The 115,343-nt window shown below is 30.6% G+C and carries 105 protein-coding genes, 1 tRNA gene and 5 pseudogenes (1 of these 111 running past the window's edge); 55 read left to right on the plus strand and 56 right to left on the minus strand.

Features of this window, described 5'->3' with window-relative positions; genetic code table 11:
• From CF386_RS11740 to CF386_RS11750, 3 genes are all read right to left on the minus strand, one after another.
• Positions 1-139, minus strand: partial view of a tRNA(Met) cytidine acetyltransferase TmcA domain-containing protein gene (locus CF386_RS11740; RefSeq protein WP_089074619.1) — the beginning only. The gene continues 227 nt to the left of window position 1, outside the view; the window shows 139 of its 366 coding nt (coding positions 1-139); its start codon is at positions 137-139; the stop codon falls past the left edge of the window.
• A 65-nt stretch (positions 140-204) separates the two neighbouring features.
• The gene (locus CF386_RS11745) at positions 205-1,173 is read right to left on the minus strand and encodes a ParB/RepB/Spo0J family partition protein (protein WP_089074620.1); all 969 of its coding nucleotides are present in this window, start codon (positions 1,171-1,173) and stop codon (positions 205-207) included.
• Positions 1,174-2,394, minus strand: a complete 1,221-nt coding sequence (locus tag CF386_RS11750; RefSeq protein ID WP_089074621.1) for a ParA family protein — start codon at positions 2,392-2,394, stop codon at positions 1,174-1,176.
• 921 nt (positions 2,395-3,315) lie between these two features.
• Between CF386_RS11750 and CF386_RS12725 the strand changes: the two genes are divergently transcribed.
• Both CF386_RS12725 and CF386_RS11760 read left to right on the plus strand, forming a co-directional pair.
• On the plus strand, positions 3,316-3,570 hold the full coding sequence (locus CF386_RS12725; RefSeq protein ID WP_145955062.1) for a hypothetical protein: 255 nt from the start codon (positions 3,316-3,318) through the stop codon (positions 3,568-3,570).
• A gap of 1,318 nt (positions 3,571-4,888) precedes the next feature.
• Positions 4,889-6,852: pseudogene (locus tag CF386_RS11760) on the plus strand (replication initiator protein RctB domain-containing protein).
• Between the two features lie 246 nt (positions 6,853-7,098).
• Here the strand turns inward: CF386_RS11760 and CF386_RS11765 are convergent.
• From CF386_RS11765 to CF386_RS13790, 3 genes are read right to left on the minus strand one after another with little or no spacing between them, the layout of a single operon-like run.
• On the minus strand, positions 7,099-8,649 hold the full coding sequence (locus CF386_RS11765; protein ID WP_089074623.1) for a DHA2 family efflux MFS transporter permease subunit: 1,551 nt from the start codon (positions 8,647-8,649) through the stop codon (positions 7,099-7,101).
• A gap of 4 nt (positions 8,650-8,653) precedes the next feature.
• On the minus strand, positions 8,654-9,271 hold the full coding sequence (locus CF386_RS11770) for an HlyD family secretion protein (RefSeq protein WP_089074624.1): 618 nt from the start codon (positions 9,269-9,271) through the stop codon (positions 8,654-8,656).
• Positions 9,268-9,435: a hypothetical protein gene (locus tag CF386_RS13790; RefSeq protein WP_455430257.1), complete on the minus strand. Its 168-nt coding sequence runs from the start codon at positions 9,433-9,435 to the stop codon at positions 9,268-9,270. The genes CF386_RS11770 and CF386_RS13790 overlap by 4 nt, the downstream gene beginning before the upstream one ends.
• 803 nt (positions 9,436-10,238) lie before the next feature.
• Between CF386_RS13790 and CF386_RS11780 the strand changes: the two are divergent.
• Positions 10,239-10,394 (plus strand): annotated as a pseudogene (locus CF386_RS11780) (helix-turn-helix domain-containing protein); the annotation flags it as partial.
• A 97-nt stretch (positions 10,395-10,491) separates the two neighbouring features.
• On the opposite strand, the gene CF386_RS12730 reads toward CF386_RS11780, so the two are convergent.
• Positions 10,492-10,710, minus strand: a complete 219-nt coding sequence (locus CF386_RS12730; protein WP_145955063.1) for a hypothetical protein — start codon at positions 10,708-10,710, stop codon at positions 10,492-10,494.
• 128 nt (positions 10,711-10,838) lie between these two features.
• Positions 10,839-11,792: a transaldolase gene (gene tal / locus CF386_RS11790; RefSeq protein WP_089074628.1), complete on the minus strand. Its 954-nt coding sequence runs from the start codon at positions 11,790-11,792 to the stop codon at positions 10,839-10,841.
• Positions 11,793-12,064: 272 nt separating this feature from the next.
• Here tal and CF386_RS11795 point away from each other — a divergent pair, with 272 nt between their 5' ends.
• Complete coding sequence (locus CF386_RS11795; protein ID WP_089074629.1) at positions 12,065-12,274, plus strand: cold-shock protein; 210 nt, start codon at positions 12,065-12,067, stop codon at positions 12,272-12,274.
• Positions 12,275-12,322: 48 nt separating this feature from the next.
• On the opposite strand, the gene CF386_RS11800 is transcribed toward CF386_RS11795, so the two are convergent.
• Positions 12,323-13,348 carry a surface lipoprotein assembly modifier gene (locus CF386_RS11800; protein WP_089074630.1) on the minus strand — a complete coding sequence of 342 codons (1,026 nt, stop codon included), beginning with the start codon at positions 13,346-13,348 and terminating at the stop codon, positions 12,323-12,325.
• A 248-nt stretch (positions 13,349-13,596) separates the two neighbouring features.
• Here CF386_RS11800 and CF386_RS11805 point away from each other — a divergent pair.
• The 4 genes and pseudogenes from CF386_RS11805 to CF386_RS13220 all read left to right on the plus strand — a co-directional run bounded on the left by CF386_RS11805 (position 13,597) and on the right by CF386_RS13220 (position 15,986).
• Positions 13,597-13,671: transfer RNA gene (locus CF386_RS11805), tRNA-Gly, on the plus strand.
• A gap of 37 nt (positions 13,672-13,708) precedes the next feature.
• Positions 13,709-14,466, plus strand: a pseudogene (locus CF386_RS13210) (UvrD-helicase domain-containing protein); the annotation flags it as partial.
• Positions 14,467-14,502: 36 nt separating this feature from the next.
• A complete protein-coding gene (locus CF386_RS13215; protein WP_225971807.1) occupies positions 14,503-15,114 on the plus strand; it encodes a 3'-5' exonuclease in 612 nt (203 codons plus the stop codon).
• Between the two features lie 8 nt (positions 15,115-15,122).
• Positions 15,123-15,986, plus strand: a complete 864-nt coding sequence (locus tag CF386_RS13220; protein ID WP_225971769.1) for a 3'-5' exonuclease — start codon at positions 15,123-15,125, stop codon at positions 15,984-15,986.
• On the opposite strand, the gene CF386_RS11815 is transcribed toward CF386_RS13220, so the two are convergent.
• On the minus strand, positions 15,983-16,219 hold the full coding sequence (locus tag CF386_RS11815) for a DUF1496 domain-containing protein (RefSeq protein WP_089074631.1): 237 nt from the start codon (positions 16,217-16,219) through the stop codon (positions 15,983-15,985). The two genes, CF386_RS13220 and CF386_RS11815, sit on opposite strands and share 4 nt — an antisense overlap.
• A 158-nt stretch (positions 16,220-16,377) precedes the next feature.
• On the opposite strand from CF386_RS11815, the gene CF386_RS11820 reads away from it, so the two are divergent.
• Complete coding sequence (locus CF386_RS11820) at positions 16,378-17,067, plus strand: DUF899 family protein (RefSeq protein ID WP_089074632.1); 690 nt, start codon at positions 16,378-16,380, stop codon at positions 17,065-17,067.
• A 170-nt stretch (positions 17,068-17,237) separates the two neighbouring features.
• Positions 17,238-17,423: a hypothetical protein gene (locus tag CF386_RS11825; protein ID WP_158522409.1), complete on the plus strand. Its 186-nt coding sequence runs from the start codon at positions 17,238-17,240 to the stop codon at positions 17,421-17,423.
• A gap of 14 nt (positions 17,424-17,437) precedes the next feature.
• Here the strand turns inward: CF386_RS11825 and rmuC are convergent, their stop codons facing one another.
• Both rmuC and CF386_RS11835 read right to left on the minus strand, forming a co-directional pair.
• Positions 17,438-18,841 carry a DNA recombination protein RmuC gene (rmuC, locus tag CF386_RS11830; protein WP_089074634.1) on the minus strand — a complete coding sequence of 468 codons (1,404 nt, stop codon included), beginning with the start codon at positions 18,839-18,841 and terminating at the stop codon, positions 17,438-17,440.
• A gap of 9 nt (positions 18,842-18,850) precedes the next feature.
• Positions 18,851-20,635 carry a cation:proton antiporter gene (locus tag CF386_RS11835; protein ID WP_089074635.1) on the minus strand — a complete coding sequence of 595 codons (1,785 nt, stop codon included), beginning with the start codon at positions 20,633-20,635 and terminating at the stop codon, positions 18,851-18,853.
• A gap of 124 nt (positions 20,636-20,759) precedes the next feature.
• On the opposite strand from CF386_RS11835, the gene CF386_RS11840 reads away from it, so the two are divergent.
• On the plus strand, positions 20,760-21,971 hold the full coding sequence (locus tag CF386_RS11840) for an MFS transporter (RefSeq protein WP_158522410.1): 1,212 nt from the start codon (positions 20,760-20,762) through the stop codon (positions 21,969-21,971).
• A 131-nt stretch (positions 21,972-22,102) separates the two neighbouring features.
• Here the strand turns inward: CF386_RS11840 and CF386_RS11845 are convergent, their stop codons facing one another.
• Positions 22,103-22,816, minus strand: coding sequence for a 1-acylglycerol-3-phosphate O-acyltransferase (locus tag CF386_RS11845; RefSeq protein WP_089074637.1), 714 nt, complete (start codon positions 22,814-22,816; stop codon positions 22,103-22,105).
• 62 nt (positions 22,817-22,878) lie between these two features.
• The gene (locus CF386_RS11850; RefSeq protein ID WP_089074791.1) at positions 22,879-23,139 is read right to left on the minus strand and encodes a DUF5062 family protein; all 261 of its coding nucleotides are present in this window, start codon (positions 23,137-23,139) and stop codon (positions 22,879-22,881) included.
• 225 nt (positions 23,140-23,364) lie between these two features.
• On the opposite strand from CF386_RS11850, the gene CF386_RS11855 reads away from it, so the two are divergent.
• Positions 23,365-23,874 carry a C40 family peptidase gene (locus CF386_RS11855; protein ID WP_089074638.1) on the plus strand — a complete coding sequence of 170 codons (510 nt, stop codon included), beginning with the start codon at positions 23,365-23,367 and terminating at the stop codon, positions 23,872-23,874.
• Here the strand turns inward: CF386_RS11855 and CF386_RS11860 are convergent, their stop codons facing one another.
• Genes CF386_RS11860 through yciA form a run of 4 tightly spaced genes read right to left on the minus strand, consistent with a single transcriptional unit; the run spans position 23,875 to position 27,696 of the window.
• A complete protein-coding gene (locus tag CF386_RS11860; protein WP_404825010.1) occupies positions 23,875-25,710 on the minus strand; it encodes an ABC transporter ATP-binding protein in 1,836 nt (611 codons plus the stop codon). It abuts the gene before it with no gap.
• A 27-nt stretch (positions 25,711-25,737) separates the two neighbouring features.
• Positions 25,738-26,388 carry an HAD family hydrolase gene (locus CF386_RS11865; RefSeq protein ID WP_089074640.1) on the minus strand — a complete coding sequence of 217 codons (651 nt, stop codon included), beginning with the start codon at positions 26,386-26,388 and terminating at the stop codon, positions 25,738-25,740.
• A gap of 15 nt (positions 26,389-26,403) precedes the next feature.
• Entirely contained in the window at positions 26,404-27,273 is an 870-nt protein-coding gene (locus tag CF386_RS11870; protein ID WP_089074641.1) for a MaoC/PaaZ C-terminal domain-containing protein, read from the minus strand.
• Between the two features lie 18 nt (positions 27,274-27,291).
• Positions 27,292-27,696 (minus strand): acyl-CoA thioester hydrolase YciA, encoded by a 405-nt coding sequence (gene yciA / locus CF386_RS11875; RefSeq protein WP_089074642.1) that lies wholly within the window; start codon positions 27,694-27,696, stop codon positions 27,292-27,294.
• A 185-nt stretch (positions 27,697-27,881) separates the two neighbouring features.
• Between yciA and CF386_RS11880 the strand changes: the two genes are divergently transcribed.
• On the plus strand, positions 27,882-28,697 hold the full coding sequence (locus tag CF386_RS11880) for an alpha/beta fold hydrolase (RefSeq protein ID WP_089074643.1): 816 nt from the start codon (positions 27,882-27,884) through the stop codon (positions 28,695-28,697).
• A gap of 131 nt (positions 28,698-28,828) precedes the next feature.
• Positions 28,829-30,619 carry a lysophospholipid acyltransferase family protein gene (locus CF386_RS11885; RefSeq protein WP_089074644.1) on the plus strand — a complete coding sequence of 597 codons (1,791 nt, stop codon included), beginning with the start codon at positions 28,829-28,831 and terminating at the stop codon, positions 30,617-30,619.
• A gap of 4 nt (positions 30,620-30,623) precedes the next feature.
• On the opposite strand, the gene CF386_RS11890 is transcribed toward CF386_RS11885, so the two are convergent.
• Positions 30,624-31,052, minus strand: coding sequence for an META domain-containing protein (locus tag CF386_RS11890; RefSeq protein WP_089074645.1), 429 nt, complete (start codon positions 31,050-31,052; stop codon positions 30,624-30,626).
• A gap of 268 nt (positions 31,053-31,320) precedes the next feature.
• On the opposite strand from CF386_RS11890, the gene ald reads away from it, so the two are divergent.
• Together ald and CF386_RS11900 are read left to right on the plus strand one after the other, a co-directional pair.
• Positions 31,321-32,436, plus strand: coding sequence for an alanine dehydrogenase (ald, locus tag CF386_RS11895; RefSeq protein ID WP_089074646.1), 1,116 nt, complete (start codon positions 31,321-31,323; stop codon positions 32,434-32,436).
• A 447-nt stretch (positions 32,437-32,883) separates the two neighbouring features.
• Positions 32,884-34,365: an oligopeptide:H+ symporter gene (locus CF386_RS11900; protein WP_089074647.1), complete on the plus strand. Its 1,482-nt coding sequence runs from the start codon at positions 32,884-32,886 to the stop codon at positions 34,363-34,365.
• A gap of 53 nt (positions 34,366-34,418) precedes the next feature.
• Here CF386_RS11900 and CF386_RS11905 read toward each other — a convergent pair whose 3' ends face one another.
• A complete protein-coding gene (locus tag CF386_RS11905) occupies positions 34,419-34,748 on the minus strand; it encodes a YnfA family protein (protein ID WP_089074648.1) in 330 nt (109 codons plus the stop codon).
• Between the two features lie 184 nt (positions 34,749-34,932).
• Here CF386_RS11905 and CF386_RS11910 point away from each other — a divergent pair, with 184 nt between their 5' ends.
• Entirely contained in the window at positions 34,933-36,342 is a 1,410-nt protein-coding gene (locus tag CF386_RS11910; protein ID WP_158522411.1) for an SEL1-like repeat protein, read from the plus strand.
• A 285-nt stretch (positions 36,343-36,627) separates the two neighbouring features.
• On the opposite strand, the gene CF386_RS11915 is transcribed toward CF386_RS11910, so the two are convergent.
• Complete coding sequence (locus tag CF386_RS11915; RefSeq protein WP_225971770.1) at positions 36,628-37,608, minus strand: hypothetical protein; 981 nt, start codon at positions 37,606-37,608, stop codon at positions 36,628-36,630.
• 303 nt (positions 37,609-37,911) lie between these two features.
• Here CF386_RS11915 and CF386_RS11920 point away from each other — a divergent pair, with 303 nt between their 5' ends.
• The 4 genes from CF386_RS11920 to rarD all read left to right on the plus strand — a co-directional run bounded on the left by CF386_RS11920 (position 37,912) and on the right by rarD (position 44,845).
• Positions 37,912-39,549 (plus strand): peptide ABC transporter substrate-binding protein, encoded by a 1,638-nt coding sequence (locus tag CF386_RS11920; RefSeq protein ID WP_089074650.1) that lies wholly within the window; start codon positions 37,912-37,914, stop codon positions 39,547-39,549.
• A 431-nt stretch (positions 39,550-39,980) separates the two neighbouring features.
• Entirely contained in the window at positions 39,981-41,621 is a 1,641-nt protein-coding gene (locus tag CF386_RS11925) for a peptide ABC transporter substrate-binding protein (RefSeq protein WP_158522412.1), read from the plus strand.
• Positions 41,622-42,188: 567 nt separating this feature from the next.
• On the plus strand, positions 42,189-43,826 hold the full coding sequence (locus CF386_RS11930; RefSeq protein WP_158522413.1) for a peptide ABC transporter substrate-binding protein: 1,638 nt from the start codon (positions 42,189-42,191) through the stop codon (positions 43,824-43,826).
• Between the two features lie 95 nt (positions 43,827-43,921).
• Positions 43,922-44,845 (plus strand): EamA family transporter RarD, encoded by a 924-nt coding sequence (rarD, locus tag CF386_RS11935; RefSeq protein ID WP_089074653.1) that lies wholly within the window; start codon positions 43,922-43,924, stop codon positions 44,843-44,845.
• Between the two features lie 79 nt (positions 44,846-44,924).
• Here the strand turns inward: rarD and CF386_RS11940 are convergent, their stop codons facing one another.
• A complete protein-coding gene (locus tag CF386_RS11940; RefSeq protein WP_089074654.1) occupies positions 44,925-45,656 on the minus strand; it encodes a Rossmann-fold NAD(P)-binding domain-containing protein in 732 nt (243 codons plus the stop codon).
• 297 nt (positions 45,657-45,953) lie between these two features.
• Here CF386_RS11940 and CF386_RS12910 point away from each other — a divergent pair, with 297 nt between their 5' ends.
• From CF386_RS12910 to CF386_RS11955, 4 genes are all read left to right on the plus strand, one after another.
• On the plus strand, positions 45,954-46,103 hold the full coding sequence (locus tag CF386_RS12910; protein ID WP_192867721.1) for a hypothetical protein: 150 nt from the start codon (positions 45,954-45,956) through the stop codon (positions 46,101-46,103).
• Between the two features lie 245 nt (positions 46,104-46,348).
• On the plus strand, positions 46,349-47,443 hold the full coding sequence (locus CF386_RS11945) for a DSD1 family PLP-dependent enzyme (RefSeq protein WP_089074655.1): 1,095 nt from the start codon (positions 46,349-46,351) through the stop codon (positions 47,441-47,443).
• A gap of 9 nt (positions 47,444-47,452) precedes the next feature.
• Entirely contained in the window at positions 47,453-48,220 is a 768-nt protein-coding gene (locus CF386_RS11950; RefSeq protein ID WP_089074656.1) for a class II aldolase/adducin family protein, read from the plus strand.
• Positions 48,221-48,238: 18 nt separating this feature from the next.
• Positions 48,239-49,414 carry a mandelate racemase/muconate lactonizing enzyme family protein gene (locus CF386_RS11955; protein WP_089074657.1) on the plus strand — a complete coding sequence of 392 codons (1,176 nt, stop codon included), beginning with the start codon at positions 48,239-48,241 and terminating at the stop codon, positions 49,412-49,414.
• Between the two features lie 41 nt (positions 49,415-49,455).
• Here CF386_RS11955 and CF386_RS11960 read toward each other — a convergent pair whose 3' ends face one another.
• Both CF386_RS11960 and CF386_RS11965 read right to left on the minus strand, forming a co-directional pair.
• Positions 49,456-50,307, minus strand: coding sequence for an amidohydrolase family protein (locus CF386_RS11960; protein WP_089074658.1), 852 nt, complete (start codon positions 50,305-50,307; stop codon positions 49,456-49,458).
• Between the two features lie 26 nt (positions 50,308-50,333).
• Positions 50,334-51,065 carry an SDR family NAD(P)-dependent oxidoreductase gene (locus tag CF386_RS11965; RefSeq protein ID WP_089074659.1) on the minus strand — a complete coding sequence of 244 codons (732 nt, stop codon included), beginning with the start codon at positions 51,063-51,065 and terminating at the stop codon, positions 50,334-50,336.
• Positions 51,066-51,259: 194 nt separating this feature from the next.
• Between CF386_RS11965 and CF386_RS11970 the strand changes: the two genes are divergently transcribed.
• Complete coding sequence (locus CF386_RS11970) at positions 51,260-52,483, plus strand: hypothetical protein (RefSeq protein ID WP_089074660.1); 1,224 nt, start codon at positions 51,260-51,262, stop codon at positions 52,481-52,483.
• 84 nt (positions 52,484-52,567) lie between these two features.
• Complete coding sequence (locus CF386_RS11975; RefSeq protein ID WP_089074661.1) at positions 52,568-53,803, plus strand: MFS transporter; 1,236 nt, start codon at positions 52,568-52,570, stop codon at positions 53,801-53,803.
• Positions 53,804-53,900: 97 nt separating this feature from the next.
• On the opposite strand, the gene CF386_RS11980 is transcribed toward CF386_RS11975, so the two are convergent.
• Entirely contained in the window at positions 53,901-54,833 is a 933-nt protein-coding gene (locus tag CF386_RS11980; RefSeq protein WP_089074662.1) for an AEC family transporter, read from the minus strand.
• Positions 54,834-55,177: 344 nt separating this feature from the next.
• On the opposite strand from CF386_RS11980, the gene CF386_RS11985 reads away from it, so the two are divergent.
• Positions 55,178-56,329 (plus strand): ion channel, encoded by a 1,152-nt coding sequence (locus CF386_RS11985; protein ID WP_158522414.1) that lies wholly within the window; start codon positions 55,178-55,180, stop codon positions 56,327-56,329.
• On the opposite strand, the gene CF386_RS11990 is transcribed toward CF386_RS11985, so the two are convergent.
• Positions 56,313-56,942 carry a MarC family protein gene (locus tag CF386_RS11990; protein ID WP_089074664.1) on the minus strand — a complete coding sequence of 210 codons (630 nt, stop codon included), beginning with the start codon at positions 56,940-56,942 and terminating at the stop codon, positions 56,313-56,315. The genes CF386_RS11985 and CF386_RS11990 overlap by 17 nt on opposite strands.
• Before the next feature lie 100 nt (positions 56,943-57,042).
• On the opposite strand from CF386_RS11990, the gene CF386_RS11995 reads away from it, so the two are divergent.
• The gene (locus CF386_RS11995) at positions 57,043-58,020 is read left to right on the plus strand and encodes a 2-hydroxyacid dehydrogenase (protein WP_089074665.1); all 978 of its coding nucleotides are present in this window, start codon (positions 57,043-57,045) and stop codon (positions 58,018-58,020) included.
• Between the two features lie 38 nt (positions 58,021-58,058).
• Here CF386_RS11995 and CF386_RS12000 read toward each other — a convergent pair whose 3' ends face one another.
• The gene (locus tag CF386_RS12000; RefSeq protein WP_089074666.1) at positions 58,059-59,255 is read right to left on the minus strand and encodes an MFS transporter; all 1,197 of its coding nucleotides are present in this window, start codon (positions 59,253-59,255) and stop codon (positions 58,059-58,061) included.
• Positions 59,256-59,440: 185 nt separating this feature from the next.
• Between CF386_RS12000 and CF386_RS12005 the strand changes: the two genes are divergently transcribed.
• The 3 genes from CF386_RS12005 (at position 59,441) to CF386_RS12015 (ending at position 61,205) form a co-directional block, all read left to right on the plus strand.
• Complete coding sequence (locus CF386_RS12005; RefSeq protein WP_089074667.1) at positions 59,441-59,812, plus strand: DUF2237 family protein; 372 nt, start codon at positions 59,441-59,443, stop codon at positions 59,810-59,812.
• A 195-nt stretch (positions 59,813-60,007) separates the two neighbouring features.
• On the plus strand, positions 60,008-60,493 hold the full coding sequence (locus CF386_RS12010; protein WP_089074668.1) for a GNAT family N-acetyltransferase: 486 nt from the start codon (positions 60,008-60,010) through the stop codon (positions 60,491-60,493).
• A 304-nt stretch (positions 60,494-60,797) separates the two neighbouring features.
• A complete protein-coding gene (locus CF386_RS12015) occupies positions 60,798-61,205 on the plus strand; it encodes a hypothetical protein (protein ID WP_089074669.1) in 408 nt (135 codons plus the stop codon).
• Positions 61,206-61,294: 89 nt separating this feature from the next.
• Here the strand turns inward: CF386_RS12015 and CF386_RS12020 are convergent, their stop codons facing one another.
• The 3 genes from CF386_RS12020 to CF386_RS12030 are packed head-to-tail and all read right to left on the minus strand — an operon-like array spanning position 61,295 to position 63,658.
• Positions 61,295-62,479 (minus strand): hypothetical protein, encoded by a 1,185-nt coding sequence (locus tag CF386_RS12020; RefSeq protein WP_089074670.1) that lies wholly within the window; start codon positions 62,477-62,479, stop codon positions 61,295-61,297.
• Between the two features lie 2 nt (positions 62,480-62,481).
• Positions 62,482-63,051 (minus strand): tRNA-(ms[2]io[6]A)-hydroxylase, encoded by a 570-nt coding sequence (miaE, locus tag CF386_RS12025; RefSeq protein WP_089074671.1) that lies wholly within the window; start codon positions 63,049-63,051, stop codon positions 62,482-62,484.
• Between the two features lie 46 nt (positions 63,052-63,097).
• The gene (locus tag CF386_RS12030) at positions 63,098-63,658 is read right to left on the minus strand and encodes a thiamine phosphate synthase (protein ID WP_089074672.1); all 561 of its coding nucleotides are present in this window, start codon (positions 63,656-63,658) and stop codon (positions 63,098-63,100) included.
• Positions 63,659-63,894: 236 nt separating this feature from the next.
• Between CF386_RS12030 and CF386_RS12035 the strand changes: the two genes are divergently transcribed.
• Complete coding sequence (locus CF386_RS12035; protein ID WP_089074673.1) at positions 63,895-65,298, plus strand: cytochrome ubiquinol oxidase subunit I; 1,404 nt, start codon at positions 63,895-63,897, stop codon at positions 65,296-65,298.
• A 2-nt stretch (positions 65,299-65,300) separates the two neighbouring features.
• On the plus strand, positions 65,301-66,311 hold the full coding sequence (locus tag CF386_RS12040; protein WP_089074674.1) for a cytochrome d ubiquinol oxidase subunit II: 1,011 nt from the start codon (positions 65,301-65,303) through the stop codon (positions 66,309-66,311).
• Between the two features lie 1,574 nt (positions 66,312-67,885).
• On the opposite strand, the gene CF386_RS12045 is transcribed toward CF386_RS12040, so the two are convergent.
• Positions 67,886-69,115, minus strand: coding sequence for a porin (locus CF386_RS12045; RefSeq protein ID WP_089074675.1), 1,230 nt, complete (start codon positions 69,113-69,115; stop codon positions 67,886-67,888).
• A 466-nt stretch (positions 69,116-69,581) separates the two neighbouring features.
• On the opposite strand from CF386_RS12045, the gene CF386_RS12050 reads away from it, so the two are divergent.
• Together CF386_RS12050 and CF386_RS12055 are read left to right on the plus strand one after the other, a co-directional pair.
• Complete coding sequence (locus CF386_RS12050; RefSeq protein WP_158522415.1) at positions 69,582-70,190, plus strand: NAD(P)H-dependent oxidoreductase; 609 nt, start codon at positions 69,582-69,584, stop codon at positions 70,188-70,190.
• A 17-nt stretch (positions 70,191-70,207) separates the two neighbouring features.
• Positions 70,208-72,160, plus strand: a complete 1,953-nt coding sequence (locus CF386_RS12055; protein ID WP_089074677.1) for a cation:proton antiporter domain-containing protein — start codon at positions 70,208-70,210, stop codon at positions 72,158-72,160.
• A gap of 18 nt (positions 72,161-72,178) precedes the next feature.
• Here the strand turns inward: CF386_RS12055 and CF386_RS12060 are convergent, their stop codons facing one another.
• Positions 72,179-72,373, minus strand: a complete 195-nt coding sequence (locus CF386_RS12060; RefSeq protein WP_089074678.1) for a hypothetical protein — start codon at positions 72,371-72,373, stop codon at positions 72,179-72,181.
• On the opposite strand from CF386_RS12060, the gene CF386_RS12065 reads away from it, so the two are divergent.
• The 3 genes from CF386_RS12065 to CF386_RS12890 all read left to right on the plus strand — a co-directional run bounded on the left by CF386_RS12065 (position 72,372) and on the right by CF386_RS12890 (position 74,689).
• On the plus strand, positions 72,372-72,941 hold the full coding sequence (locus CF386_RS12065; protein WP_089074679.1) for a TMEM165/GDT1 family protein: 570 nt from the start codon (positions 72,372-72,374) through the stop codon (positions 72,939-72,941). The genes CF386_RS12060 and CF386_RS12065 overlap by 2 nt on opposite strands.
• Positions 72,942-73,064: 123 nt before the next feature.
• On the plus strand, positions 73,065-74,357 hold the full coding sequence (locus CF386_RS12070; protein ID WP_089074680.1) for a beta-ketoacyl-[acyl-carrier-protein] synthase family protein: 1,293 nt from the start codon (positions 73,065-73,067) through the stop codon (positions 74,355-74,357).
• Between the two features lie 173 nt (positions 74,358-74,530).
• Positions 74,531-74,689, plus strand: coding sequence for a hypothetical protein (locus CF386_RS12890; RefSeq protein WP_158522416.1), 159 nt, complete (start codon positions 74,531-74,533; stop codon positions 74,687-74,689).
• Positions 74,690-74,692: 3 nt separating this feature from the next.
• On the opposite strand, the gene CF386_RS12075 is transcribed toward CF386_RS12890, so the two are convergent.
• Entirely contained in the window at positions 74,693-75,397 is a 705-nt protein-coding gene (locus tag CF386_RS12075; RefSeq protein ID WP_158522417.1) for a pyrophosphohydrolase domain-containing protein, read from the minus strand.
• On the minus strand, positions 75,384-76,181 hold the full coding sequence (locus CF386_RS12080; RefSeq protein WP_089074682.1) for a ParA family protein: 798 nt from the start codon (positions 76,179-76,181) through the stop codon (positions 75,384-75,386). Before CF386_RS12080 ends, CF386_RS12075 begins: the two co-directional genes overlap by 14 nt.
• 234 nt (positions 76,182-76,415) lie before the next feature.
• On the opposite strand from CF386_RS12080, the pseudogene CF386_RS12085 reads away from it, so the two are divergent.
• Positions 76,416-77,350: pseudogene (locus CF386_RS12085) on the plus strand (SbmA/BacA-like family transporter).
• Positions 77,351-77,495: 145 nt separating this feature from the next.
• Here the strand turns inward: CF386_RS12085 and CF386_RS13530 are convergent.
• From CF386_RS13530 to CF386_RS12100, 3 genes are all read right to left on the minus strand, one after another.
• Positions 77,496-77,750, minus strand: a complete 255-nt coding sequence (locus CF386_RS13530) for a hypothetical protein (RefSeq protein ID WP_089074683.1) — start codon at positions 77,748-77,750, stop codon at positions 77,496-77,498.
• Entirely contained in the window at positions 77,738-78,997 is a 1,260-nt protein-coding gene (locus CF386_RS12095) for an AMP-binding protein (RefSeq protein ID WP_089074684.1), read from the minus strand. The genes CF386_RS13530 and CF386_RS12095 overlap by 13 nt, the downstream gene beginning before the upstream one ends.
• Before the next feature lie 114 nt (positions 78,998-79,111).
• Positions 79,112-79,423: a DUF1840 domain-containing protein gene (locus tag CF386_RS12100; protein WP_089074685.1), complete on the minus strand. Its 312-nt coding sequence runs from the start codon at positions 79,421-79,423 to the stop codon at positions 79,112-79,114.
• 153 nt (positions 79,424-79,576) lie between these two features.
• Here CF386_RS12100 and CF386_RS12105 point away from each other — a divergent pair, with 153 nt between their 5' ends.
• Together CF386_RS12105 and yhjD are read left to right on the plus strand one after the other, a co-directional pair.
• Complete coding sequence (locus CF386_RS12105) at positions 79,577-79,819, plus strand: GlsB/YeaQ/YmgE family stress response membrane protein (RefSeq protein WP_089074686.1); 243 nt, start codon at positions 79,577-79,579, stop codon at positions 79,817-79,819.
• Positions 79,820-79,938: 119 nt separating this feature from the next.
• Positions 79,939-80,787, plus strand: coding sequence for an inner membrane protein YhjD (yhjD, locus tag CF386_RS12110; RefSeq protein ID WP_158522419.1), 849 nt, complete (start codon positions 79,939-79,941; stop codon positions 80,785-80,787).
• Positions 80,788-80,851: 64 nt separating this feature from the next.
• On the opposite strand, the gene CF386_RS12115 is transcribed toward yhjD, so the two are convergent.
• Complete coding sequence (locus CF386_RS12115) at positions 80,852-82,678, minus strand: exoribonuclease II (protein ID WP_089074688.1); 1,827 nt, start codon at positions 82,676-82,678, stop codon at positions 80,852-80,854.
• A 330-nt stretch (positions 82,679-83,008) separates the two neighbouring features.
• Here CF386_RS12115 and CF386_RS12120 point away from each other — a divergent pair, with 330 nt between their 5' ends.
• The 3 genes from CF386_RS12120 to CF386_RS12130 all read left to right on the plus strand — a co-directional run bounded on the left by CF386_RS12120 (position 83,009) and on the right by CF386_RS12130 (position 86,423).
• Entirely contained in the window at positions 83,009-84,790 is a 1,782-nt protein-coding gene (locus tag CF386_RS12120; RefSeq protein ID WP_089074689.1) for a DEAD/DEAH box helicase, read from the plus strand.
• A gap of 193 nt (positions 84,791-84,983) precedes the next feature.
• Positions 84,984-85,433 (plus strand): hypothetical protein, encoded by a 450-nt coding sequence (locus CF386_RS12125; RefSeq protein WP_089074690.1) that lies wholly within the window; start codon positions 84,984-84,986, stop codon positions 85,431-85,433.
• A gap of 87 nt (positions 85,434-85,520) precedes the next feature.
• Positions 85,521-86,423: a L,D-transpeptidase family protein gene (locus tag CF386_RS12130; protein WP_089074691.1), complete on the plus strand. Its 903-nt coding sequence runs from the start codon at positions 85,521-85,523 to the stop codon at positions 86,421-86,423.
• Between the two features lie 70 nt (positions 86,424-86,493).
• Here the strand turns inward: CF386_RS12130 and CF386_RS12135 are convergent, their stop codons facing one another.
• The 9 genes from CF386_RS12135 to CF386_RS12175 all read right to left on the minus strand — a co-directional run bounded on the left by CF386_RS12135 (position 86,494) and on the right by CF386_RS12175 (position 92,078).
• Positions 86,494-86,673 carry a hypothetical protein gene (locus tag CF386_RS12135; RefSeq protein WP_089074692.1) on the minus strand — a complete coding sequence of 60 codons (180 nt, stop codon included), beginning with the start codon at positions 86,671-86,673 and terminating at the stop codon, positions 86,494-86,496.
• 190 nt (positions 86,674-86,863) lie between these two features.
• The gene (locus CF386_RS12140) at positions 86,864-87,043 is read right to left on the minus strand and encodes a hypothetical protein (RefSeq protein ID WP_089074693.1); all 180 of its coding nucleotides are present in this window, start codon (positions 87,041-87,043) and stop codon (positions 86,864-86,866) included.
• 156 nt (positions 87,044-87,199) lie between these two features.
• A complete protein-coding gene (locus tag CF386_RS12145) occupies positions 87,200-87,379 on the minus strand; it encodes a hypothetical protein (RefSeq protein ID WP_089074694.1) in 180 nt (59 codons plus the stop codon).
• A 124-nt stretch (positions 87,380-87,503) separates the two neighbouring features.
• Positions 87,504-87,977 carry a copper chaperone PCu(A)C gene (locus tag CF386_RS12150; RefSeq protein ID WP_089074695.1) on the minus strand — a complete coding sequence of 158 codons (474 nt, stop codon included), beginning with the start codon at positions 87,975-87,977 and terminating at the stop codon, positions 87,504-87,506.
• On the minus strand, positions 87,974-88,564 hold the full coding sequence (locus CF386_RS12155) for an SCO family protein (protein ID WP_089074696.1): 591 nt from the start codon (positions 88,562-88,564) through the stop codon (positions 87,974-87,976). Before CF386_RS12155 ends, CF386_RS12150 begins: the two co-directional genes overlap by 4 nt.
• Positions 88,536-88,934, minus strand: a complete 399-nt coding sequence (locus CF386_RS12160; protein ID WP_089074697.1) for a hypothetical protein — start codon at positions 88,932-88,934, stop codon at positions 88,536-88,538. The genes CF386_RS12155 and CF386_RS12160 overlap by 29 nt, the downstream gene beginning before the upstream one ends.
• Positions 88,935-89,004: 70 nt before the next feature.
• On the minus strand, positions 89,005-89,907 hold the full coding sequence (locus CF386_RS12165; RefSeq protein WP_089074698.1) for a DUF368 domain-containing protein: 903 nt from the start codon (positions 89,905-89,907) through the stop codon (positions 89,005-89,007).
• 82 nt (positions 89,908-89,989) lie between these two features.
• Complete coding sequence (locus CF386_RS12170; RefSeq protein ID WP_089074699.1) at positions 89,990-90,187, minus strand: hypothetical protein; 198 nt, start codon at positions 90,185-90,187, stop codon at positions 89,990-89,992.
• Between the two features lie 88 nt (positions 90,188-90,275).
• The gene (locus CF386_RS12175; protein ID WP_089074700.1) at positions 90,276-92,078 is read right to left on the minus strand and encodes a LysM peptidoglycan-binding domain-containing protein; all 1,803 of its coding nucleotides are present in this window, start codon (positions 92,076-92,078) and stop codon (positions 90,276-90,278) included.
• 235 nt (positions 92,079-92,313) lie between these two features.
• Here CF386_RS12175 and CF386_RS12180 point away from each other — a divergent pair, with 235 nt between their 5' ends.
• A complete protein-coding gene (locus CF386_RS12180; protein ID WP_089074701.1) occupies positions 92,314-93,240 on the plus strand; it encodes a GGDEF domain-containing response regulator in 927 nt (308 codons plus the stop codon).
• Positions 93,241-93,313: 73 nt separating this feature from the next.
• Entirely contained in the window at positions 93,314-93,973 is a 660-nt protein-coding gene (locus CF386_RS12185) for a YceH family protein (RefSeq protein ID WP_158522420.1), read from the plus strand.
• 53 nt (positions 93,974-94,026) lie between these two features.
• Here CF386_RS12185 and CF386_RS12190 read toward each other — a convergent pair whose 3' ends face one another.
• From CF386_RS12190 to CF386_RS12205, 4 genes are all read right to left on the minus strand, one after another.
• The gene (locus tag CF386_RS12190) at positions 94,027-95,373 is read right to left on the minus strand and encodes a TldD/PmbA family protein (RefSeq protein ID WP_089074703.1); all 1,347 of its coding nucleotides are present in this window, start codon (positions 95,371-95,373) and stop codon (positions 94,027-94,029) included.
• Entirely contained in the window at positions 95,373-96,761 is a 1,389-nt protein-coding gene (locus CF386_RS12195) for a TldD/PmbA family protein (protein WP_089074704.1), read from the minus strand. The genes CF386_RS12190 and CF386_RS12195 overlap by 1 nt, the downstream gene beginning before the upstream one ends.
• A gap of 99 nt (positions 96,762-96,860) precedes the next feature.
• Positions 96,861-97,799, minus strand: a complete 939-nt coding sequence (gene ylqF / locus CF386_RS12200) for a ribosome biogenesis GTPase YlqF (RefSeq protein WP_089074705.1) — start codon at positions 97,797-97,799, stop codon at positions 96,861-96,863.
• Positions 97,800-97,937: 138 nt separating this feature from the next.
• Positions 97,938-98,381 carry a hypothetical protein gene (locus tag CF386_RS12205; protein ID WP_089074706.1) on the minus strand — a complete coding sequence of 148 codons (444 nt, stop codon included), beginning with the start codon at positions 98,379-98,381 and terminating at the stop codon, positions 97,938-97,940.
• A gap of 294 nt (positions 98,382-98,675) precedes the next feature.
• On the opposite strand from CF386_RS12205, the gene CF386_RS12210 reads away from it, so the two are divergent.
• From CF386_RS12210 to CF386_RS12235, 6 genes and pseudogenes are all read left to right on the plus strand, one after another.
• On the plus strand, positions 98,676-99,854 hold the full coding sequence (locus CF386_RS12210; protein WP_089074707.1) for an MFS transporter: 1,179 nt from the start codon (positions 98,676-98,678) through the stop codon (positions 99,852-99,854).
• A gap of 80 nt (positions 99,855-99,934) precedes the next feature.
• Positions 99,935-100,504 carry a gamma-glutamylcyclotransferase family protein gene (locus CF386_RS12215; protein ID WP_089074708.1) on the plus strand — a complete coding sequence of 190 codons (570 nt, stop codon included), beginning with the start codon at positions 99,935-99,937 and terminating at the stop codon, positions 100,502-100,504.
• Positions 100,505-100,520: 16 nt separating this feature from the next.
• The gene (locus tag CF386_RS12220) at positions 100,521-100,874 is read left to right on the plus strand and encodes a DUF2750 domain-containing protein (RefSeq protein ID WP_089074709.1); all 354 of its coding nucleotides are present in this window, start codon (positions 100,521-100,523) and stop codon (positions 100,872-100,874) included.
• Positions 100,875-100,901: 27 nt separating this feature from the next.
• A complete protein-coding gene (locus tag CF386_RS12225) occupies positions 100,902-101,801 on the plus strand; it encodes an SMP-30/gluconolactonase/LRE family protein (RefSeq protein WP_225971771.1) in 900 nt (299 codons plus the stop codon).
• A 288-nt stretch (positions 101,802-102,089) separates the two neighbouring features.
• Positions 102,090-102,706: pseudogene (locus tag CF386_RS12230) on the plus strand (fumarylacetoacetate hydrolase family protein).
• A 112-nt stretch (positions 102,707-102,818) separates the two neighbouring features.
• A complete protein-coding gene (locus tag CF386_RS12235; RefSeq protein WP_089074710.1) occupies positions 102,819-105,194 on the plus strand; it encodes a Lon protease family protein in 2,376 nt (791 codons plus the stop codon).
• Positions 105,195-105,199: 5 nt separating this feature from the next.
• Here the strand turns inward: CF386_RS12235 and CF386_RS12240 are convergent, their stop codons facing one another.
• Positions 105,200-106,093 (minus strand): LysR family transcriptional regulator, encoded by an 894-nt coding sequence (locus CF386_RS12240; RefSeq protein WP_089074711.1) that lies wholly within the window; start codon positions 106,091-106,093, stop codon positions 105,200-105,202.
• Between the two features lie 191 nt (positions 106,094-106,284).
• Here CF386_RS12240 and CF386_RS12245 point away from each other — a divergent pair, with 191 nt between their 5' ends.
• Together CF386_RS12245 and CF386_RS12250 are read left to right on the plus strand one after the other, a co-directional pair.
• Positions 106,285-107,409, plus strand: a complete 1,125-nt coding sequence (locus CF386_RS12245) for an S-(hydroxymethyl)glutathione dehydrogenase/class III alcohol dehydrogenase (protein ID WP_089074712.1) — start codon at positions 106,285-106,287, stop codon at positions 107,407-107,409.
• Between the two features lie 259 nt (positions 107,410-107,668).
• Positions 107,669-108,961, plus strand: coding sequence for an alpha/beta fold hydrolase (locus CF386_RS12250; RefSeq protein ID WP_225971772.1), 1,293 nt, complete (start codon positions 107,669-107,671; stop codon positions 108,959-108,961).
• Between the two features lie 66 nt (positions 108,962-109,027).
• Here the strand turns inward: CF386_RS12250 and CF386_RS12255 are convergent, their stop codons facing one another.
• From CF386_RS12255 to CF386_RS12270, 4 genes are all read right to left on the minus strand, one after another.
• A complete protein-coding gene (locus CF386_RS12255; RefSeq protein WP_089074713.1) occupies positions 109,028-112,111 on the minus strand; it encodes an efflux RND transporter permease subunit in 3,084 nt (1,027 codons plus the stop codon).
• Positions 112,111-113,217 carry an efflux RND transporter periplasmic adaptor subunit gene (locus CF386_RS12260; RefSeq protein ID WP_089074714.1) on the minus strand — a complete coding sequence of 369 codons (1,107 nt, stop codon included), beginning with the start codon at positions 113,215-113,217 and terminating at the stop codon, positions 112,111-112,113. The genes CF386_RS12255 and CF386_RS12260 overlap by 1 nt, the downstream gene beginning before the upstream one ends.
• A 406-nt stretch (positions 113,218-113,623) precedes the next feature.
• A complete protein-coding gene (gene lepB, locus CF386_RS12265) occupies positions 113,624-114,529 on the minus strand; it encodes a signal peptidase I (RefSeq protein ID WP_089074715.1) in 906 nt (301 codons plus the stop codon).
• A 62-nt stretch (positions 114,530-114,591) separates the two neighbouring features.
• On the minus strand, positions 114,592-115,128 hold the full coding sequence (locus tag CF386_RS12270; RefSeq protein WP_089074716.1) for a DUF2937 family protein: 537 nt from the start codon (positions 115,126-115,128) through the stop codon (positions 114,592-114,594).
• Positions 115,129-115,343 lie beyond the last annotated feature (215 nt).

A 115,343-nucleotide genomic window follows, 5' to 3' on the forward strand; every position in this document is an offset into this window, starting at 1 on the left:
GTTGAACAAATGACTTTGAAAATTGTTTTTTCAAAGTTTCGATGAAAGAAACCCAAAAAGTATCTTTTGATCGAACAAATATAACATTTCTAATGTTAGCTTTTTGGGTTTGTTCTAAGGTTTCTAAAATTTTTTTCATCAAATATATGTTTTCTCATATGATGATGAATATTATAACTTAATTATAATAATTTAGTACAACTGTTAAGTTAAGTGCTCTTCTAAAATCATAAGTATTTTTTTTGCTTTTTCTTCGTTAATATCAGATATTTTTAAAGCAAGATTATTATTAGAAAGCTTGTAATTAATCTTACCTGATAGTAAATTTCCAATATTCTCACTCTTTTTATTTTCCGGTCTGATTGAATTAATAATATTTTCTAATTTAATACTCACTTCTTTTATAAGTCTGGTTGTACCAATGGTCCCTATATCACTTAATTTATAAAATTCAGTTTTCTGGATTTTCTGAATTACTGAATCTTTTTCCTTTTGCGTTAGCTGGTTAAATATTTTGTGTATTTTTACAATAGTTGGACGCCCGACTTCACTAACATTAGGATAGACTCTAAGTAAATCTAACGGTAAGTCAGCGGCTTTCAAAGCACCACTAACTAAGGCCTCACTACATTGAAAAAGATTAGATAACTCCTTCTGATCCCTAGCTTTCCCTGTTTTCAAAGCATTCTTCATTTCTTTGCCTTTTTCATAAAGAGAAAGAGACTTATGAGCATTTGCTACATCAGATAAAAATTTAGCATGATTTGAGTTGACATTTTGAGCTACATAAATAAGAAATTCTTTTTGAGCGTAAATACAAGCTTGTCTTCTTCTACTGCCATCTAAGACCTCAATTTTATTTCCATTTTGTCTTCCTATCGCGGGATACTGTTGGCCTTTAGTTTCTAGGGTATATAAAATATCAGATAAAGCACTTTTTGTGAGAAACTCCTGCTCTCTCGCATTTTCCTCGAACACATTAGTTTTTATTTCAATTTGATTTGCTGGAATTTTCACTAATCTAAATGTAATTGCCTCTTCACCAGCAACATTTAATTCAATGAATGGTGCTTTTTCTTGCATAGCTAATTTTGTTTCTTCTTTATTGGATGTTTTTCGCTTATCCACTCTACCAAATAACTTTGCATTCAAATCTTGTGTTTTAATAACCATTTAAATATCCTTCTTTAAAGTTGACCAATAGCTATGAAGAACTCTTTCAAACTCTAAGCCTACTTTTTGAATAGCTTCTTGAGCAGATTGAAGCGTTCTTTTACCACCTTCAAAGTCATGAATAGTTAAATCATAAACAGTACTATATGTGTCTGCACAAGTTTCAAAAGCACGACTTCTTGGAATTGTTGCCATCATAACGATTTCCCGTAATAAATAATTCATTTCCGTAAGAACTGACATTTGTTTTTTATTATCATCTTCAAACATTGTCGGCATTAAACGAATAAATTTTAAACCATCCCAATCCTTTGGAAACATTTGATAAACAGTTGGCAAATGCTGAAAAAAATTAACAGTAGCACTCCAATCTAACCTTTTTGCAGCACATGGTATCAATAATGCATTTGATGCATACATTGCATTCCATACAAGTGGATCAACATGAGGTCCTGTGTCAATCATAATAATATCAAAATCATCAGAAATTCGGTCAATTACTTTTTCTTTTAATAATTTAACAACACCATCTAAAGATTGATTCTCAGCTAAATCTTGCCATGCTTCTGCATTAAACATTGAATCTTCAGGAAAAGCTGCAATTGTTTTTAAGTTTGGATATTGTGTTGGCAAACAAACTTTTTCTAACAAAAATTCACGGTCGATTGTTTCATCATCTGGGATATTATCTAGCATAACATCTACAGCAGAATAAATATTATCCTGTGAACTTGAACTTATTTGTGGATTTAAAAATAACCGTAAAGATCCTTGAGGATCAAGATCTATTAGACAAATTCTATATCTTTTTTCAATATTTAGAGCCAAACTTGCAGCCATATGTACTGCGGACATTGATTTACCTGTACCTCCCTTTTGATTTTGAATATTTATAATCCATGGTTTATGCTCGTGGTTCTTTTTTTGATGAAAGGCTGGTATATTTGCATAATCCATTATTTGGTGAGCTTCAGGTAAAGTTAATGAATAATGGTTTGCATTATTTTTAGTAAACTGATGACCATCACTTTCCATTTTAGCAATAGCATCATCGAGTCTTCTTCTCGTTAATCCAGAACGTGTTTCCATAAGGGCTTTAGACATGGGAGGGAATGGATCTTTTTTCCTTTCATCTAAAACTATTTGTATTCTATCCGATTGAACTTGCTGAGTTTGTTCTGCTATCGTTAGCAGATGATCAATGGTTGATTCCCTATTCATATTTATCACCTAATAATCACAATTAAACTAATTGTACAGCAAATTTAAAGTAACTCAACAAAAAGGTGTTAATTTTGTGCTAAATATCAATTTAAATTTGTTGAATATGTGAGGAATAAAAATATATATTTTAAAAGTTACAGTGTATATATTTACAATGTAAATTTATTTTTTTCGGAAAAATATAATAATTCAAGTTAATTACATTGATTGTAATTTCAATTTCAAGTTTTATTTAATTAAAAATATAAATCTACAGATAAATATAACTTTAATCCTCTAAAAAATTAAATGAGTAAGATATATAAGTTTTAAATGGTTAATCTTGATCATTCTTTCATATAATTAATCAAAATTATCATTCACGCCGAAAAGTTTAGACTAAATGACGCACACAATTAAAAATATAGTTGAGTTAGATAGAAAGCGATTAAACATCAAATAAATATTTTAGTCAGAAATACAAAGGTTAAAACCTTTAATACCAAGTAAAAAAGTTTAAAAATTTAAATATTTGAACATTGTCCTAGACTAAGATGATGGCTCTTTAAAAAAATGTTTGGAAAGGTTTTTGTATTATTAAGAATCTATTCGGTAATTAATGCTTAGTACATACGATTATGTTTTAATATTATAAAATGTTACTTCTATTTTATACATGATCATCTTGCTACACTTTTGCAGGCTTTATACTATTTTTTCTTGATCATCTTTCTAGCATTTTGCAAGATTACATCTATTTTATTCTTGATCATGTTTCTATAACTTACAGGATTATATATATTTAAATCTTAATCAATTTTTAATATATTACATGTATATATGTATTTATTTCTTGATCATACTTCTAACATTATGCTGGATTAGATCTATTATATCCATGATCATCTTTCTAACATTTTACAGGATTACATCTATTTGATGGTTGATCATGTTTCTGAGATTTTACAGGATTACATCTATTCGATACTTGATCATGTTTCAGAAATTTTACAAGATTACATCCTTTCAATACTTGATCATGTTTCTAAGATTTTACAGGATTACATCTATTTGATACTTGATCATGTTTCTGACATTTTACAGGATTACATCTATTCGATACTTGATCATGTTTCTATGATTTTACAGGATTACATCTATTCGATACTTGATCATGTTTCTAAGGTTTTATAGGATTGTATCTATTCGGTACTTGATCATGTTTCTATAATTTTACAGGATTACATCTATTCGATACTTGATCATGTTTCTAAGGTTTTATAGGATTGTATCTATTCGGTACTTGATCATGTTTCTTGTAATTTACAAGATGACATCTATTATAATCTTGATCATGTTTCTGATATTTTATAGAATTACATCTATTCGATACTTGATCATGTTTCTGATATTTTACAGAATTACATCTATTATATTCTTGATCATGCTTTGTAATGATTGGCATTTTCATATAACTTAAAAGTAAATGCTGCTTGATCATTCTTTCTTGGTTTGTTAAAAAATTAAACAACAACTTAGTTGTAGTATTCTCAAATAAGAGAAAAAAAACAATTAAAAATCATAAGTATATGAAATTGTTGTTTTTATTTATATTTTTTTATATAAATATTCAAGAGTTGTTTAGAAAAAGCACAAAATATTAATTGAAAATAACACTTTTCATGATCATGTTTTCAAACAAATCGTAATAATTTGAAATTTTAAGTTAGGTACAGTTATTCAAAAAAATTTCTTTGATCATTAATCAACAAATATAGATATTCATATATTAAATCATTGATAAATATGGATAAATTAATTTTGGTTCAATCAATAATATTCATTTTAGAACTGCATAATATCATAAGTAATTGTTTATATTGATAAAATTCAATGTTTTATCTTTTTTGAAACATGATCAAGGTTAAGTTTCTTGATTATTGGAAGCATATGAATTTTAAAAAATTTACGGTAAATGTTGAATACATAAGGAACTGACAAAAAAAATTATAATAATTTACTTGATCATTCTTCTTCATGGAAGAATAGAAATATTACTGTTATTTACATAAAGTGTTATTTCGATTAAAAACCCACTCCTGTGGATAAGTTTGTTAACAAAGTGTGCATTTACCTTGATCAACTTTTCTTTGTCACTATGATCAACAGTCAATATTGATATTGATCATAGTTCTAGATTTATATGATCATGCATCCTGAAAAAGATGATCACCTTTCCTAAATAATATGATCATTCTTCTATAAGCTTCGACATAAAACTATTTTATTTCAATGACTTAAAATTGAAATGGCATCCATATCAATATATCATATATATCATTTATAACAAATTAATCAAAAAGATCTTTGTTATACAAAAAGATTAATTTTATAAAAAAAAGTTTTATTTATAAAAAATAAAAAAAGATCTTTATTTATTTTATAAAATAGTCTAATCTTCGGAAGTATATAAGAATTACAACTAAAGAAAAATGGATTTAAAAAGATATTCATGAAAAAAGTTTTAATTTCAGCTCCAAGAGATCATAAAGGTGGACACCTTTTCAAAATACACAATTCTTTAATCGACTGGATCCCACAGTACCAACACTTTAAAGGTGCAACTAAAAGTATTATAGAACTTTTAAATTTAATATCTTTGAAAGGCTTATCATCCAATGACGGACTTGTATCCACAACAGAAATAATTGAGGCAACTGAAGGACAATTAACAAGAGCAGCTATTCAACAAAGATTAAGGGCTGCTGTGAATATAGGTTTATTTACTCAAGAGCCTGTTCAGTTTGAAACAGGTCTTGCAGGTAAAACTATGTTACATTCATTTGTAAATCCATCAAGCTTGATCACTCAATTAGGTTCAAATGCTCTTACATCAGAAAAATCTAAATTATTAGACAAGCAAAAACGGTCAAAAGCATTGAATCAAAATGTTGTTAATAAACAATTATTAAGTCAGTATGGATTAGGAACGCCACCAAGCATTCCAAATGAAGCAGATCAGATTGTCGTATCGCCTGCTGGATGGGCCGGAATTATTGATCAAGCATTAGCTCCATCAAGAGTGAAAAAAAACTATCAGAAAGCTATGGTAGCTATTAGTGGAACAAAAGCTGTAATAGAAACAAGATCTTCAAAAACGATTATGACAGTCGATGATATGATGACTCTATTCGCTCTTTTTACACTCACTGTTCAATACCATGATCATCACATGCATGAATATGAGATTCAAAATAAAAAGATGGATAACAAAACACCTGTTTATATTACAGATGTTTTAGCTCTAAGAGGAAAAAAAGATAGTGGCCCTGCAAGAGATGCAATTCGTGAAAGTATAGATCGTATTGAGTTTACCGATTTTCAACTTCATGAATTGACTGGACGCTGGTTAAGTGAAAATATGCCTGAAGGTTTCAAAAGTGATCGATTTAGATTTGTAGCAAGGACAATTACAGCATCCGATGAAGCACCTACCGAAGGCGAAGATGGCGAGATAAAAATTAAACCTAATCTCTACATATTAGTTTGGGAGCCTTCATTTTTTGATGAACTTTTAACCAGAGATTATTTTTTCTTTTTCCACCAGAAATCTTGAGACAACATACGTTAATATTTCAATTATATTCTTTTTTTAGAAATAGAATGTCCTCCAGACGAATATCGGATCTTATGCTTCTCAGCGATTTAAATCAAAAATTAGCAAGAAATATTGAATGGAAGAGGTTTTCTTCCGATATCATCAGAGAGTTAAGAAAACTCTCTGATAAAAAAACTGATGAATTATTTATCGTTAATTTATGGGGTTATCATCTTAAAGTCACTCAAATAGGAGCTGGCAAAAATTTAGATTACGAAATTGATATTAAATGTGATCAAGACGAAGTAGTTAAATACTCTAGAGCTTCTACAATTAATCAAGGTAAAAGGAGTATGGCTCCAACAATGCCTAACCCACTTAGAAATGAAATCTTGCCTAAAAAGGAGTTAGATGAACTTTCAACCATAATAGATGGAGAATTTGAGCCTATCCAACTACGAAAAAATCGTGTTAATGGGAAATTAGGTCGGCGTGTTAAAGTTAGAAAACATTTAGTTGAAATTAATTCAGATGAAATGACCATCACTTTATCTAAATATACCTCTCAAGAGGCTCTACAAAGGAGTGTAACAGCATTATCGGGTTTAACAGGGAATAGTAGTCAAATTATCTTAGATGAGTGTCAGGGGCTTATTGATAAACTTGAATGGTTATACGTAGATCAGAAAAAAATAACTTACGAAGAGTTAAGTAAAGTCATTGAATTTTATAACTCTTCAAGTACAGATAAACACCTATCAATTGAAAGTCTTATTTCAGGTCTTGCTGTAAGAAAAAAAGTGAGTAAATTATTATTTGAAAATAATATAAATGATCAAGTTAAAAGAGCTTTGGATGAAATTGCTAATGGTATTTAGTTTAAATATTGTAAGCTTCATTTAACCATAAAATAATTTATGGTTAAATGTTTTTTATTAGATGTAATACTTTAGTTTTTTGGTTTATTAAGAAATACTAAAAATCCCGCAATGGTTGTTAATACCATAAGAGTAAAATAAATATCATTATAAGCTATTATTGAAGCATTTAACTGAATTTTTTGATTCAATTGGTTTAGAGCCATTAAATGCGATTGATTACTGTCGAAACCATTCATAATAAACTTATTTTTTATATTTTGAACATATAATAAATACTAAAAACCCCGCAATGGTTGTTAATACCATAAGAGTAAAATAAATATCGTTATAAGCTATTATTGAAGCATTTAACTGAATTTTTTGATTCAATTGGTTTAGAGCCATTAAATGCGATTGATTACTGTCGAAACCATTCATAATAAACTTATTTTGTAAATTTTGAACATAATCTAATGCGTTTTGATCAAGTGATGAAACAGTGCTTTTTATACTGTTTGAATTAGCTCTAGAAAGATTAGTTACCATAGTTTGTATGATTGCTATCCCAAAAGAAGAACCCAAATTTCGCGACATATTGACTAAAACAGAAGCTTGGTCAATTTTATCCTTTGATATTGTATTAAAGGCAATAATTTGTATTGGTATTATTATAAAAGGTATACCCATACCCCTTAATATTATAGACGGTATCATTTGATCACCAGCAAAATTAGGCGACATATGTATGTTAGCATAACTACTCATTGATAATATTAAAAAACCAGAAAAAACAATATATTGTGCTGGAATATACTTAATTAATTTTGGGATTAATGGTGCACAAATGATTTGAGGAATGACCATCCACATAATTACCTCACCAACTTGAAGAGGATTGTAATCATGAACCTGCTCCAAATATAAAGGTATGACGAACATTACTCCCAATAGATAAAAACCGAATACAAAAAATATTAACAAACTAACTAGAAAGTGCCAGTCCTTAAATAGGTTTAAATCTATCAAAGGTTTTTTTGCTTTTCTTTCAACTAGGGTAAAATATGTTAAGCTAACAATGGATATAACTAATAATAAAGTAATGAGTGATGATTGAAACCAATTGTTCTGGTTTCCTTGTTCTAAAACAATCAATAAAGAGGCTAGACCAATTGATATTAATAATATACCTAACCAATCTCCTTCAAGGAAAGCTTTTTTATTTAATTCATCTGTATCTAAACTATAAAAAATCATTGGTATTAAAATTAATCCTGGAATTAAGTTTATATAGAAAATATATTCCCATGAAAAGTTTTGAGTTAGCCATCCTCCTAAAGTACCACCTAAAGTTGGTGCTAATGCAGCTATCAAACCAAATAAGCTCATCCCAATTGGCTGTTTAGACTTTGGTAATAAAAAACTCATTAACGAGAGAGCAATTGGTATCAAAGCTCCTCCACTGAGGCCTTGACAAACTCTGGCTATAACGATCGTATTTAAACTGTTTGCCAAGGTACAACCTACAGATGATATTAGAAATAATATAACAGACCAGAGAAGGTAGCGCCTTATACCTAAAACCTCAATAAGCCAAGCAGTGACTGCAATTGCTATTATTTCTGCAACTAAATAAGAAGTAGAAATCCACGAAGCCTCATCTTCAGATAATGAAAATGCCCCAGTTAGTTCTTTAATGGATGTATTGGTTATTGTGATATCAATAATTGCAAGGAAAGCGCCCAATAACCCTGCAATAACACCAACCCATTGTCTTGGTGTGACAGTTTCAATTTTAGGTAATTCTTGTTCTTGCATTTGATTACCTTAAATCAACAGTTACATAGGCTGACAGACCAGGAATTAAACGTGCTTTATTCTTTTGAATGTTTGTTAATGTTATTTTAACGGGTATTCTTTGTACGATTTTAGTAAAATTTCCTGTGGCATTATCAGCTGGTAAAAGGGCAACTTCTGAGCCAGATGCAGGCGATATACTATTAACCTCACCACTAAAGTTTAAATTAGGATAAGCATCAAAAGTAATTTCGACTTTTTGTCCCTTTTTCATATTTTGGATTTGAGTTTCTTTGAAATTGGCTTCGATCCATATATCTGAAGAGGGGACTAAAGTTAATAATTTACTTCCGTTTTGTACATAAGTTCCTTTTTGAATACTTCTTTGAGCAACAAATCCATCCACAGGTGCAAAAATCTTCGTACGTTGGTAATTTATTTTTGCTTTTAATAAATCTGATTCATGAGCTTTTAAAACTGCTTTTTGTTCTTTAATACTGCTGTCTAAAACGGCTAATTTTTTTTGAGCAGCAGATAAGGTAGCTTGCCCTGAATTAACTTTTGCTTGAGATGTTTTAAGTTTTGATAAAGCAGAGTCTAAATCATTTTTGGATTGAAAGTTTTTGGATACTAAAACTTTTATTCTGTCGTAATTTTTTGATCATAGACTTCTTGCGCTTTGGCTGAATCAAGTTCGCTATTAGATTTTTCAATTTCAGAGTTTTGCATTTGAAATTGAGCCTCGTAATTTTTAATAGTTGCTTTTGATACAGCGATGTTGGCTTCTGCTTGTTTTAGATTAGCCACATAATCTTGATCATCTATAGTGGCTAATAAAGTCCCTTTTTTGACGAAACTATTATCGATTATGTAATTATTAGTGATGACACCACTTACTTGAGCACTTATATTTGTTAAATTACCTTTCAGATACGCATCGTCAGTAGATTCGTAATATTTGGCCCAAAGTTCCCAATATAATAGGGCAATTATACCAACTGAAACAAAAATTATGGTTACAATAATAAATGGATTTTTATTTTTATATTCATATTAATCTTTTTAAATTTTTTATGGTTGATATTTTATATTAAAAACACTGTTTTTTAAATAAGTGAATTAATATTTTTTTTAAAATGATTGATTGCAAAAATAGTTAGCTTTTAATGAATTATCAAGAGTGAATCTTAATTTCATGAGAAGGCATACTCTTCATAAACAATAAGTTCTGGTATTAATTTTTTCATATACTCTCCTAAAATTTTATTTCTGATTTAATTTTAAATCCGTACACGAAAGCACTGAAGTTGAAGTTAATGATGTAGCAACACAAATATAAGTAACTATTTTTATCATATATCTAATCTCCTATTGTTTTTATTCTAATGGATATAAGTATATCTATTTTAAAGCTTGCTATTTTTCGACATATTGACAAATTATATAGATAACACGACCATATAATCTTATATTAGTAAAAAAACATTTAATGATTTAGATAACTGTATATTTCTCATTTGAGAAATAAACTGCATATAATAAAAACATTTTTCCCGCCTAGAAAATATGAATCGAATACAAGATATTCTTACAAATAAGTAGCAGATTCCAAAAACTTCTCTAGTACAGCAGAAAAATTGGAAATCTCGACTTCTCAAGAGAGTAAACGTCTTGCTAAATTAGAAAAAGAATTAGGAGTCGTTTTGATTCAAAGAACAACAAGAAACTCTGAGCTAACAGCATTAGATATAAACAAGGGAATATAAAAGAATGTATTTATTTAAGAGGCGATCAAATTTATTAAGTTTTATAGAATAGTAAGGAAGCCCTAAAAAGGGCTTTCTTTTAAAATATTAAATAGTGTTATCTCCTATTTCCATAACGGCCTTGGAATAAATCACCACCTCTTTTATTGTGAACTAGAAAATTTGATATGTTATTCGGGTTTTGCTCATCCATAGAATTCTGAATGTTACTAAAATCTTTCGAATTAAAGCTATCTTGCTGTAATGTAAAATCAGACGCGATAACTGAAAACGAAAAACCCAAACATGCAATAAGAGATATAAACATATTTTTCATAATAAACTCCAATTTTATTAATAACAATTCAAGTATAGTCTTATTATGAATAAATATGATTTTATAATGAATAAAAAAACATTTTTGTAAAGTTTTTTCGATTTTATTCAAATTTATTCTATGCCAAGTCATAGATAAAATTGTTTAATCATCTCTTCAAGTTTTTCTTGATCACGGGCAAATAAAAGAATTCCTTCTGCTAGTTTTTCAACTGCCATTAAATCAGAATTGTGTTCCCATAAAAATTGCTGATGAGTTATATTTGGTATCTTTTCGTTGGTTTCAATAGCATTGTTGAGCTTTTGGGAAACAACATTACGGCTTTCACTTAATTGCTCAAGAAGTTGAGGACTGATAGTTAATTTATCACAACCAGCTAACTCCAGTATTTGACTAGTATTTCTGAAGCTCGCACCCATTACAATTGTTTTAAAATTATACTTTTTGTAGTATGAAAAAATTTCTTTAACTGATTTAACACCAGGATCATCAGAGCCAACATATTCAGTTTTATTTCTGTTGACATACCAGTCATAAATTCTTCCAACGAATGGTGAAATTAAGTACACGCCAGCATCGGCTGCAGCTTTCGCTTGCGCCATTGAAAATAACAAGGTTAAATTACAGTGGATACCTTTTTGTTCTAAAATTTTTGCTGCCTGAATTCCTTCCCAAGTAGAAGCTATTTTTATGAGCACTCTAGATTTGTTGACTCCTAATTGCTCATAAAGTGAAATAAGTGTCTCTGCTTTTCTTATGGTCTCATCGGTATTATATGATAGCCGAGCATCTACTTCTGTTGAAATTAAACCTGGAATATGGTTTAAAATTTCTTTGCCAATTTTGACAGCAAGATAATCACAAGCCAACTCCACTTTTTGTTCTATTGTGTTAGTGACTGCTGAAGCATATTGAACAGCTTCATTAATAAAGGGTTTATATTCATCTAATTGGGTTGATTTTAAAATTAATGATGGGTTAGTAGTTGCATCAGATGGCTTGTATTTAATGATTGATTGAATATCACCTGTATCAGCAACAACATCTGTAATTTTTTTAAGTTGTGAAAGTTGAGTTTCCATGAGTTGTTGTCATCCTCTATTATCTATCTTTTATGATATAAACATAACAACAAAAGTATTAGAATTAAAGGGAATTATAAAAACAAACTCATAACGATACAAAGATCACAATTTGAAATGCTTTTTAGAAGACATATTTTTATAAATACGAAAAATTTAGCCATTTAGCTTGATTATAATAGAAATAATACATTATTATGATGTGGTTCAAAAAAAGTAATAAATGATTAAAACCAGAATCAAGAAGATAAGTAAAAAAGTTAGGAGAACATATGTCAAAGGAAATAGGAACTGTTAAATGGTTTAATGCAAGTAAAGGATTTGGCTTTATTACTCAGAATGAAAATCAGCCAGATATCTTTGTTCATTTTCGTGCAATTCAAAAAGAGGGATTCAAATCTTTAAATGAAGGGGATAAAGTATCTTTTAAAATTGAAAATGGTGAGAAAGGGTTGCAAGCAACGGAAGTTGAGTGTGTTTAACCTTTTAATTGGAGATTAATTTTTTTTATTAATCTCCATAACTTTATTCTAAAAACTATAACCGATTCCGAAAAATCCGCCTAGAGATGAATATTCATAAAAATCTATATTTGAACTATTGTACTTATAATCTAAATTAACTGAACCAAACAATTTTTTTACGCCAAAAAGATTTGGATATGTATAGTTTAAGTTTATGCCATATGTATTATCTTTTTCTTTTTTGTTAGGTAAGTTAACCACATCAATTTTGTCATCATAATTTGTTGAAGCATACATAATTGTTGATGCAATAGTACCTGAAGCAAAGTTTGTTCCAAGTGTGGCATTCAGGGCATATCTGTTGAAACTTCTAGCACTGCCATCAGCATTATTTTTTGTATAATTCCCACCAACTCTGAAGGTTAAATCTTCGTTTAGTTTTGTAAGGTACGATAGTTCGGTGTAATAAAAGTTCGAATCTCTTGACATTATGGATGGATTTGGTGATTGTTCTTTATCTACATCTCTTTTACCCGCAATGAAGGTTATACCAATACCTGAATTATAAATATTATCTAATTTTCCAGTAATGCCTTTGTAAGTATCATCTGTTTTACTTCTATCTTGGCCTGTAAGAAATGGATTTTTCCATGTTTTGTAAATACTAAACGAATCAAATACGCTGATTTGAGCAACTGTTTTATTATCAAAAATGTGCCTATATCCAAGTTCAGGAGCAGCTATTCGACCCAAATAATAATTTTCTCTCGTTACACCAAAAAAAATCTGATCTTGTAAAGAATTAAAAGTATACGTTAAGTTAACAAGCGGTAATAAATTAAATTCAGTGTGAGAATTTCCCTTGTTATTCTGGCCATCCCACATTTTGTTATCATCATCAGTACTAAACTGATCATCGGTGTGGTTAAATCCAATTGCTGCAATTGCGGCTCCCGCAAAACCTGGTTCGGCAGCAAGTTTTCCTGTTGATGCTTGCTGAGCTAACACGTTCCCTGAAACACTAAAGATTAGAAGGGCAGAAGCTAATTTAGATAATTTATTTAGGTTAGATTCCATTTTTATATTTTTCATTTAATTTTCCATGTCAATTGATTGATAATAATAGTAGATTTTTACAACATAATTTTCCAATTATGGTTGAATTATATGTTAAACTTTGGGGCTAATGTCAATTATTTATTTCTTTATTCAGCTTATATTCAATTTCATCGAAAATGAGTGAAAAATATTTTTGATTAAAATAAAAGCAGTTGATTTTTATTTGTAAAAATTATCTTTATTTTTTTTAAAATTATGGCAATATATATACCTAGTTATTAGCGGGCATCGTATAATGGCTATTACCTCAGCCTTCCAAGCTGATGATGCGGGTTCGATTCCCGCTGCCCGCTCCAATAGTCATTCTCCATATCCTTTACCTTTTTATTTTACATGACAAACTTCACTACGGAACAAGTAAAATTTATTAATCATAAAAATGGACATGCCCTTTGTGTTGCTGGTGCAGGTACTGGTAAGACGACCACTCTTGTGGCCCTGATCCAGAAAAAATTATCAGAACTTAATCAAGATGAAGCGCTTGTTTTGATGTTTAACCGAGACATAATGATTGATTTCAAACGTAAACTAAATGGATTAAATGTAGAGCTAAAACCACCAGTTTTGACATTCCATAGTTTTTGTCTAAATGTATTAAAAAAATTCAAATTTTTCCAGAAAACTGGGCATAGATTAGAATATAATCACAACGAAAAAGATAAGAATATTGCTCGAAAAGTTCTCAATAAAATGTCTGAAAATATAAAAGATATTGCGGAGAGGCAAATATACAAGGAACCAAAAACTTTAGAGTTATTAGTTAACTTTGTTGGGCTAGTAAAAGCTTATTTGTTGGAACCAAAAGAAGTTTTTGATATTTCTGAAATTAGCAAAGAGTATTTGTTCATTATCCAAGCATATGATCTTTATGAAGTTGAAAGAAAAAAAGAAAAATTACTCTTTTTGATGATTGGATTGTTGAGGCTGTAGGTCTTTTAGAGAATAACGATCATATAAAAGAATTTTATCAAAATAAGTTAAAATTAGTTGTTGTGGATGAGTTCCAAGATATTAATCCAGCCCAACATAAATTAATAAAACTGATGCTAGGCGAAAAGTCACAATTAATAGCAGTTGGAGATGTGGATCAATGTATATATAAATGGAGAGGAAGTGCACCTCACTTCATGTTAAATTTTGAAAAAGATTTTGCCCCATGCGATATTTATCACCTATCTCATACTTTTCGCTTTGGACATAGCTTAGCTTTAGCTTCAAGTCATTTGATATCAAAAAACAAAGAAAGGTTTCATGATTTCTTAACCGTATCTCATTCAAATGTCGACAATACGGATATCAAAGTTATGGAAAGTAATCGTCAAGTTGGGGATATCATTCAATCTATTCATGATTATCTTTGCGCTGGTGGGAAGGCAAGTGATATTGCAATCTTAGTAAGAAGGTGGTCACAAACCTTATTATTTGAATTAGCCTTTTTAACAAAAAATATTGATTATGTTATTCCGATTCCATCAATTTTGGTCCATAGTAAAGAAGTTAAGCTTATCATCTACTTGATGTTAATTGTTACTGGTAAATTTGATTCGTTGGACTTACGTTATAAGGCAAATATTGCCTTTTTGATTTTTACGTTTCCACATTGCTATATTGTGACTGGAACTTTAGTTGAAATTTGCGAATATCTTTCGAAATTATCGATAGATCAATGGATAGGAAGTGTTGAAACATTAAAACAAAAATATCCAAATGCGCAACTAGATGTTTTGAAAAAAGAATAGAAGTTGTTTTGACTCTCAAGACAAAAAAAAATCAAAAAGCAACTCAAATTTTTAAAGAGTATAGAGAGCAATCAAGACTTGACAAATGGATATGGAAAACACAAACAACTTTAAGTGATATTGAAGAAACTATTGAACGTCTCAACTCTGTTGATAAGATCCTTGAGTCATTGGATTATTCTTGCGAACAAGCTTTGAATTATTTTGAATATTATACTAAACGCTCCTTTGATCGCTCTCAAAAACATAAAGATACAGATCAAGTTAAATTAACAACGATCTTCAGAGCTAAGGGGTGTGAATTTGAACATGTTTATTTGCCTTATTGGGAAAAAGGAGAATTTCCTTATACGAATCGACTAGCAACAGGCATGAACTCTGAAATAGAAGATGAAAGACGCCTGGCATATGTGGCTTTGACTAGAGCAAAGCAATCCGCAAAGATTTTCTATTCTAAAAATAAAGATGCATCTGAGAAAGTTAGTCGAGCTAGTCAGTTTATTTTTGAAACAGATCATTTATATTCTCAAAATCTAGGCCTATTACTTTATGGTAGTGATGATGAGTTTAATAAAGGATCTGAACTATCTGAGCAGTATATTTTGAAAGCGGGTAAAAGTGTAGTTGATTTTAAACCATATATTTCATCTGATGTAAAAGAGTTTAATTATGATTGGGCAATTCAACAGAAAGTTAAAACTGAACAAAGAGTTTTACTTAATGAATTAATTACGACGAAAACCATAAAATATTTAGATAAAGAACTTAAAATTTTAACCCAAAAACTTCAAAAAGAACCTAATGACAATAAACTAAGTAATCGTCTCATCATGATTGCTCATGCAAAATACTTCAAATTAGTTAACAACTAGTTTAATTTGATCCAACTTAGCTCACCATTTGTTTCAAAAGAATTTCTTTTATCACATTGAAATTTGATATTATTAATTTCTATGATGGATCCAAATGAATACTTTTTATTTTCGAAATAACAAAGCTTACTTGAAGAAATAACATCTCCAGCATCGATATCAACCCGATCTCGTAAGTTACCATAAGAAAAAGTAGATAGAAATAAAATTACAATAACATAATATTTAGTCATAGTGTTTAACTTAAAATGTAAAACCAGCCAAATAATTATCACGTCCAAATTTTTTCAAAAATTAAATTTTTACAAAAATTAAAATCAAACTAGAATTATTTTAACGATAATTAATTTAAAATATTTATGAAGCCCCATAATATTGTTACAAAAGATGAGTGGATAAAAAAAGGAAAGAGTTGTTAGGTAAGGAAAAACAATTAACTAAATTAAAGGATGAATTAACCTTAGAAAGAAAAAATTTACCATGGTATCAGATGAAAGAAGATTATTTGTTTGAAGACGAGCATGGTAAAGTTAAGTTTAGGGACTTATTTAATAATTGTAGACAACTCATCATGTATCATTTGAGATATCATTTTAGTTGGAAGTACCCATCAAAAGAATGCGCTTTTTTTGCTGAGCATTTCAATGGAGTATCCAATCATTTAAGATCTCGCGATACTTCATTTGTTGCTGTCTCAAATGTAGATATTAACAAAATAACAGCCTTTTCTCGACGAATGTCATGGAACTTTAAGTGGGTTTCCTCGTTAGGGAGTGATTTTAATTACGATTTAAATTTATCACGATCTGAAAAAATGGGATTTGACCCCATCTCCTATAATTTTGATAATAATTTGTGTTATGGTGATGAGGTTTTTGGTATTAGTATCTATTTTATGGATGAAAAAAGTAATATTTTTTGCACATATGCGACTTTTGCTAGAGGTGTTGAGGTTGTTAATACAACCTATAATTTATTAGATTTAACACCATTAGGCAGAGATGAGGAACAATTAGCATATCCTTTGGCTTGGCTAAATTTTAAAGATTTATATTCCTTTTGTAAAAAAAATGTAAAATAATTTTCCAATTGGAGAGATTATTTTTATTAACATAATGATTTTACTATAATTTAACTTTAATGGTTCAGTGCTGTTTTTTTAGACACTTTAATTTTATATCAATTTGTGTTATTAATTAAATATTATTATCTTATGAGATTATGATTATGAAAAATTTTATAATAGCTTTTATGTCTAGTCTATTCACATTGTTTGTGTTGTTTTTTGCATTTATGTTTGCCATCGTCGCTGGGGTTTTTGGGTTGATGTTCAAACTAGTGAATAGTTTTACTTCATCGCCCCAAAGAAGAAAAAGTACAGACGGTAGAGTAATCGAAGGGGAGTTTACCGATAACTCAAAGACAAAGCTGCCTTAATATAAATTTCTTATTTAGGAATCAATTCCTTTAAGTCTTTCTATTTCAATTTTAGACTTTTCAACCAATGATTTTGGAAGTTCTGTTTGCACTGCTACGCCTAATTCCTTGAATTCGTTTGCCTGTTTTATTAAATTACCTTGACCTGTATACAATTGACTTATTACTTTATCATAAGTTTCTCTTGTTTTATTGATAGAGGCACCAACTAATTCTATATTACCCAAAAAACTAGATAATTTTTTATGAAACAATTGGGCTCTTTTAGCTAACTCTGCTGAATTTTTGGATTGTTGTTCAAATTGCCATAGTTGCTTTACAATATTCAAACTAGTTAAAAGTGTAGTTGGTGTAGTCACTAAAATATTTTTATTTAAAGCTTCTTGAAAAATATTAGGTTCATGTTTGATAGCCTCAACATATGCAGACTCAACAGGAATAAACATAATAACAACTTCGGGTGTTTTTATGTTTGGTAACTCCCAATATTGTTTATTAGATAGTTCTTTTATGCGATCTTTAATAGCTAAAATATGTTTTTTTATGGCTAGATCTCGCAAGATTTGGTCGTCCTGATTTACGAAATCAGTATATGCATTTAGAGACGTTTTAGCATCAATAATTATATGTTTATTCTGAGGTAAAAAAACAACCACATCGGGTCTTTTTTTCCCCGACTCTGTATTGAAACTTACTTCTCTCTCATAGTCTGTACCAAGAGTTAATCCTGCATTCTCCAGAACATTTTCAAGAACTAGTTCGCCCCAATTACCTTGTGTCTTTTTTTCTCCTTTTAAGGCGACTGTCAAATCATGAGTCTGTTGAGTTATATTTTGATTTAACTGTTGTAAGAGCTCCAGTTGAGTCTTTAATTCAACTCTTTGTTTTGATTCTTCGGTGTGAATTGCATCTAATCTATTTTTAAACTTACTTAGTTCCTCTTGTATAGGGTTAACTATGTGTTTAAGTGATTGTGAGCTCGTGCTTTCAAATGATTTTGAATTTTGTTCTAAAATGCTATTTGCAATATTTTGAAACTCTAATTTAGTTTGCGTTTTAATATCTTTAAGTTGCTGTAATTGTTCTTCAAAATGTTTTTTTTCATTCGTATAAGTTGTTTTTATAATATCATATTGCTCTTTTTGAGCGTTGTATTTGTTGATATTTTCTTCACACTGTAAAACTAAATCTTTTTTTTCTTTTTGAAGTAATAATATCATTTCTTGAGATTGATTATTTTGTTGTTTAAGAGTTGCTAAATCCACTTCAAGACTATTAACTTCAATCATTTTATTTTCTTTTAATTCACTCAATAAGGACATGGCATTATTAAACTTATTGATATAGTGTTTAATTTGATAAAGAAAAATTACAGAGGTGGTAATAAATACTATAAAAAAAATGATGTAACTTAACATAATACTCTCTTATTTATCGTTAATTAAGGCAACTATAGTAGAACCTGGTTCGGTGGTAAGGATATCATTTAGACCTAAAATTTTAATATTGTTTTCTTTGTCTACAATAAAAAGTGGAATCACTTTATTTACATAATTTTCAAGGTAATTTTCAACTGTAAATGTTTCACTTATTTTAGTGTGTCTAATAGCAGCTCCTTTTTTGATTGCAGTTAATATTTTTTGATAACTTAGGTTATTTAACATAAACTGACCCCGATACTGGCTAGCTGATTTATGTTTATTTTTATATTCGCTCAATTCCTTTTTTTCAATGAGTGCATAGACATTATTTTTACTAAAATTATCAATAAATTTGTTACTGGCAATTAAATTAAAATGCTCATCCGATGTGACTGATATTGCTGAGCCAATTCCAATCAAATTTAAATACTCATCAGCATGGCTTGAGGTTGGATTTCCATAGTAAGTTTCAAAGCCAGCCATTCTTGCATCCCTAATATAATCCCAGTTAGAGTCAGTCAATATAACCTTGTAATCATATTTTTTTATAGCTAAAGCAAGCATACGCGCAAATTCATTTGCACCAATTACTAAAAACCCATGAGGTGAAGGTTCAGCAACTCCTAATAATTTAGCTATCGGTCTTGCTGTAATACTCTGCAGAACAACTGTACCAATAATGACTAAGAAGGTCAGTGGTACAATTAATTCTGCATTTTCAACTTGAATTGATACTAGTTTAATGGAAAAAAGGGCAGATATTGCAGCTGCGACAATTCCTCTTGGAGCAACCCAGGATAAAAACAGCTTTTCTTTGAAATTAAGGGTGCTTCTGATAGTTGAAATAAATATTGATAGAGGACGAGATATAAACTGTATAAAAATGAGTACGAATAAAGCGTTCCAACCAAGAGTGCTAAAATCAGATAATTGAATTCTTGAAGCTAAAATTAAAAATAATCCACTAATAAGCAAGATCGTCAAGTTCTCTTTAAAGTGAAGAATATGTTTGATATCCACCTCTTTAGTATTAGCTAGCCACATTCCTAAAATTGTAACGGACAATAACCCGGCCTCATTTTCAATCATATTTGATAGGCTAAAGACCATCAAGACAAACGTTAAAACAGCAAAAGAATGAAGGTATTCAGGTAGGTAATTTTTTCTAAGTATATGAGCTAGAATTATTCCGCTTATGATACCCATGAATATACCAATCATGATAATGATAGAAAATACCTTTAGGCTGTGAAGCTCACTACTTGACATGATAAATTCGTAAATAATAACAACAAATAGGGCACCAATAGGGTCAATTAATATACCTTCCCATCTGAGAATTTTAGCTAGGTTGGATTGAGGCTTCACTGTTCTCAATAAAGGAGCAATTACTGTTGGGCCAGTAACAACGGTTAAACTACCGAATAAAATAGCAAGTGACCAACTAAAGTTTAGGATATAGTGCGTTGCACAGCTCGTTAAGATCCAACTAATTATTGCCCCCCAACTTACCATAGAACGAACTGTTTGGCCGGCACCTTTTAGTTCTTTGAAGTTCAGCGTTAAACTTCCTTCAAATAATATTATTGCAACTGACAGTGATACCACAGGAAATAGCAAGTCACCAAATAATAAGTCTGGTTGTAGTATATTTGAGAAAGGACCGAGGAATAAACCCAATAATAATAATAATAAAATGGAAGGAACTTGAAATTTCCACGATACCCATTGACAAAGAAAACCAACTAAAGCTAAAGATGATAAAATTAAAGAGATGTTTTCGAGTGACATAAAGTTCCTGGTTACAAGCTAAAGACAATTAATAGATATAATTAGGTATACTAACATAAATGTTTGACATCTAGACCAAATAAAATATGATATTTTTATTATATCTATGGAGTATAAGTCTCACATGTCTAAAAAGATAGCTTTTTTAACCTCGAGTATTATTTTATTTGAATGGATTGAGTTAATTTTATATTTATATTTAGGAACCATATTTAGCCAATATTTTCTCGGTAATAACGCTGAAAGTCTTATATATATTTATGCTATATTTGCAATTTCTTATTTAGGTAGACCTATTGGTGGATTAGTTTTCGGTTACTTTTCTGATAAATATGGAAGAAAAGGTCCTTTATTAATGAGCTCACTACTTGTTGGTGTATCGACATTATCTATTTCTTTAATACCAAGTTTTGAGAATATCTCATGGTATGCACCTATATTTCTATTGTTAGCTAGGTTTATTCAGAGTATTGCAGTATCAGGAGAGTTCAATAATGCTTCCATTTATTTATTGGAGCATTCACAGGACAAAAAAACATTTGCAAGTTGTTTACCAGCTACAGCAGCATCTGCAGGTATGTTGGTAGCTCTTGCTTTATCCTATTTAATAGGTAATAGCACAAACATATATCTATGGAAATATGTTTATTTTATTCTTGGGTTAATGTCTATTATTATTTTTTTCCTACGAAAAAATTTGTCAGAGTCTCCAGAATATTTAAAAAGCTTTAGCTCTACTTCAACAAAAAGTATTTGGAGAACACTGCTCCAATACAAGAAAGAGTTATTTCAATTAATATTTCTTGGTTCTTTTTTGAGTATTTTTATATATATATATAATGGGTTATTTATGAGCTACATAGCTCCAACACTCAATTATTCAGCGAATAATTCAAAATTGATTATGGCATTCACACAATTGTGCGTGACTCTTTTAATTCCAATTATTGCATTGTATGCTGAAAAAAGAAATTATAGAGTTATCCTCAAATCGACAATTCCATTAATAGGACTTATGAGCTTGTGTTTATTTTATGGGGCACTATTAGGAAATTCAAACATTGTTGTGATAGGTTTGATATTGTATATTTTAGGAAATGCATCGATTTCTGCTACCATTTTTCGTTATTTAGCTGAAAATTTACCTACTGAAGTACGATGCACTGGATGCAGTTTTACATATAGTCTGGCTGTGGCTTTTTTAGGAAGTACAGCTCCTTTATTGGGAGAGTTAATGATTCAAAAACACTCTCTACTAGGTCCTGCTTATTATATATGTACATTTACTTTCATAGCATACCTTTGTGTCAATTTAAAAGATCGTATAAAAGCTTAAATGTCTTGTAATAAAATATCCAATTAGTGAAGACTTTTCCCAGTTTACTGAGATTAGTCTAATACACTAATTTTGAAATTGATTTAACTTTTGGAGGCATCCAATAGCAGAGTATTTTTAATACTTAATATTTATGATTTTTTAGCAACTTCATTATTTAGTCTTTCAATATTTTTTTCCATAATGTCATGGCAATGATTAGCTAGTTTTTTAGCGTCAGTTATTTTATATTCTGAAGTTTCTATTGGCTCTAACATTTCAGCAATGACTGTGCCATTATTCCACTTATTTTTTCTAATATGATTAGAATCGCTTACGCACACGGGTACAATGGGCACACCTGTAGCAATTGCCATTCTAAAAGCTCCAGTTTTAAAAGGTAATAACCCTTTTCCGTAGCTTCTTGTACCTTCAGGGAAAAACCAAAAAGAAAGATTTTTCTTTTGCATCAGATCTTCTATTTTTTTTAATGACTCACGAGCTTTCTGTTTATTTTCACGATCTATAAGTATATTCCCCGTTACCCAGTATAAAAAACCAAAAAAAGGTATCCATAAAATACTTTTTTTTCCTATGGTTACAGTATTAGGCCTTAGCATTTCTGGGGAGGTAACAAAGTCATAAAGATTTTGGTGATTAGATATATATATATACTGTTTTGGTAATTTTTTTTTAGGTAATCTTTCAATAATTTTAACATTAAAAACGTATCTTAATACTTTAAATCCGCGTGAAAATCGATAAGTATTAAGAGGGTTCCCAGGACTTAATAAACATAAAAAACTTAATAATGATAGAATTACAATAAATATACCTACTGCAATTATACGTATGAGAGCAATCAAAATAATCTCCGGCAAAAATTATAATATTAACATATAATTTTATTCAGAGTCATTAAGATATATTATTTTAATAATTCATGATCTGAAGGTAAAAGGCGTTTAATCCACAAAATCAGCTTATTTTTCATGTGAGGCCCATCTTCTTGATCTTTTGCTAATGGCGTTATTTGTTGATCTGTTACTAACAATCTATAAATACATTCAATTTTATACTTCGTGGAAATTTCACTACCAAGTGATTCAAAACCTCTCTTGTTAGCGTAAGCCATGCCTATTTCCAATGCTTTCTTTAACAGTTGAGCCTCATTCTTAATTTTTTTCATGTGATTTTTATCCTTATGACAATTATAGGATTTTTTTTTAAAGTACCATGTTATTTTTGAAAAATACATAAAAAATTTCAGAAACAATAGACTCCTTATAATCAATAAAAAAAATTATATATATTTGGAACTTTATGCTGGAGTAATTGTCTTAAAAATGTAATATTAACACTACAAAAATGAAAACATCATTTTGGATATAATAATAAATATTGGGATACAAAAATGACAAAAAGGCTTTTCAGTCGATGGACACTATTTTTTTGTCTATCTATACTTGCTGGATGTGCAGGAACACAAAATAATAAAAACTTACTCGATAGTGAAAAAAATACAACACATAAATTTAGTAAAGATGAAAAAACTAATTTAAGAAAAATTCATTCGGTCTATTCAAGTTGGCATGGTGTACCATATAAATATGGAGGGACTTCAAGACGAGGCTTAGATTGTTCTTCATTTGTTCAAAAAGTTTATAAGAATGCATTTAATATTAATTTACCAAGGACTACGAAACAGCAAGTTAAGTTGGGTCGTTGGATTCCTGAAGAGACAGCTAAGGTGGGCGATCTTGTTTTTTTCAAAACAGGGAGAAATACTCGCCATGTAGGTGTTTATATTGGAAACGGAAAATTTGTTGATTCAGCATCTTCTACAGGCGTCACTGAATCAAGCTTGGATAGTTATTTCTGGAGATCTCATTTTTGGCAATTTAGACGGGTTGCTCCAATTTAATTAATTCAAACCAATAAAACCACCAGATTGATGTTGCCATAAACTAGAATAAATGCCATTCTTTCTCAATAACTCAGAATGGCTTCCAATTTCAATAATTTTACCATTTTCCATAACAATCAACTTATCCATTGCTGCGATGGTTGATAGCCTATGAGCAATTGCAATGACTGTTTTATTTTTCATCAGAAACTCCAAACTACTTTGAATTGCATGTTCAGTCTCTGAATCTAATGCTGAAGTGGCTTCATCGAGTATCAATATTGGGGCATTTTTGAGTATAACTCGCGCAATAGCAATTCGTTGTCTCTGCCCACCAGACAACTTTACACCACGATCTCCGACTTCTACATCATAACCAGTATTATTGTATGAATCTTTCAACTCGGTAATAAAGTTATGTGCATGAGCTTTTTTTGCGGCATTAATAATTTGTTCTAGAGAAACCTCTTTTTCTCCATAGCTGATATTATCTTTTATACTTCTATGAAGTAAGGATGTGTCTTGAGTGACTAATGCAATATTTTTTCTTAATGAATTAATATCTAAAGTATCTATGTTATTTTTATCCAAGAAAATATCTCCTGCATTGGGATCGTAAAATTTAAGAAGTAAATTTATAAGTGTTGATTTTCCTGCTCCAGAGCGACCCACAATACCAACTTTCTCTCCAGCAGAAATTTTTAGAGATAAATTATTAATGATTTTAATGTCACTATGTTTTTCATATTGAAAATCAATATTTTTAAACTCAATTTCTCCATTAAATAATTGCCTATCAGATTTTGTTGTTTTTTGTTCTTTTTTATTGGCTTTATTTAGTAACTCTATACCATCAAGAACTGTACCTATGTTTTGGAAAAGAGCAGACACTTCATACATTATCCATTGTGACATTCCATTTAATCTTAAAGAAAGAGAGATAACAATTGCAATTGCACCGAGAGAGATTGAGTTCTTAGACCACAAATAAATACATATCAAAGAGACAGAAAAAACAAGAAGGTAGTTTAGTAGCTGGATACAAACTCCTAATTTTGTAAGTAACCTGTTTTGATCGTATGACGAGTTTAAAAACTTTTGGAAAGAGGGCTTTGAATAATACAGTTCATCTTTTGAAGAAGAAAAGGCCTTAACTGTTGTAATATTTGTATAACTATCTACAATTTTCCCTGTAATGGAAGAACGATGATGAGCGACTGTTGAAGATACTTTCTTTAACTTTGGAATAAAATAAATTTGTAAGCCGATATATAATATTAACCAAGTTAAGATTGGAAAAATAAGCCTTTTGTCAGCAGTTCCCATTAAAAAAACTACGCTACCGAAATAAATAGATACATAAACAAAAACGTCCACAATTTTTAAAACACTGTCTCTCAAGGCCTGTGAAGTTTGAATAACTTTGGTTGCAATACGTCCTGCAAATTCATTGTGATAAAAACTTAACCGTTGTTGTAATAAAAATCTATGTGTTTGCCAACATATATTCATCCATAAATTGGTTTGTAAAGCTTGATAAGAAATTAAACTGTGAATGAGAGATAGTATAGGGATAACGATCAAAATGATAACCGAAATAATTAACAACGTTTGAAGTTCTGTGTTAAAAAAGTCATTAGTGTTTTTATGCGACAACCAGTTGACGATGTCTCCCATAAAGCCAAAAAGAGATACTTCTAAAATAGCAATAGCAGCAGATATAAGCATTAAAAAAAATAACTGCCACTTGTAACCATCTAAATAATGTAAAATAAAAGAAAATAGCTTGTTTGGAGGAGGCCCAAGATCTTTATTCGACAAAGATGGGGTTAACTTTTCAAACAAATTATAAATTTTCATTTAATTCTCTTTTGCACAAGATTATAGGTTGTTCTTTAACCATTCCTCTAACTCTTTTAAGTTATTAAACATTTTTAATGGCGTTATTTTTTTTTGAGTAACACTTGGGGTGTTAGGGAGCAGAATAGTCTTTAAACCAGCATTTTTGGCTGCCGTATATCCTGTAAAGCTATCTTCAATGGCCAAGCTTTCATTTGGTAATACATTCATTTTTTTACAGGCAAGCATGTAACTATCAGGATATGGTTTGTTGTTTGTTACATCATCAGCGGTAATAATGTATTCAAATAATTCAAACCAATTATTCTGTTTAAGTGTTGGACTTATTACATTGAGGCCAGAGCCTGTAACAAGAGAAATTTGATAATGTTGTTTTGCAAACTGGAGAAGTTCATTTGCATGAGGTTGAAGTGGAAATGCTCTTTGGTTCAATTTCTTTCTTGCAAATGATACTTTTTCATGGGTAAATTCTTGGGGAGACATTGGAAGTTTGTATTGGTCAACGAGTTTTTCCGATACAAATGGTGTCGGAAGTCCTGTATATAAATCTGTGAACTCTTCTTCAGTGTATTTGATATTAAAATGTTTTAAAAACTCTAACCAAATGTTGGTGTGAATAACCTCAGAGTCAACAAGTGTTCCATCAAAGTCAAAGCATATAGCGCGAATCATATATTTTCCTGTTATTTATTGTAAATTTACATTTCCTATTAATAAAACTTTGTTGTTTTTATCTTTAAGGCAAATAGATTTAACTTTTGAGTCTGTTTTTTCCTGTAACAGCTGTAAATCTTGACTTGGTATTTTCGCTGGACGAACAAATTTAACATCTACACTTTTAATTTGTGTTTTGTTAAATAATTCAATTTGCTCATAAATTTTTGCAAAAACGCCAAATCCATGTAAGACTTTACCTTTAAAGATACTTTTTTTTGCAACGGGATCTAACCAATGTAGTGGATTGAAATCACCAGTTAAGAAAGCAAAGTTTAAACCATCCTGTTCAGAAATATCCCATTGGCAAATAGTATCAAAATCATCTAGCTTTGTTGGATTTCTAGTTATGCTTCTTGATCTGCTTAAAAGAAATTTTGAATAAATGTCTACTTTAAGAGCTAATTTTCTTGATTTGGTATGCACATATATGACTTGATGAATTAAAGCATGTTTAGACGTTTGTTCAATTTCAACTATTTTAACTTTCAATAGTAATTTAGTTTGGCACGGAATATCTTGATAAACAGTAAGTTTACAACCTTGGTTTATAATTGTTTTTAAGTTGTAAGATGTTTGTGCAATTTGTCTTATGCAAATTGGGAGGGCGTATTGACAAAAAAGGTGAGGAGGTATGCGATCTTTATATTTATTTTGAGATGCAGATACCCAATTACTGTAATGAAAAATTAAACTTTTACTGGGAGTTCTGACCTCTTTTTTTAGGTGAGTTATGAATGGAGCTCGACTATATGAAGTTTTTAGCATTTTTTTTGTAGTAATACTTGCAATTGTTTTTGCTGCTTCAATATGATTAAAAATTAGTAGTTTCGGAACTCGCATTTTAACTCTCAAGTGTTATTAATGTTTTTTATCTTTATTTATTTCTCTTGGACGGCCTAAATTATTTACAGCGACATATTTGAATGTTGCCTCACAAACTTTATACCTTTTACCAACACCTTCTGTAGTTACAGGTTTTACCCAAACCTCTAAATCAATAGTCATAGATGATGTGCCAATTTTAGTACACTCACCATAACAGCAGACGACGTCGCCAATTTCAACTGGTTTTTTGAAGAGAATATCACTTACATGTATTGTTACTACTCTACCTTGTGAAATTTCTTTTGCTAACATGCCTCCAGCTAAATCTATTTGTGACATGATCCATCCACCAAAAATATCCCCATTGGCGTTACTATCAGCAGGCATTGCTAAAGTCCTTAACAAAAGATGTCCTTTTGGATTTTCAATTTCATTCATAAAATGACCTATTTATCTGAATTTTAAAGTGATATAAAAAAATTATATATACTATATTATTTTTTTTCATCCTTTTTGTAAATTGTATTGTCCATTAAAGTGAGAATGTGTCAAAATCAACGATAACTATTAATTAAAATAAATTACAACTTATCACAAATAATCCTGAGGTGGTTTTAATAGATATGTTTAAGAGAAAATTGAAGATAAATAATAATTTATCAGTAAATTATTATCAAAGTCATACGAAGCACTTAAATGATTATCTAAAAAAAACGCCTGTAATACTTATACATGGGATATATGGTAATAGCGAAATTTTTAAAAATAACTTTTTTGAATACTTTGCAGACGATAATCTCGTTTTTGCACTTGATTTTGTTGAAGATGCTAATACATCTTTGTTAAACACTCATGTTAGGCAATTAAATTTTTTATTAGAACATATTGGTCGGCCCTGTAATATCGTTAGTTTTTCTTTTGGGGGTGTTATTGCTCAGAAATCTGCAGAAACTCACAATGAATTGATTAAAAAATTAGTCTTAGTATCTTCTCCACCTCCTGTAACACTGTCGGTTGTTCAGTTAAATTTAATGTTGAAATATCCTCGTCTTGCTTTTGCATTTAATCATTGTCTTTTAGCTCATAAAAGCTATGAAGTACTTCCATGGATCATTGAACCTATCAGAAAAGCAATGTTTTTAAATGACAGACATGAAGATGAATACTTTAACTTTTTGCATAATGGTTTTTCATTAAATTTGCAATATTATTATAATAATATAGACCACATAATAAATTTAGAATCTCTCAAGAAGATAAAAAAATTAGTTATAAGTTTAAATGATGACATGATGATTGATTGTTCATTGACCCAAATGGGAGCTAACCTTTTAGGAGCAGATATTCAAAGCTTTGATAATATTGGTCATGCTGTTCCTTTTTCAAATCTATGGAAGGATGTTGCAGAATATATTTCATTGTGGATGAATATAAACTAAACAATTTAACTTTGAGAATAATTTTCTGAGATTTCATAATCAAAGATTTTAATGGTATAATTTGTTACGCTTTTAAAACAATACCTATTTAAGTATTAATAACCCTATTATATCCGGAGTTTTTTTTTAAAATGGAAAATAACTTTAAAGAGAAAAACAACCCTTTTTATTTACCTAGAAAACCCTACTTAGGCTTTATTTCTTCGATTATTGAAAGAATTTTTGGATTAAAAAAACTTCAAAGACTTTATGAAACAAGACCAAATATTTCTAGTTGCGATGAATTTTTACGCTTTACTTTAGATGTTTTAAAAATCAATTATAAGATTAAGAAAGGAACCATTGATTCAATTCCTGAGTCTGGACCATGTGTTATTGTTGCAAACCATCCGTTAGGTGGTGCAGAGGGTGTAATTTTATCTGAGATCATTCGTAAAAAAAGAAAAGATGTTAGAATTTTAGCAAACGATATTCTTAAAAGAATTACTGAACTTTCGGAATTATTTATTGACGTAGATGTTTTTGCAGGGGATAGTGTTGTAAAAGCCAACTTAAAAGCTTTAAGAACGGCTCAATCACATGTTGAAAATGGTGGCGTATTATTAGTCTTTCCGTCAGGGGCTGTTTCGCTTTATGACAAAGAAACAGGTCTTTTATCTGATCAAGAATGGAATAGGAGCGTTTCTAGAATAGCTAGAAAAACTCAGGCAACTACCGTGCCAATTTATATAGATGGAAGAAATAGTAAATTATTTTACTTTCTTAAAAAGTTAAATCCTATTTTAGGAACAGCTATGTTACCTAGAGAGCTTATTAATAAAGGTAATAAAATTATTAATATTGCGATTGGAGAGCCAATTAAATTTAATGAAGTTAAGGCATTATCTAATGATGTTGCTTTGACTAATTATTACAGATTAAATACTTACTTATTGTCTGCACAACATTCAGACAACAAAATTGTTGGTGTAAAGCAAGACACAAATAGTGGCTTTGAAGATATTATACCTGAAGTACCCAAAGATAAATTAATTTTAGATATATCAAATTTAGAAAATGATAAATTATTTGAACAAGGAGATTTTGAGGTCTATTGCTCTCAATCAAAAGATATTCCTAATGTTTTAAGAGAATTAGGTAGGGTTCGTGAAACAAGCTTTAGAGCTGTAGGCGAAGGCACTGGGAAATCATTGGATATTGATGAATTTGATGATTATTATTTACATTTATTCATATGGGATAAAACTAAATTAAATATCGCGGGTGCTTATAGACTGGGTTTAGTGGATGAAATCGTATCTAAAAAAGGAATACAAGGGTTATATTCTAGAACATTATTTAATTATGAGAACGATCTAATTAAACAGTTGGGTAATTCGATAGAGTTGGGGCGTTCTGTAATAGATCAAGAGTATCAAAAAAACGTAACGACCTTGTTATTGTTATGGCAAGGATTAAATAAGTTTCTATTTAGACACCCTAAATATACTACTTTTTGGGGACCTGTCAGTATCAGTGATGATTATAGTTTATGGTCGAAGCAACTTCTAGCTGAAAGCTTATCAATTCATCATTATGATACGAATAAGGCGAGCCTTGTTGAACCAACTAATCCATTAAAGAATAAAAAAGGCGAGAGATTTTGGCATGTTGATATGCTTACTGCTCTGGGGGATATTCAACTTTTATCAAAAGTCATAAGTAGAATTGATCCTGGTAAAACAGTTCCTGTATTGCTCAAGAAGTATATAGGGATCACTGGGAAGTTAATTTGCTTTAATGTTGACCCTGCCTTTAATGATTGTCTTGATGGTTTGATAGTGGTAAATATGTTGAATGTCCCAGAGAAAAATCTGATTAAATGGATGGGAAAAGAAGAAGCAGCATTGTATTTAGATCAACATAAAAGTATCCAAAGATAAAACGTCAGTTAACAGCTTTTATGAATGTAAGATGGTTTGGTAAGCCTTCAATGATAAGTTTGTTCTCATAAACTTCTACTTGAGGGCTTTGTATTAAAGTAGACATAAAGGATCTTTCAAGATTATCAATACTTTGATTATTGGTACATAGTTTCCTGGTACTATTTAAGTTCTTAATCTCTAGGGAAGCAGGATCACTTGATATTGTATATAATCCAAAAAAATTATTACAACCGTTGTAACCTGATAATTTGAAGTCTTCAGTAATAGTGATAAATGGTGGTATTTTTACTTCGTCTATTGAAACTTTCTTTTCATTAATTTTTTCTAATATCCAACGACCGGAAATATTTTGCGGAGTGAGCTCTTTTTGATTAGAGCAACTGACTAAAAATAATAATATCATTAATAATTTCAAAAAAAGATTCATCATAAAGAACTTCTAAACACAAGAAACTGAATATATTATAGATCATTCATAGAGTTATTTTTATTTTTTAATTTTAAGTTTAAAAATCTGATAAAACTTAAATAATTAGACGTTGGTCGCACAATTTTTGCCAGGCATGATTTTTAAAACTTTTTATTGTGGTTAAATCAGGATATTATCCTGTTTTTTTTTGAAAAAAAGTTACACATTTTTCTCAAATTCAATTATCTTATTTCATGCTTTTTGGTTATAAATTATATAGGATAAAATAATGATACTTGGCGTTCCAAAAGAAATAAAAACTCATGAATATCGTGTGGGAATGGTCCCTGCACTTGTCAAAGAATTAGTTGCAAATGGACACTCTGTTAATGTTGAAAAATCAGCAGGTTTAGGGATTGGGTTTTCTGATGAAGATTACGTAAATGCAGGCGCTAAAATTTTAGATACTGCACAAGAAATTTTTGATACCAGTGAAATGATTGTAAAGGTTAAAGAGCCACAACCATCAGAACGTGCTATGTTGAGAGAAGATCAAATTTTATTTACATATCTTCACCTAGCGCCTGATTTAGAGCAAACTCAAGATTTAATAAAGAGCAAGGCTATTTGTATTGCCTATGAAACGGTAACTGATAATAAAGGTCATTTACCATTGTTAGCGCCAATGTCTGAGGTTGCTGGAAGAATGTCTATCCAAGCAGGTGCTCAAGCATTAGAAAAATCATGTGGTGGTAGAGGTTTGTTGTTAGGTGGTGTTCCTGGTGTTGAACCAGCCAAGATAGTTATAATTGGTGGAGGCGTTGTTGGTGCTAATGCTGCTCAAATGGCTCTAGGTCAAAGAGCCAATGTTGTTATATTAGATAATAATATTGAAGTTTTGAGATCTTTAGATCGTCAGTTTGGTGGTTCTATCAAAACGGTATTCTCAACTAAAGATGCTATTGAAAAGCATGTAATTGATGCGGATTTGGTGATCGGTGGAGTTTTAGTTGCTGGCGCATCTGCACCTAAGCTAGTCACTAAAGAAATGATTAAGAAAATGAAAACTGGTGCAGCTATTGTTGATGTTGCCATTGACCAAGGTGGATGTGTAGAAACAAGTGTTGCAACAACTCATAGTGAGCCAACTTATCTGGTTGATGGTGTTGTTCATTATTGTGTGGCTAATATGCCTGGAGCTGTTGCAAGAACCTCAACGTTTGCCCTTAATAATGCAACTTTGCCTTATATTTTGAAGATTGCAAATAAAGGCTATAAAAAAGCTTTATTAGAAGATCAACATTTAATGAATGGATTGAATGTATTTAAAGGAAAAGTAACTTACAAGTCAGTTTCTGATTCTTTAGGTTTAGAATATGTAAAAGCTGAAGATTTATTAAATTAAATAGATCAAAAAATTATCTAACAAAAGATTATTAAAGTTTTATCAATTAAAGAAGCAAACTTATGTAATTTCAAAAGTTCATTAAGTTTGCTTTTATCATTTCTATCACTTACTTCCAAATAAATATAAATTTTCAAATATAAGAATAAAACTTCATTATTTAGTTTGCTTTTAAAAAATATTTTGAAGTAGTTTAAATAATTAAGTATTAACGCTTACATTTTATTTCTGTTTTTTTTAATATTCATTTCTGTTAATTTTATGTAAAACATCATTTGTGGTTGTAAAAATAAAAAAAAGTTAATTCTGACATTTTATTTTTTATAATTGCTATAATAAAAAGTTTTGGGTATTTAAATATTACTTTATAAAGCTAAATAAAACATATAATTTGGACTCAAAATTTTAAGTTAGGTTAATAATATAAAACACACATAAAGGAAAATTATGGAAGTAAATATATCAAATAAACAACAACTTCTCCCAAAGCAATTCTGGGTTATTTGGGGAATAGAGTTATGGGAGCGTTTTGGATATTATGCAACGCAAGCAGTTCTTGCTTTGTATTTCGTGAAACAATTAGGGTTTTCGCAAGAAGAGAGTATATTTACTTTTGGATCGTTTGCTGCATTTGTTTTTGGTTTTATTTGGGTTGGGGGCTTTATAGGCGATAAGTATCTTGGTGCCAAAAGAACAATTACGATTGGAGCAATCATATTGTTTGCTTCATATATTGCATTAGCACTTTCTACACAAGGAACTATTTTTTTCGCCTTGGGGGGTATTATTGTTGGTAATGCTTTATTTAAAGCCAACCCATCTTCCTTAATATCAAAGCTTTATAAAAAAGGAGATCCTGCACTCGATGGTGCAATGACACTCTATTATATGGCAATTAATGTTGGTTCATTTGTTTCTATGCTCATCGCTCCAATAGCTGCCCAAGTGTATGGATGGTCTGCTGCTTTTTGGATCAGTGCAGTAGGTCTTTTTTTGGGTCTTTGTAACTATCTGTTTTTTTATAAGGTTTTATCAAACATTGGAACTGAAGCTGGTAAACAACCACTTTATATGGGACGTGTTTTACAGGTCCTTATTGGTTCACTGATTGCTATTATTGTCTTTGGAAAACTGTTACCTCACACAACAATTTGTTACACGATTGTTTATGTGGTCGTTACGGGCGGTTTTTTATATTTCTTGAAAACAGCACTAAGTTTAAAAGGTACAGAAAGGGTGAGAATGCTGATAGCCTTTCTATTGATTTTAGAAGGTATAATTTTTTTCGTTCTTTACTTTCAAATGCCTACATCTTTAACGTTCTTTGCACTTCATAACATTGATAATAACTTCATGGGGTATACTATTCCGGCAGCTTCATATCAAATGCTAAACCCATTAGTTATTATTATTGCTTCTCCTTTATTAGCCATTTTATATAAAAAGATGCCAGGGACACATATTACAAAGTTTTGTTTTGGTATGACTTTGTGCGGGTTAGCTTTTTTAGTGCTTTATTTTCCTCGTTTTACGGCTGAGAATGGCGTTGCCTCACCTCTATGGATGCTTTTAACCTATACATTACAATCTGTGGGTGAATTGTTGGTATCAGGATTAGGGTTAGCTATGGTTGCTGAGCTTTGTCCTGCTGCAATGAGTGGCTTTGTTATGGGGATTTGGTTTTTAACAAGTATGTTAGCCGGACCTTTAGCCGCATATGTTGGTAATATGACATCACCTGAACAAGGTACACATTTAACAAGCGTGGAAAGCTTACATGTTTATACGAGTGTTTTTGCTGAAATTGGGTTAGCAACTTTATTCATTGCATTTTTAATGTGGTTATCTAGACCTTGGTTAATAAAGGTAATTAATCAAAATAACTCAGATGAAGAAATGAAGATACAAGCTGAAACTGTGAATGCCTAAAAAATAAATATTTAATATAACTAAGAGATCAGCTGATGATAGCAGCTGATTTTTTAGTGTTGAGAACCATATAAAATAACAGATACACCAATTAATACGATAAATCCACCAGCAATATCCCATGAAGTTGGTTTGATATTTTCAATTAACCACATCCATAAAATAGCTGTACATACATAAACTCCACCATAAGCAGCATAAATTCGACCTGCATCAGTAGGGTGTAAAGTCAATAACCATGAAAATAAAATTAATGATAAAGCGGCTGGGATCAATAGGTAAATAGATTTGTTTTCGTTTAACCATAAATAGGGCAAATAACAACCAATAATTTCTGCTATCGCTGTAGCAAAAAAGAGAATAAAAGTTTTAAAAGTGAACATTTGTCTAAATTTTCATTTATTTTGATTATAATTATGTGACAAATATAACAAAATAGCGGTGAATATCAAACATATGCATCTTTCTAAATCAAAATTATTCGTGATTTTTTTGTTCAGTACACTCTTATCCCAGTCAGTATTAGCTGATGAAAAAGAAAATTTTTATAAAAAATGCACGAATCAAATGGAAAATAAACTTGTTTGTGATTGCACTTATAAGGATATTATGTCCGATGAGCAACGTAAACATCATTTGAAAAGTTATGAGCTTAACGCTTTAGACGATGAAAACTTATTTGAGTTGCAACTAAGTTACATGAAATGTTCGATCAAACAAAAATATGTTCCTAAGGTTAATGATAATTTGGGATTGAAGGCAAATTTAGAAGGAATGGATTTACTGAGCTCTGCAAAAACTAATAGTGACTATTGGGGAGCGATTAGAAAATTTTTAATAGCTGGTAATGAAGGTAATATTAATGCTCTCAACAATTTAGGATGGATGCATCTTAATGGTTATGGTTTTCCTCGTAACATAGATTTTGCCAAAGCCTGGTTTAAAATAGCATCCTTTTACGACAATAGTATGGCCATGAACAACTTGGGTTGGATTTATTTGAAGGGTTTAGAGGATGGAAAAGCGAAGTACGATCAGGCTATTTATTGGTTTTTGAAATCATCCGAATTAGGAAACGTTCAAGCAATGAATAATATTGGCTGGATGTATATGACTGGGACAGGTGTGAGTACAAATTATTTAGTTTCGCTTGAGTGGTTCAAAAGAGCTGCTTATCTTGGATATCCTGTTGCAGAAAATAATATTGGTTATTTATATTTGAATGGGTGGGGAGTAGTTAAAGATTATAAAAAAGCTAAAATTTGGTTTGATAAAGCAGCAGATAAAAGTAATGAAGAGGCTGAGAATAACCTTGGTTGGATGTATTTGAAAGGACTAGGTGTAGAAAAAGATTTAGAAAAGGCTAAGTCATGGTTTTTAAAATCAGCAAAAAAAAACAATAATCTTGCTCAATTTAATATAGGATGGGTTTATTTGAATGAGGAACCAAAAAACTATAATGATGCTAGGTTTTGGTTATTAAAATCCGCTGAACAAGGATATGATGAAGCACAATATTACTTAGGATTAATTTATGATGAAGGTTTAGGAGTGCCTCAGGATTATCAGTTAGCAGTATCATGGTATACCAAATCTGCTAAACAAGGCAATAGTTCAGCACAGAATAACTTGGGCTGGTTGTATAGTCATGGGCTAGGAGTTAAAAAAAATTATGAGAAAGCTAAATATTGGTATCAGAAGAGTGCATATAATGGAAACCCAATAGCACAAAGTAGTTTGGGATGGATTTATTTGAAGGGACTAGGTTTAGCTAAAAACTATGAAATGTCTATGTTCTGGTACTTAAGATCAGCTGTTTCAGGAAATGCCTTTGCACAACTTAGGGTAGGGGATCTTTATTATCATGGCTTAGGTGTAATGGAAAATAAAAAGTTGGCTAAAGAATGGTATATTAAAGCATCTAATCAGGGGAATCTTGAAGCTAAAGAAAAACTTGAGACATTTCCAAATAAATGATAAGTTATTTTTAATAATATTCATTTTGCAGCAAAAATATTATTAATACTTTTTTAAAAGTCAGTTTACTTGAATGCTTTATGGATCAAATCTACCATAACTTCTTCTTGTCATTATCCCTTAATGATTCATTTTTTGGGTTAACAGAACAGCTCTATTGCACTTTTTTATTTCCATCATAGAAGTGATAAATAAAAAACCTTATAAATGATGGGGATATTGTTTCTTAATAAACCCATCAGCTTGATAAAAATTAGACTAAAGTTTATATTAGCCATACATTATTTAATGTTGCGATAATGACTTTAAAAAAGGGACAACTTTTTTTGTATATTGAGGTTCTTGCGCATCCCAAAAAATTATGTCAGATCCTAAATAATTTTTTGAATAATTATATAGCTCTTTTATAGTATACTTTCTATGGGTTTTAGGATTGATATATGTATAATCAGGAGATTGGACGGCAACGCCAATCGGAAAAACTAGATTTTTGTTTTTATGGAAAAAAGGATAACTATTTTTCATTTGCGAATTTTTAAAAGGAGCCGTATCAGGGTTTCCCAAACCTATTTTATTTGCAATCGCGTATTTAAATAATCTATTCATGTAATTATGATCATTATCCCACTCACATGGAAAAAAGTTAACATATTGTATTATTTGTTTAGAAGGAAATGATTTTTTAATTAAAGATAAATTTTTAAGTGTTGTTTCAAAATATTGCTTACAAAAATTGGGGTGTGTAATTTCAACATCTATTGCAGTTTCAGGTAAGTTTATTCCTGCAACATAAAAATTATTGTTAAAAGTAGAACCTAATTTCTCAACTAATAAGCTATATCTTTTATTTACATTTGGGTTCCATTGTTTAGTTACCCAACCAACGCCTTTTAAGTTTTTCCCAGCATTATCAGTTTGTTTTTGAATTCCATAATCATATTTTTTTTCTAATATGTAGTCAGGTGCGGGTATATTATTTATATTAAAAGTTCTATCTTGTAATTGAATAAACAATTTTTTATGTATTTTCTTTAAACAAGTAATATCTTTATTAATAGATTTGAAATTATAGTGTCCTTTTCTAGGTTCCAAATCTCTCCATTTATAAATAACTTGAACACCAGATATAAACTTATAGTTAATTTTTTTTAGATTTTGGCAAATACTATCCCCACCATTAAAAATATATATTTCAGGAATATTCTTTGCTGCAATAGGAAAACCAAAAAATACCATTAAAAAGAATATGTTTTTAATAAATTTCATATTAATTAAGTCCAGACAAAAAACAACATAGTAAGTCTAATAAAAATCTCAATCCAATATTTTTTTTTATTAAATATATAAAGTGGTGATTAGAACATATACCTCAAAGCAGGGTCAGATGTTTTATATTTCTTGTTTTGAAATCTTCTATTTTTCGTACCCTTTATAAATTGATTACTTTTACTAACTTAAAATGATAACGATTTTTCATGCAATAAAAATGAATTATTATTCATTTTTATGTTAGTATTTTTCTCCGTACAAAATTAAAAAAACTAATGAATAATAATCTCGAGGAAAAAAATGAATAATACTTTCTCTATAAGATTGTTTCTAAAACAAACAATTTTAATGGTGACACTTATAATGGCTTCAAATACGCAATCTATCAATTTACCTAAAAATGTTAAGCTAGCCAAAGAACAAGTTTTACGTGAAGGACTCATTGATAACCCAGTAACATTTGATCCACAGCAAGCTGACGATGCTGCATCAAATTCAATAATGTTAGATATTTACAATCAATTAATAAACTATGATCAAAAAGGAAATGTTATTCCTGGGGATGCCAAAACATGGGATGTAAGCCTTGATGGTAAAATCGTTACTTTTCATTTGCGAACTAATTTGAAATGGTCCGATGGCTCAAAACTTACTGCACATGACTATGAATATGCATTTAAGAGATGGGTTAATCCTAATATTGGTTCCAATTATGCATATTATTTGGCTTTGGGGAATGTAACCAATGCTCAAAAAATTATTGACGGAGATGAAGATGTTGATAAATTGGGAGTTAAAGCACTTGATAATAATACTTTACAGATAAAGTTAGAAAAACCTACACCATATTTTATAAAGATGCTTGGAATAGGTTATGCTTCTCCTGTTTCAGAAAAAAACTGTGAACAGTGGGGCAACAAAGCTTTTAAGCCAGAACACCTACTTTCAAATGGAGCTTTTAAGTTAAAGCAGTGGATTGTGAACGAGAAAGCTGTTTCGGAAAGAAATCCATTTTATTGGGATAACCATGATACAATTTTAAATAAAGTAGAATATCGAACAGTCAATAATTATGCAACACAAGTAAATTATTATAAAGCTAATGATCTGGACACTACATGGACAGTACCAATGGAGCAATACCAAACTATTCAAAAAAACTATTCTAGGGAACTGCATGATATAGATGGTTTGAAAACTTTTTATCTAAGCTTTAATACAAAAAAAAAACCATTGAATGATTTAGATATTCGAAAAGCGCTCAGTTATGGAATTAATAGACAAGCTCTGACTAAATACGTCATTGGTATGGGAACAAAACCATTATTCACAGTTGTCCCTAAGTTAACATCGGGAAGTATAAATTATGTTCCTGGATGGTCTAATGAAAAGCAAAATGAATTAGAACAATTATCAATTAAGTTATTAAATGATAAGGGATATAGTAAAAACAATCCACTTGTGGTATCGATATTATTACCTAATGTAAATATTTTTAAAAAAAGTGCACAAGCAATACAGGCAATGTGGGAATCCCAATTACCTGTAAAAGTTAATTTAAATGTAGTTGAATATAAAACATGGTTATCAGAAGAAATGAATAAGTCGAATGACATAGTTTTTGATGACTGGACGGCTGATTTTAATGATCCTTTAACATTTTATGGTATTTTCGCATCCTCAAGCCTTGATTCCTCTCATTTTTCAAATCATGAATATGATACTTTGGTATCAAAAACATTTGATGCAAAAAGTAAAAAGGAGCGAGGTTTTTATTTTATTAAATTAGCACATTTGATTAATAAAAACATGAATATTGCACCATTATTTTCATCAAGCTTACCATATTTGGTTAAGCCTTATGTGAAAGGTTGGGTCAATCAAAATCCTTTAGAATACTTTTACGCTAAAAATGTTTACATAACAGAACATTCATAAGCTCAAATTCAACTTTATGTTTAATAGTATTATAAACTAGTGAGAATGAATATTTTTTTGAAACGGATATATAACTTTAATTATTAAAGCTCAAAAAATCAACTTCATTCCATATAGGTTTATGGAACATTATTAGATTAATGTATTTATATAACTTAACTTGGATTTTCTGACGAAAACACTTATTTGTGTATTAAACATGTGTTTTCGTCCAAGCAATTTATGTGCATAAAATTTATACAAATACATTACAGATTGCCCATATTGGACAAAAACAATCATTTTTAGAATAATAATTTTATAACTACAATGTTAATTAGTAAAAAATATCAAATTTGCTAAAGCTATAGATTTTGTCTATTAATATTGGTATTTTTATGAGGTAATGAAAAATATAAATATAAAAATATACAAACACAATGAGGTTAATTATGAATATAAGCTTTAAAAAAAGCTTAGTTGCACTTGCAACTATTGCTTCACTATCCGTAACACTTTCTCCTGTTGTTAAAGCAGCAGATGTTCCAAGTGGAGTTCAATTAGCAAAAGAACAAGTATTGAAAGAAGGTACGAGAGATTATCCTGTAACAGCGGATCCAGCAAAAGCTACCGACGCTGCTTCTAATGCAGTTTTACTAGACGTTTATAACCAATTGGTCAACTATGATGATAAAGGTAACATCATTCCAGGCGATGCTAAATCTTGGGACGTTAGTCCAGATGGTAAAACGGTCACTTTCCATTTAAGACCTGGTTTGAAGTGGTCTGATGGCTCTCCCTTAACAGCTCATGATTATGAATTTGCTTTCAAAAGATGGGTAGACCCTAAAACAGGCTCAGACTATGCTTATTACCTATCCTTAAGTAATGTCGTGAACTCCAAAGAAGTTATGGATGGAAAGGTTTCACCGGACAAACTGGGTGTGAAAGCTTTGGATGATACAACCTTACAAATTAAATTAGATAAGGCAACCCCTTATTTTGTGAATACTTTAGGTATAGGTTTTGCTTCCCCGATTTCAGAAAAAAACTATAAAAAATGGGGTGAAGACTATTTTAAACCTGAACATATGGTCTCAAATGGCGCATTTAAAATTGACCAGTGGGTTATTAATGAAAAAGTTGTTTCGGTTCGAAACAAAAATTACTGGAATAATAAGAAAACGGTGTTAGATAAAGTTGTTTATCGTGGCGTACCCGATTATGCCACTCAAGTTAATTTTTATAAATCAGGTGAATTAGATACAACTTATACGGTTCCAATTGAACAATATAGTAAAATCAAGAAAGAAATGCCGAATCAACTTCATACTAATGATATTTTGAAAGTATTTTATTACGATTTTAATACACAAAAGGCACCTTTTGATAATGTAAAAGTTAGAAAGGCTTTAAGCTATACGATTAATAGAGAAGCTCTTGCAAATTCAGTAATTGGGATGGGATCAAAACCTCTGTACTCGTTACTACCTTCAAACACTGCTGGTCACAATCAATTTAAACCAGCATGGTCAAAAGAAGATCCAAAAGCTTTAGCTCAAAAAGCTGTTAAGTTATTAAATGAAGCAGGCTACAATAAAGAACATCCACTTGAGTTTTCTGTTTTGGTTGCTAATACGCCTGAATTTAAAAAAGCAGCCCAGGCTATACAATCTATGTGGCAATCAACACTGCCTGTTAAAGTTAAGTTGAATGTCGTTGAGTACAAGACTTGGTTAGCTGAAAAATTTCAACCTACGCATCAAGTTGTTGCGGATGATTGGTATGGAGATTATAATGATCCAACAACGTTCTTTGGATTATTTACTTCTACTTCAACACAAAATGGTTCTCATTTCCAAAGTAAGGAATACGACACTTTAATTGATAAGGCCGCTACAGCAAGCAGCGATGCTGAAAGACGCAAATACTTTACTGAAATTGATAAACTAATAGATAAAAAAATGTTTATTGCGCCACAATATTCGTCAAGTTTACCTTACTTAGTTAAACCTTATGTCAAAGGATGGGCGAACCAAAATCCTTTAGCATATTTTTATGCTAAAAATGTTTACATAACGAAACATTCATAAGTTCAAGTTCAATCTTATATTGAATAGTAAATAAACTTGTGAGATTGAATATTTTGTTAAAAAGAGATGGTTATTTTAATGCATTAAAATAACCATCTCTTTTAGACATGCAAGCGTCTTCAATATAAATCTAGTAATAGAAAACTTTATGGATTGTTTTTTCATGCATTAGAATATTTATTTTTTGTTTAAAATGCATATATAAATTTAATTTATTTAAGCTCAAAAAAATCAACATCATTACCTATAGCTTCATAGAACATAATAAGATTAATATATTTATAAAGCTTATCTTTGTTTTTCTAATTAATATACTTATTTTTGCATTAAAAAATGGCATCTGTTATGGCAATTTATGTGCGCAAAATTTCAACAAATCCATTATAAATTGTGCATACTGCATAAAAACATCAATTTTTTGAATAATAATTTTATAACTACAATGTTAATTAGTAAAAAATATCAAATTAGCTATAGCTATAGATTTTGTCTATTAATCTTGGTATTTTGATTAGGTAGCAAAAAATAAAATTATAATAAATACAAACAAACGCAATGAGGGAAATAATGAATATAAGCTTTAAAAAAAGCTTAGTTGCACTTGCAACTATTGCTTCACTATCCGTAACACTTTCGCCTGTTGTTAATGCAGCAGATGTTCCAAGTGGAGTTCAATTAGCAAAAGAACAAGTATTGAAAGAAGGTACGAGAGATTATCCTGTAACGATGGATCCAGCCAAAGCTACCGACGCTGCTTCTAATGCAGTTTTATTAGACGTTTATAACCAACTGGTTAACTATGATGATAAAGGGAATATAATTCCAGGTGATGCTAAGTCTTGGGACGTTAGTCCAGATGGTAAAACGGTCACTTTCCATTTAAGACCTGGTTTGAAGTGGTCTGATGGCTCTCCCTTAACAGCTCATGATTATGAATTTGCTTTCAAAAGATGGGTCGATCCAAAGACTGGCTCTGAATATGCTTATTACCTATCCTTAAGTAATGTCGTCAATTCTAAAGAAGTTATGGATGGAAAGGTTTCACCGGATAAACTGGGTGTAAAAGCTTTGGATGACACAACGTTACAAATTAAATTAGATAAGGCTACCCCTTACTTTGTGAGTACCTTAGGTATAGGTTTTGCTTCTCCCATTTCAGAAAAAAACTTTAAAAAATGGGGTGAAGACTATTTTAAACCTGAACATATGGTCTCAAATGGGGCATTTAAAATTGACCAGTGGGTTGTTAACGAAAAAGTCGTATCGGTTAGAAACACAAATTACTGGAATAATAAGAAAACGGTGTTAGATAAAGTTATTTATCGTGGCGTACCCGATTATGCTACCCAAGTAAATTTCTATAAATCAGGCGATTTAGATACAACTTATACGGTTCCAATTGAACAATACAATTCAATTAAAAAGGCAATGCCAAATCAACTTCATACTAGTGATATTTTGAAAGTATTTTATTACGATTTTAATACACAAAAGGCACCTTTTGATAATGTAAAAGTTAGAAAGGCTTTAAGCTATACCATTAATAGAGAAGCTCTTGCAAATTCAGTTATTGGGATGGGATCAAAACCACTATATTCTTTATTACCCCCAACAACTTCAGGTCACAATCAATTTAGACCTGCATGGGCAAAAGAAGATCCAAAAGCCTTGGCTCAAAAAGCTGTTAAGTTATTAAATGAAGCAGGCTTTAACAAAGAACATCCATTAGAATTTACTGTTTTATTGCCGAATAAGCCGGAATTTAAAAAAGCAGCCCAGGCTATACAATCCATGTGGCAATCAACACTGCCTGTTAAAGTTAAGTTAAATGTCGTTGAATACAAAACTTGGTTAGCTCAAAGAAGTGCTCCTTCTACTCAAGTTGCTGCGGATGATTGGTATGGAGATTATAATGATCCAACAACGTTCTATGGATTATTTACTTCTACTTCAACACAAAATAGTCCACATTTCCACAATAAGGAATATGACTCTTTGCTTGATAAGGCCGCTACAGCAAGCAGTGATGCTGAAAGACGCAAATACTTTACCGAAGTTGATAAAGTGATTGATAAAACAATGTTTATTGCACCACAATATTCGTCAAGTTTGCCTTATTTAGTTAAACCTTATGTTAAAGGATGGGTGAACCAGAATCCTTTAGCATATTTTTATGCTAAAAATGTATATATTGAAAAACATTAAGAAATAATGTAAAAAACATATACAATAGATTTCTAAGTAATAAAAGAGAACTAAAATTTAGTTCTCTTTTTAATTGAGTTGAGAGTGAAGGTTAAGTGCAAACGACAGAATCAAACAAAGGTTTTATATATGCCTTTTTAGCTTTTTTCTTTTGGGGTATTGCTCCTTTATACTTCGCATTGATTCATAAAATGGATATATTTCTATTGTTGGCAATTAGAATTACTTTTTCGGTACCTCTGCTTTACTTAGTTGTAAAAATTTTTAATAAATCTAAAGTAAACTTCAAAGAAATTTTCACGTCTAAAACGGTTATATATTGTTTTTTGGCTTCAATAATTTACTGTGTGAGTTGGACGTTATTTGCATTGGCTTCCAATCAAAAAAATATTTTAGCGGTAAGTCTAGCGTATTTTATAAACCCTATTATTTGCATTTTTATAGGTACTATTATTTTTAAAGAAAGGCTACCAAATTCATATAAAATTGCTATGTTTTTGGTAATCGTAGGCATTTTTTACCAAATTTCAATTTACCATACATTTCCGTTAGTCTCTATTTTGATGGCAGTTTTTTTTGCTTTGTACGGAATGATGAAAAAATTTATAAAACTTGACTCAATTACATCAATCTTTTTAGAAGCATTATTACTTGTTCCACTAGCATTGGTCTATTTGGTATACTATTTCCATTTTCACAAACAAGATTCCTTAATCGGAAGTAATGATTTAATTTTATATATTGGGACATCCTTTGTAACAATATTACCGCTTATATTATTTACTTTGGCGGTTCAACATATTAATTTAAATGTAGTAGGAATTATGCAGTATGTTGAACCAACTATTCAGTTTTTTCTCGCTACACTTTTGTTAAATGAAACATTTAATATGACGAATGCTATAACATTTTCTTTCATATGGATTGGCATTTTTATTATCATTGTAAATGAAGCTTTTATAAAAAAAATTAAATCAAAAAAAACTTTAAACAAGAATACAATCTTAAAAAAACATTAATTACTTTAATCAAAAAAGCGATATATAAAAATTGTTTAAATATCTAACTGAAAAATTTAATGAATTTTAATAGAGAGTTTTATTCTATTGTTATACCTTTCTCCAGACTTAAAAAATTAAACTCTTTTGGTAATAGTTGTTTTATTTTTTGTATAGAAAAGTTATAAGTGAGTTGGTTAAGTTTATTAAAATCTTTTTTATGATAATTCTTACTAAATCTATTTTGTGTCAGTCCTAATTCTTGAATATTATACCAATAATGCCTAACTCCATCACTTAGAATATAACGTTCCCCACTTTTAAGATTATTAAAAGAAAGATTAATGATTCGAGCAACATCCTGTCTATGTATTAATCGAACAGCATTTTTGCTTTCACTAATTCTATTTTTCTCAAGCCAATTAAGAGGGTTTCTTATTTTGTTGTAAAGACCTGCTAAATGTAAAATTGTGAAATTTTGAGACTCCATGAGTTTTGTTTCAAGTTGGTATCTCTCTGATTCCATATCAATTGGTGAATGTTCATCAACTAACTTTTGATTTTCTTTATTCAAAAAAGCACCTGTTGAACTTAATAAAATAACTTTTTCAAAATTTTGAACCCAATTACAAAAGTCTTTAAATTTCCTTTTTTCAACATTATTAATAGGGAAGGTTATTATAAGTGTACCTCCATTAATATGATCTAATGATTTATTAGGATCCAGGATTAAATACTTTTTGTTCGTTCTGGATGTGCCTAGCCAACTTGGATCTTGTTGTATAATGGCACTTCCTATAAAACCTGCACCAAGTATTAAGTTTTGTTTCATTCATCCCCTCCTATAACAGGATCTTAATTTAAAACGATTCTATGTTAAGAGATATTTTTTTCATACATGTCTTATAAGCTAAAACAAATTCACGCTTATAAATAACTAATTATAATGAAGATATCGAAATTAAATTAACAATTTTTTTTAAAGATGTGAATGAAAAAAAAATTTATCCCAAAAATATCAAAACCATCCCATTAATTCTGTTTTAAAAACTAACTTATTGAAAAAAATGATATTTTCTGTGAATATTAATGGTAGCAATGAATAAGTTTTGAATGAAAGGAAAATGATATGGAAGAGTACTTAGTTGCGGTTGATATAATGAAATGTCATTTGGGTGTAACCGAAAAAGAGGCATTGCATAAATTAGGGTTGGGAGAGTCAGTTAAAAATGATTATAGTACTCAAAAAAAGGTGAGAGTATTGGATGGTAGAGACTAATTGGAATAAGATGAGTTTTTTTATTTGGTTGATTCAACATTTTTTACTACACAATGATGTTGAATTTGCTCTATATAAAATAGATAACTATAAGGTTAATATATATTTTTTTTAAAAATGCATAAGCTTATTAAACTGAATTTTAGTAAGTTAATGTTGTACATCAATAAAGATACTTAGGTTATTGACACAGTTATAATAAAAGTGCAATGATTGGCTCATGTTTAGGACAGAAGAAGTAATTTATGATAGAACTTGACACGCCAGCACTCATTATACGTAAGAGTATAATGAAAGATAATTTAATGAAGATGCAAAAATATGCTGATTCAAAAAATATTAATTTAAGACCACATACTAAAGCTCATAAGACACCTTATTTAGCAAATATGCAAATTGAACTTGGAGCAAGTGGAATTTGTGTTTCAAAATTAAGTGAAGCAGAGATCATGGCTGAGCATGGAATTAAAGATATCTTAATTACAACACCCATTGCAAGCTCCGTAAAGTTCAAGCGATTAGTCGAGCTCCAGAAAAACTTCCCAAGTTTGGTTTTATACCAGGTTGTTGATAGTGCTTATCATGTTGAGCAAATAGATAGTTTTTCAAAAGATAAAAGTGTCATCATTAACTTGGTAGTTGAAGTCGAAGCAGGACAGAAACGTTGTGGGTTGATTCCTGATGAAAACTTAAAAAACTTGATTGATTTAATTAATCAGAAAGAACATGTAAATTTTTGTGGCATTCAAGCCTATAGTGGGCATCTGCAATTGGTACAAAATTATGAATCAAGGTTATCTGAAGCAGCTCAAGCTTTAAATCCTATAAAAAGATTTTTTAAAGATTATAAAATTGAAAAAAATGAAATAATTATAAGCGGCGCTGGAACTGGTACTTTTTACGCCTCTGATAATAGTTTTTTTTCTGAAATACAATGTGGGTCTTATATATTTATGGATAAGGCTTATAAAGAAATTATGAAGCCAAATGATTCAGATAATATAAATTTTGGTAATTCTTTAATGGTATTGAGTACCGTTATTTCTAAGCCAGCTCATAATAGACTAGTCATAGATGCTGGTATGAAGTCATTAAGTATCGATCACGGAATGCCCTCTGTTTTCGATTTAAAGGGTGTAACGTATCGTTGTGGCGGTGATGAGCATGGTATTTTAGACATTGAAGATGAATCCATGAATTTAAATATAGGTGACCAAGTTCTCTTAATTCCCAGTCATTGTGATACAACCTTGAATAATTTTGATGACATGTATTTACTTGATGATAATGATAAAATCGTTAAATCTTTAAAAATCAGTGGGCGTGGCTGTTCCCAATAAGGAAATAGAATGTTTAAGTTAGAGCAAAAAAGTTTAAAAAATTTAGTAAGTGCCTGTGAATGGGAAGTAAGAGTCAATTTAGCAGCATGTTATCGTATGGTTTCTATTATGGGTTGGGATGATTTAATACATACTCATATTTCAGCAAAAATTCCAAATACAGAGCATTATCTTGTAAATGCCTATGGTTGGGGGTTTGATGAAGTCACAGCTTCATCTTTAGTAAAAGTAGACTTAGATGGTAATGTAATTGGTGACAATATGAGTGATATTAATCCTGCGGGGTTTACGATTCACTCAGCTGTTCATGAAGCACGACCAGATGTCATGTGTGTTTTACACCTTCATACTAATGAAACCGCGACAGTAGCATCACAAAAGTGTGGCTTGCTACCTTATAGCCAATATTCTATGTTTTCTCTTAATTCACTTTCATATCATTCTTATGAGGGTTTGGCTGTTGATGAGGACGAAAGGCTTACACTTCAAAATGACTTGGGTAGCCACAATCATATGTTATTGATTAACCATGGAGCATTAACTGTAGGACCTACAATTGGTGATGCTTTCATGAGAATGTATGATTTACAAAGAGCATGTGAAATTCAAATAATGATGCAGTCGACAGGCCAACAAATTATAAAAGTTAATCAATCTATATTAGATGATGTTGCAAGACAGCAAAAAGCTGTAAATTTAGGTAAAACAGGAGGTGTTTTGACATGGCCTTCTATTTTACGAAGAGTTCATAAAAAAGATGCATCATTTGCATCATAATTGACGTAAGAGGTAATAATGAAGATAGTTTCAGTTGAAGTTTTTGATAGTTTTTGTCCTGAACGACCTCAATGGACACCTGTTTTTGTTAGAATAAATACTGATGAAGGAATTAGTGGCGTTGGAGAAGCGGGTCTAGCTTATGATTTAGGACATAGCGCAGCAGCAAATATGATAAAGGAATTTGCTGAAGCTTTTTTAATAGGTTTTGACCCATTTTGTACAGAGAAACTGTGGTCAAGAATGCTACGTGAAAGCTTTTGGGGTCTAGGTGGGGGGCCTGTTATATACTCTGCAATGAGTGCAATTGATACAGCACTTTGGGACATTAAAGGTAAGGCTTTGAATCTACCAGTTTATCAGTTGTTGGGTGGGAAAGTTAATGAAAATTTGAGAACTTATGCCTCTCAGCTTCAATTTGATTGGTCTGATAATTTTAAAGCTTTGGTGCAACCAGAGGAATATGGTGAAGCTGCAAGAAAAGCTATTGAGGATGGATATGATGCTGTCAAAGTAGACCCTATTATGTATGATAAAGATGGAAATACTTACTATGATAGAACAAACATCATTTCTCGTGCTGAAATGAAATTATATCGCTCACGAATGGAAGCTATTAGAAAAGAAGTTGGTGATGAGGTTGATATAATTTTTGAATGTCATAGCCTTCCGGGAGCAACTTCTGCCATCCAAATAGGGGAAATTGCCGAAGAGTTTGATTGTATGTATTATGAGGAGCCTGTTAATTATTTGAATCATTCGTTACATAAAAAAGTAGCTAGAAAACTTGATGTACCAATTGCGGGTGGAGAAAGATTATATAATAGATGGCAAATAAGACCATATTTAGAAGATCAAAGTGTTGATGTTCTTCAGCCTGATATTGGTTTATGCGGTGGCTTTACAGAAACAAAAAAAGTCTGTGATTATGCTGATATCTTTGACGTGAGAATTCAAGCGCATGTTTGTGGTGGTCCAGTTGCTACAGCTGCTTCCTTACATCTTGAATCAGCAATACCTAATTTCTTAATCCATGAGCATCATACATATGCAATAAAAAAATGGAACAGAGAGCTATGTATCGAGGATCCTCAACCAATTAATGGTAAGTTTAATGTAAGTGATAAGCCTGGATTAGGCATTCATCTAAATGATGAAATTTTATCAAGGGGTCACAAAATACTTATCAAATAAAAGTTTATTAATATGAACAAAAGTTAACTTTTGTTCATATTTTAAATATTGTAAATATTTTTAGCATTTTGATATGTGAGTTTATGGGTTAACTGTTCGTCATTAAGTATATGAAAATAATTGTCCCATAGTTCCTCATATGAGCCTTTAAACAAATTAAGTGGGAAATTGCTTGCTAACATGATCTTGTTTGTATCAAAGTGGTTGATTAAAGCTGACATAATATTTTCCACAAAAATTAATTCATAATTTCGATTCATCATTTCCCAACCTGAAGCCTTTATATATAAATTTTCGCATTGGTTTAGATCTTTCAATAAACACATGGTATCAAAATTATTATGGCTATACGCAGGAAAACCTATATGGTTTAAAACAAATTTGATATTTGGGAAAGCTTTTGTGATTTCTTTAATAAATTCATTATTAGTGTTGCTAAGTTTATCAATTTGCAGTTCAAAAATTAGTTTATTCTCATTTAGAATTTCAAAATTTCTCATGGCTTCTTGATTTGGCAATAATTTGTGACCATTTTGATCGATAATATCCCTGACGCCAATGAAACTTTGAAATCGTTTTAGTTCTTCTATATTTTTATTGAAAAGTTTATGGTTTTGTTGGAGATTGCATGTAGCTATTGACTTGAAAGGTTTTGAAATTACTTTTTCGAGCCATTCAATTTCTTTGGATGGTTGCTCATTACTGAATCCAGCTTCAACATGGACAAAGGATTCTAAATTTAAATGCGGACCTAACATTAAATCTTTTTCAGAAAAGTTTTTTTGGATAATGCCTTTGTCGTCCCAGTAAGGTGGATTTTCAGATTTGAGCCAATTATATTGTCCGATATCCAAATTAAAAAAATGAAGATGAGGATCTATTATTTTTTGCATAAGATGTCCCTGTCAATAAGTTAAAATCAGATAGCAGTAAATCCGCCGTCTATCATTTGTAGACTTCCAGTGATGTATTTATTTTTATCAGATAATAAAAAATATATTAACTCAGCAACTTCATCTGGTTGTCCTATTCTGTTTAAAGGTTGAAGCTTAGCTTCCTCTTCGTGTAACTGTTCTATGTGTTGTATGTTATTTTTTTTGGCATATTTTTCGATAGCATTGTGATAGAGAGGTGTTTCTATCGTGCCAGGACAAACCGCATTAACTAAAATGTTATGCTTGGCATAATCTATAGCGGTTGTTTTAGCTAACGATGCAATAGCATGCTTGGAAAGATTGTAACAACTGGAGTTAGGCTTAGCAATTTTGGATTGATCAGAACCCAATAAGACTATCTTACCAGCATTATTTTTTTTCATATAGGGGAGGACTGCTTTTAATAAGTTAAAAGTCCCACCAACATTTATTTGTAAAACTCTATTAAAATCATCGTAGGTAGTTTGTTCAATATTACCCGAAAAATGAATGCCTGCAGAAGATACAAGATAATCTATTGTATGCTCATCTCTTATAATTTGCATTATACATTCATTGACTTCTTCTTTATTTGCTAAATTACATTTTAAATAATGATCACACTCATCAGTTTGGATGTCGAGATTGTAGACAGTTATATTTTTTTTTCTTAGTAATTTTACGATAGATTTACCGATTCCGTTACTGCCACCGCTGACAACTGCAACTTTATTCATGGTAAGGGTTCCTTTTTAAAAATTAAAGAATAACATATTTAAACTGCAAGAGTCTTAAGTTTTAATTAATTTCATTTGGGTTTGTTAATAATAACAAAAAGTAATCATGCCAATAAATGATAATCATTATCATTTAGTTTAAATGTAAAGTATATTTCCCACTCAAAATTACTATAAATAAATATGAGAAAATAATGAAAAAAAATAACCTTATTCAATCTTGGAAAGTTGCTCTGCCTCTTTCTCTCTGTATTAGTTGCTTCACATCAAGCGCAATATCACAAAATTTATATGAACAAGATAAAACAAGCATTTCCTGGGGTGGATATATTCGTTCTACTTTCTTTACATATGATAATGATATAAGTCATGCGCACATTCCTGGTGGAACGGGAGCAAAAGGTTTAGAACATGCATCCAAGGGAGATGTTTATAATCAGAACTATACAAATTTATGGTTTCAGGGCAAATCATATTTTGCAGAGCATACATATGGGATAGGTTATTTTTATACTCGGGTTTGGGGTAATAGTAAGTTAGGGGTAACCCCTCGGTCTTTATATGCCGGTATTGGTGACGATAGATATGGTCAATTTCTTTATGGGTTTATGTATGGTGCTTTGAATAAAGGACACTTTGCATCAATTGGTTTGAATTATGAGGATCGAGCAACAACTTCAGTTGTTCCACAACCATTTCAAAAACGTCAAAGAAATACCATTGGTTATAATTATTTAAACAATAATTTTTCACTCTATAGTACATTTGCATTGAGTGATGGTAACTACAATGTAAATGAAGATTATCAAGGTTGGAATGATTCTGGTTATAAAAGTCCAAGTCAATTCTTTTTAAGTTATGCCTTAGGTGACTCAGGTGTTAAATTAGGTGCAGGTGCTGGTATCACACAAGTTAAAACACTGGAAGCAAATTTCGGAAAAGCTTGGATGACAGAGTTAGACATGAGTTATAGTAGTCAAAATTGGTATTTAGCTCAAACCTTAAGTTATGGTAAAAGTATTACTTCCGGTATCTCTGGGGTAGATAAAACAGGTCAATTTGTTTTTGGTAGAAGTGATTTTAAAAGTGCTCCTGAATTTGGGAACTCATTAGCAAAATTTTATTCTACTGTGACAGCGGTTCAATACATTACTGGTGGACATCATATTGGTCTTGAATATGATTTTTCAAGATTTTTTGATTTTGATAATCCAGAAAACTTAGTTCAAAATGGAAAACCATTGGGTTTTGGTAAAAATAGTCAACAAACAAGTATAAATCAGTTATTACTAACTTATAATTATCTCTTTAATCGGCATTTTTCAACAGGTGTTGAATATATCAAAGATTTAATCCCATCAAGCAGTTCTTACCATCAAGGAAATGGTGTTTGGGGACAAATTCAATATAGTTTTTAATTCTTGAGTACATTTATAAGAGTAATATATCACTAAATGATATGTTGCAACATAACTTAAATTTAAAAAATCGGTGATTATAATATGAATACATCAACTAAACAGTTAATGAAATTAGCATTTGGAAATATAATAGAATGGTACGACGCATTTTTATATTTATCTTTCATGCCTTTTTTAATTCAAGCTTTTTTACCTAATTTAGCAATTGGTGAAAGTGTAATTGCACTGTTATTAGGGCTTGCGGCAGGGAACGTAGTACGCCCAATAGGTGCTATAATTTTTGGGTTAATCGGAGATATTTACGGTCGTAAATTAAGCTATAATATTTCGATATTAATGATGGCTATCTCTACTTCTCTAATGGGACTTTTACCAGCATATGCAACTATAGGAGTTGCAGCACCAATCATTTTGGTAATTTTACGACTTTTACAAGGATTATCAATGGGAGGACAATTTGGTACCTTAATCTCTATGAATGAGTCCTTGGGAGATGAAATTAAGTATAAAGGATTTTCACTTGGTATATGTATGTCTATTTCATTATTGGGACATTCAATGGCTTTGATTGCCGCAGGTGTTGTTTCTAAAGTTTCGGATACTTCTTTGATTTGGCGACTTCCTTTTTTATTATCATTAATTTTATTTTTAGTCCATATTGTTTTAAATAAAAAAAATGGACTGTTTATATCAGAAGAAAAAAAAATGGTTTGCTTGAAAACTTTGGGTAAAGACTTTTCTGCCAATTTTGGTAGGCTTTTGACTTACGGAACCTTGTCTTTTTGTGCTGCGAGTACCTTTTCTATGGTTGCATTTTTATGTATCCCCTATATGATTTATGTCTTTCATTACAGTAAAGCCATTTCTTACTCTTATTCACAAATATTTCTTTGGTGTGTCATTTTTTCTGCCCCATTTTTTGGACTTTTGAATGATAAAATTAATAATAAAATTCTTGTGGTAAGTGTATCTCTTATTATGTTAATGATTGGTTTGGTTAGTTTAGGTTTAAATATACAAACATTTTTTATTTATGCATCACTTATGGTTGTTATGAGCTTTGTTGCTGGCGCATTAAAAGGAATTTTGTTGCCAATTTTAGGAAGAGGATTCAAAGGCAGTGTAAGTTGTTTATCAACAAATGTTTCCTATACTCTCGGTTTGGGTATTGCATCATTTATGCCAGCACTTTTAGTATGGCTGTCACATAAAACAACTTTAGGCCTTCCTTTATTTATAATAATTATCGCTAGCTTATTATTGTTTGCCTCATTAAAGTTTAAATCCTTTGGAGATGATACGATGGTCAAATCTTAAATATTCAGATAAATTCACAAAAGTTGTAGGCTTTTAAACTTTTATAAATGATTAAGGCAGAAATATCTGCCTTTTTTATATTGAAGTAAGGACAGTTTTATATGTGAACCAGAACCATAAAAAGAGATAAAGATATAATAGATATTAGCGTACCTAAAATTGCAGAGCTTGTGGAGTCTTCAATTAGTGTATTGTATTTAAGTGCAAACATGGTTGTCATTGTGGCTGTAGGCATAGCACACAACAATACAAGTTCTTTCGCAATGAGTCCCTTAATTCCAAAAACAAATACCAACGCCATCATTAAAGCTGGATGAAAGAAATTTTTGAGAGAAATATTTAACAAAACATTTTTGTTAAATTTAATTACAAAACTAGACATGATCAATCCGAGCGCAAATAAAGATACACCAGAAGTTGATTTGCCAATAAGCGTTAAGCTCTCATTGAATACTGAAGGCAGAGATAAACCGGAATAAGCATAAATAATTCCTAAAATAGGCGCAAAGAATAGTGGTTTCTTGACGACACTTATAAATTCTTGCAGGAAAACTTGTGATATATTTAGTTTTTTATTTGAGGTGGACTCTAATAAAATAATAGTCAGAGGAATCATTAAAATACTTGTGATCATATTTCCGATAACAATTGATAGGAGCGCCTTTGAACCTAAAATTTCTGTGAAAATTGGTATCCCCATAAAGGCCATGTCTGGGAAAGAACAAACAAAAGCACCTTGAGCACTTTCTTTTTTATTTTTTTTCAAGAGATATTTATAGATAAATAAACATATAAAATACATGCCCATGAGACTGATGGTAAAGGCTAAAATAATATTTGAATCAAAAATCTCATCAAGTTTTGAGGTTGCAGTGATTGAAAATAATAAACATGGAAAACTAAAGTTCATTACGTAGGTCGCAAAACTTTCACTATGTTTGTTATCAATAATCTTTCTATAACCAGCAAACCAACCCAAGAAAATAACAAATGCAACAGGAATAAGGGCATTTAATATAGTTGAAAACATTCAATTTCCTTCTGATAAATTTTTAGTGGTTTATAACATCATTTTAAAATTATCATTTCAACTATTCTTTTTTTTTTCATCAAAAATGTGAATACGCTCATTGTTTAATGTATTAAATAAATCACAAATTGAAATATATCTTTTATTTATAATCCAATATTGATCATGATTTGATTCCATAGTCACAACTACAAATGCCTTGTAAATATATACAAAGAGTTGAAAATCATAAACAAAGAAGAGATACTTTTTTGATACAAAGAAATTTTATGATTATAAAATGAAAGAATGTCTATTTTTTTCTATAATAAACAACAAAATTATAAATTAGTATGAATATGACTTTGTCTTCAATTAAAAATAAAATACCGAGCATAGTTGCTTTCTTAATTGTTATTAATGGTATTATTATCATCTTAACAGGGTTTTACCCGTTTCTAACTAATTATCTTGATGGGACAGACTTAATTAATAAACCTTTGATTGCTTCTTTGTTCCAATCACAAAATTACAATATTGGAATAAGCAGTATTGCTTATTTTGTTTTAGGATATTTTTTAATTGTCATAGCGCGGGGAATTTTTCATCGTAAAAGAAGTTCGTGGTTGAGTGCTGTATGTATTTTGACTTGTGTTATAAGTATTAACTTTTTCTCTGATCAATATGATATGCTTTTTTATCTACACGTATTTGAATTATTCTGTTTGATATCTTCATATTCTTATTTTATTCAGACGAAAAATTTTTTTTACATGTCATATTCACACTTTATGATTATTTTATCGTTTGTACTTTCTTTTGGGTATGGTGTTTTCGGAAGTTACTTACTCAGAGATGATTTTGAAAATTTGCATACTTTTCTTGATTCAATTTATTTTACTATTGTAACTTATAGTACCATTGGCTATGGTGATATTGTTGCTAAAACTGAAACAGCTAGAGTTTTTGTAACTTCAATGACATTTTTTGGGTTAGCGAGCTTTGCAGCTATTTTATCTTATTTTATATCGACTATAACCACAAGGGTCCAAAAGGTTGTCAAAAACTTAAAAATAGAAGGATTTCACATGAAAAATCATATTGTTATATTTGGTTTGAATGAACTAACTGAGCAAGTTATCGAAAAATTATCTATAGACAGAGCTTCTTATATCGTAGTGACTGAAAACCATGGTAATCAGAATCTTACAACAAACTCCAACAACCAATTTATAACAGGTCGCTATAATGATGTAAAAATTTATGATGATACAAACTTAAAGCAGGCTGCTAATATATATTTAGGTCTTAGGAATGATGCGGATAATATTCTTGCATTGCTTTCAATCCAAGATTTCTTTGAAGAAAAGAAATATAACAAACCTAACATTATACTGAAAATAAACGACGTAAATAATTTAGCCAAAGCTAAAAAACTTGGGGCAGATGAAGTTATTTCACCTGTTTCGCTTGCTACAACTCAGATTTTGAAAAGTATTACTAAAACATCTGAATAGCAGTATGAATGCCTACAATTAACATTTGGATACCAATAACAGCTAAAATTAAACCCATTAATTTTGTAATCATTGTCAAACCACTTTGTCCAATTTTATTGACAATTATTTGACCGTATATAAAGAATAAATAGCTTACGATACATAAAAATCCAAACATAGACAGGGTAATAATCACATCACTTAGTGCTTGAGATGCTGCAAAGTTCATCGCTGTAGCAATTGTACCAGGACCTGCTAATAAAGGGACAGCTAGTGGCGTAATTGCGATATTAAGGACATCTTCATTAGATAAATTTTTTTCATCATCGCTGTGCATTTCACTTTTTTTATTATTCAGCATATCATAACCGACTAAAAAGATTAAAATCCCTCCAGCTACTCTCAGAGCTGGTAAAGTAATACCAAAAAATTTAAAAATAATATTCCCTACTAAAATAAAAATAGCAATAATGATAAAAGTTGTAATTAATGCTTTGAAAGCAATTTTTTTCTTTTGTTCAGTAGAGCAAGATGATGTTAAACCAATGAAAACTGCTGTATTGGCTATTGGGTTCATAATTGCAAAAAAACCTAAAAAGGTAGCTATTGATGTTTGAAGTATTGAATCCATGCGAACTCCATTAAATAAATTTAAATATAATGATTTGATTAAATTTTATATACTATGCCATAATCTATCAAATAAATATTAAAAATAAGTATTTGATCTGATGAAAATCCTATTTTTCTCTAGCCATGAATATGATAAAAAATCATTTATAAGTGTTAATCAAAACTTTAATTTTACTTTGGACTTTGTTGAGTTTCGATTAGAGCCTAAAACCGCTGCCTTAGCTCAAGGTTATGATGCTGTTTGTGCATTTGTTAACGACGATCTTTGTAAAGATACTTTAAAAGTATTAAATAAAATTAAAGTTAAAAGAATTTTATTGCGCTGTGCTGGTTTTAATAATGTAGATCTTGATTATGCTCAAAAAGAAAAGTTGTTAATCTATCGAGTCCCTGAATATTCTCCTTATGCAGTTGCCGAGCATGCCGTCGGATTACTGATGTGTTTAAATAGAAAAATTCATAAATCTTATAATCGTGTTAGAGAAGGTAACTTTTCTTTGAATGCTTTAGAGGGAATGGATCTTTTTAATAAAACTGTTGGTATTATTGGGGGGGGGAAAATTGGAGAATGTTTTGCTAATATTATGAAAGGCTTTGGATGTAAAATTTTATTATTTGATCCAAAACCTTCAGAAAGTATTTTAAAAGTTGGGGTAAAAATATCTTCCCTTGATCATGTGTTCAAAAAATCAGATATAGTAAGTTTACATTGTCCTCTTAATGAATATACAAAGTATATAATTAATAAAACATCAATTGATAAAATGAAAAAAGGTGTGATTTTAATAAATACGAGTAGAGGAGGTTTGATTAAAACATCAGATGTTATACATGGACTTAAAGGCTTGAAAATTGGTGCCTTAGGAATTGATGTATATGAAGAGGAGGAGTCCATTTTTTTCAAAGATCATAAAGGAGATATTATTCAAGATGATGTTTTTGAAAGATTGATGATTTTTCCAAATGTTTTGATTACTGGACATCAGGCATTTTTGACTCATGAAGCACTTCATAATATATCTGAAGTAACTCTAAAAAATGCAATAACAGAAAAAAGTATTAATCTGATTTATTAATTATTTACACTGTAAAATCAATTTCTGAAATTTTAGTCTTATTCAATAACTTTATTTTGACTTGCGAACCAACCTGTTAATATAAGCGAAATGGCTAAAAACATACATAAAATATTTGGCTCCATCCAATTGTTAAAATGGTCATGTAAATATCCAATTAGAATAGGACCGATTGCAGCAAGAGCGTATCCAAAAGTTTGTGACTTTGCAGATAAGATAGATGTTACTTCGGTGTTTTTCCCTCTTAATCCCATGAATGTAAGGGCTAAAAGAAATCCAACACCTGTACCGAAACCTAATACAATAGACCAAAAAATTGCAAAAGATGGCATGAACTGAAGGCCTAAAAACCCTATAAAAATTAAAACTCCAGAAGAGGGGGCAAATAATTTATGATGATTAACTTTACTCAAAAAAGGAAGCATAACGAGGCTAGGTATTGAGGTCATCAAAATAAAAATACCATGAATAAAACCAGCATTTACTTTACTGTAACCGATATCATTAAGAATAAGAGGTAGCCACATCATGATAGAATATGTCAGAAAAGAATTAACACCAATATAAAATGTCAAGTTCCATGCAAGTGTTGATTTCAGAATTCTTAAACTATTTGTTTTGTGTTTTAAAGAGACATGTTTGTTTGTGTTACTGTAACAAAATCTGAGGCAGATAATCCAAAATACAATTGATATAAGAGGCAGTATAATAATAGAGATAAGTGTTCCTGTTGAATATACTGAATTATAAGTGTTTATCCAATTTAAAACTGGTATAGATAGGCTTGATGATATTGCAGCAAAAACTCCCATAGACAATGTATAAAATGCAGTAATTAAAGGAATCATATTAGGTATATATTTTTTTATCAATGCAGGCACAAGAACATTTGAAATGGCGATGCCAATTCCTATGAGGCTTATACCGAAATAAAAAAAGTACAACTGATTAATAGATCTTAATAGAATACCCAATGTAAGAATTACCAATGAAACTAAGATAGTTTTTTCTATACCAAATAAAAACGAAATCTTTGGAGCTAGCGGGGATAAAACAGAAAAAAGAATCAATGGAATGGTAATGATTAAACCTGCTTGGGTTGGGTTTAAGTTAAATTGAGCGATAATGAAGTCTAAAATGGGAGGGACATCGGTCAATGGAGCACGTAAATTTGTTGCGGTAAGTATGACACCGAAAATTATTAAAACTTTTAAATTTTTTGATGAAAGCTTCAAAAATTCCTCCTATAGAACAACAACAATAAAATGTAATTATGATTATAGATATTTTAATTTTTGTAAAGAAACTTTTTAACTTAGGATGTCTTATTAATGAAAAAAAGGTTAATTAAAATTTCAATTTATTCAATAATAATCCAGATTTACTAAAATTAAGAAAATATGAATAATTGGGTTTTACTATGATTGAATTAAATGTGCTAGGAACCCCTCTACAAAGTTGTTGCTTTAAATTACAAACTGGATTTTATAGAGATGGATATTGCAGAACTGGTATAGAGGATGTTGGAAGACATACAATATGTGCTATTATGACAAAGGAGTTTTTGGAGTTTAGTCTCTTCAAAGGCAATGATTTAATAACACCGCGTGCTGAGATGGATTTCCCAGGATTAAAACCAGGAGATAAGTGGTGTCTTTGTGCTTTAAGATGGAAGGAAGCATTTGAGTTTAACGCTGCTCCTCTAATTTTTCTTGAAGCATGTCATGAATCTGTGTTAGATTTAATTCCATTAGATATTTTAAAAACTCATGCCTATACGTTGAGGCATTAATTTATGAAAATTTAGCTGGTGTGTATAAAACTACCTATGAAAAGATTATTAATACAGACTATCAATTTTAATAGCACTAAAACCATTATTATTACTGGAAAATAAAGCCAGTACATAAACTCGGCTTTATTTTAAAGCTGAGACCATTCTTTAAAATATTGCCGAAAACACAAAAAAAATATAAGGAGGCAATATATGACATTTAACGTTCGGCACATTAATAAATCAGATTTACAAAGTCTATTTCACTTGAGAAGTGAAAAAACCTATATAAAAAATACACTTCAACTTCCTTACCCTAACTTAGATGATATGTCTAAAATATTTGAAAAAGATACAAGTCGTTGGCTGGTTGCCACTAAAGGAGAGGATGTGATTGGTGAGGTTTGGCTAGTTCAGGAAAAGTCTCCTCGTAGATCACATTGTGGGCGTTTAGCAATGGGAGTATCAGAGAGCTGTAGACAACAGGGTGTTGGAAGTGTTCTTTTATCTGAAATACTAAACTATTCGGATAATTGGTTGAATCTTAAAAGGTTAGAGCTAGAGGTCTACACTGATAATGAGGCAGCAATTTGTTTGTATAAGAAATTTGGCTTTGAAATTGAAGGCAAAGGTTCTAATTATGCCTATGGAGATGGACGATTTTTAGATGCATTCTACATGAGTCGTATAAACAGTTGATCTTTAAGGCTACAAGTTATATTGTATATATATCCATGCTGTTTATATATACAATATAATGAAAAAATATCCCAGTGCATCAGACATCGCTCAAACCTCTAATTGTCCTCACTCTTTTTATCTTCAATATAATAAGTACACGATAAGTCAATATTCCAAGAGAGCACGAAAAATTGGAATAAAAGGACATGAGCGCTTAAATCGTTCAGTCAAAAAAAAGACAACTAAAATTCATAAGGTTCGATTACTAATCATGGCTACAATCATCGTTTGTTTTGTTATTTGGTTTAACATGAGGTAATTTGTGTTTTCTTTAAAAATTCTTATTTTAATAGGTTCATTGATTGTATTTATTATTTTTTTTAAAATCTTTCGCAAAAAAAATATTTTTGGTTTGCAAGGTAAGTTGGTTTATTTAGATGAAGGGAAAAAGTCTAAAACATTCGTGAACCATAAATTTAAAATTATTGCTAAACCTGATTTTATTTTTAAACATTGGTGGGGTCAATTTTACATGATAGAACATAAGGAAAGCTATAGAGAACCAAGTAGAGCGGATATTGTTCAAGTAAAAGCAGCACTAATTGCCGTTAGAAGTGAAATACCAAGCTTAAAAAAGTATATATATCAACTAAAAAAGGTTTATATAGATATAACTTTAAAAAGAGTTCGAGAAGGGTTTTCAAAGAAATATCAACCTATCATAAATTAACTACACAAATTTACAATGGTGATTATGTAGATATTATATGTGAGGATAAAAATGTATGTTTAAAATGTCCTGTTAAAAAAAATTGTGAATTAAAGTAATTTCAAATGACGACACGCTTCATTTACGGGAACTTGGTGAAATCCATGATTTTGAAAATAGTGAATAAATTTAAGGGTTTTTAATGCATCAAACCAAAGAAAAAGTTGAGTTTTAAGTTGTTCAGTAGTGGGGTTATTAAGATTACCTAAAAATTTTTCAAAACCTATATTTTTTAATGCATTATAACTTATTAAAGGAATCCTAGCTTTAATAAAACTCTCAAAAATCTTATAGTCCCTAGGATCATTAAATACAAGATTCACTTCTTTTAGATACTTAAATATTCTAGGATCATAGGTGGTTAATTCAATTTTGTTTTCAATTAGGTTTTGAATAGTAGGACCTGTACCGAAAGGTACACGGTCAGATTTTCTAGGCAAAATTTGTATTTTTGGGTTTTTTAAAGTTAGGACTGGCTTAATTTTATTGACTTTATTTAAAAAGTAAAAATCTTCCCCTGCCGATCTTTTAGGAAACCCTCTCACGATACAATAGACTTTATGGTGAAAGGCAATCATACTCCCAATGGTGTGATATGCATATCTGGATCGTGCATAATTCAATCCATCGACGTAATAATTTAATTTTTTTTCATAGAGTATTGTTAATAAGGATATTTTTGAATTATCTATTTGTAAGTGTTCATGAGGATAAATTAAAGCTGTTTCTTCACTATCATATGATGACAAGAAATTAAAGTAATTTAGGGGTAATATTGTGTCGGCATCAGTGGATGCTATAAATGGCGAGGTTACAATGTTGTTTTTAATTAACCAACAGCTTATATCAGCTAATATTTTTCTGGCAAGTCCTACCCCTTTTTTATGCGGGATCGGATATGTAAATCTATCAACCAATAATAAATCTGGTTTAGAGGAATTCGTTTCGAATAAAGTAATGTTCCCTACAGATTGACGGGCTGAAAAATTTTGAGATATAGATTTGAATAGGTTATTTTGCTCTTTTGAGTTTTCAACATTATCTGGTTGATTTACATTAATCAATATTAGAAGTTCATCCGTGAAAGATTCTATTAAACGAGCAATAAAATCAAATGACTCTTTATATGCCGGAATTGTAATTTGATATTTATAAGATTTATTAAAGTGGAGGTCTTTTAGTAAACGAACTTCATCCTCTGCATATTTTGTTAAATATTTTTCAACTACATCCATGGTTAATGCAATAGAGCTCTAAGGGGTAATTTGTCAACAATTTGAGCTTCTTCAGCTAAAAGAAATTCAGTTCTCTGAGCAATTGCATCATTTGAAAAATATTTTTTTGCGAGTTCAAAAAAAAGTTCGTAATGTTTTTCTTCTGACGCAGCTATTTGAAGATAAAATTGTTTTAGTTTTCCAGGGGAAAGAGCATTCGCAATCAACTGAAATCGCTCCGCACCACGTGCTTCAATAATGCCACCAATTATAAGACGATCCATTAGATAAAACTCAGTTCCTTTTCTAAATAACTTTCTGAGATTATTAACATAAATATCTTTTTCGTCAGGAATGAGGGTTAATTGTTTGTTAGCTAAAATTTTCATGACTTGTTTGAAATGGATCATTTCCTCTAAAGCAAGATCAACCATGGCTTTTACAATATCGGGTTTATCTGGGTAGTGAGAAACCATAGACATAGCCATTCCGGATGCTTTTTTTTCTGCATGGGCATGGTCAATTAAAAAACTATCAAAATTTTCTAATACTTTTTGAACCCAGTCTGAGGATGTTGGAGTTTTTAAAATCATGAATACACTCAATTAATGTTAAAAATGAATTGCCTTAAAAAAGTTATTACAACTTAGAAATTCCAGATATACCCCAAAAGCCATTATTACAAGCTCTCGTTAGATCTAGAAGATTTAATCCACCTAATGCATAGACTTTAGGATTTGCAATCCTAACAATATTTTTTGCTACTGTCCAACCTAAAGGTTTAACTTCAGGATGAGAAGATGTGTGTTGAATGGGCGACAAAGTGATGAAATCTAATTCGAGCTTATTGGCAAGTCCAACTTCTTCAACATTGTGGCACGATGCTGAAATTAATTTGAATTGTTTTCGTAGACTTGTCATATCGGCATGTGAACACATTTTTAAATGTTTTGAAGTTAGATGAATACCAACGAAATATTTATTATGTTTTTGGGACCAATTAAAAGTGGAAGAGTTAATCATTAATTGTGGTATTTCTATAATATTATTTTCTATATAAGTACTAATTTTTTCAAAACTTAATAAGTTCGTCCTAAGCTGATAAATATAACTTTCATTTAAAGCTTCTTTTAAAAATTTCTTTAATTGACTTAAGCTAGATAAATTTGAAGATATTTTGTAAATTTTATAATTAACCATATGATTTAATTGAATAATATTTATTTTTCTTTGTGTGTTGTTTAATTAGATTATAAATATAAGAATTAATATTTCAATAATAAAGGTTATTTTAGACTTATTTGGCTTGGTTTGTCCTTGTGTCGATATTTTATTTTATGTTAAAATTCTCAAACCGACCGAGCATTCATTCATACGGAGGTTTTTTATAAAACCACTGTATGTGTTATTTTGTTCAAATTTAGAAGAGAAATATAATGACTAATCATATTGTGGAACTGTTAGCAAGATTTGAGTTTGCTGGCTGTGCCGTATTACATATCGTTTTTCCAACAATATCTATTGGTTTAGCGACTTTTTTAACTGTGTTAGAAGGTTGTTATTTAAAAACGAAGAAACAAATTTACAGAGATTTATCTGACTATTGGCGTAAAATTTTTGCAATCACTTTTGCCATGGGGATTGTCTCAGGTTTAGTAATGGCCTTTCAGTTTGGTTCAAACTGGAGTAACTATATTGCGAAAGTAGGTGATATTACAGGGACCATGCTTTATTTCGAAGCAACATTTGCTTTCATGATTGAGGCTATCTTTTTTGGTCTTATGATCTATGGACGTAAGCATCTCAGTGATAGAATGTTCTTTGTTTCTAACCTAATGGTTGCGATCGGAACATTGATTTCTCTATGGGCTATCGTTACAAATAACTCATGGATGCAGACTCCAGCTGGATATAAAGAAGTAGATGGTGTCGTGGCAGCAATGAGCTGGTTACAAGTCAACTTCAATCCTTCGGAGCCTCTTCGTGTTGCTCATATGTTACTTGCAGCTTACTTAACTATGGCTTTTGTTGTTATATCGACTGGTGCTTATTACTTGCTACGTAATAAATTTGTGATTCATGCAAAGAAAATGATTAACTTAGGATTTATGTTTGCAATACCATTAATTTTTGTTCAACTTTGGGTTGGTCATGAAAGTGGCGCATTGTTAAACGAAACGCAGCCCTTGAAAATGGCAGCAATTGAAGCAAGATGGGAGCCTGAAGATCCTGCAAGTTTAGTAGCAGTTGCATGGCCTAATATGGAAACGCAATCAAATGATTATGCGATTACATTACCTGCTCCCTTAGGAAGTCTTATTGATACAGGGGATGCTAAAGCCGCAATGCCAGGTTTAAAAGAATGGACAGCTAAAGGTGAGGCTATCCCTTATGTGCCGTTAACATTCTGGTCTTTTAGAGTCATGGTTGGTATGGGTGTTCTTATGCTGCTGGCTTGTTTGGGTGCTATTTACCTGAAAATGAAAGGGAAGTTGTACACGAATCGTTTATTCTTAACTGGACTGACATTTATGTGGCCTGTAGGCTTTCTTGCTACGGTAACAGGTTGGTTAACAGCAGAATCTGGAAGACAGCCTTGGATGATATACAATATATTAAAAACCACTGATGCTTTAACACCGTCATTGACTTTATTTGAAGTCATCTTCTCAGCTAGTGTAATTGCATTGACATATCTTGTTGTTTACACGGTAGGTCTTCGCATGATCTTCAGAACGGCCCGAACTGGTTTTTCATTTTTAGATCATAAAGATAAACATGATAGTGATGGCAGTGATGACCATCATCCTGAACAAAAACTTGAACCACAGGGAATTTAAGAATGAATTTGGAAATTATTTTGTGGGGTATAATTCTATTTGGTACGTTAGCTACTTACATCATGCTTGATGGCTTTGATTTAGGAGTGGGTACCTTATACGGATTATGTAAAAATGAAAATGATAAAAAAGCAATGCTGAATGCCATTCTTCCTTACTGGGATGGAAATGAAACATGGTTAATTGCTTTTGTAACCGCTCTCTGGGGCGGCTTACCAATCGCTTTTTCAGTCATTGTACCTTCTATTTATTCTGGTGTATTTATTTTATTGGCGGTTCTCATCTTCAGAGTTGCAGCTTTTGAGTTCTCTCATAGAGGACGTCCATCTGATGTATACTGGCAAAAAGCAATGGCGATAGCTTCATTACTCATTCCTTTTGCGTTAGGAACAGTATTTGGGTATTTATTACATGGTATAAGTGTTGGTGGTGAATTTCCTTTTTATAAATTTACTGGACATACTTTCGATTGGATAAACCCATTTAGCGTATGTTGTGGGATAACAGCAGTAACTTTAACATTAGCTCTTGGCTCTAGCTGGGCTCATGGTAAAGTTGAAAACTCTGTAATTGATATGATTACTAAAATATCATTAATTACTACACCACTAGCAGGTTTATTTCTTATTATAATGGGTTTTTGGCAGTACGTTCATGCAGTGAATAACTTTGATTTAACTCATATCAATTTAAGATTAACGATTGCTATTGTAACAAGTGTAATGATTGTATTATCTGTGATTGCGCATCACTTTTGTATCAAAAAAACTGGCTTAAACCCATTTATTGCACTGGTGATTTTAGTTGTTTCGAGCTTAGTTTTTGCTTTTTCAACCATATTCCCTTATGTTGTTGCACCAGCTATTGACTTTGCACATGCTACAGTTCAACAATCAGATTTTACCATGGTATTAATTCTAAATATTATTATTTTACCAATATTAGCTTTTTATTCGCGATTTGCGTTTAAGGTTTTTGCCGGTAAAGTTAAACATGATACCTTTGGGCACTAGTTTTTAAATAATCTCTTCATCTTTAAAAAGACTTCAAATATGAAGTCTTTTTTATTTTAGTCTGAGTCTCTATCGGTATACGTCCATCTATTTTCCGCTTTTAGCATTTTATAAATTGCATTAAAAAAATGGTTAATTATTACAAAGCAGATATTTGACATGCAAGATTGATAAAATTATTTGTATTGCTGAAATGAACATTTATCTTTAGAATAACAATTTAATCTATAAAAAACCTCTCATTTGTTTTCAATCAAGGTGTGATAGGTTTTTTGAAAATGATGCGGTCTTAGAGCTAATTAAAGATAACCCCAATTATTTTCTTTTACAGACGTTATGACTCTTTTTAGGCAATGGCCAGTGGTATTTTTTCAAGTGTATCACGACTCTAAATATATTTATCCAATATCAATTATTTACATCAATATGATCATTATCGTAACTACTTTTTTGGTTAGTAAAAAAAGAGCACAACCCAAACCCTTTTTTTAGAGTATATTCGTGTGTGTTTTAGTAATTCTTGAAGCATGTTTTAAGTTGTTTACAGATATATTTTACCTAAAACTTTAATGCTAAAGCATTAGAAAAAATTAGCACAAGTCACGATACAGACTTGGGTGAATCTACAATATATTTACTGATTATGCTCATGATGTGATCAGCATTCTCATCAGTTAGTCCTGCCTTTTTTGTGTTTTTTTATTCGATCTTGCTCTATTTGCGGAGAAAGATGTTGAATCAATGTAAATAGCACCATATCCTATTAAGTCTTCTATAAGATTATAGCTTTAATTAATCTCTGAGATCTGATGATAGGGTTTTATTCTTTTATTTTACCTAATAATCTATAAATTATGACAATTATTTTATTAGTGATGATATATTCATAACCTTTAATTGAGTTTTTTTGTGAAAAATAGTTAAAAATAAAAATCAATACAAATATAGTCCCCAAAATAATATAGATACTGGTGCTAGTTTTTGAAGTAACGCTTTCAGTGAAAACATTCAAAATAGCAAACAAGATTAAAATGAAAAAGAGTAATAAATGTTATGTTTTTACGAGAAAGAAGTATAGAACTGAATTTTTTTCAGACGTAGCTTGAATTATAATTTTTTCATCTTTTTCAATATGCATAATCTTTTACCTCTATTAGCAACATTTAGTACTAAATGAGTAAAATAATAGATTATCAATCTACCTGTTAATAATGATGTAATTACATCAATAAGGACAAAGTTTTTATGTACTTTTATGTCTTAAATATCATTAACTTTATTAGTAATTGTTTGTATAACTTATGCATTTATCTTTGCTTTTTTTATTCTTATAAGAAGATGAATGATCCAAATACAGTTTTTTAAATCAAAAAAACAATCAGTGGGCATATTTGTGTAATTTATTTTGTTTGAGAATTAACTGAACTATTAAGTTGTTATGTTTTAATTTTTTGTACAGTAAAGTGTATTTAAAGTTAGTGTGCTTGAAAATTTATTAAGTTGCCTAAATTAATTAAGAAAAAAGACAGATTAAACTGTCTTTTTTTCAAGGATAATTTGTAAATTTCTAAGATTTAGAAATTATAGACTGCTTGAGCCCAAGCACCGCTTCCGATATGGTAAGGTGAATCTTTCTTCAATAAGTCATATTGATATTCTAAACCAGTACTAAACTGCTTATTCCATAGGTAGTTAACGTTCGCTAAAATAGTATTATTAAACGTTTGGTCTTTATCACCTCTATAGTTTGAGCCTAGTTTATTTGTATCAATGTCTGAGTAACGTCCGTATTCGTATTGAACAACGAAAACTGTTTTATCAACTTGGTAAGATACATTAGATAATAAGGATATAAAATTTGCCTTAGCTACAGGTACAAAGTCATTTGGGTTTAATGTATCAGCAGTGAAAGTAGAAGATGTAAATCCCGCTTGGTTACCATCATACAGACCATTTCCTGAAGTAATACCTTTACCTGCCATTGGCTGAAGGGTAAATCCAAACGCATCACCTTGGTAATTTAAACCTAAAGCACCACCAGCAATATTGAGTTTGTTATTCTCAGTAATTGCATTAGCTATTCCATTTGTGAAGCCAGTTGCTTCATTAAGTTTCAACTTAGCATAGTAGCCCGCTAAATATCCAGTGAAACCTGAATCACCAAATGCATAAGTAGCACCACCAGTAACTGATGTTGTCATACCTGAACCAGTATTACTTAAGTCATCTTTCCAAGAACCACCTTTGTTGCCCAGAACAGCACCCAACTCAACACTTAAGTTATCAAAGCTTCCAATATATTTAAATTGATTATTGGATCTTGTTCCAATACTGAACGGCATTGGATCAGCGTAAGAGCCACCACTGTAGTTTAGTGATAAATCATATGCACTGGCAATGTCATTCCATGGTGTATAGGCTTTACCATAATACAATTGTCCATATTGGTCATTACCAATACCAGCCCAAATTTCACGAACAGATGTGCTATTTTCAAAAAATCTTATGTAGGCATGACCAATTCCATACCAGCCATCTTTACCATTAAAATAAGACTTTGCTGTTGGTTTAAAGTTAAACCATGATTGATCTAATACATCACCTCCATTATTGGTTCCGTTCCATACGTTTGTAGTGTTGCCATATGCATTAGATTGATCTTGACTTGAACTACCAAAAGCTGCGTTAGCATTTACGGATCCATCAATGCTAAATGATGTACCATCTTGGTTGTATAATTCCGCTGCGTTTGCTGCTGTCATTCCTGCTGCAAGAATGGACAATGCAAGAAGTGTTTTTTTCATTTTATTTCCTCATTTGGATTATTATTTTTTTGAAACTGAAGCTCAGCTTAATAAAAACTAATCAAATCTTCTACTTTTTAACCAAAAACGCAATTTTTAATTTCATAAATGAGCTTGATGGCAATATTTATTTAAATAGAGGACAAAAGTTCCTGAATTAATGTTAAATTAATGTCAGAAATTAGAATATAAAATTAACACATTAATAATAATTATATAAAATTAGGAATTGATAAAAAAAAATGATTGATGGGTGTGTTTTTAAAAAGTAAAGCTGTAACTTATTGAAAGCTAGTATTATTAAAGTTTTATTAATTATTTATTACGGCGCTTATATTGCTAAATACAAAGAGTAATAAATATATTTTAATGGTTTTGGTTATGATTTAAGGGATATTATACTTGATAAATAAAGTAATAATTCTTATTCTATAGTTAAACTTGATTAATTTTCGAAATGGATTTTATGGTTGAACATAAATTAAAAGTATTGATTCTTCTCGCGCACCCTAACTTAATCCAGTCACAAAATAATCGTGAACTATTACAAGTGTCTAAATCCATTGACAATGTGACTATTGTTGATTTGTATGCTCAATATCCAAATTATAGAATTAACATTGATAAAGAACAAACTCGCTTGCTGGAACATGATGTTATCATATTTATGTTTCCATTTTATTGGTATTCCACTCCATCTATTTTAAAAGAATGGCAAGATTTGGTTTTAGAAGTAGGTTTTGCCTATGGAGCGGGTGGAAAGGCCTTACAAGAAAAATACTTTTTATGCTGCATTACAGCAGGGGCTTCTGAAGAATTCTACTTAATGGATACGGATAGACATTATTCATTAAGGAGTTTTTTAACACCTTTAGAGCAGATGTCACGTGTAACCAGAATGCAGTTTATACCTCCATATATTCTATTCGATTCAAGAACGGCTCAAGAAGATGACCGACTTGAGCCATGGCTAATGAATTGGAAAAAAATTTTAGAAATGTTTACAGAGGGTACATTTCGCTATGATGATGTGAAAAAGTTGCCTATATTAAACGAATATTTTATTACTTCTTAGGTGGGTTAAAGAACGTTATGGTTTCCTATTATATACAAGCAACAATTTACATAGCAGCAGCAGTAATAACTGTCCCTATTGTGAAACGTCTAGGACTTGGTTCGGTTTTAGGGTATTTGATTGCAGGTGTAATAATTGGGCCGTTTCTTGGACTCGTGGGAAGTGATGAGACATCTACCATTCAGGAATATGCTGAGTTTGGTGTGGTCATGATGCTTTTTCTAGTTGGTTTAGAATTAAATCCCCAAGCATTATGGAAAATGAAAACTCGATTGATAGGTCTAGGTGGGCTTCAAGTTTTTATAACGACCTTAGTTTTTATGGCTATTGGCATTTATATGAACCTTGATTGGAGTGTTGCCTTTGCGATTGCTTTTACTTTGTCTTTATCTTCAACAGCTATTGTTTTACAAACTTTTCAAGAAAAGAAATTAAACAAAACAGATGGAGGAAAGAGTGCATTTTCTGTTTTATTATTCCAAGATATTGCAGTGCTACCTGTTTTAGCTGTTCTTCCATTATTAGCTATATCCAGTATTAATAATGCAAGTGCAAAATTAGAACATTCAAGTGCTCATGAAACAATTTCGTTAGTTGCAAATGTACCCAATTGGATATATCCCCTAATTATTGTTGGCGTATTTATTGGGGTTGTTATTGTTGGACATTATTTTATTAGGCATTTATTTGCATATGCTGCATCGGCTAATACGAGAGAAATATTTGTAGCAGTTGCTTTATTACTTGTTATTGGTATGACGGCATTAATGACCTTAATTGATATTTCACCTGCCTTAGGAACATTTTTAGCAGGTGTTATTTTAGCAAATAGTGAATTTAAGCACGAATTAGAAAATGCAATTGATCCATTTAAAGGTTTGTTATTGGGTTTATTTTTTATGACAGTTGGTGCTGGAATACATCTTGCCGATCTTTATGAATATTTCTGGGTCATCATTTCGTTAACTTTGTTGTTAATGTCAGTTAAAGTTATCGTATTATATTTTATAAGTATAATTTTCAAATTAAGACCAAAAAGTCGATGGTTATTTGCTTTAAGCTTAGCACAAGCCGGTGAATTTGGATTTCTCTTATTGAGCTTCTCATCCAGAAACAATGTTATTCCAGAGGAGTATGCACAGATTTTAAATCTAGTAATTACTTTATCTATGTTTTTAACACCGTTGTTATTTATTATATTTGATAAGGTTATTATCCCAAAGTATCAGACAAACTCTAAAACAGAAGTATATGATCAAATTGATAACAAGGGAAAAATTATCATCGCAGGAGCGGGTCGTTTTGGACAGATGATATATCGTCTTTTGGCTTCAAATGATTTAAATACCGTTATGATAGATCATAAGTTGTTAGTAATTGAAAGAATGAAACGCTTAGGGGTGAAAACTTATTATGGAGATGCTAACCAGATTGAATTTCTAGCCACTGCTGGTTTGAAAGATGCTAAATTACTAATTTTAGCTACGGATGATGTGAGTGGATCTATTGAATTAGTAAAATTAGTAAAGAAATATTATCCTGACGTAAAAATATTAGCGCGTGCTTATGATATTAGAAGCGAATTTAAATTAAAGGCATTAGGAGTTGATGATGTTGTCCGAGAAACTTTTTTTTCAGCAACTCAATTGGGGGCGAATGCACTGAATGAAATGGGTTTTCATCCTTTCCAGGCAGAACAAGCGAAACTTGCATTTGAAGAAGTTTATCTCAGAGAATCAAATAAAATCTTTGACGAATTTGGTAAGGATAGAAAAAATGCTGAAATTACATCATTATCCTTAACAAAAGTCTTTTTTGCTGTAGAAAAATCACTAGCTGCAGAAAAAAATAAAAATAAAAGAGATAAAGATCCTAAAAATAGAGATGACAATAGAGAGTGGAATCCACCGCCTAAAGATGAAGTAGATTCATTTGAAAATACAAGTAGCGTTGATCTTGATAAAACTTGACATTAATAAAAAGTTAATTTAGGATTTAGCTTGTTTTAGGGAGTAGCCTCTTACCTTTAAGAGTATTATCAACATAATTGTTGCAAAATCAACATGGTAATACTGACTATCTTGTGCAGATAGTTTGGCAAGACTAATAACAAAATGATGCTCATTGAGGTGAGGCATTATTATTGTTATTTTTTTTGCAATCACCTCTAGGACAAATAACATGATTTTAGATACTTTCTCAATTACCGCACTTACCGTTGCCTTTGCTGAAATTGGTGATAGAACACAATTACTCAGCTTGGTGCTAGTTTCAAAATACAGAAAACCACATATTATATGTCTAGCTATCGTATTTGCAACAATCATAAATCATTTTGTATCAGCTTGGTTTGGTTATCAAATAAGTCATTTTATCAGTGAAACATATCTTAAATGGATTTTGATTATTAGTTTTTTAGGCTTTTCGATCTGGGTTCTTGTTCCTGATAAGTTGGATGAAGGCTATAACTCTAAAAGTAAATTTGGAGTTTTTTTAACAAGTTTTGTTGCCTTCTCATTAGCAGAAATTGGTGATAAAACGCAAATTGCTACTATTGCATTAGGTGCAAAGTTTTCTAACGAACTGGGCTGGGTTGTTTTTGGTACTACTGTAGGGATGATATTAGCTAATTATCCAGTCTTGATATTTGGTGAGAAATTGATAAAGAAAATTCCGTTAAAAACAATCAGAATCATCACATCCATATTATTTCTATTTCTTGCAGTCTTAACATTTTTTAAATTCGGTTAAACCAATAAATAAGTTTATGACTTGAATATAGAGACGGAATCCTTTATATTCATGTTAATTTTATGATAGAATTAAACAAATTAATAAATAAATTATTACAGAATTACATAAAAAGGGGCAAACATGACACGTGTTGTTATAACAGGATTTGGAGCGATCAGTCCTATTGGTGTAGATATCCCAAACCATTTAGAGTCACTAGAAAAAGGCTCACATGGGTTGACAAAAATTGATAGATTTGATCCCTTAACAAAGGGATGTAAAACAACTTTTTGTGCAGCTATACCGTCTGATTTTGATCCTGCAGAGCACAGTCCTTTCAAAGAAATGGAAAAAAGAGAACGTACTAAATATTTGCGAAAGTTGGATTTGCACCAAGTTTATGCGCTAGTTGCAGCAGGCGAAGCAATCGCTATGGCAAATTTAAATGGTATCAGCGATGATGAAACTCTTGATGAAATAGGGGTGAATATTGCTACAGGTGCTGGTGGACTCGCTGCAACAGAAGCTTGTACTATTTTAACTGAAGCAGGTAAAAAACAGACCCCATTTAATAACCTGAAGTTCTTGCCTAACATCGCAGCAGGCTATATCTCAAGCCTATGGGATTTTAGAGGACCTAACAACTCTCATAGTACTGCTTGTGCAGCAGGTTCTCATTCTATCATTGATAGTTATAATGCCATTATTTTAGGAGAAGCTAAGGTTATGATAGCTGGTGGCGCAGAAGCTGCAATAACACCGGTTGGTATTTCAACCTTTAATGCTCAAACAGCATTGTCTACAAGAAATGATGATTTTGAAGTAGCGTCTAGGCCTTTTACTAAAGATAGAGATGGATTTGTTATGGGAGAAGGCTCTGGCTGTTTAGTTTTAGAAGAATATGAGCATGCAAAAGCTAGAGGTGCTCATATTTATGCTGAGCTAGTTGGTTACGGTCGAACTGGTGATGGAGCAACTGGCGGAAGTATTACAGCACCTCATCCAAAAGGTCGTGGCGGGAAAAGAGCGATGATGAAAGCTCTTAAGCAAGCAAATAGAGATGTTAGTGAAGTAGATTACGTTAATGGACATTCTACAAGTACTGGAGCTGATTCAATAGAGATTAAAAGCATTATTGAGGTTTTAGGTTCAGAGAATGCAAAAAACACACCCGTTTCAGGCACTAAATCGTTTACTGGACATCTTTTAGGAGCATCTGGTGCCTTAGAGGCAGTTTTCTCGGTAATGTCTATTGTGAATAATCTTATTCCTTTTACTAATAATTTAACACCTGAAAATTTAGATGATGAGTGCAAAGGTGTTCAACATGTTTTTGAAAAGCCATTAAATCAAGATGTGAATTTTGTTCTTTCAAACTCCTTTGGTTTTGGTGGTACAAATGCTTGTCTAGCTTTCTCATCTGTAAAAAAATAATGATTATCAAAATTTCATGCTCTAAACTTTGATTTGGAGCATGATTTATCTTTCTGCCCACCTATCATTTTAAGTCTTTTTTTTAAGCTCATCTAAATATTTTTTTCATTATTAATAAAACATGTTTTTTTGTACTAATATATACATGACCATTCTTAATTAGAGGAAATTATATGAATCAAACTACTGCAGAAGTACTGTCAACTATGGAGACTCATAAAATAAAAGAAGCGGCTGACTCTCTCGCAAATGAAATAATTGAAGATTTAGAACAACTTAAAACAATTTATAAGTTTGATGATGGCTCCAGTTTGGAAATTAATAATTATTAAAAATTACCAACTGTTTATTATATCAGCAAAATAAATTAGATTGGGCTTTGAAAAATTGGGAGGCTTAACTGCTTTCCCATCAGATATACGATAACAAACCTTATGATTCCTATCTTTGCTATGACGAAAAGCAACTTTTTTCGAATCTTCTTTTGACTGTGACAAAAGAGCTAAGCAGTGTTTATCTTCTACAGGCCAAAGCTTAGTCATATTTGAACGATGAACTTCCTCAACAGAAGCTAACAGCGGATAATTTATTGAATCTAATATAAGAAATATTTTTTTTAGAAAGTCACACGAAATAGTAAATATTTGGTCTTTAGTGTTATCATTAAAATTTAATTGTTCGAATATTTTGTTAATATTTAATAACAATTTTTCAATAATTTTCTTAGTTGTTTCTTTTGTTGTGTTAGGCGTAGATTGTGAGTCATTTTTACTAAAATCTTCAGCATTAAAATTGAAATTTGAGAAACTAACTAAATTACCCGCTAAAACATATATCAAATCTGCTATGCCATCCGCCAGCTCTAGATTATCATGGTTATTGATAGCAGTTAAGGTTTCATGGCATTCTTCCAGTGTTAAATTTTTTCTCAATTGAAGTGTTTTTGCATTAAAAGGCTCATTGATCTCAATTTCTAATTTTTCATGAAACTCATATGAGAGTTCAAAACATCGCCTAATAAATTCGTTAGATTTCTTCATTTTTTGATTCATATCTTTCAATGTTTTTGTGTAAACTTTCAAACTCTAATGATAATTTATGTTGAGGCAAAAAATCAACTAGTGGAACTTGACTATGATGAGATTCTTTCATTTTGATGCTCGCTGATAAAAATGGCTCTAGAACAGGGAGATTATCTGCAATTAATTGGTCAATAAGTTTTTGTGGATGTTTTGCATTTTTAGTAAATTGGTTTACTATGATTCCCTCAACTTTTAATTGTCTATTATGATCTTCTTTTAATTCTTCTATATTTTGAAGTACGTTATGGACAGCATGATGAGAGAACGTATCACAATCAAAAGGTATTAAAACACTATTTGAAGCTATTAATGCTGACTTGCTATAAAAATTAAGGTTTGGCGGCGTATCTAGATAAATTCTATCGTAATATTTTGACAGTTCATCAAGACAATCCTTTAGTTTATAAATTCTATATCTCCGTTCAAGCTCCTTTTCAAGCTGTTCTAATTCTGGGCTAGAAGGAATAAAATCTAAATTTTTTATATTAGATGCTTGAGGGAAAGATTTGATTGGCTTTGTTGTTGAAAACCAAGTGGCAGTCTGGTTCAATAACTCGGCGACAGTGCCTGTATTGTTTTTGCTTTCGTCCGATTTATAACCTAGATAGTAGCTAGCATTACCTTGAACATCTAAATCAATTAATAATGTTTTATATCCCTGGATGGCACTCATTGCAGCAAGATTACAACTAATACTAGTCTTTCCTACACCGCCTTTTTGATTAAAAATAGCTCTTTTCATAACAATACATTCCATGTTTTTTTAATATTAAACATTATATATCAATACATGGTTAAAATTAATGTTTCACTATACAAAAATTAAAAAAAATAATAATTTGCTTGTCTGAAACTAAAAAATAAGTGAACATATAAATCTAGAGAGAACAAGGGATGCAAATATGTTAAAAGCTTTTTTGGTAATAGGAAGTGGTTTTACTGGTCTTACGGTGGTTCTTTAGTCATTATACTTTTAATTTGGTATGGTGTTGAGTTAAATGTTGAAATTAATCACTGGTTCGGCTCATTTTATAATTTATTACAAGAAGCAGTTACCAAACCGAACACTGTGAAACTAGAGACTGTTTATGATTTAGTGGGTGATTTTTTAAAAATTGCAATGGTCTATGTGATTGTCGGAGTGATTAGTCAGTTCATAACGTCTCACTTTGTATTTAGATGGAGAACAGCACTTAATGATTATTATATGTCACACTGGCATAAAATAAGACATATTGAAGGAGCTTCACAACGTGTTCAAGAAGATACCATGCGTTTTGCAGATATTTTAGAAAATTTAGGTACTGCATTTATAACATCTTTATTGACACTGGTTGCTTTTTGCCCTTGTTGTGGACGCTTGGTAAAAATGTTAAGAATTTGCCTTTAATCGGTAATGTTGATGGTGCACTTGTTATTGTTGCTATTTTATCCTCAATTGTTGGGACACTTGTAGTTGCTTTAGCTGGGATTAAGTTGCCAGGTTTAAATTTCAAAAACCAAAAGGTTGAAGCAGCATATAGGAAAGAGTTAGTACTTGGAGAAAATAATTCAGCTAACTGTCAACCCTTAACTGTTAACACCTTATATAATAATGTAAGAAAGAATTATTTCACTCTTTATCTTAATTATTTATATTTCAATGTATTTAGAATTAGTTACATGCAAGTGAGTGTTTTGATTCCTGCCTTTATGATGGCACCCAGCTTAATCGCAGGATTAATAACTTTTGGTTTATTTCAACAAATTGTACGAGCTTTTGATCAAGTTCAATCTAGTTTTCAATACCTTGTGAATTCTTGGTCAACGATTGTTGAATTCATGTCTATCTATAAAAGATTACATGCTTTTGAGAAGGAAATACATAAAGTTGAAGAAAGTGATACAATGGAAACAAACGAAATCACTTAATCAATCCATTGTATAATTGAATTTTCAAAAAAGAGATTGCAATACTGTGTATAACGCTCTTCAACTTTGTTTCTTTTGATTTTTAATGTTGGTGTTAGAAAGCCATTGTCGATTGTCCATTGGTGCGTTTCGACAATGACCCCAATTATTTTTCATGATTACTTAAGGCATTATTTGTATTTTTTATCGCTGTTTGGAGCTTTTTATTAAACTTTTTTTTATCGCTATCTGAAAAGATTGATGCTACTACAACTAAGTATGGCCCATCTAAACCACGACCTAGGGTGGACACAAAGTCAACATTGCAAAAATTTAGAAAAATTTTTTCAATACGTGCGGGGTGTATATATTCACCTTTGGCTGTTTTGAATGCATCATTGATTCGTCCTAAAATATACAAATATCCCTCATTATCAAAAAAACCCAAATCACCAGTTTTAAAAAAATTATCGATAAAAATATTTTCATTAAATTTTTATTTTGATAGTATCCTTTGAAAAGACATTTTGAATTAATTAAAATTTCACTAGTTTCAGAAAGCTTAATACGAAAAGATTTTATAGGTTTCCCAATTGAGCCTATTTTGTGTTGATTATAAGGGTAATTTATTGCGCCAAGGCCCATGCTTTCTGTCATTCCCCAGGCTTCGATAATGAAAATATCTAAACGACTATACCAATGTAAAAGGTTTTTATCTATTGGAGCTGAGCCCGTACCCATTATTCGTGCAGAACTCAGACCTAATTTAGATTTTATTAATTTTTTAATATATTGATTTACAAAAGGGATACTTAATAAAAATTTTAAAATAGGGCTAGGAATTTTTTCAGTAATTTTATCTTTAAAAATTTTCCAAAGTCTAGGAACAGAAATAAATATTGTCGGTTTACAATCCTTAAGATTTGAAGAAAAACTTTCGATATTAGCCGGAAATGATATCAAAATACCATTTAAATATGCTGTTGACAAAATGTAAATTTTTTCAGTGATATGTGCTAAAGGAAGATATGAAAAAAAACGGTCTGAACAATTTAATTTAACAAGCTCTGTAATGTACTGAGCAGCTGTATATATATTACCGTGAGTGACAATTACACCCTTGGGTTCTCCGGATGTACCAGATGTATAAATGATTGATGAGGTTGAATTTATAGAAATTTGGGGCATAGTTTGTTTTATGGAAGGCTGCTTTAAAACATCATCCCAAATTAATGTGGTTTTGAGGGGGCATGATGTGGAACCCAAGCTTAAAATTTTGGTGTGATGATTCAGTACAGATAATATTTCATCATAAGAATCAAGTTTGCCAATAAAAATAAAGTTACATTTACTGTGAGTTACAATATATTGTATATTTTCTTTGGTCGCACTTGGAAGAATAGGGACACTAACTAAACCGAATAAATTAACTGCAATATCAAATACAACCCATTCAAATGAATTTTTTGCAATAATCGCAACTTTATCATTTATCGATAAATCGTTATCTTTCATGAGTAAAATTAGTTTTAAGGCAAGATTATAAACTTCCTCATAACTATAATACTTGAAGTCATTTTTATTATTTATATACTGTTTTAGAAAGTTTTTTTTAGGATTTAATTCATAATTCTCCAAAAAACAATCATAAATATTTTTTTCATACATTATAGAATTCTCTTTGTTACTCAGTTGAACTATGAGCGAATCCTAGTTAAATTGAAAATAAAGAGTTCTATTAATGAGAAAAAAGTAACATAAAAATTTTAAGATAATAATTAATTAGGACCACATTACATTATTTTGATTTTTATGGGCATTTTTTAATAAATCAATTAAAGGTAATGCTCTAATTTTTAGGGGAATTTTAGGCTCATCGTCATCACTAACTTCCTGAACACTGTTAGTTCCAATTTTTTCAGAATTAATTTGATTTAAAGAAGATTGAAGTTTTTCCAATGCTTGTTGGATATCTTCTGTTAAAATTGCGCCCGGAGTCTTCTTTAAAAGGCCCATCATACCAATTAATTGTAGAGCAATATCACCGAACATAACAACATCAGCATGGTTTTTTGTTTTAAAAGTTATTAACATTATTTAATCCAAATTTTATTCAAGTCATATACATAATACTATAAATCTACACTAAATGCTTGCTCTTGATTTTGCTACTGTTATTGATTTATATTAATGTTAAATTTATTTATATAATAAATTTTATAATAATTTATAACATAAGGAGTTTTAATGGGCATTATTGCTTGGATTATTCTGGGTTTGATCGCAGGATGGGGTGCTAAAGAGTTTCTTCCTGGATATTTTCATGGTGGTTTATTCTTACAAATGTTGTTAGGTATGGCCGGTGCTATTGTTGGCGGTTTTTTGGCAGGTTTAATTGGATTACATTCTGGTAATTTTTTGGGTAAATTATTTATTGCCTTCATAGGTGCCATTATTATTTTATTTGTCTATAACAAGTTTATTCATTAGTGAATTTAAGGAATAGTAATTTCATTACTATTCCTTAATAGGTGAAAAATGTTATATAATTAAGAAAATTGAATTATATACAAGAGTTTATGCAAAGTTTTTTTTTAAAGATCAAAACTTTGATTTCTAATATCTATTCCACCTCTCATTTTATTAAAGCCGTACAAAGATTTGATAATAGGTTAGGGAATCACTTTGGTGCAGCAATAAGTTTTTACTCTATATTGTCTTTGATTCCAATATTAATGGTTATTTTCGCTATTGCTGGATATATGTTGTCATCGGATACGTCAAAACTTTTTTTAATAATTAATGAAATGATTGATAGTTTGGGTAATGATAGATTGTCTGACTCTTTAAAAAGTATGTTAAATACTGCTATACAGCAAAGAACATCAGTTGGAATTACAGGACTGATAATAGCATTATTTACTGGTTTTAAATGGATTGGTAGTATCAGAGAGGCTTTGTGTGCTCAAACAAGAAATGTATGGGAGCAAGATCATAGCCAAAAAAGGCCCTTTTTAAAACAACATTTAATTGATTTCATTGCACTTATTGGTATGGTCTTCATTCTGATTATTTCGATAATTTTAACTACATTGAGTCATATGGCGGATGACAGTATACATAATATTATGAGTATGCTTAATTTAGATGTAAGTGAAGAAATCTCAGTTAGTTTTTCAAGATTAGTTTCAATGATGATTAATATAGTATTATTTATGTGGATATATTGGTTATTACCTCAAAAAAAATTTAAACTCATCACCATATTTTTGGGATCTCTTTATGCTGCTATAGTGTTTGAGATATTAAAACTTCTAATCTCTCAAACTTTTCCATTAATTAATAATACATTATCAGGCGCGACATTTGGATCAATTTTCGCTTTGATGATCTTTTTTTATATCTTTGCACGTATTATTTTATTTTTTGCCGCATGGATAGCAACAGCAAAAGAATAAAGAGTAATTAAGAAAGTTATCCACTAAAATTGTGCATAACTTTTAAGTAATATTTGGTAAATTATTATTTAATCAATTTAACAGTGATATTATAGTTTTCATCATTTATATCTAAAATGGACACCTTCAAAACTTGCCCTATATCAAAAGTACATTCATTAGATTTCAATTGAAATAATTCGTTATTAAATTTAATTTTGTTATCGATTGAATTGGCTGGTAAGAAAACAGATGCTCCATTCTCAATTAACTTTAATCGTAAACCTGCTTTGGTGACATCAAAAACTTCAGCTTTAAAGATTGTATTATTTAATTTATGGTTTTTCAGGAAGTTTGCGTATAAAAAGTTATTTATTTCGCGCTCTGCAAAACGATGTAATTTTCTTTTTAAAATAGAAGCATCTAGAAAGTCACTATTTAATTCCTCAATAGGCTTGTCAACTGAAATAATGGATTTAATTAATCTATGATTAAGTAAGTCACTGTACTTTCTTATAGGAGAGGTCCAAGTTGCGTAATTTTGAATGCCCATCCCATAATGTGAGCCAGGATCGGTTGATAGACTTGTATGAGCATTAAATTTTCTTAATCTTTTTTTTATATAACCAGGCTGTTCATCTAACCATTCTCTATAATTCTTATAATTTTCAATCGTTAAATTTTCATTATTGTTATCGAAGAAATTGATATTGAGTTTTTTAAATAGAGACTCTATCTCCGTTCGTTTAGCCATATCTAAGCCAGAGTTAGTATTAAAAATACCCTTGTTTAACTTTGTTGCTAAAAAATGTCCTGCAACTTGATTTGCTACAATCATTGCTTCTTCAACAATTTTGTGGGCTATATTTTTTGATTCTGTTTTGATATTTTTTACGCTGTTATCTTCATTTAACTCAAATTTATATTCATTTTGATCTTTAAAAAGTATTTCATTTTTATGTCTATACGATAATCGTTTTTGACAAAATAACTCTAAAAGTTGAAGTTGTTGTTCAACTAAAGGATTAGAAGTTGGAAGATTTGTTTTGTTTTGTAAAAACTCAAATACTTGTTCATAGCTTAACTGCCCCTGAGATTTAATCCAAGCCATAAAAAAGTGAACATCTTTATTGATTTGCCCATTTTCATCAATTATAACTTCACAACAAAGAGTTGATTTTTTTTGATGTGGTCGAAGAGAGCATATTTCTTCACTTAATTTTTTTGGTAACATTGGAACATTCATTCCTGGAAGATAAATAGTAGAGATTCGAACACGTGCTTCTTCATCTAATGTACTTTCATGTTCAAAATATGAGGTTGGATCTGCTATGGCTATGGTTAATTTATAAGAGTTATTACTAGCTTTTTCTATATAAAGGGCATCATCAATATCCTTTGTATCAGGACCATCGATAGTTACAAACGGCTTTTCGGTTAAGTCGATAAGTTTTTCGTCATTAAGAGCGAATGATACCTCTTGTTCATTAGGCCCATGAAAAGGAAGATTTAAGTTAGCTAATGCACTTTTCCATTTCTTAAAAATATCATCAGATTCAGCTACTTTAAATTGCACTTTACAGTTAAATGAGGTTTTATTATTCATTTTATGTTGTGAAAAATTACATAAAAACGTCTCATTCTCTTTCATGTCAATAATATTAGATTCTTCTATTTTAAAATGATGATTTATCAAAGCATTATCAGGTACAATGAAAAACTTGTTATTTTTTTTGATTGCGGTGCCTGTAAAGCTTTCTAATTCAGAAGATATTAGCTTGATAGGCTCTGCATATTTTTTTTTATCTTGTTCTCGGATAATTGCTTCAATTTTGTCACCATTTATTAATTGTTTCATAAATTTCTGAGATAAAAAGATTTTTTCTTTTTTTTCTGTTTCTAAAAACCAAATCCTTTTACATGAGCCTTTACTGTCCCAGTCTTTTTAGGCAAGCTTTCTTCTAATTCTTTTTTTAATTTATTAAGTAAGGGATTGTCTTGAAGCATAAAACATTGTTCTCTTTAAATTATAGATAGGTAAAAATTTAATTAAAATTATATTAAATAAATAGGACAAATAAAATAAATTATTTTAAATCAATTATAATAGTAATTAAATTATAGAAATAAGCACTTCATTAGTGTAGAATGTACCGTTTTAAAATTGGGACATAACTTTAGGTTGATAGAGTATCTCTATAGATAAAGAAGTCCCAAATCAAATGATGATAATGGGGACTTTATGTCAAACAGTATAGAACGATTCGATCAATTAAACTTGAAGAGCTCAATTTTGAGTTCTTTAGAAGACATCAATTTTATAAATCCAACACCAATCCAAGCTGCATCGATCCCCCCTCTTTTAGATGGTAATGATGTTCTCGGTAAAGCTCAAACCGGTACAGGAAAAACAGCCGCCTTTTCGCTACCTATTTTAAATAAAATAAACTTTTCACAAAAAAAACCACAAGCAATTATCATGGCACCTACTAGAGAGTTAGCTATTCAAGTTGCCGCAGAAATCAAAACGTTAGGTCAAAATATTGAAAAATTGTTTGTAACGGAAATCTATGGAGGAGCTTCAATTGTTGATCAAATGAAGGTTCTGAAAAAAAATCCTCAAATTGTTGTTGGAACTCCAGGTAGAGTAAAGGATTTGATTTCACGTAATAAACTTCACTTGGATGAAGTAGAGACTTTTGTATTAGATGAAGCGGACGAAATGCTAAAAATGGGTTTTGTGGATGATGTGACTTGGATTATGGAGCAAGCACCTAACTCAGCACAACGAGTTTTATTTTCAGCGACAATGCCTCCAGTGGTAAAAGACATTGTTAATAAATTTTTAAGAAAACCGGTTAAGATTGATGTTGCTGGTGAAAATAAAACAGTATCTAAGGTAGACCAAAAGTTTTGGGTTGTGAAAGGTGTTGATAAGGATGAAGCTCTTTCAAGGCTTCTTGAAACTGAAAATCCTGATGCGTCTATCATTTTTGTGAGAACAAAGCAAGATACGGAAAAACTATCTGATCACCTAACTAGAAAGGGCTTTAAGGTTTCCGCTCTTCATGGAGATATTCCTCAATCTTTAAGAGAACGAACTGTAGAGCATATCAAGAAAGGTGTTATTGATATATTAGTGGCGACTGATGTGGTAGCACGTGGACTTGATGTGCCGAGAATAAGCCATGTTTTTAATTATGATATACCTTTTGATGTTGAATCTTATATTCATCGAATCGGGAGAACAGGAAGAGCAGGGCGTTCAGGAAAAGCAATTCTTTTTGTTAGAACCAATCAATTAAAAATGCTAAGAACTATTGAAAGAGTAACCAAATCAAAAATGAGTGAAATCTCACTTCCTCTTAGAGATGACGTTGCTAAAGCTAGATTAAACAAACTTGCTACTGATATTGAACAAGAAAAAGAGTTTAAATATTTAGATAAATTTATAGCATTAAAAGATCAACTTAAAGAGAAGATTCAAATTAGTGATGATGAATTATGCGCAATTTTATTGAGAAAGGTTCAAGGCACCAGACCACTTTTTTATCAAGGGCCTGATCCTATGATTGCTGCTCTTGAAAGAGATCAAAAGAGAAATGAAAGAAGGAAAAAAGGTGAGAAAACAAAAAGTGGAGATGGATTTAAGGGAGATTGGGATACTTATCAGTTGCAAGTAGGAAGAGAACATGGTGTTCAGGTTAAGGATATTGTGGGAGCTCTTGCAAATGAGCTTGATTTATCAAAGGATTTAATTGGGGGTATTAAACTTACACCACGTCATACTTTAGTTCAACTGCCAAAGAATTTACAAGATGCGACAGTAACTCATTTGAAAAAGTTAAAAATTAGACAAAACAAGGTCAATGCTGTTGTAGTTTATGATGATACAATGAATGAAAATAGAAAAAGTAGACGAAATTCAGGGCACAGAGGTCGTTCAAGAAATGAACAAGGCAGTAGACCAGAAAGAAAGTTCGATAGAAATCGAGCTTCTAAAAATCGGGTAAAAAATAAATAAAAATCTTGTTATAATAAATCATGTAAGGTAAGTTCTTTCTTACTCTTATGTGATTTTTTTTAATCTCTGCTTCTTTAAAATTTAATAACAATTAATGTGATATGGCACTGTTTTTATTCAATTAAAAACACATCATTTCAATTACTTATCTAGGCTTTCATTATTATGTATTAGGTTTCTTTGGAACTAAAATATGAAAAAAGAAAAATATTTTATTTTTTTTGTGTTGCTGTTTGTATTTCAATTTAATTTACATGCAAGTGCGTTAAACGATAAGAAGAATAGTATTTATCAGATGGGATTGAACAGTGCTTGTCAATCACAAAACTCTATCGATCCAAGTTATTCGGCTTTCGATCAAGTTTTTGAAACTAATAAAGATTTTATCTCTGGCAAAAAATACGGAGAAAAACTTTGTTCAAAAAACAAAGAAAAAGTAAAAGATACAAAAATGTACCAAAGTTTTAATCCTACCTATCCTACAAATATACAAGATAAATCAAGTTTTTTCCAAATGGGATATATGAGTGGATGTAGCCTTAATAATGAATTGCTAGATAATTTCCCGGAAGGCGCGATTGTTCTTGAAGATGAACCTGATTATCAATTAGGCTTCAACTTAGCAAAAAAGTCTTGTTATTGAAAAACATTAAATAATAATCAATGATAAGGTATACATCATACATAATTTGGATTAAAATAATTTTTTTATTAATAGGTAATTAAAAAAATGCGATTTATTTTAACATTAGTTGTTTGTTTAAGCAGTTTTATCTGTCAGGCAAGAAGTTATGATATGCCTAGTCCTGATGCGGCACAAATAGTTGGAAAGTTAAGTGTTTTAAAAAGTAATGGAATCTTTAATATTAAAGAAATTGCTCATAAATATAATCTCGGCGTTGTTGAAATCACAGAAGCAAATCCAAATATAGAGTATTTTACCCCAAGAAAGAATAAAACTTTAATTTTGCCAACCCAAACTATACTACCTCACGTGCCTTATAATGGAATCTTAATTAATCTTGCGGAGCTCCGTTTGTATTATTTCGATAAAAGCTCCAACAAGGTATATATTTTCCCTATAGGAATTGGAAAAGTGGATCGAAAAACGCCACTTATGACCACTTACATATCTTCAAAAATTATGAATCCAACTTGGACACCAACTGCACAAACAAGAGCCGAATATAAAGAAAAAAATAAATTTTTACCACCTGTTGTGCCAGCTGGACCGGAAAATCCTTTAGGTGATCGAGCAATGAGGCTAGCTGCTAATGGTGGTGTGTATCTTATTCATGGAACTAATCAAAAATACGATATAGGTATGAGAGTGAGTGCGGGTTGCATAAGAATGAATCCGGATGATGTAAGGTGGCTATTTGATCAAGTAAAAGTTCACACGAAGGTTAGAATTATTAATACGCCAATAAAATACACACAAGGTGAAGATGGAAATATTTTTGTTGAAGTTCATCAACCATTATCCAAAGACTCATCACAAGTTGGTCAGTTTAAGAATGTCAAAATACCTAAGAAGCTTCAAAAGTTAATACAAAATAACCCTAAAGCGCAAAATAAATTACAATTAGCGATTCAGCAACAAACAGGTTTGCCAGTTGAAATAACTAAATAATTTAATGTTTAATACAATAAAAAAAAGCCGAGTTCAATGAATTCGGCTTTTTTTATTACTATCTAAATTATTACTTGCTGTAACCAGTAGATTGATTTTCAAGTGCATCTAATCTTTGGTTTGCTCTGTCAGCGTCAGCTTGAGCTTGCATAGCTTCTTTATGTAATTCTTCGTGAGAAGGCTTGCTCGCACAACCAACCATTAGAGAAGAAAGAGCTACTGCAGCAATTAAAGTATATAACTTAACCATAATATATCCTTGTTTAAATTTATTAATAATTACTTGTAAAATTATATAGTTACAAGTGTTGTTAATATAACAATTGATAGTTGAAGGTAAAACGAGTATGATGCAAAAGTGTGACGCGCATCAAATTTTTAGCAAAGAGAAACAATTTAAGGAATCCCTTAAATTGTTTTCAGTTGAATGGTGATTTGTTTTATTTGCTATAACCACCACCTTGACTTTCTAACGCATCAAGTCTTTGATTTGCTCTGTCTGCATCAGCTTGAGCTTGGACAGCTTCTTGATGCAATTCTTCATGTGATGGTTTGCTAGAACATCCAACCAAAAAGGCAGATAGGATAATACTAATAAATAATGTATATATTTTGTTCATATATGTCTCCTAAGGTAAATACAAAATTAAATTTTGTCCTATGATTATAGACGTTGTTGATTTCTTAGTTTCAGATTTTTTGATTAGTCTCAATAAAGATACAAAAGGGAAGGAATGAAACTTGATTGTATAAACAAGTTCCATTTTATGAAAATTTTATTTGCTATAACCTCCACCATGACTTTCCAAAGCATCAATTCTTTGATTTGCTTTATCAGCATCCGCTTGTGCTTGTTGAATTTCCTGCTGAAGTTCTTCATGTGTTGGTTGGCTTGAACAACCTACAACAAAACCTGATAAAACTAAACTCATAAATAATAATTGTAACTTCTTCATTATAATCTCCTCAAATATTTAAGATACTGTATTAAAAACAGTAATTTAAATATAGAACCTATTATATTTTTTTTATTATTTGTTTGTTTATTTCTCAAGAATAAGACTTTGCTCTTGTTTAAAGTTAATGAGCGTGATGATGATCATAATCATCTGGTGAAATACTTGTAACTTTTCTATTTTTAACTTTTACAGCTACATTTTTAATATCGCCGTTATTGAAAATTAAGCTGATATGAAAAGTATCAGCAACTTTTAATTGTTTTTTTAATCCAATAAGCATTAAATGATAGCTGCCTGGCTTTAGAGTTATTTCCTGATTACTGCCTATTTGAAGATATGGAATTTGTGCCATTTTAAAAACATTATTTTGTTTGAAAGTTTTATGAATTTCGATATTTTTAGCTATAGTAGATTTGACTTTAACAAGCCTAAGTTTGCTTTTTGTTAGATTTTTTATTTTTAAATAAATGCCTCCAACTTTATCTTTACTTGAAGTGCTGAAAGCATATGGATCTATAATGCTGATACCCTTAGCAGCATATAACGGGAACGAAAATAAAAGAGTAAAAATTAAGTAAATGGATAATTTTTTCATGAAATATTTTCCTTAATTGCTTTTTCAATTGCATGCACAATGATATTCGTATTCATAGTGTGTGGTATTTTAAACAGTAACTCACCGTTATTCCTCGTAAAATAAAAGTAAGAATTATGATTAATTGTGTAATTTAAAGAGGAGCCGTTTATTTCCGATTTTTTATAAATAATGCCGTATTGTTTTGCCAATATGTCAATTTTATGAGTGCTTAAAGTTATACCTTGAATCGATCTATGAAAATGTGATGCATATTCTTTAGTGATTTGAGAGGTATCTCTACCAGGATCCAGTGTGATGAAAATTGGTTCAATTTTGGATAAATTTTCTTTTGATAAACTATTAAGTGCACTGCTTAATATGGCTAATTGTGCAGGACATACATCAGGACAATGAGTGAAACCAAAATAAATAACTTTGATTTTATTACCAGTATTTGAAAAAACCTTACTAAACGAAGTATCATATGATGTTATATTTGGTTCGATATTAGGTTGATGAAGATAGCTATAGGTTTTAAATCCCATAATAGAAATTATTATAAGTAAAAAAATATACTTAACTCTCCTCCATGATAAACTTAACATTCACCAGTTCCCTCTTAGCCGACTTTGAAATAAAAATTTTTCCACTCCATTCTGATGTATTTTGAAGACAAAGTGGAAGAAAAATATCACCTTCATAAAAATTTTGTTTTGTTTTATGGAGATGAAAATAGTATGTTCCCATATCCATAGATGTTGAATTAATGGATAACACTAATGATTTAGGTAAGTTAAGTTTGTTAGTAGTGCTTAGATAAATTTTATTGGGCTTAAGCTGTTTCAGCTGTCTGTTTTTTAACTTGATAATAAAGGAATCATGAGCACAATATCCATTAGACAAAACACATGAATTTTCAATTGAGAAAATTGTATTAGAAAATAAACTAAACCAAAATATTATAAAGTATTTCATAATATTCAGGCTATTAAACTATCTATTATATGTCTAACTTGAATTCAGATCTTCTGGAAAGAAATCACGATTATGTTTTTTTTAAAGAATTTAATAAATAAACTATAAATATCCCACAAAAGAAGGAAAAGAACGAATAATAAACGTAATTTTCTTGGCCAGTTAATAAAGTATATGTATTTGGCAAGACTTGATTAAACTCTAAAATTGAGAACTGGTATAAAGAACAATTTTCTATTTGCCAAGGCCACAGCTTTATAAGTGTTCCAATCATTAGGCCAATTAAAAATAAGAATGTTGAGTCTTTATATTTTGTAAGAAAAAAGTTTAGTATTTTAGAAAAGCTTATAAGGCCAAAAAGAGCACCAAAGGCAAAAATTAAAATTGTATTGAGTTCAAAAGATTTAATGGCGTTTAAAATAGGAATATAATATCCAAATAAAACCAGCAATAAACTTCCAGATATTCCTGGTAAAATCATTGCGCATATAGCAACAGCCGCAACAAAAAATGTATTCAAGGGAGTGAATGTAATCACAATAGAAGAAGAAGATGTCAGTATTAGCGCAACAAAAAAACCTAATAATGAAAATAATAATAATCGTTTCTTAATATTATTTATTTCTTGAAACATTATCACAATTGACATAATCATTAGTCCCATAAAAAAAGACCATGTTACAACTGGGTAATGGGTTAATAAATATGTTATTACATGCGCAAATGAAAAAATACTCACTAAAATGCCACTAAATAAAAAAACTAAAAATTTGAAATTAATTTTTTGTAATGTAGCTTTAAGGCCATTTTTTTTGAAAAATATAACTAATTCTGGAGATATGCTGCTGATGCTTTGAATTAACTGAGGATAAATACCAGTTATAAAAGCAATAGTGCCACCAGATATTCCTGGGACTACATCAGCAGAGCCCATAGCAAGACCTTTCATAAAATTTATTAGATTTTTTAACATTTATACAAAATAATAATATTTAAATGATAATAAGATAATAAACGAAAGAGCTTAATTTGGGAAGTTAAAAAACTATGAACAATTATGAATTAGAGAAGTTATTAAAATGTTCATGGTCTTCATCGAGGACTTCACTATATTTAGCTCTATTTTCTTTGATTAATTGAGCAGCATAACTGGGAGAAAAAGCATGTCTCTCTCCTTTGACTAAAAAATATTCATTCTCAAATATTTTATCTTTGTATTTACCATCTTCAAGGATTTCTACTATAACTTTCATTGTTTATACCTAATTGAAATAATTAACATTGTAAATCAAACAGATTCAGATCATCAAGATTTAAATATGAAAAAGTATATTTCATAATTTAATTATAGTTTACTTTTAATTGGATTTGTTGACCTGGATGAATTGTTTTATTTATGTTTAAGTTATTCCATACTTTTATTTCTTTGATTGATACTTTAAATCTTGATGCAATAGAAGAAAGCGTATCCCCCCTTTTAACTTTATAAGTAATCACAAAGCTTTTTTTAACTTTTGGTTTAATTATTTCTTTGTGTTGTTCTTCAATTTTAGGGATAATAATTTTATCTCCAGGATGTATAATGTGTCCATTTCTAAAATTGTTTTCAGAAATTATTTTTTCAACATCAGTCTTTAACTGTGATGCAATTTGATAGAGAGAATCACCGGACTGAACTGTATAAACTTTTTGAGTGTTTTGAGCTTCTTTAGAATTTACAACCTTGGTTTTAGTTGTGTTATCTAATTTAAGTGTCTCACCTGGGTAGATATCTCCGTTATTATTAAGGTTATTATACTTAATAAGATTGTTTATACTTACTCCAACTTGTTTGGAAATGTCAAAAAGATTATCACCTGACTTAACCTTGTAGGTTTGTGACTTTGGTTTTGTTTTTTGCGTAATTTTTTGCATTTTAGGTTTTTTAATTAATAACTTTTGTCCGGGGTGAATATTTGAAGAAATGGACAAGTTATTTGCTTTGAGTAGTTGGCTAACTGTTATATTAAGCTTTTTTGCAATTAAAGTTAAAGAATCACCTTTTTTAACTGTATAATAGGAGTGATTGAAAAAAATTGGATTTCTATCAGGTTGATTTCTATCAACAGTTACTAAAAGTTTTTGGCCGACTCGAAGGCCTTTTCTGGGATTAAGTTTGTTTTCTTTTATAATTGCATTTGGTGTTATATTGTAATGATTTGCAATTGAATGGACCGAGTCTCCTCTCTTAACAGAATACGGAAAGGTATATGTGGAATCTGAAAGCATCGAAAATTTCTTATTTTGATATCGTTTCACTGATAATGGTATCGTGCTTTTTTTTCCTGTAGCTAACCATTCTTTTATTCTTGAGGCATCAGCATAATTACTACTTTTTCTATGGTTATCTAGAATAACCATGATCACTCTTTTTCCATCAATATTTAAAACCATAGCCAAACTATGTCCAGCTATTCTTAAAGAGCCAGTTTTACTTAACAAAACATCCCATTTACTGCTTCTAACCATTTGATTGGTATTTACCATAGCCAGTTTGTATCTGGGATGTTTGAAATAAATCGTATCTGTAGCTGTAGTTGTGTCCTGTCTAATGATTTTGTAATTGTATGCTGCACGAACAAGCTTGACTAAATCTTCTGTAGTTGAAACATTATTAGGGTGTAAACCGTTTGCATCTACAAAATGAGTATTATACATTTTAAGCGACCTGGCTTTTCTATTCATGGCTTGGATAAATTTGTTATAACCACCAGGGTAATTTGATGCCAGAGTAGAAGCTGCATAATTAGATGATGACATCAAGGCAAATCGAATAGAATCTCGTCTTGTCAGTTTTGAACCAATCTTAATTCTAGTTACTTTGTATTTATACATGTAATTTTGGAAGTCATATCTTGTGTATGTTAAATATTGATTTAAAGATTGCTTAGCATCTAAGACTACCATCGCCGTCATTAGTTTTGTTATTGACGCGATAGGCATGATTGTACTAGCATTTTTTTTGTAGTAGGGCTTACCTGTATAAAAATCACCAACATACATGCTTACTGATGCAGTTTGAATGGGAGTTAGTGAACCTTTTGTAGCTGAGAACGAAGAAAATGAAATTAATAAGACTAAAAAAAATACTATAACCTGCTTCACGAAATATCCCAAATATAATTCAAAAGACAAAAAACATATATTAATAATTTGATAATAAATAGTAAAAATCAAGCATGAAAAATGTGCTTAATTAAAATTTTAAGCATCATATCATAATTTTTTTATAAAAACATATAAATTAACATTCATCATAGCTATATAAATAGAGTGTTTGATATTTAAACTACTAATTTAAAAACGTATTGATTTTGATTTTATATAAAGTTGAGGAAACATGAAAATTTTATTGATCGACGATGTTTATCTTGAAAGATTACATCTGTCTATACGATTAAAAAAAATTGGACATGAAGTCTCATTATTAAGTTCTGGGATAGAGATAAAAGAAAAAATTGAATATTTTGAGCCAGATTTAATTTTGATGGATATCAATATGCCTGATATAAATGGCATAGATTTGACTAAATGGATTAGAAGGAAGTTTAAAGATTGGATCCCTATTATTTTTCTTAGCTCTTATCAACAGCCCAATATAATTGAAAAAGCCATTATTGCAGGTGGCGATGATTATTTAATAAAGCCCGTAAATAGGACGGTCCTAGCTTCAAAAATTTTAGCTATGGAAAGAATCGCTATTATGCGGACTAAGCTTAAAAACAAAAACATACAAATTGAAGAAATGAATAACCGTTTGCAAAAACAGGCTAATGAAGATCCATTAACAGGATTATTTAACAGAAGATTCTTAAATCATAAAGTTGTAGAGTTTTTAAATATTCATGAAAGAAATCAACTTACATTTGTGTTGATAATGATTGATGTAGACTACTTTAAAAAATATAACGACTTTTATGGGCACATCAAAGGTGATCAGTGTTTAACTCAAATTGCAAACGAATTAAATTTATTGTTTTCAAGAAAAGATGACATTGTTGCTAGATTTGGAGGTGAAGAGTTTATTATTCTCCTTGGAAATACTAACTTGGAACAGGGCATTAATCAGTGTCAGAGAATAAAAGAGCATTTCAGAAAACTAAATATATCTCATGAGAAATCATTTTTAGATAAAAGACTTACCCTAAGCCAGGGTTTAATATGCGTAGACCCTAACATTATTATAGATTCAAATATCATTTACAATTTGGTTGATATTAAATTATATGAGGCTAAAAAAAATGGAAGAAACACATATGCTTATTAAATTTATTTTTTAATCAATTCACTTTTTTCAATTTTTTGGTATCTTTGTAATAAGTATACTAATGGATTTTATTATGAAAAAATTAAATAATATACAATTAAGAATAATTGGTTCTTTAATTGAAAAAGAATATACAACACCGGATTATTATCCACTAACTTTAAACTCACTATTGAATGCTTGTAATCAAAAAAGTAATAGAGAGCCAGTTTTAAATTTAAAAGAAAGTGATTTGGACAATGAGCTTGAAAAATTAGAAAGTCTTAAATTGGTTCAAATAGACGATGCTAGTCGAGCTAAAAAATTTAGACAAAGATTTTGTAGTTCACCTTTTGGTTATTTAAATACAACGCCTGCTGAAAGTAGTATTTTGTGTGTTTTATTTCTTAGAGGCCCACAAACACCAGGTGAAATTAAAAACAGATCTCAAAGATTATATGAATTTAAAAATTTAACAGAAGTTGAAGAAACCCTCTCTAACATGAGTCAAATAGAAAATAATATGATTGTTATGCTTCCTAAGCTACCTGGAAAAAGGGAGCAAAGATATATGCATAATTTTTCAGAGGAACCTTTTTTAAATGAATCCTCTGATAATATAATCGCGATAGATAATGACTTTCCAGATAATCCAGAAATTGAAATAAAAAGCCTAAAAAACAAGCTAGAAGTAATAAAATCACAAATTTATGATATTGAAAGTAGATTAGATTATTTGGAAAGAAAGCTTTAAGAGGATTTGATGCCATTCAACTAATGTGGACGGCATCACTACTCAAATCTATTTTATTCTGCACCAGCTATTTGTAGTTGATCAAACCTAATTTTAGGAGCATAAAAATCCTTTTCGTAATTGAACTCTAACTCATTGCCAACTGCTTCTATTGATTGAATCATTTTATAAAAGTTACCGGCAACTGTTATTCCTCTAACTGGTGTTAAACGTTTCCCATCTTGGCATAGAAATCCTGACGCACCAAAGGAAAAATCACCACTCACCGCATCAGCTCCAGAGTGGACTCCTTGTAACTCAACAATTTCTAAATATTTACCTGAACAAATATCTTGTTTTGTAGTTTTACCTGCCTCAATTAACATATGTTGTCCACCAACTGAAAGACCACCTTTAGATGATCTTGCTGCGTTAAAAGTATTTTTCACATTAAAAAACTTAGATGTTTTACTGTTATGAAGAAAGGTATTTAATATACCATTTTCGATAAGCTTTGTATCTGTTGATGCAAATCCTTCATCATCGAAAGATTTAATTGCATTTCCACCTTTAATATATGAAATATCTGAAATTGATAATAAATCTGATGCAACAGTTGTTTCAATTTTTTCTTTCCATGGGTTGACGCCTTTCATTGCTGATTCACCCGAAAAACACATTCCAAACGCACCAAACAATTGATTTAGGCTTGAATTATCAAAAATAACAGAATAATGGCCAGTTTGAATTGATGTTCCCTCAAGTAAGTCTTTTGCCATACCATAAGCATGATCAATACAGAAGCTAGGATCGAGCTCTTTAAAGTTTCTGCCAGTACTCACACCAACGAACATAGATTGTTTTGAATTATGCTCTAAGAGTGCAGACGTATAACAACTAAAAGATTTCTCAAGGTGTGAACACCATGCACCGTATGTGTTTGCATAAATCATGTTGGAGGTTGAATTTGAATAACCGTTATACGGTGCGGATTTGCAATATTCTTTAGATAGCATTTCGTCTTCTAAAAATAATGCCAAATTAATCTTTTCATCCGTAGTAGTATGGTCATTTTGATAAATCTCTTCCTTGGGCGTTACAATATGGGAAGTTTGATTATTGAGTTTCTGATATGAGTCAATTTTTGAATATTCAGCGCTTTCGGAGGCTTGGGAAAGCATTTCATCTAACATTTTTGGGAAAAGAGACTCTGAATATGAAGTTGCAACTTTTTCATCCTTAATAACCCTAATGCCAATTGAATGTGAAGAGGTTACTTTGTACTCAGATAACTGATTATTTTCTGATTTTAATGAAAAATTTTGACTACCACCTGCAATTATATCTGCCTCAATGTTTAAATTTTTTGCTTTATCAAGAACATAAGTTACAGCATCATCAATACTTAAAGGTTTATCCATTATTCGTTACCTCCACCGACAAGAATTTTATTGACTTTTAGAGATGGTTGACCCACCGTGACAGGAACAGTTCCACTTGATGAACCACACATTCCAGCAGAGTATTCGACATCTGACCCGACCATAGAAATTTCTTTCAAAACCTCTGGCCCTGTACTTATTAACGTTGCTGACTTGAGAGGTTTTGATATTTTACCATTTTCAATTAAATATGCTTCTTGAACAGAAAAATTAAATTCACCTGTTCCAGGTTGTACAGATCCGCCTCCCATTTTTTTTGCATAGATTCCCTTTTCAACAGAAGATATCATTTCTTCAAAGGAGCTATCACCCGATTCAATATAAGTATTTCTCATCCGAGAGGTCGGTGCAAATTTGTAAGACTCTCTTCGACCTGATCCTGTAGGTTGATATCCAGTTTTAATACCACCCATTTTATCAACAAGAAAGCTAGTAAGAACGCCATCTTTTATCAGTTGTGTTTTTTGTGATTTTAATCCTTCATCATCGATATTAATAGAGCCCCATTTATTGGCAATTGTTCCATCATCGACGGCATTTACTACTGAGTTAGCAATAGTTTCATCTAACTTATCATAAAAAACAGAAGCTTTTTTAGCAACAGAAGTTGTTTCCAACAAATGTCCACAGGCTTCATGGAAAATAACACCACCAAAGCCATTACCAATTACTACAGGCAACTCGCCTGAAGGACAAACTGCAGCATTAAGCTTTATAAGAGCTTGCTTAGATACCTGAGCAGCTAGATATTTGGGATCAATGTGAGTATGAAACTCCCAACCTGCCATGGCTCCAGGGCCCTCAAAGCCTGTGGATTGTTGCCCGCCATCCTGAGCTATCGCAGTAGCTGCGAGTCTGATGTAGTTCCTATTATCGTTGACATGAAGGCCAGTTGAATTAAAAATTTCAATATCTTGTTCTTTCTGAGCAACTCTTCCAATAAACTGATTGATTTTATTACTTTCAGACCTTGCACTTTGATTCATTAAATGCAAAAAACTTAACTTACTTTCGAGATTATTTGATTGATGAAGAGGTTGAGAAACTTCATGAAGATTAGAGCCTTTCATAAAGTTGAAGGATACGCTTTCTAACTGTAAGTTTTTTCGATCTTTAGCAGTAAGTATATCTACTATTTTCAACAGTTCTTTTTTGTCAGTACTGTTTGTGTAACCGTATAAAACTTTAGTGCCAAAAAAAAGTCGAATACCTATACCGAAATCAATCCCACCATTAATTTTATCAATTTCATTTGAAATGAGCTCTATCGAATGAGTGCGGCTTTGCTCAACAAATAATTCTGCAAAATCAGCTCCTAAGAACATGGCGTGGTCGATAACATCCTTAGCAATTGCAGGACTTAACATATTTGGGACTCCTTGAAACATTCATAATGTATTATTTAATAAGGTATCATTAAATGAATTGTTGAAACAACCTTATTTCATGTGTTCAATATTTATTTTTTACTTTTTATTTTTGAGGTATCTTTTTCTTCTCTGTTCCTTTTTCTTTATTTTTTCATCTTTTTGTTTTTCAATTAGCTTTTGAGTTTCAATTAATTCAGATTCAATCATTTCTGGAGTTTCTAATGAGATCTGTCCTAACTTTCCATTTCTGAAATCATGAATTAAAATTTCAGATGCTTTGTGTAAGTTTACTCGGCCTTTTGATTGAATACAGCCTCTTTTTCGCCCTATAGCTTCAAGAGTTAATATGGGATCTGAAAAGTCTTCTGGCATTAGTTCAAATCTAGTCAGCAATAGCTTTTGGTAGTTTGCACTTAAATAATCCACAAGAAAAAAAGCAACTTCTTGATAATCGATGGCTGTATCACGTATTGCACCTGTTGCAGCAAGCCTAAATCCACTGTTTTTGTTTTCAACTTTAGGCCATAATATACCAGGAGTATCTAGTAAGTGAATACCATTACCTAAATTAATAAGTTGCTGTTGTCTTGTAACAGCAGGTTGATTTCCAGTAACAGCAACATTCCGTCCAGCTAAAAAGTTTATAATTGTTGATTTACCTACGTTGGGAATACCCATTATCATCGTTTTAATGGGCTTAATGTTATAGTTTTCTCGAGGAACCAATTTTTTTGCCAACGGACATAATGCTTGAATACCGATTTTATCAGTTGTTGTCATATCTATACATTGAACATTTTCATTATTGTAATAGTTACACCATTGTTTTATATTCTTTTTATCAGCTAGGTCATTTTTATTTAGAACTTTTATAAGAGGTTTATCTTTTATAAAGTCTGAAATGAGTGGGTTATTGCTACTGAATGGAATTCTTGCGTCTAAAATTTCAATAATCAAGTCAATTTTTGGGAGAATTTCTTGGATTTCTTTTTGAGCTTTATGCATATGGCCTGGAAACCATTGGATAGTAGTCATATGTTTAATCCTAAATCGATGAATTATGAAGATATTAACATAAAATTATAAATTAAATAAAAAAACATTGCATTGAGTCAAGTAATCGAATTAATTTGATTGAAAATTGTCAGAGAATAAGTTCTGTACCATATTTGCTTATTTCTTCCCAAGATAATAAGCTTCGAGGAATAACTCATGATTTATGTTTAGTTGTTTATCAGTCTGATTTATAACCTTAGAGTATTTAATAGCATTTTCAAAAGCTAAACCAAAAATGATTTTTTGATATCCCAAAATAAAAAACCAAATTTTTAACTCCAAAATAAATGTGTCTAAGTCTTGAAGTCGCATATTTATATCCTTAAATATATGATTTACTTTGGATATTGATGCTTGATGTTGCGAGATTGTTTTATAGCGTGTATCAACTTGTTGTGTGAAAAAACCCATTAATATATCATTTTTATCTTTATTTGATAATTTCATTAGAGTTTCATGAAATTTAACTTCATGTATAGTACAATATTCATCAAGATCTTTATCACTAAGCTTTAATTTTGATATGTTGATTTTCACTAAAGATTCTTTAAGAGAACTCATCTGGTTATCTCTGAAATTAAAACGTATAAATTAAAGATTCTATAGTTAAACCTTGATAGAAACAATAATTAAAAAATAATTTTGAATAAAAAATATAAGTAATTAAGATTTTACCTGTTAATAATACCAAATTGTATTATTTGGAAAATAAATTGAAACTATATTGAGCGAAGATGAGAACTAAAATAAAAGGTTATCAAATAAATAATTAAAACTTAATAAAAGATTAAATTTTAAATAAGATTCTATTAACAGATTGAAAGAAAACAAAAAATTTGGATTGAAGGAAAAATAATGATATTAAAATATCTGAAAGAAAAAAATCAGCTGAGTTTTTTACTATGGACTGCAGCTGCTACAGCTCTTGCTTTTACTGGTTGGAGAGTTTTATTAAATAATTTTGCTGTAGATTTTATTGGCATGAATGGTCAAACCATAGGTATTCAGCAGAGCTTACGTGAGGTACCTGGATTACTAGCCTTCACTATTCTTTTTTGGTTGTTATTTATAAAAGAACAATCTCTAATGCTCATTTCAATTAGCTTAATGGGGCTAGGGGTCGCCTTAACTGGATTTTTACCTACAGTGTATGGCTTTTATTTTACAACGGTTGTAATGTCATTTGGTTTTCATTATGCGCAAGTATTAAATTCTTCTCTTGCATATCAGTTTTTTGAAAAGGAAAACTTTAACGCTCTAAATGGAAAGGTGCGTTCTAGTAGTGCTTTTTTTGCGATCATTTCTTTTATTATCATCATAGTGATGTTTAATTTTTTTCATTTGAGTTATAAAGTTGTATATATTGTTTCAGGTATTCTTGCTTTTTTAATTGCCTGTTATCTCTTTACTTTCCCAAAATTTTTAAATGGCAGGGAAAAACAGAAGAAAAAAATTATCATTAAAAGAGAATATTCACTTTTTTATTGGCTTCAATTTTTAAGTGGTGCACGACGACAAATTTTTGTTGTTTTTGCTTCCTTATTATTGGTTGCAAAATTTAATTTTAGCGTAACACATATGGCTATTTTATTTATGATTACACAACTAATGACTATGTTTATTGCCCCATATATTGGTAAAGTCATTGATGTATTTGGTGAAAAAAAAGCATTACACATTGAATATTTTTTATTGGTCATCATATTTATAGCATATGCTTATAATTCATCAGGTACAGTTGCTAGTTTTCTATATGTTTTAGATAATTTAGTGTTTGCATTATCTTTAGCTCTTAATGGCTATTTTAAAAAAATTGCATCATATGAGGATCTAACCTCATCTAGTAGTGTGACGTTTACTATCAATCATATAGCGGCTGTTTTTTTGCCATTTGCTTTAGGTTATGTTTGGATGTCAAGTATAAAAGAAGTTTTTCTGATAGCTGCTTCAATAGCATTTGTTAGTTTACTGAGTTCATTTTTAATTAAAATAAATAAAGAAGAAAGTACCTTACAATCAGCTATTAAATATTAATTTACATGGTAGATTTTATTTGCAGAATTTTAAGTAAAGTCTAATATTACAATGTAATGTGACTACAAGAGAATTTTTTATTGTATATTTTTGCTTATGGGAGCCTAGTAAATCAATTTTCGCGGTCCTTCACATATAAAGTCGAAGATGCAATTCCAGTGATTGTTGATGGTTTTATTCGCTCTTGGAGTGAGCTGAGTTATTCAAAAGCAGGAATATCACCTTTAGTGGCTCACAAAGGTGAAGGGACTTGTAACGGTGTTTTAATTCCAGTTTCTGAAGAACACTTGCATTTTTTTGATTTAAGAGAAAGGAACTATAAGAGAGTGAGAGTCTCAAGTAGTCAAATTTTAACTTTAAATAAATTACCTTTACCTTTAAAAAAAACAATTTGGATTTATATTGAAGATAAAGTTAATTTGACACAAAAATCAACGCACTCATTTATTTTTCAAACTTATTTAGATACAGTATTAGCAGGGTTTCTTAGTATATCCGTTAAATTTGCAAACTTTTTTATGCATTCGACTTCGGGATGGAAGCCGATTCATAATGACAGATTGAATCCACTTTATTCAAATTATGATAGTAACTCAAAGATGCAAATAAAGTTGATTGATCAAGTTATAAATGATTTTAAAATGATTTAATTTAGAGAGAAAAAAAATGACAACATTAACTACAGACCTTGATAGAAATTTGGATTTATTTGTTCAAGAAACCTCGGAAACTAAATTAGTTTGGGGATTATGTAGTCCAGAAGAAGAATGGTTAATTATAGATTCGATTCAGTATGAAAATGCCGAAGTAATGCCTTTCTGGTCCAGTGAAAAAATGGCGCTTGAACATTGTGTTGAGGAGTGGTCAGATTTTTCTCCACAATCAATACCTTTAGATATGTTTCTTCAAGACTGGATGGTAACTTTTACAGAAGATGAAACATTAGTTGGGTTAAATTGGAATTTAAATCTTGAGGGGGAAGAGCTCGAACCGGAAATGATTTCAAGATTATTTGTGTAATTTTGGAAACGTTTTGGGAGTTTAATTATGCTTAAATCTCTTATGTATGTTGTGTTTTGTTTTTTTGTTTCTTTATTTTCAAATTTCCTGTTTGCTAAATCTTTTGTACACCAAAACCCAACAATCATAAATGGAAATTTTGGTTTTGTTGAAGGGCCTGTATGGGACAAAAAAAATAAACGCTTTTTATTTTCAGATATTCCAAATAATAAAATATATGCTTTAAATCCGAAGACTAAAAAGTTAAGTATTTATGATGAAAATTCAGGATATGCGAATGGACTTGATTTTGATAAGCAAAGAAATCTTTGGTCTGCACGTCATGATCGCAAACTATCATATCAAAATGAAGGTGGAAAAAAAATAATAGTTGCATCTTTATTTAATGGGAAGTTACTTAATAGTCCCAATGACTTGGCGATTAAAAGTGATGGTAGCATATGGTTTACGGATCCTCCATTTGGCATTCAGGGGTATGGTCCTAAAAAAGCAAAATCAGAACAAGGCTTTAATGGCGTATATCGTTATAAAAATGGGAATTTAAGCTTAGTTACGAGTGAATTAAAAATTCCTAATGGTATCGCTTTTTCATTGGATGAATCAAAATTATATGTTGCGGATTCATCAAATGGATGGGTCTATCAATTTGATATTCATGGAAAGAAAGTTACAAATAAATTAAAATTCGTTCAAGTAACTGGTTCTAAGGGCTCTAAACCATTTGTAGATGGTATTGCAATTGACGCACATGATAATCTTTTTGCTGCCACAACAGGAGGTGTGAGAATTTTTAACAAAAAAGGACAGAAATTAGATTTTATTAAAATTAAAGCCAAGCATGTAAGTAATATAGCTTTTGGTGGTTCAGACAATAAACTCTTACTTGTAACTGCATTTGATAAAATTTATTTGTATAAAATGTTGTAACTGAAAAAAGTTCTTTTGGAGGTAATTTTTTAAATATCTCAGTACAAGTTCATTTGTTTTCTTTCATGCGAAGTTATTATTTATCACCCCAAGCCATTCCAATGAACTAAGTGAAAGTAATTTATTTATTTCCTGTATCATATTAATCTACCTGATAATTATATAAACCAATATCTTAAAACCCCAAATATTTTTTTAATTTTAAAATTTAATTAAAAGTGTAATATAAGAGTTTAAGTAAGTTGAACTAAAAATTTTTATAAGTTTATTAGAAAGGAAAACGAAAACATGAATAAAATTAAACATCAACAAGGGTATGAAACACCATCAAAAATTGTTTGTGTCGGAAGAAATTATTCAGAGCATACTAAGGAATTAAATAATACCCAACCTCAAAGTTGTATGTTTTTTCTTAAACCCAATTCCTCTATTTCTGATAGGTTAATGAGCACACACAATAATGAACTACTTCATTTTGAAAGTGAAATATGTTTTTTAGTGAATTCCGGTAAGTTAAGTTCTGTTGCTTTTGGACTGGATTTAACAAAAAGAAATCTACAATCACACCTAAAAAAGATGGGTTACCCTGGGAAAGAGCCAAAGCGTTTGATGGAGCAGCTGTATTTTCAAAATTTGTTCCCTTTAAGAACCTAAATGAATTAAATATCGAATTATATATTGATAACTCCTTAGTTCAAAAAGGTCATATTGAAGAAATGATATATCATCCAAATGAAATTTTGAAAGAAATAAATTCATTTATGCGTCTCGAAAATGGTGATGTTATTATGACAGGAACTCCAAAAGGAGTGGGAGAGGTCGGCTCCAATAGATTATTTAAGGGTATTATTAAAGAAAACGATCAAATTCTTATTCAGCAAGAGTGGGTGGTGGATAAATTGTAGCCATTTGATATTGAAATATGAGACGTTAATTAAACTTTAAGTATCAACTTCCAAATAACTTGATCATATTTTGTATGATGGGATTAACAAAGTTTTCTAAGGAGAGGCAAATATGGATTTACACCCCCTGAAACTAGACGAGTTGTACAAAGAAGCAAATTCTTCTGAATGGAGCTTTCAATCAACTAAAGATATTAAACCTCTTAATGAAATAATTGGGCAAGATAGAGCAAAGCAAGCCGTATCATTTGCTATGTCAATAAGAGAAAAGGGTTATAATATCTATGCCGTAGGAAGAAATGGCTTAGGTAAAAGAACCATGGTAATGAGGTATCTCAAAAATCACCATGAAAATAAACAAGAACGTTTTGATTGGTGTTACATAGCCAATTTTAAAAATATGCGATCGCCTTTAGCTTTAAGTTTGCCAATAGGTAAAGGGCAACCTTTTAAAACAGATATTCAGGATTTAATGATCAAGTTAGTTAAATCCATCCCTTTGGCTTTTGAAAATGAATTATATTTATCAAGAGTTGATAAATTAAAAATTGAACTTAACTCTAAACAAGAAACAGAAGTTAATAAAATAAAAATTAAGGCCAAAAAACAAAACATTGAATTAAAACTCACGCAATCTGGTGATTATCAATTTACAGCATTAAATGGAGATAAACCTCATACAGAAGAGACCTTTGAGTTATTGAGTGAGGCAGAAAAAAATAGCTTCGATGAGGTGATTACCCAGCTCGAAGGAGAACTTAGATCTCTCATAAGATCATTAACTGAGCATGAAGAAAAGTACTCTAATAAAATTAATGAATTAGATATTGAAATTACTAAAGCCGTTTTGGATAAATATTTCATAGATTATGAAAAAAAATATACCAATCAAAAGGATGTTATAAAATATCTAGAAGAGATGAAGGATGATATCGTCAAGAATCTCGATTTGTTTACCTCAGAGTCACCTCAATTGACAGATTCTGTGAATGATGTGGTAGAGCAAAAGATCCCGAGGAGATATCAAGTAAACTTGCTTGTTGCCAATCAAAAAGAGCATTACCCTATTATTATTGAAGATAACCCACATTATCATAGTTTATTTGGTTATATTGAAAACTCTACTTTTAAGGGTACTGTTTTTACCGACTTTACATTAATTCAGGCGGGTAACCTTCACAAAGCCAATGGTGGCGTATTGTTGATGGATGCTAATAAAGTCCTCGAGAGACCATACGTGTGGGATGGGATAAAACGTTCACTGAGAACAAAGTCTCTAAATTTTAGTTCGCTAGAAAGAGAAGTCACTCTAACAGGCACTGTATCTCTTGATCCTGAAGCGATCCCTTTAAATGTAAAGATTATTTTATTTGGTGATTATCAAACATATAATTTACTACAGCAATATGATCCTGAATTTCATGAATTATTTCAAGTTATGGCCGATTTTGAAGATGAAATGGACCGAAACATCAATAATGAATATAAATATGCTCAATTTATATCGAGTATTGTAAAAGATAATCAGTTATTAGATTGCGATCAATCAGCCATCAAAAAAATAATTGAGCATAGTGCTAGAAAAACAGGAGATCAAAACAAACTTTCGCTCCACTCTGCGGAAATTGCTAGCTTATTAAGAGAAGTCAACTATTGGGCACAAACAGAAAAGGCGAATATTATTTCTGAAAGCCATGTTTTAATGGCATTAAAAAGCCAAGAGTTGAGAGCAAGTAAAATAAAAGATGAAATATTAAACAATATCAAAAAAGAAATTACTTTATTGGATTTAGAAGGTTATAAAGTAGGGCAGGTTAATGCTCTATCGGTGATGAGCACACCCAACTTTTCTGTCGGAGCACCAAGTAGAATAACAGCAACTATTTCTTTTGGTGAAGGTGAAATAATAGATATCGAAAGAGACGTAGAGTTAGGTGGTAATATCCACTCTAAAGGGGTAATGATTTTAACCGCGTTTATTAACTCTTTATTTGGAAAAAATAAAAAAGTCCCACTTAAAACATCGCTGGCATTTGAACAGTCTTATTATGGCGTTGATGGGGATAGTGCCTCTATTGCTGAGTGTTGTGCGATATTATCGAGCTTTTCCAATATTCCGCTACGTCAGGATATTGCCTTAACAGGTTCAATGAATCAATTTGGCTACGTTCAGGCTATAGGTGGTGTAAATGAAAAAATTGAAGGTTTTTATAACGCCTGTCATATTAAAAATACTGGTCGAAAACATGGAGTCATTATACCAAAATCAAACCAACATAATTTGATGTTAAATGAAGACGTTCGACAAGCAGTAAAAAATAAACAATTTTTTGTCTATCCTGTAGAGCATATATCTGAGGTTATAGATATGATGATGTCTGAATCTTTTGAACAGAAAATTTCCTGTAGTAATCATTTAAATGATAACTTAATGGCAAAGATATTTTCTAATATAGATGAAATTAGTAAACTTTCTGAAGTTAAATAAAGTTTTTATTGAGTAATGACGTCTAGCTGTTTGAAGTTTACTTTCAAATAGCTTACAAATTTTGAGACTTTTATAGGCAAATTTGTTCGATTTGGATAAAGCGCCCAGATTGTTTCACTGGGCGTTTCATATTGCTTTAAGACACGGATGAGTTTATGTTTATGAATGTATTCATTCAGATAATAACTAGGCAAACGACACAAACCAAGTCCTTTAATGGCTGCATCTAAAATAGCTTTACCGCTGTTATAGATGATATGAGAATGAAGTTTTACCTTTTGTTCTTGTCTATTTTCATAGAAAAGCCAGTAATTCAAATTAACATTAGATTGTAAGCATTTGTGTTTTTTAATATCTTGAAAATGAACAGGGTGGCCAAATTTCTTTAAATAATTGGGAGAAGCACAGACATAGTTTGCTCGAGATCCTATCTTGATTGCAATCAAATTTGAATCAGGTAATTTGCCAATCCTAATAGCCAAATCATATCCTTCTGAAATGATATCAATGTTATTATTTGTTAAATAAGCCTTTGATTGCATATCAGAATTTTCTTTTATGAAGTTATTTAGCATGGGAAGGATATATTCCTCTCCTAGCGTTACAGGCGCAGTGATCTTTATTAATCCTTTAGGCGTATTATTTAAATTAAAAATCTCATTTTCAGCATTTTCTAAATTTGTAACTAACTGGCTTGCATGTTTATAGAAAAGGCTACCTTCTGTTGTAAGAGAAACTTTCCTTGTTGAACGATAAAAAAGCTTTACTTTGAGTTTACTTTCAAGAAAATGAATTTTTCTGCTAACATGTGCAGCAGAGACATTTAGCTCTTTAGCTGCTTTTGTGAAGCTGAGGCAATCTGCTACCGCAACAAATTCAGTAATTCCATCAAAGCTCATATTATTACCATAATGTAATAGTCTTTTTATAAAATAGATATTAACATGTATCGTTAATTAAATATAATATAGATTATACAAATTATATAAAAAACCAAATATTCTAATAGTATTTGAACAAATTAGATATTAGCATGATTTGTTAATTAAATATTATAGAAATTATATAAAAACAAAATGTGAGAATTGTTATGTCAGATAAGTTTATTAAATCAAAAGCAGCAATTGCTTGGGGTCCTAATGAAAAGCTTTCAGTTGAAGAAGTTGATGTTATGTTACCTCGAAAAGGAGAAGTTTTAATTAAAATAGTCGCTTCAGGTGTATGTCATACAGATGCTTTTACTTTGTCGGGTGCAGATCCTGAAGGAATTTTCCCTTCAATTCTAGGTCACGAAGGTGGTGGGATTGTTGAGATGGTTGGTGAAGGCGTAACAAGTGTAGAGGTAGGCGATCACGTCATTCCTCTTTATACACCTGAGTGTGGAAAATGTAAATTTTGTCTTTCCGGTAAAACAAATCTATGTCAGCAAATAAGAGAAACTCAAGGTAAAGGTTTAATGCCTGATGGAACTACACGATTTTATAAAGATGGTCAACCAATATACCACTATATGGGTTGCTCGACTTTTTCAGAGTATACAGTTTTGCCTGAAATATCTTTAGCGAAAGTTAATCCAAAAGCACCTTTAGATGAAGTTTGTCTTTTAGGTTGTGGAGTCACGACTGGGATGGGGGCTGTTCTCAAAACAGCTAAAGTTCAAAAAGGAGATACAGTTGCAATTTTTGGTTTGGGAGGCATTGGATTATCCGCTATCATTGGCGCAACTATGGCTGGGGCAAGTCGTATCATTGGTGTAGATATTAATGAAAGTAAATACGAGCTGGCTAAAAAGTTAGGTGCAACAGATTGTATAAATCCTAAAAATTATGATAAACCCATTCAGGATGTAATTGTTGAGTTAACTGATGGTGGTGTTGATTTTTCTTTTGAATGTATTGGAAATGTTGATGTTATGCGATCAGCCTTAGAATGTTGTCATAAGGGATGGGGAGAATCAGTTGTAATTGGTGTAGCAGGCGCTGGAGAAGAAATTTCAACTAGACCATTTCAATTAGTAACAGGGCGTGTTTGGAGAGGGTCTGCCTTTGGTGGAGTTAAAGGACGTTCTGAATTACCTGGTATTGTCGAGCAATACATGAATGGTGAATTTAAGTTAAACGATTTTATTACTCATAAGATGCCACTGGAAGATATAAATAAAGCTTTTGATCTTATGCATGAAGGTAAGAGTATTCGTTCTGTTATTGAGCTATAAAGATCAAATATTTGTTAACTTCATTAATAGATTTGATTTAAATGGATGAATTCATTTCAAATTAGAATGAAAGGTGATTTTTCCTCATTAATAAAAGCAGTGAAAATCATCTTTTAATTCGCTCAATTATTATCTTATTTTCATGGCTTGATATTTAAATTAGGTCAGATAATAACATTTAATTAAAATTGATAAGATAAAAGTCAAATAGTAATTTTGTCTGGTTCCAAATTAACATGCTCTTGTATACAATGGAAATATGAAAAATTGCATTGAAAATACTTTTATGAACACTTCTGTAAAAAATCAATCCTATCATATCAATCATTTTTCGATATCAGTTCCTTTGGACTACTCAGATCAAAACTCACAAAATATTGATATTCATTTAGAAGAAATAACTTACAAAGATAATAAAGAAAATAATTTACCTTACCTTGTGTATATACAAGGCGGACCTGGATTTGAACGGCCGCAGATAGAAAACATATCTGGTTGGTTAGATATAGCATTAAAATCTTACAAGGTTTTATTATTTGATCAAAGAGGCACAGGTAAAAGTTATCCTATAACGAATAAGCTCATACAAAAAATTGATACAAATAAACAACTTGCATTTCTTTCTAACTTTAGGGCAGATTCAATTGTCAGAGATTTAGAAGCAATCAGAGAAAAATTAAATGTTAAACAGTGGGCACTATTAGGGCAAAGTTTTGGCGGCTTTTGCATCATGACTTACTTATCTCACTATCCAGATTCAATTATTAAAGCATTTGTGACCGGTGGCATACCACCCATTGATATTCATCCAGATGATGTGTATAGAGCTACTTTTAAAAAAACGAAAGAAAAAAACAAACAATTTTTTAACAAATACCCTGATTTACAGAAGAAGGTACAGTGTATTGCTAATTTCATACAAAATAATGAGGTGAAGCTTCCTAACGGTCAACTATTTACAGTAGAGCAGTTTCAAATTGCTGGCATGTATCTGGGACAAGAAGGTGGCGCTCAAAAGCTGCATGAAATAATAGACGATGGTTATAATTACCTAAGAGCGAATTCTTTGCTTTCCGATGCTTTTTTAAATGAAATGTTATCCATTCAGGTCTTTCAAACAAATCCTTTATATATCATTTTACATGAAGCTATCTATTGTGAGGGCTTTGCTTCAAATTGGTCCGCAGAGTCTGTTCGAAATTCACTCGAAGAATTTAATTTTAAAGTTGGCTCGCCATTTTATTTTACAGGTGAAATGGTATTCCCTTGGATGCTTTCCCAAATGAAGATGTTGAAACATTTTGAAGGTGTAGGGAATCAAATAGCTCAAAAAAATAATTGGAAACATCTTTATGATATTAATCAATTAAAAAATAACAAAGTACCTGTTGCAGCATTTGTTTACAAAGAGGATATGTATGTAGACTATGAACTGTCACAACAAACCATTCAACATATTGCTAATTTAACCCAAATCGTTCATTCATCATATGAGCATAATGCTATAAAGATACATGGGAAAGAAATTTTTGAGGCCTTAGAAAAAATCTAGAGAATCCATTGATTTATATAATAAAAAGGAACCCAAAAGGTTCCTTTCATATATTAATGGATTGACTTACTTTCTTTTGAATAAGCAATAGGCAATGGGGACTATAAATAGTGAAAAAATAGTTCCTAAAGTTAAGCCGATAACAATAATACAAGCGATTTCTTTATGAGAATTTTCTGAAATACCTGTACTAAAGAATAATGGGATTGCACCGAGTATCATTGTTGCAGTAGTCATAAGAATTGGCCTTAATCTCACAGTTGCTGCTTTTGTGACAGCCTCAGTAACTGATTTAGACTCATCCAATAGACTGTTTGCAAACTTTGTAATCAGTATTCCATGCTTAGATATTAACCCTGCTAGAGTAAGTATCCCAATAATACTAAATAGATCTAGGGTTGGTTGAAAATTTGGTGTTTTCATAATAAATAGCATTCCCCATAATGCGCAAATAACACTTAAGGGGACTGTTAAAAGAATAATAAATGGATCTTTATAGCTATTAAATAGTGCAGCAAGAATCAGATATATAAAAATAATACAAGCTATAGATATATAGATAGTGGTGTTATTTTCATTTTGTAATTTTTGAAGAAGATAATCAGGTTGAAGGTTATAACCCTTGGGTAAGGTGCTATTTGCAACTGATGTAACACTTTTTATCAATTCACTCAAAGGTAAACCAGTTTTTGGCGTCACATTAATAGAAATATATTCTGAACCACTTTCTTTACTAATCATTTTTAATGAATTAGCCCTTTTAATATTTACTAGTTGACTCAGCCTAACGGATGCATTATTTTCATTTTTGACATAGATGGACTTTAAGATACTTAAATCCTTTAATTTATCTTCGTTAGGCCCTATAAATATGTTATAGGCATTTCCATCAAAAAAATATTGATTGGATAATTTGGTGCGCCCTACATTAGTATTTAAAGCATCAATAATTGCAGCAGGAGCAACTTTTAATCTAGCAGCTTCATTATAATTTATTTGTATTTGATATTCCTGATTATTAAATTTAGCACCAAGCTTTGCATCTAATACATTAGGATTGTTTTTGAGCCTTTCAACAATTACGTTAGCTTGTTTAACAAGATTTGTGACTGAACTACCAGATAAATTAAAACTCAAGGAATTATCGGGATTGCCTGGAGGTTGATTTATATTAGCGGGAAATACGAATGCACTTGATAAAGCCAATGGTTTTTTCATTATCATTTCACCAGTTAGACCTTTGGCAATATCTAGAAATTGACCTTGTGGGTTTAGATATTTACTGTACATTTGGCCAAATAATATAATTCCATTTGTTCCTAATATTGGCTGAGCCGATATAGAGGCCGTTTTTTCAATATATTTATTATCATTTAGTATTTTTATTAAAGGCTGCGTTAACTCCTTTGTTTTGAGTAGTGCCGTACCTTCAGGTGCTTGCATGATTCCGACAATAGTTCCATCATATTCTGCCGGCTCCGCGACAGATGGAAGTTTACTAAATATAAGTGGTGAAGAGGCAACTAATCCAATAAATATTGCAATAGGGACCCATTTGTTTTTAATGGTCCATGTTAAAATGTTTTGATATTGTGTCGTTAGTCTATCAAAAAACGAGTCTAATTTTTGCTCGAATTTAGAGTGTTTGTTATTTTTTAATAAAATAGCACACATTGCTGGTGAGAGCGTTATGGCAACTAATCCAGATATTAAAATAGAGATACTCAGTGTTATTGCGAATTGTTGCATATAAACAGCTTGTTCTGATTTGGGCACAAAAAACAATGGCACAAAAATAGCAGCAACCACGATTGTCATTCCCCAAATTGAAAAATTGATCGTTTTAAGACTTTCAATTGTTGTTTCAATAACTGATTTTCCAGAAGTTTGATATCTTTGCGCATTTTCTAATACTATAATCGCATCGTCAACAACAAGACCAATCGCTAAAACAAATGCAAGTAAAGAGTATATATTAAGAGAGTAACCAAGCATATAAAGAACCATACACGCTCCGAGTAAGCATATAGGGATCGTAACCGTTGGAATTAAAGATAATTTAAATTGACCAATAAATAATAATGTGACAAGTGCTACTGCTATAATAGTTATTATTATTGTTTCGAACACTTCATTTAAGCTGTGTTGAAAAGCCTTAACTGTATTCTTCATTATGATTAATTTAGAGCCACTGGGTAACTCCGATCTTACTTTATTAAACTCTTTTTGTACTCGCTTTCCCCACTCAATAGGGCTAGCATTTAATGATGGGGATAACATCCATAAAACAGATCTCTGGCCGTTAGCAAAGATATAGGCTTCATCATTTTTATAGAAACCTATATTAACTTGAGCGATATCTTTTAGATAAATATTAGTATTGTCACGAGTTGTTATAATTAGATTTTTAATTTTATCAAGGTTATCTGTAGCAGCTTGTTTAAATGTGAGTTGAATGGTTGTTGATTTATTAACTACAGAGCCTAAATTAATATCTTTTGTAGCTGACTCTATTATGCTTTTGACATCTTGCGGACTCAGGTTATAGTTATTAAGTTGTGTTTGATTTAATTGGATTAAAACATCAGGAGCGATAGGATACATCTGATTCTGACCAGAACCCTCTAGCTGCTGAATTTGGGGACGAAAAGTTTGGTTATATATTTGTGATACAAATTCGTAGTAATTCATATCTTTGGGGACTGTAATGAGAGCTATATACATACTAGCATTTGGTCCCTGACTTCCAGGTTGAGCAATAGTAATTTGAGGGCTATCAGCATCATTAGGTAAATTGGCAGATGATATTTGTGCCTGAATTTCTGAGAGAGATTGTGAAAACTCATCTCTAGTGATACCTGTCTCAAAATCTAAAGTAATTGTTGATGTACCTGACTGCGATGAAGAGCTCATATGAGCGACATGCTCAACACTTTGCAAGTTGGTTTCTAGTGGTGTTGTAATCGAATTAGCGATTAAATTAGGGCTAGCTCCAGATAAATTAACAGTGATTTGAACTGAAGGTTGGAAAATATCTGGTTTATACATTAAAGGAAGTTGCATAAATCCTAAAATGCCCAACAAGAGGAGTGACAAACTAATGACACTCGCTAAAATGGGCTTTCTAATGCAAATTTCTGAGAGACTCATTATTTTCCTCCTTTTGCATTTTTAGGTATAACCTGAACATTTGCGCCGTTTGAAACACTATCTATTGAGCTTGTGACAATTAAATCACCTTTTTTTATACCACTTTTGATTAATATAGTATCGCCAATTTGTGATTCAATTGTAATGGGCTTTTGAACTACTTTATTATTTTCAACAACATAAACATAATTACCCGTTAAGGCTGTTACCAAACTCAGAGCCGGTATGTAAAATGATTTATAATTTGGATTTAATAATTGTTCTGCATCAACATACATGCCTGTTACAAACTTTGCATTATCTTGTTGAGGGATTGGAGCCCTAAGCTTATATGCGTTGGTATCAGGTGAAATGTTAGGCGAAATATAAGACACTTTTGAGTTTATTTTATGTCCATTGGAGTCTTCAAAAGATACTTTTTGGCCTATAAATAGATCTTGACGATATTTTTGAGGTATAGAATATTCAATAAATTGTTCTTGATTATTGGAAAGAGATACAATCTCACTATTTACTTCTACGTAAGAGCCTTCTGTTAAAATAGTATCATTGTTGTTATTGGTAGTTTTTGTATTTGCGATTAATCCAATCTGACCACTAAAAGGAGCGATTATCTTTGTATCTTGAAGATCTTTCTTAGCTTCTGCTAACAAAGATATAGTGTCTTTATATTTATCTAGCTTGTCTTCAACATCAGAAAGTGAAACAACACCAGATTTTACTAGTTTTTCATATCTATTATAATTTTTATTCGCTGTCTGAAAGGCTTGTTCTCGATTTTGTAAAGCTTCTATCTCTTTAGAGTCATCGATTTGAACTAAAAGATCACCTTTTTTTACATATTGTCCAGGCTTGACATAAATCTTTTTAATAGTGCCAGATGTTTTAGATGTAAGCATTAAGTTTTGTCCTGAAATAACTATACCTTGAGCATCTATGCTTAAAGGAAATACTTTTTGAGAGGCGGACATTACTGTTACAGGCTGTGCCGGGAACTTTGGTGCTTTGGGTGCAGAGCTTTTAATAAAATATTGGTATATGAAAAATACACTTAAAAGTAACACAAAAAGAATAATATATTTCTTTTTAAAAGACGTTTTAAACATAGATATTCCTTTCTCTTTTCTTTCTTTTGTTGATTTAAAAAATTTTGAGCATGATAATGCTTTACGTAACGTTAATGTCAATAAACGAGAATAAATAATTTAGGATAATGGTTGCCTGGCCATTTTATTAAAAAATTTAAAGGAGAAGTATAACTTTTTTAAAGAAATAATACTTGATTTTTTTTGCTCATTTATTGAAATTTATATATCAAGGAACTGATTCTTTAGAAAGTTAACTTATTTTACTTAGCAAAATAAGGACTTTTGTCCTTAGTTTTCAGAAAAAGAGAATTTTTCTCTAAATTTTTAAGTACTAATTTAATTATTACAGCTAAATAAACTCAGCTTAATCTATTGAAAAAAAAAGCACAATAATATGTGCTTTTTTGATTTTTTCTATTGTTGTTTAATTAATAGTTCCAATTCTATTGAATCTAACCCCTGAAGGTATCCAAGAATCCTTTTTGAAATCAAAGCTGATCCAAATAAAGGTCGCTTTACCAATTAGCTCTTGCTCAGATAAAAAGCCCCAATAGCGACTATCAAGACTATTATCTCGATTATCTCCCATCGCAAAATAGTGTCCCTTTGGAACGACCCAGGTATCATAAGGCTCATTTTTTTGATGATAAATAGGCGGTAAATACTCAGCAATATTTGGAGGCAAATTGGGTGTAATTAAAATATGGTGGGCAACTTTACCCAGTTGCTCTTTGTATTCATCCATAGGCTCATTGGTCATTTCACTAATATAAGAGCTTTGCTTCAAGAATGTTTTCGGCACTGCTTCAAGTTTATTATTACAGGTTTTATCTGCTGAGTGACATGCTTTTTTAATGTAAAGTTGATGATCTTTATAAACAATGGTGTCGCCAGGCAAACCAATAATTCTTTTAATCAGATTAATTTTAGGATTACTTGGATCGGTAAATACAGCGATATCCCCTCGATGAGGCTCTCCAGTTGGGATTATTTTCTGATGAAAAACGGGATCATATATGCCATAAGAAAACTTTTGCACGAGAATGAAGTCACCAGGAAGTAACGTTGGCATCATAGAGCCAGAAGGAATTTGGAAAGGCTCAAATACAAAACTTCGAATAAACCAGACAATGAATAAGACTGTAAAAAGAGATGCTAAAAACTCACTGGTTGTTTGTTTCTTTTTTGGAGGCTTTGCTTCCGATACGTTAGATTCAGCTAATACAGCCATTTTTTTCTTTTTACGCTCACGCAGCCAAAAAACAAAACAGACAAAAGTAAGTATTGTTAACCCAGCAGAAAACAAATCTGCCGTATTAAAATTTAACATAAATATTTAATTCCAAAATTTAAAATATATAACAAAGTACTGTTACCATATAAAAAAGTCAATTATTTGGTTATATTTAATTTATTATTATATTTGAAAAAGAATCTTTTACAGAAACTGATACAAATAAACAAAATGAATTCGATAAATAGTGCAATGATAAAACCTATGACTAAACCGGTTGCGATTGCTCTTGGAGTTAAAGTTATCTTGTAATCATAATTAATGATAACTTCATGTCTAATTTCAGGAAAAGGATTTTTCAATATGATCCAATAGCTTTTGATGTTGTCTTTTTTCAAAATATCGTTATATTTCTTGAGGTTATTATATCTATTATATAAGTTTACAATGGTTTCACCACCAGAGGAAAACACCCTATCTTTAGAAGAACGATAATATGAAATAAGATCATTTAAGTTACCGTTAAAATATTTATCAGCATCTTTTTGATAAGAATTGAGCGTACTTTGAGATTCCAAAAAATGTGAGTTTAATGCATTTTTATAGTTGTTTACTAGAGAGGGGAGTTGAATACCAACTAATACGCTCCCAATAAGTATCATTAATTTTGAATATTCAATTATTTTTTTCATCATTAAAAAAGTACTGGTATAAAAATAGTATTAAGCATTATGAAAATAAAAAAAAGTCCATAACGTATTTTCTTTACGGACACCTTTTGACGAAAATCAGATTCACAAAAGGGACATACATATGTCAGGTTTTTTGAAAGCTTCAAAGATTTTATGGGTAAATAACTTTCACAATTTTCACATTGTTTCATTTTTTAAATCATACTATGAAAATACAT

This window comes from Paraphotobacterium marinum, from assembly GCF_002216855.1.
Taxonomy (GTDB): domain Bacteria; phylum Pseudomonadota; class Gammaproteobacteria; order Enterobacterales; family Vibrionaceae; genus Paraphotobacterium; species Paraphotobacterium marinum.

Bases quoted from the DNA above. Each gene is read 5' to 3' on its own strand.
- CF386_RS11745 (WP_089074620.1), bottom strand. From the start codon at position 1,173: ATGGTTATTAAAACACAAGATTTGAATGCAAAGTTATTTGGTAGAGTG.
- CF386_RS11750 (WP_089074621.1), bottom strand. From the start codon at position 2,394: ATGAATAGGGAATCAACCATTGATCATCTGCTAACGATAGCAGAACAA.
- CF386_RS12725 (WP_145955062.1), top strand. From the start codon at position 3,316: ATGGTTGATCATGTTTCTGAGATTTTACAGGATTACATCTATTCGATA.
- CF386_RS11765 (WP_089074623.1), bottom strand. From the start codon at position 8,649: ATGCAAGAACAAGAATTACCTAAAATTGAAACTGTCACACCAAGACAA.
- CF386_RS12730 (WP_145955063.1), bottom strand. From the start codon at position 10,710: ATGAAAAATATGTTTATATCTCTTATTGCATGTTTGGGTTTTTCGTTT.
- tal (WP_089074628.1), bottom strand. From the start codon at position 11,792: ATGGAAACTCAACTTTCACAACTTAAAAAAATTACAGATGTTGTTGCT.
- CF386_RS11795 (WP_089074629.1), top strand. From the start codon at position 12,065: ATGTCAAAGGAAATAGGAACTGTTAAATGGTTTAATGCAAGTAAAGGA.
- CF386_RS11800 (WP_089074630.1), bottom strand. From the start codon at position 13,348: ATGAAAAATATAAAAATGGAATCTAACCTAAATAAATTATCTAAATTA.
- CF386_RS13215 (WP_225971807.1), top strand. From the start codon at position 14,503: ATGTTAAATTTTGAAAAAGATTTTGCCCCATGCGATATTTATCACCTA.
- CF386_RS11815 (WP_089074631.1), bottom strand. From the start codon at position 16,219: ATGACTAAATATTATGTTATTGTAATTTTATTTCTATCTACTTTTTCT.
- CF386_RS11825 (WP_158522409.1), top strand. From the start codon at position 17,238: ATGTCTAGTCTATTCACATTGTTTGTGTTGTTTTTTGCATTTATGTTT.
- rmuC (WP_089074634.1), bottom strand. From the start codon at position 18,841: ATGTTAAGTTACATCATTTTTTTTATAGTATTTATTACCACCTCTGTA.
- CF386_RS11835 (WP_089074635.1), bottom strand. From the start codon at position 20,635: ATGTCACTCGAAAACATCTCTTTAATTTTATCATCTTTAGCTTTAGTT.
- CF386_RS11840 (WP_158522410.1), top strand. From the start codon at position 20,760: ATGTCTAAAAAGATAGCTTTTTTAACCTCGAGTATTATTTTATTTGAA.
- CF386_RS11850 (WP_089074791.1), bottom strand. From the start codon at position 23,139: ATGAAAAAAATTAAGAATGAGGCTCAACTGTTAAAGAAAGCATTGGAA.
- CF386_RS11855 (WP_089074638.1), top strand. From the start codon at position 23,365: ATGACAAAAAGGCTTTTCAGTCGATGGACACTATTTTTTTGTCTATCT.
- CF386_RS11865 (WP_089074640.1), bottom strand. From the start codon at position 26,388: ATGATTCGCGCTATATGCTTTGACTTTGATGGAACACTTGTTGACTCT.
- CF386_RS11870 (WP_089074641.1), bottom strand. From the start codon at position 27,273: ATGCGAGTTCCGAAACTACTAATTTTTAATCATATTGAAGCAGCAAAA.
- yciA (WP_089074642.1), bottom strand. From the start codon at position 27,696: ATGAATGAAATTGAAAATCCAAAAGGACATCTTTTGTTAAGGACTTTA.
- CF386_RS11880 (WP_089074643.1), top strand. From the start codon at position 27,882: ATGTTTAAGAGAAAATTGAAGATAAATAATAATTTATCAGTAAATTAT.
- CF386_RS11885 (WP_089074644.1), top strand. From the start codon at position 28,829: ATGGAAAATAACTTTAAAGAGAAAAACAACCCTTTTTATTTACCTAGA.
- CF386_RS11890 (WP_089074645.1), bottom strand. From the start codon at position 31,052: ATGATGAATCTTTTTTTGAAATTATTAATGATATTATTATTTTTAGTC.
- ald (WP_089074646.1), top strand. From the start codon at position 31,321: ATGATACTTGGCGTTCCAAAAGAAATAAAAACTCATGAATATCGTGTG.
- CF386_RS11900 (WP_089074647.1), top strand. From the start codon at position 32,884: ATGGAAGTAAATATATCAAATAAACAACAACTTCTCCCAAAGCAATTC.
- CF386_RS11905 (WP_089074648.1), bottom strand. From the start codon at position 34,748: ATGTTCACTTTTAAAACTTTTATTCTCTTTTTTGCTACAGCGATAGCA.
- CF386_RS11910 (WP_158522411.1), top strand. From the start codon at position 34,933: ATGGAAAATAAACTTGTTTGTGATTGCACTTATAAGGATATTATGTCC.
- CF386_RS11915 (WP_225971770.1), bottom strand. From the start codon at position 37,608: ATGAAATTTATTAAAAACATATTCTTTTTAATGGTATTTTTTGGTTTT.
- CF386_RS11920 (WP_089074650.1), top strand. From the start codon at position 37,912: ATGAATAATACTTTCTCTATAAGATTGTTTCTAAAACAAACAATTTTA.
- CF386_RS11925 (WP_158522412.1), top strand. From the start codon at position 39,981: ATGAATATAAGCTTTAAAAAAAGCTTAGTTGCACTTGCAACTATTGCT.
- CF386_RS11930 (WP_158522413.1), top strand. From the start codon at position 42,189: ATGAATATAAGCTTTAAAAAAAGCTTAGTTGCACTTGCAACTATTGCT.
- CF386_RS11940 (WP_089074654.1), bottom strand. From the start codon at position 45,656: ATGAAACAAAACTTAATACTTGGTGCAGGTTTTATAGGAAGTGCCATT.
- CF386_RS12910 (WP_192867721.1), top strand. From the start codon at position 45,954: ATGGAAGAGTACTTAGTTGCGGTTGATATAATGAAATGTCATTTGGGT.
- CF386_RS11945 (WP_089074655.1), top strand. From the start codon at position 46,349: ATGATAGAACTTGACACGCCAGCACTCATTATACGTAAGAGTATAATG.
- CF386_RS11950 (WP_089074656.1), top strand. From the start codon at position 47,453: ATGTTTAAGTTAGAGCAAAAAAGTTTAAAAAATTTAGTAAGTGCCTGT.
- CF386_RS11955 (WP_089074657.1), top strand. From the start codon at position 48,239: ATGAAGATAGTTTCAGTTGAAGTTTTTGATAGTTTTTGTCCTGAACGA.
- CF386_RS11960 (WP_089074658.1), bottom strand. From the start codon at position 50,307: ATGCAAAAAATAATAGATCCTCATCTTCATTTTTTTAATTTGGATATC.
- CF386_RS11965 (WP_089074659.1), bottom strand. From the start codon at position 51,065: ATGAATAAAGTTGCAGTTGTCAGCGGTGGCAGTAACGGAATCGGTAAA.
- CF386_RS11970 (WP_089074660.1), top strand. From the start codon at position 51,260: ATGAAAAAAAATAACCTTATTCAATCTTGGAAAGTTGCTCTGCCTCTT.
- CF386_RS11975 (WP_089074661.1), top strand. From the start codon at position 52,568: ATGAATACATCAACTAAACAGTTAATGAAATTAGCATTTGGAAATATA.
- CF386_RS11980 (WP_089074662.1), bottom strand. From the start codon at position 54,833: ATGTTTTCAACTATATTAAATGCCCTTATTCCTGTTGCATTTGTTATT.
- CF386_RS11990 (WP_089074664.1), bottom strand. From the start codon at position 56,942: ATGGATTCAATACTTCAAACATCAATAGCTACCTTTTTAGGTTTTTTT.
- CF386_RS11995 (WP_089074665.1), top strand. From the start codon at position 57,043: ATGAAAATCCTATTTTTCTCTAGCCATGAATATGATAAAAAATCATTT.
- CF386_RS12005 (WP_089074667.1), top strand. From the start codon at position 59,441: ATGATTGAATTAAATGTGCTAGGAACCCCTCTACAAAGTTGTTGCTTT.
- CF386_RS12010 (WP_089074668.1), top strand. From the start codon at position 60,008: ATGACATTTAACGTTCGGCACATTAATAAATCAGATTTACAAAGTCTA.
- CF386_RS12020 (WP_089074670.1), bottom strand. From the start codon at position 62,479: ATGGATGTAGTTGAAAAATATTTAACAAAATATGCAGAGGATGAAGTT.
- miaE (WP_089074671.1), bottom strand. From the start codon at position 63,051: ATGATTTTAAAAACTCCAACATCCTCAGACTGGGTTCAAAAAGTATTA.
- CF386_RS12030 (WP_089074672.1), bottom strand. From the start codon at position 63,658: ATGGTTAATTATAAAATTTACAAAATATCTTCAAATTTATCTAGCTTA.
- CF386_RS12035 (WP_089074673.1), top strand. From the start codon at position 63,895: ATGACTAATCATATTGTGGAACTGTTAGCAAGATTTGAGTTTGCTGGC.
- CF386_RS12040 (WP_089074674.1), top strand. From the start codon at position 65,301: ATGAATTTGGAAATTATTTTGTGGGGTATAATTCTATTTGGTACGTTA.
- CF386_RS12045 (WP_089074675.1), bottom strand. From the start codon at position 69,115: ATGAAAAAAACACTTCTTGCATTGTCCATTCTTGCAGCAGGAATGACA.
- CF386_RS12050 (WP_158522415.1), top strand. From the start codon at position 69,582: ATGGTTGAACATAAATTAAAAGTATTGATTCTTCTCGCGCACCCTAAC.
- CF386_RS12055 (WP_089074677.1), top strand. From the start codon at position 70,208: ATGGTTTCCTATTATATACAAGCAACAATTTACATAGCAGCAGCAGTA.
- CF386_RS12065 (WP_089074679.1), top strand. From the start codon at position 72,372: ATGATTTTAGATACTTTCTCAATTACCGCACTTACCGTTGCCTTTGCT.
- CF386_RS12060 (WP_089074678.1), bottom strand. From the start codon at position 72,373: ATGTTATTTGTCCTAGAGGTGATTGCAAAAAAAATAACAATAATAATG.
- CF386_RS12070 (WP_089074680.1), top strand. From the start codon at position 73,065: ATGACACGTGTTGTTATAACAGGATTTGGAGCGATCAGTCCTATTGGT.
- CF386_RS12890 (WP_158522416.1), top strand. From the start codon at position 74,531: ATGAATCAAACTACTGCAGAAGTACTGTCAACTATGGAGACTCATAAA.
- CF386_RS12075 (WP_158522417.1), bottom strand. From the start codon at position 75,397: ATGAAGAAATCTAACGAATTTATTAGGCGATGTTTTGAACTCTCATAT.
- CF386_RS12080 (WP_089074682.1), bottom strand. From the start codon at position 76,181: ATGAAAAGAGCTATTTTTAATCAAAAAGGCGGTGTAGGAAAGACTAGT.
- CF386_RS12095 (WP_089074684.1), bottom strand. From the start codon at position 78,997: ATGTATGAAAAAAATATTTATGATTGTTTTTTGGAGAATTATGAATTA.
- CF386_RS12100 (WP_089074685.1), bottom strand. From the start codon at position 79,423: ATGTTAATAACTTTTAAAACAAAAAACCATGCTGATGTTGTTATGTTC.
- CF386_RS12105 (WP_089074686.1), top strand. From the start codon at position 79,577: ATGGGCATTATTGCTTGGATTATTCTGGGTTTGATCGCAGGATGGGGT.
- CF386_RS12120 (WP_089074689.1), top strand. From the start codon at position 83,009: ATGTCAAACAGTATAGAACGATTCGATCAATTAAACTTGAAGAGCTCA.
- CF386_RS12125 (WP_089074690.1), top strand. From the start codon at position 84,984: ATGAAAAAAGAAAAATATTTTATTTTTTTTGTGTTGCTGTTTGTATTT.
- CF386_RS12130 (WP_089074691.1), top strand. From the start codon at position 85,521: ATGCGATTTATTTTAACATTAGTTGTTTGTTTAAGCAGTTTTATCTGT.
- CF386_RS12135 (WP_089074692.1), bottom strand. From the start codon at position 86,673: ATGGTTAAGTTATATACTTTAATTGCTGCAGTAGCTCTTTCTTCTCTA.
- CF386_RS12140 (WP_089074693.1), bottom strand. From the start codon at position 87,043: ATGAACAAAATATATACATTATTTATTAGTATTATCCTATCTGCCTTT.
- CF386_RS12145 (WP_089074694.1), bottom strand. From the start codon at position 87,379: ATGAAGAAGTTACAATTATTATTTATGAGTTTAGTTTTATCAGGTTTT.
- CF386_RS12150 (WP_089074695.1), bottom strand. From the start codon at position 87,977: ATGAAAAAATTATCCATTTACTTAATTTTTACTCTTTTATTTTCGTTC.
- CF386_RS12155 (WP_089074696.1), bottom strand. From the start codon at position 88,564: ATGTTAAGTTTATCATGGAGGAGAGTTAAGTATATTTTTTTACTTATA.
- CF386_RS12160 (WP_089074697.1), bottom strand. From the start codon at position 88,934: ATGAAATACTTTATAATATTTTGGTTTAGTTTATTTTCTAATACAATT.
- CF386_RS12165 (WP_089074698.1), bottom strand. From the start codon at position 89,907: ATGTTAAAAAATCTAATAAATTTTATGAAAGGTCTTGCTATGGGCTCT.
- CF386_RS12170 (WP_089074699.1), bottom strand. From the start codon at position 90,187: ATGAAAGTTATAGTAGAAATCCTTGAAGATGGTAAATACAAAGATAAA.
- CF386_RS12180 (WP_089074701.1), top strand. From the start codon at position 92,314: ATGAAAATTTTATTGATCGACGATGTTTATCTTGAAAGATTACATCTG.
- CF386_RS12185 (WP_158522420.1), top strand. From the start codon at position 93,314: ATGAAAAAATTAAATAATATACAATTAAGAATAATTGGTTCTTTAATT.
- CF386_RS12190 (WP_089074703.1), bottom strand. From the start codon at position 95,373: ATGGATAAACCTTTAAGTATTGATGATGCTGTAACTTATGTTCTTGAT.
- CF386_RS12195 (WP_089074704.1), bottom strand. From the start codon at position 96,761: ATGTTAAGTCCTGCAATTGCTAAGGATGTTATCGACCACGCCATGTTC.
- ylqF (WP_089074705.1), bottom strand. From the start codon at position 97,799: ATGACTACTATCCAATGGTTTCCAGGCCATATGCATAAAGCTCAAAAA.
- CF386_RS12205 (WP_089074706.1), bottom strand. From the start codon at position 98,381: ATGAGTTCTCTTAAAGAATCTTTAGTGAAAATCAACATATCAAAATTA.
- CF386_RS12210 (WP_089074707.1), top strand. From the start codon at position 98,676: ATGATATTAAAATATCTGAAAGAAAAAAATCAGCTGAGTTTTTTACTA.
- CF386_RS12220 (WP_089074709.1), top strand. From the start codon at position 100,521: ATGACAACATTAACTACAGACCTTGATAGAAATTTGGATTTATTTGTT.
- CF386_RS12225 (WP_225971771.1), top strand. From the start codon at position 100,902: ATGCTTAAATCTCTTATGTATGTTGTGTTTTGTTTTTTTGTTTCTTTA.
- CF386_RS12235 (WP_089074710.1), top strand. From the start codon at position 102,819: ATGGATTTACACCCCCTGAAACTAGACGAGTTGTACAAAGAAGCAAAT.
- CF386_RS12240 (WP_089074711.1), bottom strand. From the start codon at position 106,093: ATGAGCTTTGATGGAATTACTGAATTTGTTGCGGTAGCAGATTGCCTC.
- CF386_RS12245 (WP_089074712.1), top strand. From the start codon at position 106,285: ATGTCAGATAAGTTTATTAAATCAAAAGCAGCAATTGCTTGGGGTCCT.
- CF386_RS12250 (WP_225971772.1), top strand. From the start codon at position 107,669: ATGAAAAATTGCATTGAAAATACTTTTATGAACACTTCTGTAAAAAAT.
- CF386_RS12255 (WP_089074713.1), bottom strand. From the start codon at position 112,111: ATGAGTCTCTCAGAAATTTGCATTAGAAAGCCCATTTTAGCGAGTGTC.
- CF386_RS12260 (WP_089074714.1), bottom strand. From the start codon at position 113,217: ATGTTTAAAACGTCTTTTAAAAAGAAATATATTATTCTTTTTGTGTTA.
- lepB (WP_089074715.1), bottom strand. From the start codon at position 114,529: ATGTTAAATTTTAATACGGCAGATTTGTTTTCTGCTGGGTTAACAATA.
- CF386_RS12270 (WP_089074716.1), bottom strand. From the start codon at position 115,128: ATGATGAAAAAAATAATTGAATATTCAAAATTAATGATACTTATTGGG.